The organism is Brevundimonas sp. Br13, from assembly GCF_055391505.1.
Genome location: NZ_AP044008.1, coordinates 1 through 110730 on the forward strand (window position 1 = coordinate 1; position 110730 = coordinate 110730).

The following is a 110730-nucleotide window of genomic DNA, read 5'->3' on the forward strand; positions in this document are numbered from 1 at the left end:
ATGGCGGCGGCGAACGGCGTGGACGGATCGAACATGACGGATCCGAACCGCATCTGGAACGAGGCCTCGGTGCGCCTGAGGGCGGAAATCGGCGACGGCCCCTTCTCGTCCTATATCGCCCCCTCGGCCGTGCGGATGGATTCCGCCGGTCAACTGATCCTGGTCACCCCCACCGCCTACGCCCGCGACTGGGTTCGCAAGAACGCCCTGCGCCGTATGAACGAGCTGTGGCTGGGCCTGGACCGGCTGAACCGCCGGCTGGACGTCCGCTGCCGCGCCGAGGTGAGCTCGGCGCCCCCGGCCTCGGCGGTGATCGGCGGCAATGTGGTGGACGCCACTCCCCGTCTGGCGGCCCTGGCCCTTCCCACCGTCGCTCCCGTCGCCGACGGCGCCCGGGCCGTGCGCGCCGCAGGCCTGCAGGAGCGTCTGACCTTCGACAGCTTCGTGGAGGGTCAGGGCAACGCCTTCGCCCTGGCCATCGCCAAACAGGTGGCCAGCTGGGCCGACGGCCATTTCAACCCGGTCTTCTTCTGCGGCCCCTACGGCTACGGCAAGACCCACCTGCTGAACGCCATCGCCTGGGAGGCCCAACGCCTGCGGCCCGAGGCCAAGGTGGTCTATCTGACCGCAGAACGCTTCCTGTCGACCTTCGTTAAGGCGATGCAGGACCGTTCGACCGCCGCCTTCAAGGAAAGCCTGCGGTCGGCCGACATGCTGCTGCTGGACGACGTCCAGTTCGTGGGCGGCAAGGCGAGCACCCAGGAAGAACTGCTGTCCACCCTGACCGCCCTGATCGAGGACGGGAAACGGATCGTCTTCTCGGCCGACCGCGCGCCCATGGCCCTGACCGAGGTCGAACCGCGCCTGCGCAGCCATCTGTCCGCCGGCCTGACCTGCCCGGTCGAGGCGGGCGACCGGGCGCTGAAGATCGCCGTGGCCCAGAACCGTCTGAAGGCCCTGTCGGCCCTGGGCGTGGTTCAGGGCGAGGCCGCGCCCGAGGTGCTGGCCCAGCTGGTCGACCGCACCCCCGGTTCGATGCGCGAACTGGAAGGCGCCGTGAACACCCTGGCCGCCGCCGCCGGATCACGTCTTTCGTCCGTCTCTGTGGACGAGGCCTCGACCCTGCTGGGCGCCGCCCTGCGCGGCGGACCGGAACGTCGCATCACCGTCGACGAGATCCAGAAGACGGTCGCCGACCATTTCAACCTGAAACAGGCCGACCTGCTCAGCGAGCGCCGCACCCGTTCGGTGGCCCGCCCGCGCCAGATGGCCATGTATCTGTGCAAACAGCACACCACCCGCTCCTACCCCGACATCGGCCGTCGCTTCGGCGGGCGCGACCACACCACCGTCCTGCACGGCGTGCGCAAGATCGAGGAGCTGATGGCCCAGGACGACCAGATCGCCCGGGACGTCGAGGCCCTGACCCGCAAGCTGCGGGGCTGATTTCGATTGACGAGTGGTCGGCGGCGAAGGGCGAGCGAATAGAAAAACAACTCGTCCCGCCGATTTGCCCCCAATATCCCTCGTCACTCGCCAACTAACCGCTCGCCACTTCCTTGCTCCTTGCGCCCAATCCGCTAGTGTCCAAGGCCCTTTATCGTGGCGCTCCAGCCTGAGTCGCCGCATCCGGGCGAGACGATATGCAACTGACCATCGAACGATCCGCGCTCCTTAGGGCCCTGGGCCATGTGCAGAGCGTGGTCGAACGTCGAAACACCATTCCGATCCTGTCCAACGTCCTGCTCAGCGCGGGCCGTGACCGTCTGGCCTTCGCCGCCACCGATCTGGACATGGAGATGGTGGACGAGGCCGAGGCGACGGTGAACGTCGAGGGCCAGATCACCGCCCCCGCCCACACCCTGTACGAGATCGTGCGCAAGCTGCCGGAAGGCGCCGAGGTCTCCCTGACCTATTCGGGCGACGATCCCCGTCTGGTGGTCTCGGCCGGTCGGTCGCGCTTCAACCTGCCGGTCCTGCCGGCGGGCGATTTCCCGGTCATGTCGACCGACAGCGCCGGCGCCTCTTACGTCATGCCCAAGGAAGACCTGGCCCGCCTGATCGACAAGACCCGGTTCGCCGTCTCGACCGAGGAAACCCGCTATTATCTGAACGGCCTGTACCTGCATACGGTGGCCGAGGCCGGCGTGCCTCTGCTGCGCGCCGTGGCGACCGACGGCCACCGCCTGGCCCTGGCCGAGACCCCGGCGCCCGACGGCGCGGCCGGCGGCCCCGGCGTCATCGTGCCGCGCAAGACGGTGGATCAGGTCCGTCGCCTGCTGGACGACGCCGGCGGCCCGGTCGAGATCACCGTCTCGGCCCAGAAGATCCGCTTCCAGCTGGGCGAGGCCAGCCTGACCTCCAAGGTCATCGACGGCGCCTTCCCGGACTATCTGCGCGTCATTCCGCGCGGCAACGACAAACAGGCCGACATCGACAACGCCCTGTTCGCCAAGGCCGTCGACCGCGTGGCCACCATCTCGGCCGAGAAGAGCCGTTCGGTGAAACTGGCCTTCGACAACGACCGGGTGAAGCTGACCGTGCGCAACATGGAGGCCGGCCAGGCCGAGGAAGAGGTCGAGATCGGCTATTCCGACGAACCGTTCGAGATCGGCTTCAACGCCCGCTATCTGCTGGACGTCGCCGGCCAGATCACCGGCGAAAACGCCGCCTTCCGCTTCGCCGACCCGGCCTCGCCGACCCTGGTGCTCGATCCGGGCGATCCGGGCGTGCAGTATGTGCTGATGCCGTTGCGGGTGTGATCGAGTGGCGAGTGGTGAGTGATGAGTGGCGAGCACGACTCGTCCTGCTTTTCTCACCACTCGCCACGCGCCACTCGTCACCTCCTTGATCTCCTCCCTCACCCTCACCGATTTCCGCTCCTATTCGAGCGCACGGCTGGAGCTCGCCTCCGGCCCGGTGGTGCTTCACGGCCCGAACGGGGCGGGCAAGACCAATCTGCTGGAGGCGATAAGCCTTCTGACCCCCGGCAAGGGGTTGCGGGGCGCGACCGCCGCCGAGATGGGGCGGCGTGAGCCCGGCGAGGCGGTGGGCCGCCCCTGGGCCGTCATGGTGGAGCTGGACGACGAGACCCGTCTGGGCACCGGCGTTCAGACGGCCGGCGCGGCGCGGCGCATCGTCCGCATCGACGGCGAGACGGCGCAGCCGGGGCGGTTGCTCGACTATCTGCGCCCGGTCTGGGCCACGCCCGAGCAGGACCGGCTGTTCTCCGACGCCCGGGCCGAGCGGCTGAAATTCTTCGACCGTCTGGTCTTCGCCGCCGATCCCGATCACGCCGCCAGCGTTTCCGCCTATGAAAAGGCCCTGCGCGAGCGGCTGCGACTTCTAACCGACGCTCAGAACGGACGCGAGGCCGACCCCGTCTGGCTGGACGCCCTGGAGGCCCGGCTGGGGGAAGCCGGCGCCCGCGCGGCCCTGGCCCGCGTCGCCGCCCTGCACGCCCTCCAGGCCGCCATCGACGTCCGCCGCGACCGACCCTTCCCCCAGGCCGACCTGGGCCTGGACGGCCCCGCCGAACAGATGGCCGAGGCCGGCGCCGAAGAAGACGAGATCGCCGCCGCGATCCGCGAGGGCCTGGCCAAGGCGCGCGCCCGCGACGCCGCTGCCGGCCGCTCCCTGTTCGGCCCGCACCGTACCGACCTGACCGCCCTTCACCGCGAGAAGAACCGCCCCGCCGCCGAAGGGTCGTCCGGCGAGCAGAAGGCCCTGGTCCTGAACCTGATCCTGGCCCAGATCAGCCGCCTGTCACACCAGTCGGCCCGCCCCGTCCTGCTGCTGGACGAGGCCCCCGCCCACCTGGACGAGGCCCGCCGCGCGGCCCTGTTCGACGAGATCACAGCCCTGGATCTGCAGGCCTTCATGACCGGCACCGAACGCAGCCTGTTCGCCGGTTTGGAGGGCCGCGCCCAGTTCGTCCGCGTCGCCGGCGGGGCGCTGGAGCGCGACTAGTTTAAGCCCTGGGGTTCGGTTATTCTGAAGCCCATGGCCACCCTGACCCTCTCCCTGCCGGACTCGCTGAAGGCCTTCATCGACGCCCAGGTCGCAGACCAGGGTCTGGACGCAGACAGCGACTACGTCCTGGCTCTGTTGAAGCTGGAGCAGGAGAAGCAGCGTGTCCGCGACATGCTGATCGAAGGCCGGGACTCCGGTCCTGGAGAGATCGTGGACGCCGACTACTTCCGCAAACGCATCGACCGTATCGAGGCCGCGCGCCGGGGCGAAGGGTGACGGCGGTCGCGGTCCGGTCGCTCAGCAGCGCGGATCGTGATTTCGACGCCATTGTCGATCACTATATTCATACGGCGAACTTCGACGTCGCCGTCCGTTTCGTTCAAGCCTTGGACGCCGCCTATGCGGTGCTTGCCCAGGCGCCGGAGGCTGGCGCTCCGATTCTCGGCGCCGCAATCGGGCTTCCCGGTCTAAGGACCTGGAAGCTGAGGAGCTTTCCCCATCTGATCTGCTATACGCACGCTGAGCAGGTCTTGGTCTGGCGCATCCTTCACGCGCAGCGCGACCTCGCGGCGGCCTTGGCTGAGACGGCGTTTCCGAATTAGTTGAAGTCGGCGGGCCAAGCCCTTTTACGATCGCCGGCGGACCGACGCACAAACCCTGCGCCAACCGTCCGTTTCGCTCGCAATTCCTGCCGAATTTCCTATATCTTACCAGCTTCGGACGGCGCTGGGATTCGCGTCGTTCGTACCTTGCTTCGAAGCCCGCCGTCCGGGCGTCTCAACGACCGATTTCATGACCGATCCGATTGCCGAACAGCCCGAATACGGCGCCGATTCCATCAAGGTTCTCAAAGGCCTGGACGCGGTGCGCAAGCGTCCCGGCATGTATATCGGCGATACGGACGACGGCTCGGGCCTGCATCACATGGTCTATGAGGTGGTGGACAACGCCATCGACGAGGCCCTGGCCGGCCACGCCGACCTGGTCCAGGTCATTCTGAACGCCGACGGTTCGGTGACGGTGACCGACAACGGCCGGGGCATCCCGACCGACATCCACGCCGAGGAAGGCGTGTCGGCGGCCGAGGTCATCATGACCCAGCTGCACGCCGGGGGTAAGTTCGACCAGAACTCCTACAAGGTCTCCGGCGGCCTGCACGGCGTGGGCGTGTCGGTGGTCAACGCCCTGTCCGACTGGCTGGAACTGAAGATCTATCGCGACGGCAAACAGCACCAGATGCGGTTCGAGCGCGGCGACACGGTCAAGTCGCTGGAAGTCACCGGCACGGCGCCGATCCGCACCACGGGCGACAAGGCCGGTCAGCCCCTGAGCGGCACCGAGGTGACCTTCTTCCCCTCGATCACGACCTTCAGCCACATCGACTTCGACTTCAAGACGCTGGAGCACCGCCTGAGGGAACTGGCCTTCCTGAACTCGGGCGTGGTCATTCGCCTGGCCGACATGCGCCACGCCGAGCCGATCGACGTCACCCTGCACTATGAGGGCGGGGTCGAGGCCTTCGTGCGCCACCTGGACAAGTCGAAACAGCCCCTGCTGAAGGACGTCATCGTCATTCGCGGCAAGAAGGAGGGGATCGAGCTCGATCTCGCCCTGTGGTGGAACGACAGCTACCACGAGACCATGCTGTGCTTCACCAACAACATCCCCCAGCGGGATGGGGGCACCCACCTGTCGGCCTTCCGCGCCAGCCTGACCCGCGTCATGGGCGGCTATATCGAAAGCTCGGGCCTGGCGAAGAAGGAAAAGGTCGCCCCGACCGGCGAGGACGCCCGCGAGGGCCTGACCTGCGTCCTGTCGGTCAAGGTGCCGGACCCCAAATTCTCCAGCCAGACCAAGGACAAGCTGGTCTCCTCCGAGGTGCGGCCGGCCGTTGAGGCCCTGTGCTCGGAAGGCCTGTCCACCTGGTTCGAGGAACATCCGGTCGAGGCCAAGATGATCGTCGCCAAGATCATCGAGGCCGCCTCCGCCCGCGAAGCCGCCCGCAAGGCCCGCGACCTGACCCGCCGCAAGTCGGCGCTGGAAATCAGCTCCCTGCCCGGCAAGCTGGCCGACTGCCAAGAACGCGACCCGGCCAAGTCCGAACTGTTCATCGTCGAGGGCGACAGCGCCGGCGGCTCGGCCAAACAGGCGCGCAACCGCGAGAACCAGGCCGTCCTGCCCCTGCGCGGCAAGATCCTGAACGTCGAGCGCGCCCGGTTCGACCGGATGCTGTCGTCGGACCTGATCGGCACCCTGATCCTGGCGCTGGGCACCGGCATCGGCCGCGACGACTTCAACGCCGACAAACTGCGCTATCACAAGATCATCCTGATGGCGGACGCCGACGTCGACGGCGCCCACATCCGCACCCTGCTGCTGACCTTCTTCTATCGGCAGATGCCCGAGCTGATCACGCGCGGCCACGTCTACATCGCCCAGCCGCCCCTCTATAAGGTCTCCAAGGGCAAGCAGTCGCGCTACCTGAAAGACCAGGCCGAGATGGACGCCTATCTGATCGAGGAAGGCTCGTCCGAGGCCGAGCTGGACCTGTCCACCGGCGAACGTCGCCTGGGTCTGGACCTGCAGGCCCTGGTGCGCGAGGCCAAGGCCTTCAAGGCCGGGGTCGACCGCCTCAGCCAGCGCGCCCCCGCCTTCGCCATCGAACAGGCGGCCCTGGCCGGTCTGTTCACCGAGAACGCCGACACCGCCGAGGCGGCGTCAGCCGCCGCCGTTCGCCTGAACCTCTATGCCGAAGAAGGCGACGGCGACTGGACCGGCGCGCCGGGCGAACAGGGCGCGGTCATCTTCACCCGCACCCGCCGGGCCGTTCAGGAGACCATCGTCCTGGAAGAGACCCTGATCCGGTCGCTGGACGCCCGTCGTCTGGCCGAACGCGCCGCCGCCTTTGACGGCGTCTTCGCCGCCCCCGCCACCTATCGCCGCAAGGACAAGTCCACGACCATCCGCGGGCCGCTGGACCTGCTGAACGCAGTGCTGGACGCCGGCAAGAAGGGCCTGGCCATCCAGCGCTACAAGGGTCTGGGCGAGATGAACCCGGAACAGCTGTGGGAAACCACTCTGGACGCCAACGCCCGCACCCTGCTGCAGGTCTCGGTCGAGCACGAGGAAGACGCCAACGACCTGTTCGCCAAGCTGATGGGCGACGTGGTCGAACCCCGCCGCGACTTCATCCAGGAAAACGCCCTGGACGCCGCCGTCGACGTCTGACCCTCGGTCCCCTACCTCCTCATCGAAAAAAGCCGCCCCCGATCCTGCGATCGGGGGCGGTTCAGTTTGGCGTCAGGGTTTGACGGGCTGAGCGAAGTCCGGCTGGAGGGAACGTCCCCCAGCCGGTTTCGCCCAGGTTCTGGATCAGTAGGAATAGGCCAGGCGGACCAGGAAGTTCCGGCCGGGTTCCATATAGTCCTTCTGATAGGAGGGGCTCTCGCCCTTGGTCGTATAGTAGCGGTGGCCGTCCAGGATGTTCTGGACGTCGAAGTCCATCGTCAGGCCGGGACGGAAGGTGTAGCGCGAGTGGAAGTCCAGGCTCTTGTTGGGCTGGACCCATTTGTCCACGGCGTTATCGCGCAGGTCTTCGATATAGGCGCCCTGATACTGATAGGACAGCCGGGCTTCGAGGCCGTACTTCTGATAGGTCAGAGAGGCGTTGTAGATCAAATCCGGCGCCTGGATGAAGGAGATCTTACGCCCCCTGCGGTAGTCCAGACCCGTCTCGGCCTCGCTGACCTGGCGGGTCAGATTGGCCTCGACCCCGAAGCCGTCGAAGGGCGCGGCCATGCCCTCGAACGACTTGATCAGGTTCAGCTCGACGCCCGTGATCCGGGCCGTCTCACCGTTCTTGGGCTGAGTGATAGTGATCACGCCTTCCTGGGTGGGAGCATCGACCGCGCTGCCGTTGGTGAAGATGAAGTGGTCGATCTTCTTGTGGAAGACGCCGATCGACACCAGGCTGGAACGGTCGGGATAGTATTCCGCCGAGAGGTCCAGGTTCAGGGCCTCGGCCGGTTTCAGGTCGGGATTGCCCTGGCTGATGGAGACGATCTCGCCCAGGGTCTCGCCCGGCCTCGGCTTTGCCCGGCCGACGCTGACGCCACGCGAGATGTTGCTGAACTCGGGCCGGGAGAAGCTGGTCCAGATCGCGCCGCGATAGACGAAGTTTTCCGACGGGCGATAGACCGCCGTCACACTGGGCAGGACGTTGGTGTAGTGGCTGTCGGTGTCGCCGAAACCGCTCCGGTCGCCGTCATCGATCCAGTTGGTGTTGGTGACTTCCGTGTGTTCGACCCGCACCCCGGCGACTACGTCCAGATCGTTGAGCTGGAAGCTGGCCAGGCCGTAACCGGCGTAGATGGTCTCTTCGCCGCTCTTATCGCTCGAGTTCAGATCGGCGTAGGAATAGTTGACCGGATTGGCCTTCTGGGCGGCCTCGATGGCGGCGGTCACCCGGTCGCGGTTCAGGATGGCGCCGTAGTAGTAGCGGCCGTTCAGAACGTTGCGGACTTCGCGGTCGATCAGGCCCGACTGACCCAGGCTCTTGCCCGCCAGCGGCGTGTTGTCGAACGAACCGCCCCAGATCGGCGTGGCGTCGTATTCGCGTTCGGACCGCAGGATCTTCACGCCCGCCTTCAGATGACGGACGAGGCCTTCCATCTCATAGACGGCGTCGAACTTGAACGCCGTGCGCGCGTCGGTCTGTTTGTCGCGGCTGCGGCCGCCGCCGTCATAGGGCAACAGATTGGGATCGTTCTGCGCGTTCTGGGCGAAGGCCGGCAGTTGCGGCATGGGGAAGCGCGGATCATAGGACGACCACAAGAGGCCCGTCTGGTTGAACGGCGCCGAGCAGGCGTCGCAGTTGTACCCGATGGAGAAGCTGTCGGGTCCGCCCTTTTCGCCGGCGCTGTAGCTCAGATCATAGTCCAGGGTCAGGCGGTTCAGACGGCTCTGGCCGCCGAGGTTGATGGTGCCCAGGGTCGAGGTCTGGTCCAGGGTCTGGAAGGTGCGGGCGAACTGGAAGGTCTCGGGCTTCCACACGCCCGACCGGCCGAACAGGGACCAGTAGGACGAGCTGCTCTTGCGGTCGGCATCGGTGATCACGCCGTCGGCGTCGAAGTCTTTGATCTGCGCGGTGGTGTAGCTGTAGATGCGGCCCTTCTGACTGTCATAACCGATGACCGCATTGTCCGGCTGGATCAGGCTGGTGTCTTCCAGATCGACCTGTTGCAGGCGTTTGGTCTTGCGGCTGCGGAAGTCGGTGTAGTCATTGGTGCCGGTCCGTTCCAGACGGCTGTACTGACCGCGCAGATAGAAGTCGTTCGTGTCCCCGCGATAGTCGATCGAGAAGTTCCCGCCGAACCGCTCTTGCTCGATGCGACGGTAGTCCAGGTCGATGCCCGGCAGGTACATCGAACGCTCGTCGATCTCTTCGGTGCTGTTCCGACGCCAGCGATAGGGCTCCCACTCGCCGTCGTTTTCGGTCTCTTCGTTCAGGCCGTTGCTCTTGCCGTAGTTGAAAGAGACGAAGGCGCCGAAACGGCTGTCGGACGGCAGGCGGCTGGCGAAGTCCAGCTGGACCTGACCGGCGCCGTCCTTTTCATCCTGCTCGCGGGCGCGGTCGTTGATCCCATAGCTGAGGAAGGCGCGCGCCACCGGGCGGGCGAAATCGAAGGCCGTGGGGGTCTGGAAGTTGACGGAGCCGCCGATGGCGTCGCCGTCCATGTCCGGCGTCAGGGTCTTGGAGACGGTGATGCTCTTCAGGCCGTTGGGCGGCAGGACCGTCATCGACATCTTGCGGCTGTCGGGATCGGTCAGGGCGACCCGGACGCCGTTGATCGAATAGGCGTTGAAGGTGCCGGCCAGGCCGCGCACCGAGACATATTCGCCTTCGCCCGTCTCCTGGTTGACGACGACGTTGATGCCCGGCGCGCGGGCCAGGGCGTCGGCGACGTTGGCGTCGGGCAGCTTGCCCAGGTCGTCGGACGAAATCACGCTGGACACCACGCCCGAGCGGCGCTGGGCCTCGATGGCGTTGGCGGTGCTGAGGCGCTGGCCGGTCACGACGACCTCCTCCACCTCGGCGGGCGTGGATTGCGGCGCGGCGGTCTGGGCGTGGGCGACGCCCGCGACCAGGGCGGCGGAACCCGCCAGGAGGACGGCGCGCAGGCCGGTCCCGGCGGTGGTGTGACGATGAACGGCCCGTTCCTGGGCCATGAGATGACGCGACATGACTGTCTCCATTGATCCTGATGTGTGGTCAGATCGGCCGTCGAGGTCCGCTCAAGGCAGGCGTCAGCGATCAGCGACGCGCGGGCGCGCCCTGACTGCATCAACCGCTCGACCCAGACCCGGGCCGAAAACTATTGGATTGCGACGGCGCCGCCGGGACCGGCGGGCCGATGTCTTGTGCTCCGGCTATCCGGAGCGATGACGACTGGAACCTTCACTCATTCAACAACCCCCATTCGTTGAAATGAAAACTAGGCTTCCGCCCTGCGGTTGATCAGGTCGCAGAGAAGCTGGCGATAGGCCTCGAAACCGGCGACCTCGACGCCCTGGGCCTTGCCCAGTTCGTCGTAGCGGCGCAGCCGAAGGGCGGCCTCGGCCGCCGGCAAGGCCATGAATTCCTCCACCTCGGCCGGGCTCATCGGTCCGCCCTGCAAGGCCAGGCTCTGAAGCGAGGCGGCGCTCAGCCGATCGACATAGCCCGGCGCCGTGGCGGCCAGACACCGTTTGGCCGCCACATGCAGTCGGACCGGCTCGGTCACTTCAGGTCCAAAGGCGCGGGCCAGATAGCCGGCGCTGATGTGTTCGTGACGGGTGTCGATGCCCCGGTCGGCGGCGTCCTCGCCGGCCTTCTGCATCATGTGGCCGACGTCGTGCAGCAAGGCCGCCGCCACCAGGGCGGGCGGAGCGCCGTCCGCCTGGGCATGGTGCGCCGTCTGCACCGCATGCTCCAGCTGGGTGACGTCCTCCCCGTAATGCAGCCCGCCCAGCCGGGCGAACAGGTCCGAAAGTTCAGAGACGAAGGCGTCGGCGTCCACGGGAGAGGTCATCAAATTTCCGTCGTAAGCAGCGGTCGAAAGAGCGGGGGTCACAGGCGCATCCGCCCGATGGCCGGATCGGTGCGGCTGGGGCGGCCGGTCTCCACATGACCGGCCAGCCTCTGGATGAAGGTCGGATCATTCTCCAGGCTCACCGTCAGGTCGTACCAGTGGTCGCTGCCGCGCAGGTCCCAGGTCGATTGCGACGCTGCGCCGGGCCGGACGGTCAGCCGACGCCGCGCCTCGCCTTCGGACAGGGGATAGGCGGGGTCCATGTCCAGCACCGCCAGGGCGGCCTCCTCGCCCACGCCCGTCACGCCCACGGTCAGCACGCCCCTGGCGTCTGTGGCGATCATCACCTGCGGCTGGGGCTGGGCGGCGTCGCCGGCGAAGCGGCGGTAGAAGCCGTTGGGGCCGTGAACCATCAGATCATAAGGGCCCGGCCGGCCGGTGTTCCAGTGTCCGGCCGCGTAGGTCTCTCCGGCGGCGAGGGTGAAGCGCCAGGGGCCCGCGCGATCAGTGGCGTCGAACACCTGGAAGACCGCGCCGGTGCGGCCGCGGTTGACCAGGTCGATCCAGACGGCCCCGTCGGCGACGCGGGCCTGGGCGGCCAAATCATAGGGCAGAGGGCGGGCGCCCCGCTGCGGCCCGTCCTGAACGGCCGGAACCTGGCGCTCGGGAATCCGCAGGGTCGGCGCGGCCTTGGAGCGGGCCACGCGCTGCATGTAGTCGGCCGTGGCGGGCAGAGACAGGGCGGCCCAGTCCTGGTTCGGACGCGCGAAGTCGAAGGCCGACGTCAGGTCGCCGCAGACGGTCCGACGCCAGTCGCTGATGTTCTCCTCCCGAACGCCGAAACGCTTTTCCAGGAACTGCAGCGTCGAGGTGTGGTCGAACACCTCCGAACAGACGAAGCCGCCGCGGCTCCAGGGCGAGACCACGATTGCGGGCACCCGAATGCCCAGGCCCAGCGGATGGGCGCCGCGATGGGCCGGATCGGCGTCAGGCCCATAGACCTTGGCCTCGCCGGCGACCGAGACGGTGCTGTGGCCCTGGTCCGGCGTCAGGGGCGGCATCGGCGGCTGGACATGATCGTAGAAGCCGCCGGCCTCGTCATAGTTGACGATGAAGACGGTCTTGGAGAAGACCTCCGGGTGATCGACCAGGGCCTCGATCAGCTGGGCGCAGACGTGCTCGCCCTTGGACGGCTCGGCGTCGGGATGTTCCGACAGATCCCGCGCCGTCACGATCCAGGACACCTGGGGCAGGCGCCCGCCGGCGATGTCAGCGCGGAAGGCCTCCACCAGCTGCTCGCCGTCCGAACGGGTGCGGTCTGCGCCGGTCTTATGCTCCGACACCCAGGACCGACCGCGCTGATACAGGGGCGACTCCTTGGGGCAGGGCCGGAACGGCTTGAAGACCGACAGGATGTTGTCGCCGAAATTGTCGTACTCCTGATAGACCTTCCAGCTGACGCCCGCCGCCTGGAGCCGTTCGGCGTAGGTGGTCCAGTCATGCGGACCGCGCGCCATCTCCATGTCTTCGGCCATGTCGGCGCTGGGCGTCTCGTCCTCGCCGTAGTTGCTCATCTCCGGGTCGCCGCCGACCTTTCCGCCGCCGTTGCAGCCGGTCCAGAGGTGCAGCCGGTTCGGATAGGTCTGGGTCAGGGTCGAGCAGTGATAGGCGTCGCAGACGGTGAAGGCGCTGGCCAGGGCGTAGTAGAAGGGCAGGTCCGAGGCCTTGTAATAGGCCATCCGCTTGTGAAGCTCGCCGGAATGGCCCCACTGGTCATAACGGCCGCCGTTGACGATGGTGACGGCGGCCTTGTGCCCCTGGTCCGACCCGTCGACCGTATAGGCGTTGGTGGTGCGGGAATCCCCATGGAAGGGAATGACGAAGCCGTCGGGATGCTGGTCGCTGGGCTGACGCCAGACGCTGGCCCCGCCCGGCAGGCGTTGGGGGCGCGGATCGCCGAAGCCGCGCACCCCGTTCAGCGCGCCGAAATAGTGATCAAAGGCGCGGTTCTCCTGCATGAAGATGACCACGTGTTCGACGTCCATGATGGTGCCGGTGGCGTTGTTGGCGGGAATGGCCATCGCCTTGCGCACCGCGGCGGGCAGCAGGTTCAGGGCCGCGCCTGCGGCCACGCCGCCCAGAGCGCCCCGCAGGAAAGACCGACGATCATTTGACATGGATCAAATCCCCCTCTTCACTTTTGGTATAGACCAGAAGGGGTGTCGTCTTCGGCGAAATTTTCGTGAAGCTTGCGCGGCGGATGTCTGAACCTTCCGTAGAGGGACCCGGCTCGCTTGACCCGCAATGCTTGAATTCGCATCTTCCGACCGGGCGGGAATCGACCGTCGTTTGAGCGATTCCATGACGCAGCCGGACAGTCTCCATTACCTCGGGGTGCGCGACGCCATCGCCGCGCGGATCGCGGGCGGAGAGTTGAAGCCCGGCGAACGCCTGCCCTCCGAACGTCAGTTGCAGGTCGGCGGCGGCGTGGCGCGCGGCACGATCCGCGAAGCCCTGTTCCAGCTCGAGGCCGAGGGGGTCATCTATCGAAAGGACCGCAGCGGCTGGTACGTCTCGCCCCCGCCCGTCGTCTATGATCCGACGCGCTGGGAGGGTTTCATGTCCTATGTGGAGGCCCAGGGACGCCGGCCGACCACCGAAACCCTGAGCAAGACCGAGATCGCCTGCACCCCGGTTCTGGCGCCGATCTTCGGCCGACCGGTGGGGGCCCCCATGTACCGCATCCGCCGCCGGCGTTCGGTCGACGGCCGCGCGGTTCTGGTGGAGACCATCGTCGTGGACGCCGCCATGGCCCCGGACCTGCTCAGCCATCCGCTGGACGGCTCTCTGACCAGCGTGCTGAAGTCCGCCTACAACATCGCCGTGGCCCGCAACCGGGTGGACATGCAGCCCTGCGCCCTGACGCGCGGCGAGGCCGAGGCCCTTCAGGTCAAGTCGGGCCTGCCCGGCCTGAACGTGGTCCGAACCAGTTATGACGCCCAGGGCCGGGTGGTCGAATTCGACCGCGAATACTGGCGCCACGACGCCCTGAAGATCAGCGTCGACATCCGGGTGCGTTAAGCCCTCGGGCGATCAGGCCCGGCGCGCCGCCTCGGCCTCCAGGGCCGGGATCAGATCCGCCACCGTGTCGATGACCCGGTCGGCGCCCGCCTTCAGCAGACGATCGGCGGCTGCGGCCAGCCGGGCCGACCGTTCGTCCGCATCCAGCTCGGCCAGGGCCTGGGCCGTCAGCCCCGTCAGATTGCCGGACGCGGCGACCCCGATGGTGAAGCAGCCGGCGTTGCGCCCCTCGGCGATCCCCACCTCGGCGTCGTCCACCTTGACCACGCGCGACAGGGGCCAGACGCCCAGATCGGCGCAGGCCTTATAGATCATCAGGGGCGACGGGCGTCCCTGAGGCGTCTCATGGGCGCAGACCACCAGATCGGGGGCGTAACCCTGGTCGGCCGCGCGGGGTAGGACCGCCTGCATCATCTCGCGCGTATAGCCGGTGCAGGAGGCGATCTTCAGGCCCTCGCCCCGCAGCCGGGCCACGACCTCGGCGGCGCCGGGGATCAGGTCCGCCGTTTCCTGGGCCAGGCGGATCATCGGCTGCTGGAGTTCGCCCATGACCCGTTCGATCGCCGCCGTATCGGGCGCCGCGCCGTGCGCCGCCCGCCAGGCCCCATTGACGCGGGGCTGTTCGAACAGGGCCCGCACGTGATCGGCCTTGGCCCGGCCCATGTCCCGGCGCGCCTCGTCCTCCGTCACGGGCGTGTCCAAGGCGGCGAAGGCCTCCATCAGGGCCAGAACAGGGGCCCGGCTGCCGAAATCGACCATAGTGCCGGCCCAGTCGAAAACGACCATGTCGAAACTGTCGCGGATGGGGGTCATGGTCACGTCTCCTGAAACAGGTCTGCGATCACCTCTTCGCCGAAGGCGAAGCCGGTGGAGGCGCCGTTGCCGGCGGTGATGAGGGCCAGGCGCACGGCCGGGTGCGGCGCCGCGATCAGATCGGCCTGGGGGCCTCGGGCATAGGTTCCGGTCCAGCGCTGGAGCACCGGCGGGGCGGGCTGGCCGGTGGCGGCGCGCCATTCGTCCAGGATCAGCTGATCGACCGCCTCGCTGGCGAAGGGGTCCGGCGTGGCCGCGTCGTGGTGGCTGTCGCCCATGACCAGGGCGCCGTCGGCGTCCTGGACCGCGATCAGATGGACCCCGTTCGTCAGGGCCTGGCCCTGCTCCGCCTCCAACCGCGCGCGCAGGGCGGCCGCCTCCGGCAGGGCGGCGTAGCCGCCGTAGCGCACCAGGCCCAGGTCCGACATGACCGGAGCGGGCAGATTGAAGCCGGGCGAGGCCAGCCGCATCATCTGAAGCTTGCACCGGGTGACCCCCGCCTGGGCCATTTGATCGGGGAACAGGCTGACCAGGTCGTCGCCGGGACAGACAACGATCCGCTCGGCCTCCACCACGCCCCGACTGGTGACGAGGCGCGGCGGCTCGACGGTCTGGACGGCGGTCTGTCGCCGAAACGCGACGCCGAAGCGATCCGCCAGCCAGGCGGCCAGACCCGGGATGGCGATGCGGGAATCCACGCGCAGCTCGTGGGGGCTCCACAGGGCGGCGACAGTCTGGGGGCCGATGATCTGCGGCGCGCGCGCCCGCGCCTCCTCCCCCGTCATCAATCGACACCCTTCGCCCATTTCGGTGGCCGTGAAGGCCTCCAGCACGGCCGCAGCCTCGGGCCGGCGCACGGGCAGCCACAGCCCGCGTTGCAGGACCGGCACGTCCGCCTCGCGCGCCGCCTCATCCCAGATGGCGCGGCTGCGGTGGGCGCGGCTCCAGACCTTCCCCCGCGGCTGGCCCGTGACGGTGACGAAGCCGAAATTGCGGATCGAGGCGCCGTTGGCCTGGGCGTCGCGGTCGATCACCACGACCGACAGACCCCGCCGCGCGGCCGCCAGGGCGCAGGCCAGGCCGACGATCCCCGCGCCCACCACAGCGACGTCGTAGCGTCTCTCCGTCATCCTCGTCCTCGTCATCCAAGCGTCGCAGCAGTGGTCTAGACCACGCGAGTGCAACGGGATGATGTCAAATGATGAAACGGATGCGGTCGTGGCTGGCCCAGGCGAATCCTGTCGTCTTCGTCCTGTTCGCGGGTCTGGCGGGTTTCTGCGCCTATTTTTCCATGTACGCCTTCCGCAAACCCTTTACGGCGGCGACCTTCGACGTCGTGCCCGGATGGGACTTCGCCCTGGACTATAAGATCGCCCTGGTGATCGCCCAGGTCGCCGGCTACGCCCTGTCCAAGCTGATCGGCGTCAAGGTGATCGCCGAAATGCGGGCCGAACGCCGCGCCCTGGCCATCGTGCTTCTGATCGGGGCGTCCTGGCTCGCCCTGGTCCTGTTCGCGGTGACGCCGGCGCCGTGGAACGTCGCCGCCCTGTTCCTGAACGGCCTGCCCTTGGGCCTGATCTGGGGTCTGGTGTTCGGCTTCATGGAGGGGCGGCGCACCAGCGAGGTGCTGGGCGCCATATTGTGCGCCAGCTTCATCCTGTCTTCCGGCGTGGTGAAATCGGTCGGCAAGGCCCTGATGGAGCATCAGCACGTCAGCCCCTTCTGGATGCCGGCGACCGTCGGGGTGGTCTTCATGCCGCTGCTTGCCGTCTCGGTTTTGGCCCTGGCCGCCCTGCCCCCGCCCAGCCCCGCCGACGAGACCGATCGGGGGGCGCGCCGTCCGATGATGGCGCGGGAGCGGGCCGCCTTTCTGGCGCGCCACTGGCCGGTGCTGGTCCTGCTGATCGCCGCCTATGTGCTGCTGACGGCCTTCCGCGACCTGCGCGACAACTTCGCCGCCGAGATCTGGCGGGCCCTGGGCTATGGCGACGCGGCCTCGGTCTTCACCGCCAGCGAAGGACCGGTGGCGGCCCTGTCCCTGGTCGCCATGGGCGTCATGATCGCGGTCAAGAACAACGGCCGGGCCCTGCTGCTCATGCACGGGGTCATACTGGCCGGTTTCGCCCTGCTGGGCCTTTCCACCTTGGCCTTTCAACAGGGGCTGATGTCGCCGATCGCCTGGATGATCGCGGGCGGCGCGGGGCTCTATCTGGCCTACACCCCCTTCAACGCCATGCTGTTCGACCGGATGGTCGCCTATTCGGGCACGGTCGCCACCGCCGGCTTTCTGATCTACCTGGCCGACGCCACCGGCTATCTGGGCAGCGTCGCCCTGCTGCTGTTCAAGAACTTCGCCGTCGTGGACCTGCCCTGGCTGCCCTTCTTCACCGGCGCCGCCTATGCGACCAGCCTTGCGGGCCTGGTGCTGGTGGGGGGCTCGGCCCTGCTGTTTCTGCGCGGACGGCGGGACGGCGCCGCTTCAACTTGACTTTCGCGGCCGAAGCGCCCATTTGCGCTGCATCGCACAATCGCGATCTCCGGCGTCTCCAGCGCGTGTGGGTCCGCTTTCGGACCTGACTGTAGCAGCCGCCGGCTCCTCATATTCATTCGCTGCCCGGACACGCGGGGCGGCGCCCGATCCACCCCGCAAGCCTCGTCTTTGAGGCTCCGTCGGGACTGGCGGTGCGCGGCCCGACGGCGTCATGCCATGGCCGATGCGCGTCGCCGCACGCGAAAGAAACTGCCGTGAGCACCACCTTCGAATCCATGGGCCTCAACAAGGCCCTCCTCCAAGCCCTGGCCTCGACCGGCTACGTCAAGCCGACGCCGATCCAGGAAAAGGCCATCCCCGACGTCATGCTGGGCAAGGACTTGCTGGGCATCGCCCAGACGGGCACCGGCAAGACGGCGGCCTTCGCCCTGCCGATCCTGCATCGCCTGGCCGAGAACCGCACCCCGCCCGTGCCGCGTACCACGCGCGCCCTGATCCTGAGCCCCACGCGCGAACTGGCGACCCAGATCGGCGACAGCTTCAAGGCCTACGGCGCCCATCTGGGCTTCCGGGTCGCGGTCATCTTCGGCGGCGTGAAATACGGCGCCCAGGAACGCGCCCTGCAACAGGGGCTGGACATTCTGGTCGCCGCACCGGGTCGTCTGCTGGACCATATCCAGCAAAAGACCCTGGACCTGTCCTCGACCGAGATCTTCGTTCTGGACGAGGCCGACCAGATGCTGGACCTGGGCTTCATCAAGCCGATCCGCCAGATCGTCAGCCGTATGCCGGCGCGCCGTCAGAACCTGTTCTTCTCGGCCACCATGCCGAACGAGATCGGCAAGCTGGCGGGCGAACTGCTGAAGGATCCGGTCAAGGTCCAGGTCACGCCCCAATCGACCACCGTCCAGCGCATCGCCCAGTCGGTCGTCTATATCGAACAGGGCAAGAAGCGCGCCCTGCTGACCGAGATGTTCAGCGATCCCGAGTACAAGCGCTGCCTGGTCTTCACCAAGACCAAGCACGGCGCCGACAAGGTCGCGGCCTATCTGGAAGCCGGCGGGGTCGAGGCCGGCGCCATCCACGGCAACAAGTCCCAGCCCCAGCGTGAACGCACCCTGGAAGCCTTCAAGAAGGGCAAGCTGCGGGTGCTGGTCGCCACCGACATCGCCGCGCGCGGCATCGACGTGGACGGCGTCTCCCACGTGGTGAACTTCGAACTGCCGCACGTGCCGGAATCCTATGTCCACCGCATCGGCCGCACCGCGCGGGCGGGCAAGGACGGCACGGCCGTCAGCTTCGTCGCCGGCGACGAGATGAAGCTGCTGCGCGACATCGAAAAGGTCACGCGCCAGAAGATCCCGGTCGCGGACCGCCGCAACGACAAGCAACTGGCGGCGCTGGACGCCTCCATCATGGCCGCCGGCGTGGCCAAGAAGGCGACCCTGCCGGAACGTGAAGGCGGCGAGCGCAACGAAGGCGGTCGCGGCGGGCGGGGACGTCGGGTTCCGCACCGCGACGGCGTCCGTCCGGAAGGCGGCGGCCAGCCCCACCGCCAGCGCCGCAACCGCCCCGGCGGCGAGGCGGCGGCTCCCCGTCCGGAGAAGACCTACAACCCCCTGGCCGGCGAAAAGACGACCCCGCGCGAACCGCGCCCGTCCGATGCGCGCCAGCACGAGCCCCGTCCGGTCGGCGAAATGAAGCGCCGCCCCCGTCGCCGTCCCTCGAACGGCGGCAAGGGCTACGCCGCCAAGGGGTGATCCTCACCGCCTTCCCCCCGCCTGCGGGAGAGGGTCTGGAAAGAAAAACGGCGGCGCCTTTGCGGGCGCCGCCGTTGTCATGTCAGCCGGGGCTGAACCGACTTAGAAGTTCCAGGTCGCGCCCAGCGAGAAGCCGACGCCCGAACCCTTGGCCTCGCCCCGCAGGTTCGAGACGACCAGGCCGTTGTTGTACAGGTCGCGCGTGTCGTTGATCGTGGCCGTGTCGATGTCGATATAGGTCACGGCGCCGTCGAAGGTCATCGAACCGACCGTCTTGGACAGGCCGGCGGCGTACAGCCAGCGGTCGCCGTCCGGGATGCGGGCGGTGCGGTGATCGTCCGGCGTCGGGGTCGGGTCATAGCCCAGGCCGGCGCGGACCGTCATGGTCGGATCAATCTTGTAGTCGAAGCCGATCGCGCCGGTGGTGACGTCGTCATAGTCCTGAACGATGGTCGAGGATCCCGTGGCGCCGTAAGCGACGCGGATGGCGTCGAACTCGCTCCAGCCGATCTGATTGACCTGGGCGTTCAGGGTCAGGCGGTCATTGACGGCGTAGCGGGCCGAGACGGTGGCGAACCAGGGGGTGGTGAAACTGGCCGTGCCGTCAGCCGAGACGTTGGCGGGAGCCAGGACGCCGGTCAGGCCCGAGATGTTCACCGTGCCGTCCAGCTCGTGCTCGATCTTGGAGCGATACGACAGACCCAGGTCCAGCTTGCCGAAATGCATCTGGGCGCCGGCGTTCCAGCCGTAGTTCCAGCCGTCGCCTTCCAGCTGGTTGCGGCCGTCGGTCGACGGCGAGACGACATAGGCGGGCGACAGGACGGCCGGGATCGGCGCGTTCGGCAAGGCCGAGGACAGGGTGGCCTTGGCGAACTGAGCGTCGAAGCCGGCGCCGATGTCCAGCCAGTCGGTGACCGTCATGGCGGCGACCAGGCTGACGTTGGCCGAGCGCAGTTCCGACGTCAGGGCGTCGTAACGGGCGAAGTCCGTCGGCTCGTACTTGGTGGTGAAGTTGTACGGCGCCTGGACGGCCAGGCCGACGTTGAAGCGGTCGCCGATCGGCATGGAGACGGCGAAGTTCGGCACGATGCCGCTTTCGACCACCTCGTGGACGTGCGGGTCGCCGTTGACCGGATAGGTGCGGCTGACGACGCCGACGCCGGCGACCGGCACATTGTAGGTCAGGGTCGAGCCGGTGTTGTCGACGTCGGAATCCAGGACCAGGCCGTGCATGCCGACATAGAGTTCACGCTGGGTTCCGGCGATGGCGGCCGGGTTCCACCACAGCGACTGGACGCCCTTGTCGGCGCCGACGCCGGCGTTGGCGCGGCCCTGGGCGCGGGTCGATTGTTCCTGGACGTAGAAGGAGCCGGCCATGGCCGGAGCGGCGACGCCGGCCAGCAGGGCGGTCGTCAGCGCAATGCCGCCCGCGCGGGCGAAATTCCTGGGAGTCATAAAAGCCATTCCTATAGTTCAGCCCCCGCCATTTACGCGGCGGTGGGTATCGGGGAGGTCGATCGCACGGCAGCGCTTTCGTCAGGAAAACGTTGCATGCGTGGCGGGTCTCCGCCCGGAAACGGGCGAAACTGTGTCTGAAAAAGCCCACATGATCACACCGGCGAGAGGTTACGCCGGGGCAGGTTCATTCGGATGAACGACAGTGTCGCGCAATACACAGTCATTCTTTCCGCAACGGAAGGAATCCCTGACCGCCCCACATTCGCCTTGCGTATCCGTGATAGGATCGCCATCTGAAGCCGCTTCCGTCGCCGAATAGAGCCCCATGTACGAAACGCCCGAACTGGAAACCGACGCCCTGGTCCGCTCCAGCGCCATCCGCATCCATCAGGCGGAGGATTTCGAAGGCATGCGCAAGGCCGGTCGTCTGGTCGCCGAGGCTCTGGACATGATCGCCGCCCATGTGAAACCGGGCGTGACGACAGGCGCGATCGACGACCTGATCCGCGAATTCACCCTGGACCACGGGGGGCTGCCCGCCTGCCTGGGCTACAAGGGCTATGAGAAGACCGTCTGCACCTCGATCAACCACGTCGTCTGCCACGGCATCCCCGGCGACAAGGTTCTGAAAGAGGGCGACATCGTCAACATCGACCACACCGTCATCGTCGACGGCTGGCACGGCGATTCCAGCCGCATGTATGCGGTGGGCGAGATCAATGCCCGGGCCAAGAAGCTGATCGACGTCACCTATCAGTCGCTGGAGTTGGGCCTGGAGCAGGTCAAGCCGGGCAATACGTTCGGCGACATCGGCTTCGCCATCCAGAAGTTCGTCGAGGCCCAGCGGATGAGCGTGGTGCGCGACTTCTGCGGCCACGGCATCGGCCGCGTCTTCCACGACAGCCCCAACGTCCTGCACTATGGCAGGAAGGGCGAGGGCGCCGTGCTGAAGGCCGGCATGTTCTTCACCGTCGAGCCGATGGTGAACCTGGGCAAACCCCATGTGAAGGTCCTGTCCGACGGCTGGACCGCCGTGACCCGCGACAAGTCCCTGTCGGCCCAGTGCGAACACACCATCGGGGTGACGGAAGACGGGCTGGAAATCTTCACCGCCTCTCCGGCAGGACTGTTCCGCCCGAACTGAGCGGGCGAGAGCCACGCCGCCTGCGCACAGGCTCTATCCTCTTCGATGTCGTGACGCTAGGTTGCCGCCGCACAACCGAAGAGCACGACGATGAAGACGCCTTACGCCGCCGCCGGCTTGTTTCTTCTAACGCTTGGTTGCGCTTCGGCCGACAGGTCTGAGGTCGAGCGAGACCGACCCGCCGACGATCGCCAGACGGCTGCTCGGCGATGCGTTCCTTTGGAGACAAAGGCTTGGTTCAGCTGTTGGGTGTCCGCCTCGAACGCCCCGCTGACCCATTGCGTCGCCTACGCTGAGGACGACCCCGCCTGCGGGCTGAAGGCGCGGGGGGGCGCCTATCTGAGCCGCGGGGCGCCGAGCGACCATGCGGGCGCCGCAGATTGGTCGGGCGGCTGGATGCTCATCCCTGTTTTTGCGGATGAAGAGGGCCGCGTCGGAATGGCGGCCACGCGGATGGATGGAACACGCTATCTGAGCCATCACGACCAGTCGCCGCCCCCGACGGACGCGCCCCTTCCCCCGCGGTGGCCGCGTTGGCCTGCGGGGCTGGAGTTCGGCCCCGAGCAGACCAAGCCCTGATGTCGGAGACGGACGAAGCGGCCGGGGCGCCGGGCCGAACCAAGTCGTCGCCGCGCCACAGCGGTCATCGCGACCGGCTGCGCGAGCGGGCCGCCAAGGGTGGTCTGGGCGCCCTGCCCGACTATGAGCTGCTGGAACTGCTGCTGTTCCGCAGCGTGCCCTATAAGGACACCAAGCCGCTGGCCAAGGATCTGCTGGCGCGGTTCGGCGGGCTGGAGGGCATCGGCGCCGCCAGCCACGAGGCGGTCGAGGATCAGGTGGCGCGTTCCCTGGGCTATGCGCCCGGCAAGGCGACGCGGGCGGTGGCGCTGGACCTTCAGCTGATCTTCGACGTGACGCGGCGGATCGCGCGCGAGCCGACGGCGAAACGGCCCGTCATCTCGTCCTGGAGCGCCCTTCTGGCCTATGTGCGCGTGGCCTTGCAGCACGAGCCGCGCGAGCAGTTCCGCGTCCTCTACCTGGACAAGAAGAACCAGCTGATCCTGGATGAGGTCCAGAACAGGGGCACGGTGGATCACGCGCCGGTCTATCCGCGCGAAGTGGTGCGTCGCGCCCTGGAGCTGTCGGCCAGCGCCCTGATTCTGGTGCACAACCACCCTTCCGGCGACCCGACGCCCAGCCGCGCCGACATCGAGATCACCAAACAGGTTGTGCAGGCCGGCCGCGCCCTTAATGTCGAGGTTCACGACCATCTGGTCGTCGGCCGCGACGGGGTGGCCAGCTTCAAACAATTGGGTCTGATGTGATGATCAATCTGTCGCGCCGCAGCCTGATCGCCGCGTCCGGACTCGCCGCTGCGGGGGCCGCAGCCGCTGGATCGGCCTTGGCCGAAGCGGCGCCCGTCGTCATGGCCTCGACCTGGGACTTCGGCGCGGCGGCCAACGCCGAAGGCTGGAGGGTGCGCCAGAGCGGCGGCTCGGCCCTGGACATGGTCGAGGCGGCGGCCCGCGTGCCCGAGGCGGACCCGACCAACGCCTCGGTCGGCCTGGGCGGCTATCCGGACAGGGACGGCCATGTGACCCTGGACGCCGTGATCATGGACGACGCCGGCGGTCTGGGCGCCGTCTGCGCCCTTGAGGACGTGGTTCACGCCGTCTCGGTCGCGCGCCGTGTGATGGAGAAGACCCCGCACGTCATCCTGGTCGGGGCCGGCGCGCGGGACTTCGCCCTGTCAGAAGGGTTCGAGACGACGAATTTGCTGACGCCCCAGGCCGAGGCCGCCTGGCGCGAATGGCTGAAGACCGCCCGCTACGCCCCGCGCGCCAACAGCGAGAACGACGACTGGCGCCGGGCGGGCGCCGGCGGGGTTCTGGATCATGACACCATCGGCGTCCTGGGCCGCGACGCGACCGGCCGCATGGCCGGGGCCTGCACCACCTCCGGCATGGCGTTCAAGATGCGCGGCCGCGTGGGCGACAGTCCGATCGTGGGCGCTGGTCTGTTCGTCGACGCCGAGGTCGGCGCCGCCACGGCGACCGGGGTGGGTGAAGAGGTGCTGCGGGTCTGCGGCGCCCACGCCGTGGTCGAGGCCATGCGTCACGGAATGGACCCGGCGACCGCCTGTCGGCAGACGATCGAACGGATCGCCCGGCTGCGGGGGCGGGCCGTCGCCGAGGCCCAGGTCGGGCTTCTGGCCCTGACCAAGGCGGGGCGCGTCGGGGCCTTCGCCCTTCAGCCCGGCTTCACCTACGCCGTCACACGCGCCGACGGGGCGACCGAAATCTTGAACGCCGAAAGCCTGTTCGGATGAACCGGCCGACCCTGACCACCCAACGGCTGGTGCTGACGCCGGTCGATCTGGCCGACCTTGAGGACCTGCAAGCCCTCTGGGCCGATGCGGACTTTACGCGCCACATCACCGGCCGTCCCATGACCACCGAGGAGGTCTGGTTCCGCCTGCTGCGCGACCTGGGCCAATGGGGCGTAAGGGGCTACGGCAGTTGGACGATCCGCCTGGTCGAAGGCGGCGCCTATGTGGGCAATGTCTCGATCCTGGATCATCGACGGCTGATCGATCCGCCGATCGACGATCCGGAACTGGGCTGGGGCCTGGCGCCCGCCTTCCAGGGACGGGGCTTTGCGAAAGAGGCCCTGGAGGCGGCCCTGGCCTGGGCCGACGCCCATCTGAGAGCGGCGCGGACCCTGTGCATGATTTCGCCCGACAATCTGGCCTCCGTTCGCCTGGCCGAGCGGGTCGGCTACCGCCCCTATCGGCGCACCACCTATAGGGACGAGCCGGTTCAGCTGTTCGAACGACCCCGGGGTGCGACTGGGCGCGAACTGAGCGCGAACTGGGCGCAGGCTGACCGAACCGGCCCCGCCGTAGTCCGTCGTTAAGGTTTATGGGGCAGTCTGACGCGACCAGATCGAAGGCCCGCCCATGCCCATGTCCGTCGAAACCCTGCGTCGGCATCTGATCGACGCCTTTCCCGACGCGGAAATCGCCATCGAAGACCTCGCCGGGGACGGCGATCATTATCGCGCCCGCATCGTTTCCAACGCCTTTGCGGGCCTGGCGCGCGTGCGCCAGCATCAGTTGGTCTACGCCGCCCTGAAGGGACAGATGGGCGGCGCCCTGCACGCCCTGGCCCTGGAAACCTCAGCCCCATCCGACAAGGGGTGATCGGATGCGCTATCGTCCCTTCGGCGCCTCGGGCGCGGCGATTTCCAATCTGACGCTCAGCCTCGGCCCCGACTGCCTGGCGCGGGGACGCGAAGCGGCGCTGGACCTGCTCTACTCGGCGCTTGAGGCGGGCATCAACGCCTATCGACTGGAGACCGCCGATTCCGTTCTGGCCGAGATTCTGGGCGAAGCCCTGTCCCACGTGGACCGCAAACTGGTGTGCGTGGCCCTGACCCTGGGCGCCGACCGCGACTTTTCGGCCGAAGCCATGACCGCCGCCCTGGATCGCGTGCTGCACTTCTCGCGGCTGGGCTGGATCGACATCGCCATCCTGCAGGAACCGGGGGAACACGAACTGTCGCAACAGGCGCTGAACGCTCTGAAGGCGGCGCGCGCGGCCGACCGCGTCAAACTGCTGGGCGTGGCGGGTTCGGGCGACGTCATGGACGCCTATATCTCCACCGGCGCCTTCGACGTCCTGGCGACGCCGTTCGACATCAATGCTGACTGGAAGCGGCGCAACCGCCTGCGCGCCGCACGCGAACAGGACATGGCCGTCATCGCCTATGACTTCTACACCGACCGTCGCGCCAGGCCGCGCGGCCCAGAGACCGTCGCCAAAAAGGGCCTGTTCGGTCTGGGCGCGCCCAAGCCGCCGCAACGTTCTGGCGGACCGGACGCCTTCGGCTTTCTGTATCGCACCCCCGGCTGGTCGGCCGAGTCCATCTGCCTGGGCTATGTGCTGACTGAGACGACGATCTCCAGCGTCATCGTGCGCGCCACCGACCCCGACCATCTGCGGATCTTGGCCGAGACGCCCGAGCGCGATCTGCCCCCGTCCCTGGCCGCCCAGATCGAAATGGGTCGCGTCGCCGCCTCGGCCGCGGCCTGACTGAGCGCGTCAGAACCGCGTCGGTTCGCCGCGCCTTGACCCGGCGGTCCCCTCTCCCTAGCTGACGGTCTTCGCGAAAGGCTTCTCCCGTGACCGACACCGTTTCCGCCGACCCCGTCCACGCCTTCATCAGCGACACCGTGAGCCAGCACGACGTCGTCCTGTTCATGAAGGGCACGCCGGACCAGCCGCGCTGCGGCTTCTCGTCCCTGGCGGTGCAGATTCTCGACCATGTGGGCGCGCCCTTCGTCGGCGTCGACGTCTTGCAGGACGAGGCCCTGCGCGAAGGCGTCAAGACCTTCACCGACTGGCCGACCATTCCCCAGCTCTATGTGAAGGGCGAATTCGTCGGCGGCTCGGACATCGTGCGCGAGATGTTCCAGGCCGGCGAGCTTCAGGCCCTGATGGCCGAAAAGGGCGTGGCCCTGGACGGGGGCGCGGGCGAGGCCTGATGGCGCGTCCCGCCCTGACGCCGCGCGAGGACCGGGAGGTCTTCGTCGTCCCGCTGGAGGTCCGGCCCGACCATATCGACGCCAACGGCCATGTGAACAATGTGGTCTATGTCGGCTGGCTTCAGGACGTCGGCACGGCCCATTGGAACGCCCGGTTCGACGAAGCGACGCGGGCCCGCTGGTCCTGGGTCGCCCTGCGGCACGAGATCGACTATCTGCGCGCCATAGAGCCGAACGCGACCGGCGTCATGGCCCGTACCTGGGTCGGCGATCCCCAGGGGCCGCGGTTCAACCGCTATGTCCGGATCGAGGACGGCCAGGGCCGGCTGTGCGCTCAGGGCGTGTCCGAATGGTGCCTGGTGGACGCCGCCACCTTGAGGCCGCACCGCATCCCCCCGCCGATGGTCGCCGTCTTTTCGACGACGACCGGGGCGACGGCTATTTCAGCGGATTGACGATGCGGGCCGGGGTTCCCGGCTCCAGACCCAGTTCGGCATAGGTCCAGCGCAGTTCGACCCCGTCGGGAACCAGGGCCTTGCACAGGTCCTGTTTGGTCCGGCGCAGGGTGATTTCGGTCGGATCATTGTCGGCGATCGACACTTCGAAATCCGACGCCTGGGTGCAGCCGTTGGAATCGACCCGCGCCACCAGGGCGCCGTCGGCGAAGCGGGCTTCGCGGATGGCCTCCGCCGGAGGCCCGTCCCTGCGCGAGACGTTGACCGAGACATTCTCGCCGGCTTCGCTGTCATAGATGACGCAGCCGGCCAGCAGCGGCGCGGCCAGGGCGCCGACCGCCAGGATACGCAGCCCCCGCATCATTGGTCGGACGCCGGGGTAGTGATGACCCGGGTGGTCGGCTTTTCGGTCGAAACGATGATGCAGCCCGACAGCAGCGGGGCGGCGATGGCGATGGCGAGAGCGAGGCGAAGCATTGGTGTTCCCCAGTTGAAGCTTGAGCCTTTTGTGACGCGCTCACCGCCGCCACACACGTGAATTTTCGGCAAGCCAGGTGAACAATCGGAAAGGTCGGGCTTGATCCGCTTCGAAACAGACATAGTTGCAGTCGCCGCCCACCGGACCTGCCCGCCATGAGCCGCCTCTTCTCGTCCCACGCCCTCGGCCCCCTGACCCTGCGCAATCGCATCGTCGTGGCGCCCATGTGCCAGTATTCCGCGATCGACGGCGCGCCCCAGCCCTGGCACCACCAGCACATCGGCCGGCTGGCCCTGTCCGGCGCCGGCCTAGTCATCATCGAGGCGACGGGCGTCACGCCCGAGGGCCGCATCACCCCGGACGACGTCGGCCTGTGGAACGACGAACAGGCCCAGGCCTTCGCCGACATCCTTCGCGGCGTGCGGACCTATTGCGACACTCCGATCGGGATTCAGCTGGGCCATGCGGGACGCAAGGCCTCGACCGCCGCGCCGTGGAAGGGGGGCGGCCCTCTGGCGGCCGAGGACGGAGCCTGGACCACCTACGGCCCCTCGGCCCTGCCCTTCCGCGAGGATTGGCATACCCCGTTGGAGATGACCGAGGCCGACATGAACCATGTGGTCGCCGCCTTCGAGGCGGCGGCGCGCCGGGCGGACCAGGCAGGCTTCGACCTGGTCGAACTGCACGCCGCCCACGGCTATCTGCTGAGCGAATTCCTGTCGCCCCTGTCGAACCGCCGCACCGACGCCTACGGCGGCTCGGCCGAGAACCGGGCGCGCTTTCCCCTGCGCGTCGCAAAGGCCTTGCGCGAGGCCTGGCCTCGGACCAAGGCCCTGGGCGCGCGCTTCAACGGTTCGGACTGGGTCGAGGGCGGCGTGGCGCTGGAGGAGGCCGTCGCCTTCGGCCAGGCGCTGCACGGCTTGGGTTACGACTATCTGCACCTGTCCTCGGGCGGCAACGTCCCCCGCGCCCCGATCCCCGGCGACCAGCCCGGCTATCAGGTCCGCTTCGCCGAGGCGGTCAAACAGGCGGCGCCCCAGGCCAGCGTCATGGCCGTGGGCATGATCTTCGATCCCCACCAGGCCGAGGCGATCGTCGCCTCGGGACAGGCCGATCTGATCGCGGTGGCCCGCGCCGTGCTCGACGATCCCAACTGGGCCCATCACGCCGCCGTCGCCCTGGGTCAGGACGAAGGTCTGCCGCCCCAGTACGAACGCGCCGGCAAGGCCCACTGGCCCGGATACGGCCGCTGAGGGCCGATCAGGTCTGGGGCAGCTGATAGGGATTGTTGACGCTGACGGGGGAGCCGGGCGCCAGGCCCAACTCCTCGAACGACCATTTCAGCTCGACACCGCGGATCGAGGGCTTGTCGCAGGTGTCCTCATCGATCCGGCGCAGGGTGATGATCGCATCCCCGCCCTTGATGCTGACGATGGGGATCAGATCCTCCTTGCGGGTGCAGCCGTTGGAGCTGACCCAGAAGACCGCCTGGTCCTTGGTGAAGGCCGCTGCATGGATCGGCTCCAGGGCGCCGGGCATGCCGACGGTCGAGACGGTCGGCCCGTCCAGACCGCCCGCACAGGCGGCCAAGCTCGCCGATGCGGCGGCGATCAAAGCCAAGCGTTTCATGATGGAGTCGTGCAACGGACGACCTCCCCTGCCTCAAAGCCTGAACCGGCCGAGAATGCGCCTGTTCGCTCCTTGAGGGAACAGCATAAAAGGCGAAAGGCCCCGGACGAATCCGAGGCCCTCCAAACTGAACACTTCAAAGGGACGACCAAGGGGCTCAAGTAGCCCGAAGGGCGATAGCCCCCTTGAAGAAAGCTTCGTAAGCTCGGCTTACGAAGCGTAGTATTCGACGACCAGGTTCGGTTCCATCTTGACGGCGTAGGGCACGTCCGACAGTTCCGGCACGCGGACGTAGCGGACGGCGAACGAACGGTCCGACAGTTCCAGATAGTCCGGCACGTCGCGTTCCGACGACTGCTGGGCTTCCAGCACCAGGGCCATGTTGCGCGACTTTTCCTTCACCGAGACGACGTCGTCGGGCTTCACGCGGTAGGAACCGATGTCGACCTTCTTGCCGTTGACCAGGACGTGGCCGTGGCTGACGAACTGGCGGGCGGCCCAGACGGTGGGCACGAACTTGGCGCGATAGACGATGGCGTCCAGGCGCGATTCCAGCAGGCCGATCAGGTTTTCCGAGGTGTTGCCCTTGCGGCGAGCAGCCTCGTCATAGGTCTTGGCGAACTGCTTCTCGGTGATGTTGCCGTAGTAGCCCTTCAGCTTCTGCTTGGCCTTCAGTTGCAGGCCGAAGTCAGAGACCTTGGACTTGCGGCGTTGGCCGTGCTGACCGGGACCGTAGGAACGCTTGTTGACCGGAGACTTGGCGCGACCCCACAGGTTTTCACCCATGGCGCGGTCGATCTTGTATTTGGCGCTGTGGCGCTTGGACATTCTATTCTCTTTTCGACGATGCGGCCCGGCGTCCCCTGAATTGGGGATGCGATCTCAACGGCGGTCCACGCATCTTCCGTCATGAATCCCGCCTGCGGCGAACCGAGGCGTGGAAGGCGGCGCTTATGGCCATGCAGACTGTCGGAGTCAAGTCAGACAGGCCGTTAAGCACGATGGCGGGGAACCAAGCCGGGCCTCGCTTCTTTCCTGTTCCGACGCAGACCGCCGAGGAGAAGGGAGGATTGAAATGCGAACCGACGCCCCGCGCTTTCAGGCCGGCCTGTCCGACCGCGGGTTCGAGACGCTGAAGCGCCGACTGGTTGATCTGGTCGAGCCGCTCAGCGACCACCAGCTGCTGGATCTGGCCGACGGCATCCACGACCTGCTGCGCCAGCGCCGCACCGTGCGCCGCCATCACGCCGAGCGGATGAACGACCGGCTGCGCGACGGCCTGCCCATCTGACGAAAACACCCGCCGGAGGTCTCTCCGGCGGGTGTTCGTTCGGCTTGCCTAAGCCCGCCGTTATTGGGCGACCGCGGCGGCGTACAGTTCGTTGACCTTATTCCAGTTCACCACCGTCCAGAACGACTTCAGATAGTCGGCGCGGCGGTTCTGGTATTTCAGATAATAGGCGTGTTCCCAGACGTCGGCGCCCAGAACGACCTCGCCCCGCTCCTCGACCACATCCATCAGCGGATTGTCCTGGTTCGGGGTGGAGGTGATCTTCAGCTTGCCGTTCTGCACGATCAGCCAGGCCCAGCCCGAGCCGAACTGGGCGGCGCCGGCGGCGTTGAAGTCTTCCTTGAACTTGTCCATGCCGCCCAGGTCGCGGTCGATGGCGGCGGCCAGCTCGGCCGAGGGTTCGCCCGTCTGACCCGCCGGGGCCAGCAGTTCCCAGAACAGGCTGTGGTTCCAGTGACCGCCGCCGTTGTTGCGCACGGCCTTGGGCGCGGTCGAGATGCTGGTGAAGATCTCTTCCAGAGTCTTGTTCTGAAGCGAGGCGTCGGCGTCGACCGCCTTGTTCAGATTGTCGACATAGGTCTGATGGTGCTTGTCATGGTGGAAGGTCATCGTCTCCTTGTCGATGGCCGGCTCCAGCGCGTCATAGGCATAGGGCAGCGGGGGCAGGGTGAAGGCCATGGGGAGTTTCCTCTCGCGACAGATTTCCGATACGCCTCATCTAGGCGCCCGTTCGTGAAACCCAAGCGACGACGCCTGGATTCGTTCCGACTTATCGGCCGGGAACGGTCAAGCTGGCAAGTTGGACTTCAGACAGTCGCGCACCGCCCGCTTCAGATCGCCCGGCGCATTGGGCTCGTCCACCCCTTCCGCAGCGAGGACCGCCCGCACGGCGGCGTCCAGCCCGCCCGGCAGGGCGGCGATCACGCGCTTTTGCCCCTTCTCATGCAGGCAGAACCCCACCTCGCGGCACAGGGCGGAAAACATCGGCTCATAGGGATCGGGGGCGTTCATCCCGTCCCCTTAACATCAGGGGATCAGACGGGACAGCCAGTGCGCCAGGTTCAGCGCAAACTGCTGATCGTCGTGCCCTTCGGTGTTGAGGCCGAACCGAACCGGCGCGCGGTCCGGCTGGTCGGGAAAACGAATGATCTGGGCGGTCAACATCGCCGCCTCGCCCAGCACCACCACCCGCCCCCGTCCAAAGGAGAAGGCCAGACCCTGGGCGGGAAACGCCGGTCGCGTGTAGCGGCTAAGGGTTTCGGCCCGTTCGCCTCGGGCCAGGCCCTCCCGAACGGCTTGCAAGGCCTCTCGGTCGGTCGCCTCCAGAGCGTCCGCGCTCATCGCCATCAAGACGGTGGAACCGGCGGGGCCCTCCAGCGACTGGCCCGTAAAGGTCTTCACGACGCGGACGCGCTCGGCTTCATTTCGCCCGGCGATGATGGGATGATCGCCCAGGGCCTGAGACGGAAAGGTCAGGTTGGCGGTCAGATCGTCGCCTATCCGCTGAAAGGCGTAGCCCTTGCCCATTTTGACGCCGAACCGCTCCGCCAGGGCCTCCGCCGCCGAACCGTGGGGCGCATGATCGGCGACCAGCAGCAGCGAGCCGCCCTGGCTGACCCAGTTGGCCGCCGCTTCGATTTCGCCGGGATCGAAGGCTGAAATGCGAGATCCGTCTTCGGGAGCGGCGGGATTGACGACCACCAGCACCGCGACGTCCCGCAGCGCGCCGGCCTCGTCCAGACGCCCGCGCCCCGCCTCCACCCGATAGCCGTCGGCGCGCAGCAGGGCGGCGAAACCCGCATAGCGTCCCTCGATCGTCTGAAGGCTGCCGTGCCCCTGATCAATGCGGATCAACGGCCCCGCCTCGGCATAGGCGGGAACGACGCCCTGGGGCCTCCAGTCCAGATCGCCGGACTGCTCCTGCGCCGCCGACGCCCCGGCCGAAAGCCAGAGGGCCATCCCGATGACCATCGTCAGCCGCAGGCTCATGCGTTCAGGCCTTCAGCCGCGCGGCGTGGAAGGCGATGTGGTCGGCGATGAAGCTGGTCATGAAGAAGTAGGAGTGGTCATAGCCGGGCTGCATTCGCAGGGTCAGGCCCTGGCCTGCGGCCTCGGCGGCCGCGCGCAGCAGTTCGGGCTTCAGCTGGTCGGTCAGGAAGCTGTCGGCGTCGCCCTGGTCCACCAGTATGTCGTCATACGCGCCGCGCGCGGCGCCGGCCTCAATCAGCCTGGCGGCGTCGTGACGATCCCAGGCGGCGCGGTCCTCGCCCAGATAGGCGGTGAAGGCCTTTTCGCCCCAGGGGCAGCGCGTCGGCGAACAGATGGGGGCGAAGGCGGAGACCGAACGGAACAGGTCCGGATGGCGCAGCGCCAGGGTCAGGGCGCCGTGGCCGCCCATGGAATGGCCGCTGATCGACCGGACGCCGGTGGTCGGGAACTCCGCGTCGATCAGGGCGATCAGTTCGTCCGTGACATAGGTTTCCATGCGGAAATGCGGCGCCCAGGGCTCTTGCGTCGCATCGACGTAGAAGCCCGCCCCCTGGCCCAGGTCATAGGCTGGGTCGTCGGCGACGCCTTCCCCGCGCGGGCTGGTGTCCGGCGCCACGATGATGAGGCCGTGCTCGGCGGCGGCCTGGTAGGCGCCGGCCTTGGTGGTGAAATTATCCTCGGTGCAGGTCAGGCCCGACAGCCAGATCAGCACGGGGAAGGGCCCCTCCCCGCCCGGAACGAAGACCGACAGGGTCATGGGCGTGCCCGTGGCCGCGCTGTCGTGTTTCAGATAGCGGAGCGTGCCGCCATGGACGATGTGGGTCTTGGTGGTTTGGAGGGTCATGCGACGCTTTCCGGCAGGCTCAGGAGACGAACATCCATGTCATTGACGGCGCCCAGTTTGCGAGCGAGCTTGCCATCGGCGGTGATGAGCGCCAGCCCCTGCCGTCGCGCCGTCACGGCATAAAGGCAGTCGGTCATGGAATGGTTGAGGTCGCAGGCTAAGGTGAAGGCTTCCGAAATCAGCGCTCGGTGATCGCTCAGATCGACGACCTGCCGAATGATGGACAAATTCTCTGTCGCGGACGACGCCTGCAATTCGCCACGAACGACATAGCGACGAAAGACATTGGCCGCTTCCATCAGCATCAGGTCCGGCGCAACGGCCGGGCCGTGTATTCGGCGCGCCTCGATCGCGGCGTCAGCCAGCGGATCGTCGATGAACCATTTGACGACGACGCTGGCGTCGAAGACAGCGCTCACTGATCGCGGTCTTCGCGGATCAGAGCCGTGGAGTCGAGCGCTGAGCCTCGCGTTTGCTCGCGGGATCGTCGAGAAGCCGCCTCGAACCGCGCCTCGACGTCCATGGCCTCGCGCGCGGCCATGTCCCTGAACTTCTGCTCCAGGGAAATGTTCTCCGCCTTCGCCATCATCTTGAGACGGGCGACGATACGGTCGTCGAGATCGCGAACCAGAACCTGAGCCATAAGTCATGATAGCATAGCGCTATCACGACGCCAACGCCTCACCCAGGCCGTTCAGCCGACCCGGTGCATGGCGCAGATCTTGTTGCCCGACGGATCGCGCAGATAGGCCAGATACAGCTTGCCGAAGGCGCCCTGGCGCAGGCCGGGCGGGTCTTCGATCGCGGTTCCGCCGGCCTCCACGCCCGCGGCGTGGAAGGCGTCGACCGCCGCCGTGTCCTTGGCCGCAAAGCCGATGGTGCCGCCGTTGGCGTGGCAGGCCGGTTCGCCGTCGATCGGCTTACCCACGGCGAAGGCGCCGTGGGCCGTGCGCCACCAGTAGCGGCCCTTCGGATCAGGCCCCTGAGCGGCGTCGATGCCGAGGGCGCCCAGGGCGGCGTCATAGAAGCGGCGCGAAGCCTCGATGTCGTTCGCGCCGACGGTGACGTGGGTGAACATGCGTTTCTCTCCCTTGAACTAGAAGACCACCACCGACCGGATGCTCTCGCCCGCATGCATCAGGTCGAAGGCTTCGTTGATCCGCTCCAGCGGCAGGGTGTGGGTGATCATCGGATCGATCTCGATCTTGCCGTCCATGTACCAGTCGACGATCTTGGGCGTGTCGGTGCGGCCGCGCGCCCCGCCGAAGGCGGAGCCGCGCCAGACCCGGCCGGTGACCAGCTGGAACGGGCGGGTGGCGATCTCCTTGCCCGCCTCGGCCACGCCGATGATGATGCTCTCGCCCCAGCCGCGGTGGCAGGCTTCCAGCGCCTGGCGCATGACCACGGTGTTGCCGGTGCAGTCGAAGGTGTAGTCGGCGCCGCCGCCGGTCAGTTCGACCAGATGGGCGACCACGTCGGAGACCTCTTTCGGATTGACGAAATGGGTCATGCCGAACCGACGGCCCCACTCTTCCTTGTCGGGGTTGATGTCCACGCCCACGATCATGTCGGCGCCGACCATCTTCAGCCCCTGAATGACGTTCAGGCCGATGCCGCCCAGGCCGAAGACCACGGCGTTGGCGCCCGGCTCGACCTTGGCCGTATTGACCACGGCCCCAACGCCGGTGGTCACGCCGCAGCCGACGTAGCAGGCCTTGTCGAAAGGCGCGTCCTTCCTGATCTTGGCCACCGCGATCTCGGGCAGGACGGTGTAGTTGGAGAAGGTCGAACAGCCCATATAGTGGGCGATGGCCTGGCCCTTGTAGCTGAAGCGGCTGGTGCCGTCGGGCATCAGACCCTTGCCTTGGGTGGCGCGGATCGAGGTGCACAGGTTGGTCTTGCGCGACAGGCACGACTTACACTGACGGCACTCGGGCGTGTAGAGCGGGATCACGTGGTCGCCGACGGCGACCGAGGTCACGCCCGGCCCCACCTCGACCACCACGCCCGCGCCCTCATGCCCCAGGATCGAGGGGAAGATGCCCTCGGAGTCCAGACCGTCCAGCGTATAGGCGTCGGTGTGGCAGATGCCGGTGGCCTTGATCTCGATCAGCACCTCGCCGGCGCGCGGCCCCTCCAGATCGACCTCGACGATCTCGAGCGGCTTCTTGGCTTCGAAGGCGACGGCGGCGCGGGTTTTCATGGCGGGGGCTCCTTGGTTTGCGCCTGTGTGTCACGAGGGGCGCCGCCGACGCTAGCCCCGCGCCGAAAACGCCACTCAGATTTTTTGAGTGCACTTTCGTGCAGATTTTTGAGATTTACTCGCAAGTGCGCGCGACATTCGATGTCTATCGCGCAACCACGCCAAGATCGGACGCAGGCTGACCGTCGGCGTCGAACGCGCTAATCAGGGTCATGACCCATCGCAACCTCGTCGTCCTGACCGGAGCCGGCATATCGGCCGAGAGCGGCGTGCCCACGTTTCGGGCGTCAGACGGCCTGTGGTGCGGGCACAGGGTGGAAGAGGTGGCGACGCCGGAGGGATATGCGGCGAACCCCGCCCTGGTGCAGGACTTCTACAATCAGCGACGGCGGCAGTTGGCGGAGGTCCGGCCCAATGCGGCCCATGTCGCCCTAGCGGAGCTGGCCGCGCGGTGGGAGGGGGATTTCCTGCTGGTCACGCAGAACGTCGACGATCTGCACGACCGGGCCCATGCCGAGACGCCGCCCGCCGCCGGGTTCGAGCTGATCCATATGCACGGCGAACTGCTGAAGGCGCGCTGCACCCGCTCGGGCGTGGTGATGGACTGGGCGGGGGACATGGCGGCGGACGAGCCTTCCCCGCACCATCCGCAAGGGCGGATGCGGCCGCACATCGTCTGGTTCGGGGAGATGCCGCTGCAGATGGAGCGGATCGAGGCGGCGCTGGCGGCCTGCGACCTTTTCGTTTCGATCGGCACCTCGGGCGCCGTCTATCCGGCGGCGGGGTTCGTGCAGTTAGCCCGATACGCCGGGGCGCGGACCGTCGAGATCAATCTGGAGCCGACGCAAGGGGCGGGCCTGTTCGACGAGGGGGTCTATGGTCCCGCGACCGAGGCCGTGCCGGCCTTCTTCCGCGACCTGCAGACCTGAAAACGACGGCCGCATCGCTGCGGCCGCCGATCTCTGGATCAAGCCCGGTCAGGCCAGAACGACGATGGTCACGCGCCGGTTCTGCGCCCGGCCCTCGGGGGTGTCGTTCGAGGCGACCGGTTCTTCCTGGCCGTAGGAGATGGTCGACATCCGGTTCAGGGCCACGCCCTGGCGGTTCAGGAAGCGACGCACGGCCTCGGCCCGCTGCTCGCCCAGCTGGTCGTTGTGCTCGGGCGTGCCGGTGGAGTCGGTATAGCCCTGGATCTCCAGATAGACGTTGCGGTTTTCGCTTTGCAGACGCTGGGCGAACTGGGCCAGACGTTGCTCCGCCTCGGGCGACAGGGCGGCGGCGTCGGTCGGGAACTTCACGGAATCGTCGGACAGGACGACCTGATAGAGGAACTTGCCTTCCGCCAGCTTGTGGGCGTCATTGGCCCGTTGCAGGGCCTGGCCCGCCGTGCCCTCGACCTGGGTCACCCGGTTGTCCACCACCTCGACCTGATCACGCACGAAACGATGGCTGGCGCAGCCGCTCGCCGCAAAGCCCATCGCGACGAGGGCGCCGCCGAGGACCGCCGTCCTGAGTTTCGATCTGCTCAAGTTCATGTCTCCTTCTTGCTGGGGGCGCCACGCCCAGTTCATGCGCCAGATGAAACTGCGGTAGGCGACAAGGCGGAGTAATGACGCGCTTTAGGCGGCAAAATGTCAGCTTAGCCGTTCGGTCTTCGACGAAACCCGCCATTTTCGATGAACAAGTGGAACCAGAAGGCGCGCCGTTACGTTGCGCCGCCAGCAGGCTTCGCCGTATGGCGGACAATCTGGACTATTGCTGATCTTAGACAGCGACCAGTTGTATTCGCGCCTTCGCCACCTTCCTGACGCGACTGAATGTTTTCAACAGACAGTCGTGATTTTTTACAGGGGTTCGTCGCGAATGACCATGCGAACGACGTCTCACATCGCATCACGGATCGGCGATTGAGCCCGGCAGCGATCCGGCGACGGGCCCTGGCGGTCGCGCCGGTGGTGTTCGGCCATGCGGCCCTGGTGCTGATGATGACGGCCGTGCGGCCCGAGCCGCCGGCCCGGCCGACGCCGGAGCCGGCGATCCTGGTCGAACTGGTCGCCCCGCCGCCGCCGCCGCCCGCGCGCGTCCCCGCGCCGGACCCTTCCCCGACGCCGGACGCCCCGGCTGCGGCGGCCGAGACGCCCGCCCCGGCCAAACCCGCCCCGCGACGCGCGCCCCCAGCGGTCGCGGCGGCGCGGCCGCGCAAGATCGTCGACCGGCTTCCGCCCGATATCGAACCCCTGCCCGCCGCCCCCGCCCCGCCGGGACCGCCCCTGCCCCTGTTGGGCGCGGCCCAGCTGGCGGGCGCCGCGACGGTCGGCGCCGGTCCGGGCGGCGGGGGCGGCGATGGAGTCGGCGGCGGGGGCGGAAACGGCGGGACGGGATCAGGCCCAGGCTCCGGCGGCGGGTCCTGCGACATGGTGCGCTGGGTCCAGGACGCCGTGCGCGACGACGCCGCCGTGCGCCGCGCCGTCATCGCCGCCAGCCGGGAGATGAACGCCGCCGGCCGGGCCATGCTGGTCTGGAACGGCGACTGGCTGCAAAGCCGCAACCAGGCCGGCAAGGGTCTGGCCGGGGTGCGCCAGGCCATTGCGCTGGAGGTCGCCTTCGCGCCGGCCGAGTGCCGAAACCAGCGGATGACGGGCCTGGCCGTGCTGACGCTGGAGGACGGCGCCGAAGGGGCGCGGATCGCCCTGGGCAAGGGCAGCTGGCGCTGGTCGGACCTGTTGGGGGCGGGTTAGACCTTTGGGATGTGGGGGCGTGGGGCGTGGGGTGTGGGGCGACCGGATACCCAGCACGCCCAACCTTCACCACCCCCCACAACCCAAACCCCACGCCCTTGAACTCACGCCCTCGGTCCAAACAGGATGATCCCCGCCCCGATCAGGCAGACCGCCGCGCCGATCAGGTCCCAGCGGTCGGGCGTCGTCTTCTCGACCACCGCCATCCAGACCAGAGAGGGGTCTTTTCCTCCGCCGTCATCCTCGGGCTTGACCCGAGGATCGGATTGTCCGTCTGAAAACCGTCAGGATAGACCCGACGCCCTTTTCGCCCGATCCTCGGGTCAAGCCCGAGGATGACGAGGGGATGGGAGCCTCTACTCGCCCGTTTCAGCCTTCGCCGCCCGCTCGGCCGCCAGCTTGGCCAGCACCCGGCCCCGCCCCCGGGCCAGGGCGTGGATGGCGCCGCGCATGGTGGCGACCTCCTGTTCGGAGAAGGCGGCGCGGCCCAGCATGACGCGCAGGTTCTGGCTCATCGAGCGCTTCTTCTCGGGCGGATAGAAGAAGCCGCCGTTCTCCAGCTCCTCCTCCAGATGTTCGTACAGGCCGATCAGCAGGTCGTTCGAGGCCGGCGGCTCGGCCTCGCGGAAGCGCGGCGGCGGGGCGTCCAGGATCAGGGTGCGCCATTCATAGGCGTTGATCGCCACCGCCTGGGCCAGGTTCAGCGAATGGTGCTTCGGGTCGATCGGAATGGTGACGATGCCGGCGCACAGGGCGATGTCGGTCGTCTCCAGGCCGGCGCGCTCGCCGCCGAACAGCAGACCGGTCTTCAGGCCCGAGGCCGTGTCGTCATAGAGGACGCGACTGGCCTCGCGCGGGGTGCGGACCGGCTGGCGCGTCTCGCGCGGGCGGGCGGTGGTGGCGAAGACGGTGTTCAGGTCGGCGATGGCCTCGGCGACCGTGTCGAACACCCGCACCCCGTCCAACACCCAGTCGGCGCCCGAGGCCGTGGCCCAGGCTCGCTCCTGGGGCCAGCCGTCGCGGGGGCTGACCAGGCGCAGGTCCGACAGGCCGAAGTTCGCCATCACCCGCGCCACGGCGCCGATGTTCTCGGCCATCTGAGGCTTGTCCAGGATGACGGCGGGGGGAGTCAGATCGGGCATTCGATGCACATACTCTTTCCGCTCATCCCGGCGAAAGCCGGGACCCAGTGCTTTCGCATCTCCAACGGCGCCTTAACGCGTCGGACGAAAGGTCGAGCGCCGCTTTCAAGATCGAAGCGCCCAAAGGTCTGGGTCCCGGCTTTCGCCGGGATGAGCGGATAACCAGGTTCAGTCCTCGCCGACCAGGGCCAGCCAGGGATCGGCGGTTCCGGCCTCGACCTCGGCGACCTTGACGGCGGGCCAGCCGATGGAGGCGTCGGCCGAGGCGGTCCAGGCGGCGGCGATGAAGTCGCGCAGCTCGGCCGCGCCCGCCGCCAGCCGTTCGTTGACGAAGGCCGCGCCGCGCGGGTCGGCGTCGCGGAAAGCCCCCGCCTTCTCCAGTCGATAGAAGGGGACGACCGTGCCGAGCGTCGTCGTCAGATAGGCGACGGTGCGCGCCTTGACGTCGAAACCCGTCAGATCGGCGGCGGGCATGGCGGCCTCGACAGCGTCCAGGCGGGCGACGCGGCTGGTGAAGGCGCCTTCGAACAGGGCATGGGTCTGGCGCGAATTGGTGAAGCCTTCCGGGTTCGGAAAGTCGCCCCAGCCGTTGTAGTGGATGCTCGTATGGTGGGGCTGGGAGCCGTCGCCGACATAGTGGCCCATCACCCCGATGTCGCGCAGGATCAGGGCCTCGCGGCGGATGCGGTCGGCGCGGTACCAGGCCTGGCGCTCCATATTGGTCTCGCGCTTTTCGGCGGCGTTCAGCACGCGCCAATAGGCGAAGTCGCGGCCCAGGTTCTGCCAAGCGTCCATCATGGCGTAGGGCAGATAGCCGGCGTCGTCGACGTCCAGGCCCGCCTGGGTCAGGGCGGCGTCATATTCCGACTTCAGACGCGGCAGGGCGTTCAGGCTCATGCCGCGCTGGTCGTAGACCCGACCCTGGTCGTCCAGGTCGATGAAGTGGGCCGTATCCCGTTCGCGGTCGTGCGGCTGGCCCGCGCCCTTCCAGCGGTCGGGCTCGCGCGCCAGTTCGCCGACGTCGGCGACGGCGCCGGGGGTCTTCAGAAAGGCGGGCAGGTCGTCCGGCAGGGCCCGCATCGCCGCCACCCCGATCAGCCGGTGCCCCGTATTGCCCCAGGCGTCCACCTGGACGGCGGGGACGGCGACGGCGAGGACCGCCAGGGCGGCGATGGCGAGACGTTTCATACAGGTGATCCTTGCGCAGATCACGACCGTCTAACGCATCCTTGATCGGCTCTCCAGCCCGACGAGGTGGCGATCGTGGCGCGAACGCCTAGGTTAGGCGGGCTCCCCGCCTTCTTGTCCCCTTCAGGCTCCACAGTCGCGGGCGAGCGACGACGTGATTGCGTCGTCGTCGTCGATGACGGCTTTCGTGGACGCCAGACCGAAAGGACCACGCATGATGCGCGCGCCCCGTTTCGCCCTTCTCGTCTCCGCCGCCGCCCTTCTGACGGCCGCAGGGGCCCAGGCCCAAACCGCCACGCCCTATCAACCCGCCTCCGGCCAGACGACGCCGACCCAGGCGGCCCCGGCCGATCCGAACGATCCCTCCACCTTCACCGACGAAGAACTGCGCAAATACGACGCCGCCATCACCCGCGTCCGCGCCGTCAGCGACACTCTGAACGGCGCCCAGCCGACGCCGGAACAGCAGGCGGAAATGGCCGCTGCGGTCCAGGATTCTGGGCTTGAGGTCGTGCGCTTCAACGCCATTTCGCGCGCCGCTGCGGACAATCCGGTGATCGACGCCCGGATCAGGGCCATGAAGGCGCCGCCGCCCGTCCCCGGCTCCGTCGCCGCCGGGGTGAGCGAGGCCGAACTGACCCAGTTCGTCCAGGCCATGGAGAAAATCCGCGCCGTCACCGCCACTGTGCAGAACGGCCAGGCCACGCCGGAACAGAGCGCCCAGCTGACCGCCGCCGTCCAGGGCTCGGGCCTGGCCGTGGATCGCTTCAACGCCATCGCCACCGCAGTGTCCCAAGATGCGGGGCTGCGCGCCCGGGCCGAACTGATCGGCGCCCGTTATCAGGCGGCGTCTCAATAGGGCTCAGGATGCGACGGGTTCGTCCTCGGCCGCCGGGACGGACGGACCCGCCTCCTCCTCGTTCAGCAGCCGGCCCTCGCGGCGCGGCTTGATATAGGGGGCCGGCTGCGGCGTCGGCATGTTTCCGCGCATCAGCTGGCGGCCCGCCGTGATGCCGCCGGTCAACTGAAGATCCAGCCGCGCCTCGTCGCGCCGGCGCACGTCGCCGATGGTCTCGGCCGCCTCATGCTCGTCCATACCCAGTTCGACCAGGGCGCGTTCGCCGAACTTCAGGGCGGATTCGAAGGTCTCGCGGATCTGATAGTCCACTCCGGCCTGGATCAGCCGCATCGAATGGCCCCGGTCGAAGGCGCGGGCCATGATCTTGGTCGTCGGAAACTCGGACTTGACCAGTTCGACGATGCGGTCGGCGACCTCGGGCTTGTCCACGCAGACCAGGACGATCTCGGCCTCATCGGCGCCGGACGCCCGCAGCGTATGCAGCTGGGCGCCGTCGCCGTAATAGACCTTGAAGCCGAACTGGGAGGCGGCCTGGATCATCTCGACGTCGTTCTCGATGATCGAGACGTCCACGTCGCGGGCCAGAAGGGGCTGGGACACGACCTGGGCGAAACGGCCGAAGCCGATGATCAGCACCTGGCCGCGCAGATCCTTGGCGAATTCCACGCCGTCCGCATCTTCGGCCGACACGGTCGGCTTGGGCAGGAGACGCTGGGTCAGCAGACTGGTCAGCGGCGTCAGGGCCATAGACAGGATGACGATGGCCGACATCATGGCCCCGACCTGGGCGTCGAACAGACCGGCCGTCACCGCCGCGCCATATAGGACGAAGGCGAACTCGCCGCCCTGGGCGAACAGGGCCGCCCGTTCGACCGCCTCATGGTGCGACGCCTTGAACAGGCGTGCGACGGCATAGATGCCCAGAGCCTTCACCGCCATGAAGGCGACCACGCCGCCGACGACCAGACGCCAGTCGGCGACCACCACCGACAGGTCCAGCGACATGCCGACGCTGAGGAAGAACAGGCCCAGCAGAATGGCCCGGAACGGCTCCACATCCGCTTCCAGCTGATGGCGGAAGCTGGATTCCGACAGCAGGACCCCCGCCAGGAAGGCGCCCATGGCCATCGACAGACCGCCCAGGGACATGGCCCAGGCCGCGCCGACGACGACCAGCAGGGCCGCAGCCGTCATCACCTCGCGCCCGCCGTAGCGCGCCAGAAGACGGAAGATCGGATTGACCAGATATTTGCCGGCCAGCAGCACCCCGCCGACCGCCGCCACCGCAAAGCCGACGGTCTGCCACAGGGGCGGCGCCTGTTCGTTCGCCACGCCCAGGACCGAGGCCAGGACGGCGACGACGGCCAGAAGCGGCACGATGGCGAGGTCTTCGAGCAGCAGGATGGAGACCGCGCGCTGGCCCGGTCCGCCCGCGATCGCGCCGCGCTCTTCCAGCATCTGCATGATGACGGCGGTGGAGGACAGGACGAACCCCATGGCCCCGACGAAAGCGACGGGGGCGGAGAAGCCCGCCAGCATGGCAGTGAGAGTCAGAATGAAGCCGCAGAACAGGACCTGTGCCGCGCCCAGGCCGAAAATCTCTTTCCTCAGTCCCCACAGGCGTTTGGGCCGCATCTCCAGGCCGATGATGAACAGGAAGATGACCACGCCGAACTCGGCGACGTGCAGAATGGTCTCGGGCTCGCGGAACAGCTTCAGGCCGAACGGACCGATGGCCAGGCCCGCCGCCAGATAGCCCAGCACCGAGCCCAGGCCGACCCGTTTGAACACGGGCACGGCGATCACCCCCGCCGCCAGCAGCGCCGCCGCCGCCCCCAAATCCAATCCCGACGTCGGCTCGGCCATGCTGCACCCCTGAAGCTAGGCTCCCATTGTGGGGAGGCTCGGCGCAGATTGCGAGAGGACGCGAAAGACACGCTGGAAGAGGATCGTGCGGCGAGCGGCGTCCGCGGCCACAGTTTCGCCTCAGACCAACCCGCGACTGACATCAAGGAGAACAACCGGAGGAAGCCATGTCACGCATCATCAGGATGGCGGCGCTGTCCGTTCTGAGCCTGTCCTTCGCCGCACCGCCGGTCGCCGTGCCGAGCGTCGCCCTGGCCAAGCCGCTGGATGGCGAACCGACGCCGGCGGCGTGCCGACCGCTGGGGTTTGAGCTGCAAGCAGAACCAGACATGGAGGACGTCGTCGTCACGGCGTCGCGTGTTCAGGGCCGGACCCAAATGAATGCACCGCCCGCGCCGCCCGCGCCCCCTCCTCCGCCGCCTCCCCCACCGCCGCCGCCTCCCCCCGCGATGGCGGGGAACGTGGTCGTCACCGGATATCGTGTCTCGCCGATCACGCCTGCGCCCACGCCCGCGCGGGCCGACACCGAACGCTATCCCGACGCGACGCCGAATCCGGTGAAGCGGACCAGCGATCAGCCGGTCTCGACCTTCTCCATCGACGTGGACACGGCGTCCTATTCGAACGTGAAGCGCTTCATCGACGAGGGTCGCGCGCCGCCCAAGGACGCGGTGCGGGTCGAGGAGCTGATCAACGCCTTCGACTATGACTACGCCCGGCCGACCAGCCGGAGCCGGCCGTTCGCGATCACCACGGCGGTCGCCGCCTCGCCCTGGGCGGAGGGGCGTCAGATCGTGCATGTCGGCCTGCAAGGCTATGAGCTGCCGGCGGGCGAGCAGCGGCCGCTGAACCTGACCTTCCTGGTTGACGTCTCCGGTTCGATGAACAGCCCCGACAAGCTGGACCTGGCCAAGAAGGCGATGAACCTGGCCATCGACCGGCTGCGCCCCCAGGACAGCCTGGCCGTCACCTATTACGCGGAAGGCGCCGGCACGACCCTGCAGCCCACCAAGGGCGACGAAAAGCTGAAGATGCGCTGTGCGGTCGCCAGCCTGAAGGCCTCGGGCGGCACGGCGGGGGCGACGGGCATGACCAACGCCTATGATCAGGCCCAGGCGAACTTCGCCCGTGACAAGGTCAACCGCATCCTGATGTTCACCGACGGCGACTTCAACGTGGGCGTCACCGACGACAAGCGGCTGGAGGACTATGTCGCCGACAAGCGCCAGACGGGAATCTATCTGTCGGTCTACGGCTTCGGGCGGGGCAACTATCAGGACGCCCGGATGCAGGCCATCGCCCAGGCGGGCAACGGCGTCGCGGCCTATGTCGACAGTCTGCGCGAGGCTCGGCGTCTGTTCGGGCCGGCCTTCGACAAGGGCGCCTTCCCCATCGCCGACGACGTCAAGATCCAGGTCGAGTTCAACCCCGCCCGCGTCGCCGAATGGCGGCTGATCGGATATGAAACCCGTCTGCTGAACGAGGAAGACTTCGCCAACGACCGGATCGACGCGGGCGAGGTCGGTTCCGGCGCCAGCGTCACCGCCCTCTATGAAATCACCCCCGTCGGCGGCGCGACCCAGGTTCCTGAGCGGCGCTATCCCGACAATCGGATCGGGACCGGCGGCGGCGATCCGAACGGCGAGATCGGCTTCATCCAGATCCGCTACAAACAGCCGGGCCAGAGCCGGTCCGAGCTGATCCAGCAGCCCCTGACCAACACCGCGACCGGCCCCGTCGGCGCCCAGGCGCCGGAGTCGACACGCTGGGCCATGGCCGTCGCGGCCTTTGGTCAGAAACTGAGGGACGATCCCTGGATGGCGGCCGACTACGGCTGGGATCAGATCGTCGAACAGGCCCAGGGCGCGCGGGGCGACGACCCCTATGGCGACCGGGCCGAGTTCGTGCAGCTGGTCCGTGCGGCGAAAGACCTGCCCCCTGCACGGACGCCGTAAGGCCGGAACCGCCGCCCTCGCGACGGGTTTTCAGCGCGACAGTCAGACAAGGAAGACCCGCGATGAAGATCCGCGACGTGATGACCCGCGACGTCCATCTGGCGCGCCCCGGCGATACGATCCAGGCGGTGGCCGAACGGATGGCCCGCGGCGACTTCGGCTTCATACCGGTCGCCGACGGGGACCGTCTGATCGGCGCCGTGACCGACCGCGATCTGGTGGTGCGCGCCTTAGCCGCCGGGGCCGCCCCCACCGCCCCGATCGTCGAATACATCACCCGCGACCCGCACACGGTGCTGGACACCGATGATCTGAAGTCTGTGCTGGACCTGATGGCCTCGCGTCAGATCCGGCGCGCCCCGGTGGTGGACAAGCACGGCCGCATCGTCGGCGTGATCTCCCTGGGCGACCTGTCGACCCGGGTGAAGGAGCGGTACGCCGGTGAGGCGCTGGAGAGCATTTCGCGTTAACACTGTCCGGTTACGCTAAGCTAAGGCGAGCCGACCATCCTTACCCGGCTAATAGGGCCGGAGGACAGCTATGGCGCGCGCGCAGTTTCAGAAGGGGCAGAAGGTCTGGGTCGAATGCGTCGGCGCCTGGGCGACGATCGAAAAGGTCCAACCGGTCTGGGCCAAGGGGTTCGAGGAGCCCGTGCGCGTCACCTATGACGTGGGCCTGGGGCGGGAGTTCGCCGCTTCGGAACTGATGACCGCCGCAGAGGACGGGGCGGGCCGCGACCTGGGCGTCTGGCGCGTGCTGCGCGCCCGCAACAAGTGGCAGGCGGAGGAAGACTGTCTGCACCACCCTCAGCCCGGCACCTATCCCGTGGTCGTCACTGACACCGCCGACTGGGGCGGCTGGCGCGTGCCCGGCGCCGAATACGACCGCGATCCGCAGCGGATCGAGTTTCAGGCGCGCCTGATCACGGCGGCGCCCCAACTGATGCGGCTGGCGGAAAGCCTGATGGCCCTGGCCGCGGAGGCGCCCGAAGACGCCCCGCCCGCCTTGCTGGACCTGGCGCGCCAGGCCCGCAGCGCCCTTCATCCGGTGGTCACCGTGGCTGAAGAGGCGCCGTCGTCGCCGCAATCCCCAGCCGTCGCCGCCTGACGGGTCAGAAACCATTAACCAAGTCTCGACAGGAATCCGCGACGCAGCCTAGATTCGCCTGATCAGCGGCATTTTGGCGGGAGAGCGACTTGCGGGGCATGGAGCGGCGGCAGCAAGGACGGGGACGGCGCGCCTCCGACCACGCCCCCGTCGGCGCCCCGGCCTGGATCCGCATCGGCGTCCTGGTCCTGGCCCTGGGCGCGACCGGCTGTGCCTTGATGATGACGCGCCATCTCGGCCAGCCCGGCCGCGAGGTCCATCGTCTGCGCGGCGAAAACCTGGCCCTTAACGCCCAGCTGGCCGCCAGCCGGATCGCCGTCCAGATCCAGGCCGCCCAGACCGGCTTCGACGCCGCCGCCCCCGTCCTGGGACAGGACGCCGCCCCCCTGGCGGCGGTCGAGGCGGCGCGGCGCGCGGCGCCCGACGTCAGCTTTTCCGTCATCGACGCCTCGGGCGCCTTGGTGGCGGCGCAAGGGGCGCGCAAGCCCGGCGCCCTGACCCTGGCCGGACCCCAGGCGGGCGGGCGGCGGCTGGAGGCCCATGTGGCCCAGGACCTGCCGGCTGCGCCCCCCTATCGGATCGTCTCGGCCTCCGGCCGCGTCCTGGCCTCGCCCCAGCCGGGCGAGACGGGGCGGCCGGTTGAAGCCCTGATCGGGGTGGAGCCCAAGGACCTGCCGTCCCTGACCACGCCCCGCGCCGCGCGGGGCGGCGGGGCGGTCGCGGCCGCGCCGATCGCGCCGGGCGGCCCCTATGTGACGGTGCTGGATCCCAAGGCCGAGGGCGGCGGGCTGATGGACGAAGCCTGGGTGCTGATCGCCCCCGTGCTGCTGGGCCTGGGCGTGCTGATCCTCTATCTGATCCAGGGCCTGCGACGCGCCAGGGCCAGCCGGGAATGGGCCTCGTCCGAGCGGCGGTTCCGGGTCGCGGTCGAGGCGGCTCGGTGCGGCGTCTGGGAATGGGACCTGGCGGGCGAGGAAGTCACCCTGTCCGACTATATGGCGACCCTGCTCGGCTTCGAACGCGGCGGGGTCGTGCAGGCCGAAGACGTCATGGCCCGCATACATCCCCGTTTCCGCGACGAAGTCCGCCACGCCCTCGATCAGGCGGTCGCCTACGGCGCCTTCGAAGTCACCTTCCCCGTGGCGGCCGAGGACGGGCGCACCCGCTGGATCGACGCGCGGGGCCAGGCGCGCGGCGCGCGGGGCGAGGCCGGCTTTTCCGCCATATTGGGCGTGGCCCTGGACATCACCGAGGCCCGCCGGGCCAAGGCCGCCGCCCAGGCCGCCGAGAGCCGTCTGCGCGACGGGGTCGAGAGCATTTCCGACGCCTTCGTCCTGTTCGACCGGCACGGCCGCCTGATCCTTTGGAACCAGGGGTTCGAAGACGCCTTCGCCTTCACCCCCGGCGTGGTCCGGCGCGGGGCGCTGAAGGACGAGCTGAACCGGATCGCCGCCCTGGCGATCAAGGCCGAACATCCGCCGTCCGACGGGCGGGCGGGCCTGCGCGAGGTCGAGCTGCACGACGGCCGCTGGCTGCAGCTGGCCGAACGCTTCACCTCAGAAGGCGGCTCGGTCGTCACCGCCGCCGACATCACCGCCATCAAGCGTGAGGAGGCCGAGCGCCGCCGCGCCGTCGAAGACCTGAGCCGCACCGTCGCCCAGCTGGAATCCAGCCAGGAGATGCTGTCCCAGCTGGCGCGCCAATATGAGATCGCCATGACGCGGGCCGAGGCCGCCAACCAGGCCAAGTCCGAATTCCTGGCCAATATGAGCCATGAGCTGCGCACGCCGCTGAACGCCATCAACGGCTTTTCCGAGATCATGGCCGCCGAACTGTTCGGTCCCATCGGCGAAAAATACAAGGGCTACGCCGCAGACATACTGAAGTCGGGCCAGCATCTGCTCAGCCTGATCAACGACGTCCTGGACATGGCCAAGATCGAGGCCGGCAAGATGACCCTGTACTATGAGTCGGTGTCGCTGAAGGGGGTGTGCGAGGACGCGGTTCGGCTGATGCGGGGCAAGGTTCAGGAGGCGGACCTGACCCTGAGCGTCGTGGGCGAGGATTTGCCCGACATCGAGGCGGATCAGCGCGGACTGAAACAGGTGATGCTGAACCTGATCTCCAACGCCGTGAAATTCACCCCCGCCGGCGGACGGATCACCCTGACCCTGGCGGCGACACAAGGCGAAGACGGTCAGGCGCGGGTCAAGGTCTCCTGCGCCGACACCGGCATCGGCATCGCCCCCGAAGACCTGGCCCGCCTGGCCCGGCCGTTCGAACAGGTGGAAGGCCAGCACTCCAAGACCACCCAGGGCACCGGCCTGGGCCTGGCCCTGACCAAGTCCCTGATCGAAATGCACGGCGGCCGCCTGATGCTGGAAAGCGAACCGGGCGTCGGCACGGTGGTCAGCTTCGACCTCCCGGTGAAACGGCCCGAGGGCACGGTGACGCCGATGAAACAGGCGTTCGCGGCGTAGGGCTCAAGGACGGTCAGGCTTCGCCCTTGCTTCACGCGCGGCTTGAAGGCATGAGGGAGGCCTCACCTTGGACCTGCCCCTACAGCTAGGAGGCGGGTGGCTATCCCGACCGCCGATCCGTCAGGAAACCGACCCGAGCCTTGGGTCATCCCCACTGAAATCTCAATGACAATAGTTGCGTCCGTGCGCCAGCAATGGCTCGCCAACCCACGCCGTGATCTGCTGGCGGGGACCGTCGTCGCCCTGGCTCTGATCCCCGAGGCCATCGCCTTTTCGATCATCGCCGGGGTCGATCCGGCGGTCGGGCTGTACGCCAGCTTCGTGATCGCGGTGACCATCGCCTTCGTCGGCGGTCGCCCGGCCATGATCTCGGCGGCGACCGCCGCCATGGCCCTGCTGATGGTCGGGCTCGTGCGCGATCACGGGCTTGAATATCTGTTCGCGGCGTCGCTGCTGACCGGCGTGTTTCAGATCCTCATCGGCCTGATGAAGCTGGGCCGCTACATAAGGTTCGTCTCGCGCAGCGTGATGACCGGCTTCGTCAACGCCCTGGCGATCCTGATCTTCCTGGCGCAGATGCCTGAACTGATCGGCGCCGACTGGCAGACCTTCGCCCTGGTGGGCGCGGCCCTGGCGATCATCTACGGCTTGCCCAGGATCACAAGGGCGGTCCCGTCTCCGCTGGTCGCCATCGTCGCCGTCAGCGCCTTCGTGATCCTGACGGGGCTTGATGTCCGCACTGTCGGCGACATGGGCCAGATGCCCTCGGCCCTGCCGATGTTCCATATTCCGAACGTGCCGCTGACCTGGGAGACGCTGACCGTCATCGGTCCGGTGGCTGCGACCCTGGCCTTTGTGGGCCTGTTGGAAAGCCTGCTGACCGCCAATCTGTTGGACGACATCACCGACACGCCGTCGGACAAGGACCGAGAGACGCGCGGACAGGGCATGGCCAACATCGCCTCGTCCCTGTTCGGCGGCATGGCGGGCTGCGCCATGATCGGCCAGTCGATCATCAATGTGACCAGCGGAGCCCGCGGACGCCTGTCCACCCTATGGGCCGGCCTGTTCCTGCTGTTTCTGATCCTGGTGCTTAAGGACTGGGTCGCCCGAATTCCCATGGCGGCCCTGGTGGCGGTGATGATCATGGTCTCGATCGGCGCCTTCGACTGGGGTTCAGTGTTGAAACTGCGCTCCACGCCGTTTCAGTCGTCTGTGGTGATAATCGCCACGACAGCGACGGTGGTCGTCACCCACGACCTGTCGAAGGGGGTGGTCCTGGGCGTGATCCTGTCCGCCGTCTTCTTCATGCGCAAGGTCGGCAAGACCGTTCGCGTGGAGGAGATCGAGACGTCGCAAGAGGGCGTGTTGCGATACCGGGTGACCGGCAATCTCTTTTTCGCCTCGGCCGACGTGTTCGCCGCCGCCTTCGAACATCACGGCCGACCGACCCGCGTCGAGATCGACATGACCGACGCCCATCTCTGGGATCTGACCGGCGTGGCCGCCGTGGACAAGGTCGTGTTCCGCTATCGCCGTCAGGGGGCGCAGGTCGACCTCATCGGAATGAATGAGGCCGGGCGAACCCTGATCGACAAGCTGGGCCGGCATGACAAGAGCCACCTGCCCGTCGGCGCCGCCCACTGAGCCTCTTCTCTCCGTCGGCGGGCCATCGGTCGGTCCGCCCCGCCCCTTAAACCAGCTCTACCCCCATCGCCGTCGCCTCGCCGCCGCCGATGCACAGGGCGGCCATGCCCCGGGTCTTGCCGCGCGCCTTCAGGGCGGACAGCAGGGTGGTCAGGACGCGGGCGCCGGATGCGCCCAGCGGGTGGCCCAGGGCGCAGGCGCCGCCGTTGACGTTGATCTTGTCGTGGGGGACGCCCAGCTCCTGCATGGCGATCATCGGCACGATGGCGAAGGCCTCGTTGACCTCCCACAGATCGACGTCCTCAGGCGTCCAGCCGGCCTTCTTCAGCGCCTTTTGCAGGGCGAAGACCGGGGCGGTGGTGAACAGGCTGGGCTCATGGGCGTGGGCGGCCTGGGCCACGACGCGGGCGATGGGGGTCAGGCCCAGGGCCTGGGCCGTGGACTGGCGCATCATCACCAGGGCGGCCGCGCCGTCCGAGATGGAGGCGGCCGAGGCGGCGGTGATGGTCCCGTCCTTGCCGAAGGCGGGCTTCAGATTGGGGATCTTGGACGGATCGGACTTGGTCGGCTGTTCGTCGCGGTCCACGACCACCACGCCCTTGCGCGTCTTGACCTCGACCGGGGTGATCTCGGCGTCGAAGTCGCCGTTGTCCTGGGCGCGCTTGGCCCGGCCGGCGCTTTCCACCGCATAGGCGTCCTGCTGTTCGCGGGTGAACTGATAGGCCTTGGCCGTGTCCTCGGCGAACTGGCCCATCAGCTTGCCGGGCTCATAGGCGTCTTCCAGACCGTCCAGATACATGCTGTCGGAGATGACGTCATGGCCGATGCGGGCGCCGCCGCGGTGCTTGTGCATCAGATAGGGGGCGTTGGTCATGGACTCCATGCCGCCCGCCACGATCACCTCGGCCGAGCCGGCCAGCAGGGCGTCATGGGCCATCATGGCCGCCTGCATGCCCGAGCCGCACATCTTGTTGATCGTGGTCGCCTCGGCCGAGATCGGCAGGCCCGCGCCCAGCCCCGCCTGACGCGCCGGCGCCTGGCCCAGGCCGGCGGGCAGGACGCAGCCCATGATGATCTGTTCGACCTTGTCCGGCGCCAGACCCGCCCGCTCCAGCGCCGCCTTGACCGCCGCCGCGCCCAGGTCGGTGGACTTGGCGTCCGACAGCACGCCCTGGAATCCGCCCATCGGGGTTCTGGCGTATGAGACGATGACGACGGGATCTTGGGCGTGATCGGCGGACATGGCGGGCTTCCTCTTGATTTGGCGCCTGAGATAGCGATCCGGCCGCCCGTTGTGAACCGGGATGTGAACCGGGTCGGGCGCGGCTCAGGCGAAATGGAGCCGCCGGTAACGGCCCCGGAAATAGAGCAGGGGATCGCGGCGCGGCTCGAACCGGGCGCGCGTGACCCGGCCGATGAAGACCAGATGATCCCCCGCCTCGACCACCTGATGGGTGGCGCATTCGAAGCTGGCCAGGGAGCCGGACAGTATGGGGGCGCCGGTGTCCCAGCTCTCCCAGGCGACGCCGTCGAACCGTTCGGTCGACGACCGGGCGAAAACGCCCGACATCGGCTGCTGGCCGATGTGCAGGACGTTGATGGCGAAATGGTCGGCCCTTCTGAACCGCTCCAGGTTCGACGAACTGCGCGCCAGGCAGAACAGGATCAGGGGCGGGTCCAGCGACACCGAGGAGAAGGAGTTGGCGGTCAGCCCCACCGGCCGGCCCTGTTCATCCAGGGTGGTGACCACCGTGACCCCGGTGGCGAAACAGCCCAGGGCGTCGCGCAGGGTCCGGGCGTCCGACCCGGCCTGATAATGCAGGGCCTGGCGCGGCGCATGGCGTTCCAGAAAGCCCAGCAGCGCCGCCTCGGTCGCCTCGCCCGCCGGTTCGGCTTCCAGATCGAGCCGCGGCAGGTCTGCGGGCGTCGCCGCATCCGGCGCCGCCCCGACCACGATCAGACAGCTGACCAGGGCCGGACCGGTCACGACCAGGGCCGGATGGACCGCCGCCAGGGTCTCGGCCGAACACAGTACGGCAGGCCGCGACGACAGTTCGGTCAAAAGGGCGCGCAGGGCGACCGCCGCCCCCTCCCCGTCCGCCTCGTCCAGCGGCGCCAGCAGCACGTGACGCCCGGCCTCCACCAGGGCCCGCACCCACCGTCGCCCGTCCGCCGACAGCCGCTCGGGCGGCCCGATCAGCAGGACGACCGGATCCTCGGGATCGCCCAGACCTTGGACGTTCAGACCTTGGGCATCCAGACCTTGGACGTCCAGGCCTCCGATCCGGGGCGGCGATTCAGTCATGAGGCGAGGCGGTCCAATCGGAAACGAAAGGCGTCTTTTAGGGGAAGTCCGCCCTCGGACGCCACGATTTACGACGCCTTCCCCGATTCGGATCATCCGGCGTCCAGCGAGACCGTGGCGAAGGCGAACAGCCGGTCGACGGCCTGGCGGCGGGTGTTCGACGGCGCCGCTTCCGGTTCGGTCGGGCAGACGCAGCAGTCGGGCGGCGCTGATCTCCTTTTCAGTAGACGTCCCGGCGATAGCGGCCGTCCTCCAGCAGGGTCAGCAGGACCTCCGCGCCCAGCGCCGCCTCCAGGGCTGCATGGACCCCCTGGGACATCCCCTCCAGACTGCCGCAGACATAGAGGGCCGCGCCCCGGTCCACCCAGGCGCGGACGTCCGGCGCCGCCGCCGCGACCAGATCCTGCACATAGCGGCCGTCGCCGGGATCGCGTGAGAAACACCGGTCCAGCCGGGTCAGAACGCCGGACGCCAGCCAGGCCTGAAGCTCGGCGTCAAAGAAGGCGTCGTGGGCCTGGGTCCGCTCGCCGAACATCAGCCAGGCGCCGCCCCCCTGGCCCCCGTCTCGGACCGCGCGGGCCTTCAGATGGGCCCTCAGCCCCGCGATCCCCGTGCCGTTGCCGATCAGGATCATCGGCGTCTGATCCTCCGGGCCGTGGAAGCTGCGGTTGGTCCGCAGCCGCATGTCGATGGTTGCGCCCAGAGGCAGGTCCTGGGTCAGCCGGCCCGAGGCCAGGCCGGGCGTCCCGTCCGGCCGGCGCATCAGCCGCACCACCAGTTCGACCCGCCCGTCCGCCGGCACCGAGGCGATCGAATATTCGCGCGCGCCCGGCGTCACGCCGTCGCGCTCGGGCAGCCCCACCTCGGCGATGTCCCCGGCGGACCAGGGCGGCGCCGTCCCGACCGGCTCCAAGACCAGATGATAGGCTTCGCCGCCCGGACTGCCGGGATTGATCAGGGTGCGCTGCGTCAGCCGCCAGGGCTCATAGGCGGGCGGGGTCCAGTCAGGGGCCGTGGCCCGACCGGTGATCTGGTTCAACTGATGCTGCCAGTGGCGCACGGCGCCCGCGTCCCCGGCGTCCACCTCCACCAGATCGAACAGGGGCTCGGCGCCCGAGCGCCTCAGCCAGCCGTCCACCGCATGGCCGAAGCCGCAGAACTGATCATAGCTGCGGTCGCCCAGGGCCATCAGGCCGAACCGAAGCCCGCCCAGGTCGACCGGCGCTCCCATGGCCTTGCGCACCAGCCGCGCGGCGCTGTCGGGCGGATCGCCTTCACCCGTCGTCGAGACGATCAGCAGGGCCCGGCCCGCTGCCTTCAGCGTCGCCAGGTCCAGGTCCGCAAACGACAGGACCCGCGCCCCCACGCCGCCGTCCTGCAAGGCCCGCGCGGTCATCCAGGCCAGTTCCTCGGCCAGTCCCGTCTGACTGGCGAAGGCCACGAGCACCGTCTCCTCCCCGTCTCCGGCCAGGGCCTCGGAGCGGGCGCGCGCGGCCGCCTTCGCCCGGCGCTCGCGCCAGACGATCAGGCCGATCAGGACCAGCCATAGGCCGACGGCCGCCAGGGCCAGAAGCCAGCGGGACGGATCGTTCGTCACCCCGGCGCCGCCTCCGCCCCATCCTCCATCATGGCCTTGAAGGCCGGGCTCATCCGCTCGACCAGGCCGCGCGGCGTGCGTTCGACGAACAGGGCGGCCAAACCGACCGCTTCGGCGTACTCCGGCCCCTCGAACGGCCCCATGACCGTGAGGGCGCTGGCGTAGGCGTCGGCCTTCATGGCCGAGGCGTGCAGCACGGTGACCGAGGCCAGATTGTTGCTGACCGGCCGCCCCGTCGATCCGTCGATCGTATGGGGATAGAGCCGCCCCTCATGGCGGAAGGCGCGGCGATAGTCCCCGCTGGTCGCCATGGCCAGGTCGAACAGGGCCGCCACCGTGCGGGGCGAGGCGTCGCCCTCCGCCCGCTCGATCTCCACCCACCAGGGCTGGGCGTCAGGCTTGACCCCGCGCCCCTTCAGCTCTCCGCCGATCTCGACCAGGTGCGAGGTCGCGCCCAGGGCCGCCAGGGCGTCCGACACCCGGTCCACCGCATGGCCCTTGGCGATGCCGGACAGGTCCAGCTTCATTCCGCCTGGCTGCATCAGGCCGCGCGCCTCGCGGTTCATCCGCAGCCGTCCCCAGCCGCTGACCTTCAGGGCCGCCTCGACCTCTTCGTCGCTGGGCAGGGGCAGAAGGGCGCCGCGCGGTCCCGGCGGGCCGAAACCCCACAGATCGACCAGGGCGCCCAGGGTCGGATCGACCGCCCCATTGGTCTCGTCGCCCAGGTCCATGGCCGCATCGACCAGGTCCCAGAACGGCTGGGACACCGCCCACATGCCGGGCGGGGCGGCGTTGAACCGGCTGATCTCGCTGGACGGCTCCCACGGGCTGAACAGGGCCACGACCGTCGCCAGCTCCCGCTCGATCGCCTCGCGCAGGGCCGCCTCGGTCAGGCCGCGCGGCCCTATGGCGCGCACGCTCCAGGTCGTGCCCATGGTCCGGCCGTCCAGCGCCTGGATATGATCGCCGGGCGGTCGGGGCGGCGGCCCCTCGACCGGCGGGATCAGGACGCGGTTGTCGACCCGGTCCGCAAGCGGAACCGGGTCTCCCAGGGTGAGGACGGGCGGGGCGGCGCGCGAACCGCGCGAAAAGGGCGTGTCGGACATGCCCAGCGGCTTAGGGCAGGACTTCCATCACCGCCACATAGTTGGCGTTCGATCCCAGGGTTTCGCCCTGGGCCGGGGTGCGGACCGAGGCGTTCAGCCAATACATGCCGGCCTCGGGCCAGGTGACGGTGAAGACGCCGTCGGCGCCGGTCTTGACCATCATCTCCTCGGGATTGTCGCGATAGCGCAGGCCGCCGCGCGCGACGGTCACGTCCAGGTCGGCGGCGGGCCGGCCGTCCTTCAGCAGTTTGAAGCTGGCGGCCTCGCCGGCGACCAGATCGTTCGGATGGGTCACGGGGACCAGCTCCAGTCCCTCGCCCGTGGTCTTGAACACTGTGTCGGTCGGATTGTTCAGGGTGACGAAGGTCTCGATCCGGCTGGCGGTGCGGGTCGCCTGGACGTCGGTCGCGCCCTGGGGCAGGGCCGCCGGATATTCGGCTGCGGTTCCACGCCAACGCTTCTGTTCGCCGTTCAGTGTGTAGCTGGCCATGACGCCGCCCATGAGGTTGGCGACCTTATAGGTGCCGTTCTGCGTCAGATGGACGTCGAAGGTGGTGCGGTACTGGGCCTGCATCAGATGTTCGGGCTGGACGGTCGAGCCGTCGGGCGCCGTCACCACCAGGCCGGTCATCCGCATGGCGGCGTGGTCGGGGATGAAGACCCCGTTGGACATGCCCGCATCGAAACCGACCCAGGCGTCGGCGCCCGACAGGCTGGTCGAGGTCGGCGCCATCCAGGCGCGGTGAGCCTGGGCGGCCAGGGGCGCGGCCAGGGCGGCGGCGAAAGCCAGAAGCGCGACGGTCTTTTTCATGGGTCTGTTCCTCAGCGAGAGACGGTGACGCGCACGGCGCCCAGTTCGGTGGAGCCGGAGGCGTCGGCGGTATTGGCGCCGCCCCAGCGGAAGGGCACGCGCACCACCTCGCGCCCGCCCAGTTCGCGCGCCGCCTCGACCACCAGATTGTACTGGCCGGGCTGAAGGCCGCGCAGACGGGCGGCGGGGACGTTGACGGTCTGGCGGCCCGGCGCGCGGGTGGCGCCCGAAATCCCGTCGGCGGGCAGGCTCATGGCCCGGCCGCCCTTGCGCCACCAGGTCCGCAGGTCCTTCAGCCAGTCCTTGCCGTCGCCCTCATTGTTGCGGGTCTGCTGGTACCAGACCGCCAGGGTCTGAACCGCCGTCTGATCCGGCTTCTCGATCCAGACCGCCACATAGGGCCGGTGATAGGAGGCGGTGTTCAGCCGCGGCACTTCGACCGTGACCGACAGATCCGCCGCCAGGGCCGGGGCGGCGGCCAGGGTCAGGCCGGCGGTGGTGACGACGATGGGGAGAAGACGCATCCGTTACACTCTCAATGGATGAAGATCAGGGCGATGACGACGGGGATCAGCAGGCCCAGCGCCGCCAGGGGCCAGGTGGAGGGACGGCCGCGTGCATGCAGCCACATCAGCCCCAGCCCCGTCACCGCAAAGATGACGCAGGCGACGGCGAAGACGTCGATGAACCAGAACCAGACCGCGCCTGCATTCCGCCCCTTATGCAGGTCGTTCAGATAGGCGATCCAGCCGCGCGTGGTCTTTTCATGGACCGCCTCGCCCGTCGCCCGGTCGATGGTCAGCCAGCCGTCGCCGCCGGGGATCGGCAGGGCGACATAGATCTCCTCGGGCGTCGTCTCGGTCGGCCGCCCGGCGATCTGAACCTTCAGGGCCTCGGCCGACCAGCGGGCGACGGCGTCGGGAACCGGTTCGGTCGTCTCCTGCGGATAGGCCGAAAGCCGTTGCAGCAGGGGCGCCGGCAGGGTGGCGGTCTGTTCGACCGTCACCGGCTCGGCCGGAATGGAGGCCGCATGGTTCAGGGTGATGCCCGTGACCGCGAACAGGATCATGCCGACCAGGCTGACGGCCGCCGAAATCCAGTGCCAGGAATGCAGCTGCTTCAGCCAGAAGGACCGCGCGCCGTTCAGCGCCGCCTTCGGCTTTTTCGCCCCCCTTGAGGTGGGCTCGATCTGGTTTTCTGCGGCGAGTTCAGTCACGGGACGGCTGTGCCACTGTTGCGAACCGTTTGCAATAGCAAGCGATGCGGCGAATTCGTCGCGCAGAGACCGTCAGTAGCTGAACCTGACCCCGGCCCGCACCGTGCGCGTGGGGCCGTAGCCCGCAACGTCGGACCCGGTCATAGACACCTCAACATCCGCGTCGAAAGCGTTGTCGACGGCGGCCCAGATCATCACCCCGTCCCCGGCCGACCATTCCGCGCGGGCGTCCAGGGTGACGGCGGGGTCCAGGGTGCGGCTGTTCAGATCATCGTCGAACCGGGCCGATTCATAGCGCGCGGCCAGACCCAGGGTCAGCCGATCCGTCGCCCGCCAGTCGACGCCCGCCGTCGCGCTCCATTCCGGCGCCTGGGCCGGACGCAGGCCCGTCAGCTGGGGCGCCGCCGCGCCGCCGTCCACCTCGGCGTCTGTCCAGGACAGGGCGGCGTTCAGCGCCAGGGCCTCGCTCGCCCGGACCGAACCGTTCAGCTCCAGGCCCCAGGCTTTGATCGTGCCGGCGTTCTGGCGTTGGCGCAGCACGCCGCCCGCCGGCACGAAACCTGCGCGCGGGAAGGTTCCCGGTCCCTCGCCGATCGTCACATTGACGATGGCGTCCTCGATCTCGTTCCAGAAGACGGTCGCCCCCCAGGCGACGCCGCTCCGGTCGAAGGCCAGGCCCGTCTCGATCCCGCGCAGGGTCTCGGGCTCCAGCCCCGAATTGGCCTCGGTGATGTCGTTGCCGACCCGGAAAGGCCGGTGCAGTTCGTTCAGGGTCGCGGGCCGAAAGCCGGAATAGGCCGCCGCCCGCCAGGCGTAACCCTCGCCCAGCCAGGCGGCCAGATCGCGCCGCGCCGCCAGTCGCGCGCTGACCACCTCGCCCGACCGGTCCTCGTCGGTCTCGTCCAGGATCGGCGCCCCGGTCGCCAGCGTGTATTCGTAGCGAAAGCCCGCCTCGTTCTTCCACCGGTCGTAGCGGAGACCGCCCGCGACCAGCCAGTCCCCGCCGGTCCACGACCCGTCCACATAGGCCCCGGCCACCGAGGTCTCGCCGCCCGCGCGCCGTCCCCGCGCGAAGCCCGCGCCGGTGGGATTGCTGAAGAACTCGTTGGTCGCACCCTCGTTGAAGCGGGCGTCGGCGCCGACCTCCCACTCCAGCCGGCCGCCCGCGATCTCGGCCACGCGACGGCGCAGGGCCGCGTTCAGTCCCCAGCCGGTCGCCGGGGTCTTGTACTGATCATTGGCCGGGGTCGTCGTCGACCGGTCCGCCGCCACCGAGGCCGAGCTGTTGGCGAAGTCGCTCTCGATCCGCCAGGCCTGCAGCCGCCAGCCGTAGCCGTCGACGGTAGGCGCCTTGGCGGCCGTGGCGCTGAGGCTGTGGCCGCTGGCGTTTGACCGGGCATTCAGCAGACCGGAGCCCCGATCCTCCTCCCAGGTCGCCGCGCGCAGAGACAGGTTCGCCCCTTGCAGATTCACCCCGTCCAGCGGCGCATCGACCCGCAGGGCGGCGCTGCGGCTGTCCAGGTCCAGCGGCTGATCCGCCGCACCGGCCGCCGCACCGCGCACGGGCGTATAGCCGTCGCTGGTCTCGTACAGGCCCGACAGGGTCACGCCGACCGGGCCGAGCCTGGTCGATCCCGACCCCGCCGCCCGCGCCCCGCCGCGCTCGGCGGCCGACAGGTCCAGCACCCCGCCGCGCGCGCGCTCCGTCAGGCCGATGACGCCAGTCAGGGCCCCGGCGCCGTAGGGCCCCGCGCCCGCGCCGCGCACGACGTCCACCCGCTCCAGCGATTCCGGCGCGACCTGGGACCAGATCACCCAGCCGCCGAACGGATCGTTCAGCGGGACTCCGTCCAGGGTCACCAGGGTCCGCCCTGCGCCGGACGGGGCGATGGCCCGCAGGGAAATCCCCTGGGTCGTCGGATTGGCGGCCAGGCTGGAGGTGCGGCGGAACAGGGACACGGCGGGTACGGTCCGCAGGGCCTCGTCCAGCCGGACGGACCGCTCCAGCACGGTTTGATCCAGCCGAACCACCGAAAAGGCGGCGTCGGCGGCGGCGGGCGGCAGACGGGCCGCCGTCACCGTGATTTCAGACAGTTGGGCGGGCGGAGCAGGGGGCGCGTCTTGGAACATCCCGGTCACAATAGACCAGCCCCGCCTTGGTTCAGCCCTGCGACCTTATAAAGCGGACTGCGACCCTGGGGTCACAGACGGGGCGGTCGGGACGTCACACCTCGGACCAGCGCCGCAGAAGATTGTGATAGACGCCGGTCAGTTCGATCACCGCCTGATCCTTCGGCCCCTTCTCCAGGGCCACGCGCTGGGTCGCCACGTCCAGGCGGAACAGCATCTCGCGATCGCCGTCGTCCCGGATCAGGCTCTGCATCCACATGAAGGACGAGACCCTCGCCCCGCGCGTCACCGGCATGACCTTGTGCAGGCTCTTGGACGGATAAAGCACCAGATCCCCGGCCGGCAGCTTGACCGACTGCGGCCCGTACATCTCTTCGATGATCAGCTCGCCGCCGTCATAGTCTTCGGGCTCGGACAGGAACAGGGTCGCCGACAGGTCGCTCCGTATACGGATTGACCCGCCGCCCCGCTGCTGGCGGATGGCGTTGTCCACGTGCAGGCCGAACTCGCCCCCGCCCTCATAGCGGTTGAACAAGGGCGGAAAGATCGTGTGCGGCAGGGCGGCGGCGACGAACATCGGATTGGCGTTCAGGGCCTGGACGATCAGGGCCGAGACCTCCCGGGCCACGTCCGAATCCTCTGGCAGTTGCTGGTTCCGCTTGGCCGTCGCCGACTGGTGGCCGGAGGTCATATTGCCGTCGGCCCACGGTCCGGCGTCCAGCCGCTCGCGCAGCGCCTTCACTTCGGCCTTGGAGAAGACTTCGGGGATTTGCAGCAGCACGTCGCTCTCGCTGAAAAGAAAGGCGGCCCCGCCGGAAGGGCGGAGCCGCCAGTTATAGGCCGGGGATAGAGGCCTTTAGAAGCGCAGGTTCAGGGCCAGAATGGCCTGACGACCGGCCGCCGGATCGGCGTGGTGAACCCCGTTGGTGCGGATGATGTATTCCTCGTCCGTGGCGTTCTTGACGTTCAGCTGCAGGCTGGCGCGGTCCGAAAGGTCATAGGTGGCGAAGGCGTCAACGCGGGTCCATTCGGGCGCATAGACGCGGTTGTTCCCGCCGCCGGCCCCGCCCTGGTTTCCGCCCCAGGACTTGGAGGTGTAATAGACGCCGCCGCCGATCGTCAGTTTGGGCAGCAGGCGATAGGTGGTGAACAGGCTCGCGCTGTTCTTGGGCGTATTGGCTAGGGGCAGGCCTTGCAGCGGATTGACGCTTGCGACCGGCGGCGTCCCCGACACGACCACGGCCGCCTTGGTCAGTTCGGAATCCATATAGGTATAGCCGCCGAACACGGTCCATTTCGGCGTGATGCTGCCTGACACGCCCAGTTCGAAGCCGTTGACCTCGACCTCGCCTTCCTGACGGAAGATGTTCGGCTCGACCAAGATCAGGGCGTTCTTGCGGGTCAGATGGAAGGCGGCCGCCGACAGGGCGAGACGGTCGTTCAAGACATTGGCCTTGGCGCCGATCTCGAAGCTTTCGGTGTCTTCCGGATCCAGAACGGTGTTGGCGACGCCATCGACCGTGCCCGTGCCGCCCGAGGCGTTCTGGTCGCCCGCCGAAATGGTCGGCGGCGTCGAGGAGGTGGACCAGGACGCATAGACGCTGCTGTTCTGCGTCGGCTTGAACACCAGACCGATCTGATAGTTGGTGAACTCCCAGGTCCGCTCGGGCACGACCGTATAGCCTGCCGTGGTCCAGACGCCGGCCGTCTGGCTCGACGTCGCATTCAGGCCGCGCACCGAATACTGATCCCACCGCACGCCCAGGTTCAGGATCAGCCGCTCGGTCAGGGTGATGCTGTCGTTGGCGTAAAGGCCGATGGTCTCGGTGGTGTTGGAGCTGGTCGGGCCACGGTTGATCACGCCGGTCCAGGCGTCGTCCGGCGTGGGATCATAGACGCGGGTGCAGTCGTCGGCGCCCAGGGCGCTGGCCGCCGTCGGCCGCGATCCGGAGACTGTGGTCAGACCCGTCGGGCAGGCGGCGCCGGAGGTGGTGTAGGTCGAATAGGCCGCATTGCGGTTCCGCTCGCGCGTCAGCTCCAGACCCACGTCATAGCTGTGTTTGAACGCCCCCGTCTCGAACCGGCCGTACAGGTCGGTGACATTGGCCAGGGTGGTGACCGGGTTCCAGCGGGTCTTGGTCCCCCGCTTCATCCAATAGGTCCCGTCGGCTGCGCGGCCGACATAGCCGCCGTCGCCGGGGTTGGTGACGATGTAGTCGTTCAGCGTCTCCGCATAGCGGCTGACGTTGCGGATCGTCAGAAGGTCGCTGAAGCGGTGCTCGGCCTTGAAGGTGAAGCTGTCGACCTCATTGGTCAGATAGTCGCGCGCCGTCAGCCCGTAGAAACTGTCATAGGGCACGTCCAGCACGCCGCTGTCGGTCGTGCGCGACTGGATCTTGGTGAACAGCGGAATGCCGTAGTCGGGCATCTGGTCGCTGGTCAGATGGTAGTAGCTGAAGACCATGGACGAGCCGGTTCCCAAGCCCGCGCCCAGACTGATCCCCAGGCCCCATTTGTCGTAATCGACGCTGTCGCGGCCGGGCACGTCGCCCTGGGCGCCCATCAGATTGATCCGCAGGGCGGCGGTTTCACCCAGCGGCATATTGGCGTCGATCGTGCCGCGGACATAGCCGTCCGTCCCGACGCCGGCGCTGAAGTTGTTGAAGGCGTTCAGTTTAGGCGATTTGGAGCTCAGATTGACGCTGCCCCCGCCCGAGCCCCGGCCGGAATAGACGGCGTCCGGCCCCTTGATCACCTCGACCTGTTCCAGGTTGAACACTTCGCGCTGCTGGCCCCCCGTATCCCGCAGACCGTCGACGAAGATGTTGTTGCCGGACGACTGGCCGCGGATGAAGGGACGGTCCGCCAGGGGCTGACCGCCCTCGCCGGCGCCGAAGGTGATGCCGGGCGAATTCTGCAACAGGTCCTGCAGCGACGAGGCCGCCGTCTGTTCGATGATCGCCTGGGGAATGACGGTTACGGCGCGGGGCGTATCGACCAGGGGAGCGACGAATTCGGGACTGACCGGCGCAGGCTTCTTCAGCTGGCCGTTGACGTCGATCGTGCCCAGGTTGGCGGGCTGTTGCTGGGGATCGGCGGTGACGACCACGCCGTCTTCGGCGGTCGCGTCAGCGGCGATGGCGGGGGCGGCGACCAGCATGCCGGCGGCGCTGGAGGCGAAGAGAAGCGCGCGAAGGGAGGCGGCGCGAGAGTCGGACATGTTTTGGCGACCTTTTGGTCTGATTTTGCGATGCGGTCGCAATAACCAGCTTCATCGGGTCGCACAAGAGCGATTGCGAGCGGGTCGCAACTTATTTCGGGACGACGCTGATCGTGCGAGACGGCGCCGTCTGCGCGCCCAGATCAAGCCAGGTGGGCGCCGGCATGGCCTGGTGCGCCGCAGCCAATGCCTCCGACCACCGCCGGCCCAGGTCGCGAAAATAGGGATCATCGGCCTCCAGCCGACGCTCCATCCCCGACAGACCGTCGCGGCGGATCACGATCAGATCCAGCGGCGGCCCCACGGCGATGTTGGAGCGGATGGTCGAGTCGAACGAGATCAGCCCCAGCTTCACCGCCTCCGACAGGGGGGTGTCCACATGAAGGGCCCGGTCCAGAATGGGCTTGCCGTATTTCAGCTCGCCGATCTGCAGATACGGCGTGTCGGCCCCGCATTCGATGAAATTGCCCTGGCCGTAGATCAGATACAGCCCCATCTTGCCGCCCGCGATCTGGCCGCCCAGCAGCATGGAGGCGTTGACGTTCAAGGCGTCGGCGGCCGGCGAGGCGGGCGTATTGATCGTCGCCCGGACCGTGGCCATCGCATGGCCCAGGATCTGGGCCGCTCGAAACAGGGTCGGCGCGGTCTCCAGCGTCTCCGGCCCGCTAGAATCCGGCAGCTTGACCCCTTCGGCCACCATGGCCAGGGCCGTCTGGGTCACCGACAGATTGCCCGCCGTCGCCACGGCCAGCACCCGCTCGCCCGGCTTTTCGAAGACGTGCAGCTTTCGATAGGACGAGATGTTGTCCACGCCCGCATTGGTGCGGGTGTCGGCGATCATCGCCAACCCCTCGTGCACCAACATGCCTACGCAATAGGTCACTGTCCCCTATCCGCTCCCCGTTCCGCGAATCCGCAGACGCTAACAGATTCCCGCGACATGACGATCAGGACCATCCCCGGCTCTGATGTTGTTGCCGGCCCTGTTGCACAGGCCGCACATGAAGGGCCACCGTCAGACTGCCGACCCCGCCGCCATAGCTGGTTCCCCGGATCGGCGTCGCCCCCAGCGAATCCAGGCCCACGGCGATGCGGACATAGTTCTCGGTCGGACAAATGCCGTTGGCCGCGTCGAACCCGACCCAGCCCAGGTCCTCGATCCAGGCCTCGGCCCAGGCGTGGGCGGCGTCCTGGTCGTGCCGGCCGTCCGACCGGTTCAGATGGCCCGAGACATAACGGGCCGGCACGCCCAGGGTCCGGGCGCAGACGATGAAGATCTGGGCGTGATCCTGGCAGACCCCGCGACCGATGGCGAAGGCCTCGGACGCCGTATGGGTGGCGGAGGTCGCCCCGACCTCGAAAGCCACGCCGGCGTGGATGGCCCCCATCAGACGGTGCATCCGCTCCAGGGCCGCGCCCTCGGGCACGGACCGGGCGAAGTCGATCAGGGCCGCATCGGCCTGGGTCAGCCGGGTGTCGCGCAGATAGACGCCCGGCTGCAGCCGCTCGTTCTGCCCCCGGATCACCCCGCCGGTGTCCACGGTCGAGACCTCGCCCGTCACCCGGATGGTCAGGGCGTCGGTCGGCCGCTCGGTATAGAGGCTGTGCACGATATTGCCGAAGGCGTCGTCGCTGCGGCGCAGCCGGGCGTCGACGTCGGTCTCGATCCGCCATTCCCGCACCTGCTGGGCCTCGCAGGACCGGGGCGTCAGCCGCAGCATCTGGACGATGAACCGCGCGGGCCGGGCGTAGGCGTAGCGGGTGGAGTGGTCGATCCGGATCCGCATGGTCAGACCAGATACTGTTCGTGGATGGCGGCGCCCAGGGCGTTGTTCTCGTTCAGAAAGCCCTGGATGTATTCATGCAGGCCCGACTGGAAGATGTCCTCGATCCGGGCCTCGTTGAACTGGGTCAGCCGGTTCGACGCCAGCCGCTGAGCCGGGCCGCGCCGGCCATAGTCGGCGGCCAGCTTCTCCAGATAGCTGACGATCATCCCCTGGCAGCTGGCCAGGGACCGCGGCATCTGCCGGTTCAGCACCAGGAGGTCCGCCACCAGCCAGGGCCGCACCGACTCCCGATAGACCCACCGATAGGCGGTCAGGGCTGAGACCTCGCGCAACAGGGTGGTCCACTGGAAATAGTCCAGCTGTCCGCCCACCCGTTCGCCTGGCGGCAGCAGCAGGTGATATTTCACGTCCAGCAGGCGGGCGGTGTTGTCGGCCCGCTCGATTGCCATGCCCAGCCGCAGGAACCAGTAGGCGTCGTTCCTGAGCATCGTCCGCGACGAGGCCCCCTCCACCGCCAGGGACGTCGATTTCACGAAGTCCAGGAAGTTGGTGAAGTCGTCGCGCCGGGTCGGCTCGCCCAGTTCGTTCAGCCCGTTCCAGGCGCCGTTGATCGCCTCCCACAGTTCGATGGTCAGGGCGGTCCGCACCGAGCGGGCGTTGGTCCGCGCCCGGGTGATACAGGCCTTGATCGAGGTCGTATTGTCGGCTCCGAAGGCCAGATATTCGCGGACGGACTTCTCCGACACGGTGCGGCCGGTGGCGTCGAAGGCCGACTTCACCCCCGACGAGGCGATGGCCCCGGCCCAGGCGGTGACGGTCGCCTGATCCTTGGCCGGCAGGGCCGCCAGGCGGATCGCCGCCTCCAGAATGCGCGCGAGAAAGTCGGCCCGCTCCATATAGCGGCCGGTCCAGTAGAGACTGTCAGCAGTGCGAGAGAGCATCTATTCCTCCCCCATTGGGGGAGGGGGACCGCCCGAAGGGTGGTGGAGGGGGCCAAACGCAAACAGGGTGTCCGGGGCAAGCCCCCTCCACCGCTTCGCGGTCCCCCTCCCCCGACGGGGGAGGATCTTCGTCCGATCAAACATCCAGCACCCAGGTGTCCTTGGTTCCGCCGCCCTGGCTGGAGTTGACCACCAGCGACCCCTCCTTCAGCGCGACCCGCGTCAGCCCGCCCGGCGCGACCCGCACCCCCGCCGGGCTGGACAGGACGAAGGGCCGAAGATCGACGTGGCGCGGCGACAGGGCGCCGCCCGCCAGGGTCGGGGCCGTCGACAGGCTCAGCGTCGGCTGGGCGATGAAGTCGTCGGGATCGGCGATCAGCTTGGCGCGGAAGGCCTCGATCTCGGCCTGGGTCGAGGTGGGCCCCACCAGCATGCCGTAGCCGCCCGATCCGCCGACCTCCTTGACCACCAGTTCCGGCAGCTTCTCCAGCACCTCCTTCAGCGCCTCCGGCTCGCGGCAGCGCCAGGTCGGCACATTCTTCAATATGGCGTCCTCGCCGGTGAAGAAGCGGATGATCTCGGGCATGTAGGTATAGACGGCCTTGTCGTCGGCCACCCCGGTCCCGACCGCATTGGCCAGGGTCACACGCCCGGCGAAATAGGCCGACATCAGCCCCGGCGCCCCAACCGCCGAATCCGGCATGAAGGTCAGGGGGTCGATGAAGTCGTCGTCGATGCGGCGATAGATGACGTCGACCCGCTTGGGCCCCTCGGTCGTGCGCATATAGACGGTGTCGTCATTGACGAAGAGATCCCCGCCCTCGACCAGTTCGACCCCCAGCTTGTCGGCCAGGAAGCTGTGCTCGTAATAGGCCGAGTTGAACGGCCCCGGCGTCAGAACCACGATGGTCGGATCCTCGCCCGCCCCCGACGGCGCCGATGCCTGCAAGGATCGCAGCAGCATGTCGGTATAGATTTCGACCGGCCGCACTGCATGTTCGGCGAACAGGTCGGGGAACAGCCGCATCATCATCTCGCGGTTCTCCAGCATATAGGAGACCCCGGACGGGGTGCGGACATTGTCCTCCAGCACGTAAAAACCGTCCTCGCCCGTGCGGACCAGATCGACCCCGGCGATATGGCACCAGACGTCGCCCGGCGGACGCCGCCCCTGCATCTCGGGTCGATAATGCGGATTGGTCAGGATCAGGTCGGCGGGCACGATCCCGGCGCGGATACAGTCCTGCGGTCCGTAGATGTCCTTCAGAAAGGCGTTGATGGCGGTGACCCGCTGCTTCAGCCCCTTCTCCAGCCCGCCCCATTCGTCGGCGCCGATGATGCGCGGCACGACGTCGAACGGGATCAGCCGCTCGTTGGATTCCTCGTCGCCATAGACGGCGAAGGTCACCCCCATGCGGCGGAAGAACAGCTCCGCCTGGCGCGAGCGCGCCTGCAACAGGTCCGGCGGGGCGTTTTCCAGCCAGGCCGCCAGGGTCTTGTAGCTGTGGCGGATCGCGCCGGATCCGCCGCCGTTCATTTCGTCGAAAGCTCTCGTCATCCGCCCCCGCCGCGTTGAGATCACAGCTTGATCGCGACCCAACGAAAAGCGCAACAGTTTTGTTGCACTGCGGCGAAGCTTCAACAACCAGACCCTCCCCCGCCTGCGGGAGAGGTGGCCCGTCGATCGCGCAGCGATCCAGGGTCGGAGAGTGAAGTTCTGCTCAAAGCAAGAAGACTTCCCCCATCGCCAGGCGTCTCGCTTCGCGCCACGGCCTGACACTTCCCCCGCAAGCGGTGGAAGGTCGGGTGAAAATCACACCCCCACCGCCTTCATCGAAACCGAGACGTCCGCCAGCTTCGCCACATCCACCGGCGTCGCCTTTCCGATCAACTGCTTGCCTGCCATGAACTCCGGCGGGGCGTTGACCGCCTCGACGCAGACCACCCGGTCGCCGTTCAGGTGGAAGACCGCAAATCCGCCCGCCGACGGATCGCCCCGCACCACCTGACGGTCCGCATCGAACGGCAGGCCGGCGATCTGAAGCTTGAAGTCGTACTGATCGGACCAGAACCACGGCACCTCCGGCGCCGGCCCCGGCCGCCCGACGATGGCCGCCGCCGCCTGTTTGGCCTGTTCCAGCGCGTTGGGCACGCTCTCCAGCCGGTGCGAGACCCCGCCGTGCACGGGAATCGGCCGGCGCGTCATGTCGCCGACGGCGAAGATGGCCGGATCGCTGGTCCGCGCCTGATCGTCCACCACCACCCCATCGTCGCAGCGCAGGCCCGCCGACCGCGCCAGGCTTTCGCAGGCCAGCGCCCCGACCCCGACCAGTACCGCATCCGCCTGCACCGTCGACCCGTCGGCCAGGGTCACGCCGTCATGGGCGACCGCGACCACCTCGGCGCCCGTGATGATCTCCACCCCCCGCGCCCGGTGCTGGGCGGTGAAGAAGGCCGACAGGGTCTCCGACGCCACCCGCGCCAGCACGCGCGGCGCCCGTTCGATCACCACCGCCTCGGCGCCCAGGGCCCGGGCCGAGGCCGCCGCCTCCAGCCCCACATAGCCGCCGCCGACCACCGCCAGCCGTTTGCCCGGCCCCAGGACGGCCTTCAGCCGCTCGGCGTCCTTCAGCGTCCTCAGCTCCAGCAGGTCGGGATGGTCCCCGCCCGGAACCGGCAGTTTGCGCGCCGTCGATCCCGTCGCCAGCACCAAGACGTCATAGGTTTCGCTCGACCCGTCGTGGAAGGCGACCGTCTTGGCCTCCGGGTCCACCGACACGGCGACAGTCGAGGGTCGGAAGTCGATGTTCTGCTCGGCGTAAAAGCTCAGCGGCCGCAGCAGCAGCGCCTCAAGATCCGCCTCCCCCTTCAGCCAGGCCTTGGACAGGGGCGGCCGCTGATACGGCGGCGCATCCTCCTCGCCGACCAGCACGATGGGGCCTTCATGCCCATACTGCCGCAGAAAGGCCGCGACGGAGCCGCCGGCGTGGCCGGCGCCGATGATCAGGATCTTGGTCATGGGGGTGATTTAGAGTGGCGAGTGGCGAGTGGCGAGTGGCGAGATAAACGCCCCCGCTTTCAACCGTCGTCCTCGGGGCTGACGAAACCTGGCTGGACCGCACAAGGCGCCGTCTTAAAACTCGCCACTCGCCACTCGCCACTCGCCACTCGCCACTAAACGCCCCTTGACCGTTCCACTGTTACAGCATAGTGGAACGCGCATGACGACCCCGCCCGCCCGCGACGCCCTCTACGACGCCCTGCTGTCGATGCAGACGCGCGCCGAGATGGACGCCTTTCTGGCCGACCTGTGCACCCCGGCGGAACTGCGCGCCTTCGCCGAGCGCTGGCAGGTGGCGCGCCTGTTGGACGCCGGCGGCAAATCCTATCGCGAGATCGCGGTCGAGGCCCACGCCAGCCCCACCACCGTCGTCCGCGTCGCCCGTTACCTCAAAGACATGCCGCACCAGGGCTACCGCCTCGCCCTGGACCGCCTGAAGACCCCGAACTGAGTATCCGAACATGAGCACTGTCCAGGGCCGGCTTCGCATCGCCGTCCAGAAATCCGGCCGTCTGGCCGACCGCAGCCTCGACCTGATCCGCGACGCGGGTCTGAAATGGGTCAAGGGCCACAATGATCTGCTCTACCGGGTCGAGAACTATCCGATCGACCTGCTGCGCGTCCGCGACGACGACATTCCCACCTTCGTCGCCGACGGCGTCTGCGACTTAGGGATCGTCGGCGAGAATGTGCTGGAGGAGGGCCGCAACGGCGGTCCCAATGCGTCGGTCGTCATGCCCCTGGGCTTCGGCCGCTGCACCCTGAAGATCGCCACGCCCCCGACCCTGGCCTATGAAGGCCCGGCCTCGCTGGAGGGCCTGCGGATCGCCACCTCCTATCCCAAGATCCTGCGCCGCTTCCTGGACGAGCGGGGGGTCAAGGCCGACATCGTCGTCATGCGCGGCGCCGTCGAGGTCGCGCCCCGGCTGAAACTGGCCGCCGCCATCTGCGACCTGGTCTCGACCGGCGCGACGCTGGAGGCCAACGGCCTGGGCGCCAAGGATACGGTGCTGGAAAGCCAGGCCGTGCTGATTCAGTCGCCGACCGCGCCCGAGCCCAGCCTCAAGCCCCTGCTGGACAGCATCATCGAGCGCATGGCCGGCGTCGTGTCGTCCCAGGGCGCCAAATACGTCATGCTGAACGCCCCGCGCGCGGCGCTGGATGAGATCACCGCCATCCTGCCCGGCGCCGGCTCGCCCACCGTCATGCCCCTGTCGGGCCGCGACGACGCGGTCGCCGTCCACGCCGTCTGCCAGGAGGCCGTCTTCTGGGAGACGCTGGAGAAGCTGAAGGCGGCCGGCGCCTCGGCCATACTGGTCCTGCCCATCGAGAAGATGATGTGATGACCCCGGCCTTCAAACGTATCGACTGGTCTTCCCTCGACGCCGCCGGCAAGACGGCGGCCCTCGCCCGCCCGGCCCAGCGCACCGCCGGCGACGTCACCGAGGTGGTCCGCACCATTCTGGACGACGTGCGCGCGCGCGGCGGCGCGGCCGTCACCGACTGGTGCCTGAAGCTGGACAAGGCCCCGCCCCGCCGGATCGCCATCACGCCCGAGGCCGTCGCCGAAGCCCGCAACGCCCTGCCGCCCGCCGACGTCCGCGCCCTGCGGATGGCGGCCGACAATATCCGCGTCTTCCACCAGGCGACGCGGCCGGAGGACACCGACTTTATCGAGACCACGCCCGGCGTCCGCTCCAAACTGGCCTGGCGTCCGATCGCCTCGGCCGGTCTCTACATCCCCGGCGGCACCGCCCCCCTCTTCTCCTCGCTTCTGATGCTGGCCATTCCGGCCGGCGTCGCGGGCGTGGGCCGGCGCGTCGCTGTGACCCCGCCGGACAAGTCCGGCGGGGTCCACCCCGCCATGATCCTGGCCGCCGCCGAGGCGGAGCTGGACGCCCTCTGGCTGATGGGCGGCGCCCAGGCCATCGCCGCCCTGACCTTCGGCGTCGAACTGGAGGACGGGGTCATCCCCGCCTGCGACAAGCTATTCGGCCCCGGCAACGCCTATGTGGCCGAGGCCAAGAAACAGGCGTCTGCTCTTCCGGGCGGCCCCGCCGTCGACATGCCCGCCGGCCCGTCCGAGCTGATGGTCGTCGTCGACCGCGACGCTGCGCCCGAGATCGCCGCCGCCGACCTGCTCAGCCAGGCCGAGCACGACGCCGACGCGCAAGTTCTCCTGGTCTCCACCAGCCGCGCCACCATCGACTATATTCTGACCGAGGTTGAGGCCCAGGTGGCGACCCTGCCGCGCGAGGCCGTCGCCCGCGCCTCGCTGAACGAGGCCCGCGCCGTCCTGGTGCGCGACCTCGACGCCGCCTGCGAGGTGATCAACCTCTACGGCCCCGAACACCTGGCGCTTCAGGTGGACGATCCCGAGGCCCTGCTCCCCGCCGTCAAGGCCGCCGGCGCCGTCTTCGTCGGCCGGTTCGCGGCCGAGACCCTGGGCGACTACGCCGCCGGCCCCAGCCACGTCCTGCCGACCGACGGCGGCGCCCGCACCCTGGGCGGCGTCACCACGTCCAGCTTCATGACCACCATGTCGGTCCAGCTGGTCACCCAGGCCGGCGCCCGCGCCCTGGCCCCCATCGCCGCCCGCCTGGCCCGGATGGAGGGCCTCGAAGCCCACGCCCGCGCGGCGGATCTGAGGAGCGAGGGATGAGGGCCGCCTTTAAAGACCCTCTCCCGCTTGCGGGAGAGGTGGCCCGTCGTGCGCGCAGCGAACCAGGGTCGGAGAGGGGCGTTTCGCCAAGTCGCAGAACTCCCCCCATCGTCAGGCGTGTCGCTTCGCGCCACGACCTGACACTTCCCCCGCAAGCGGGGGAAGATCATAGCGGAGCCGCCCTATGACCCTGCCCGCCCCCTATCCCCCGCTGGTCTCCGGCGGCGAGGGCCTGGACCGCTATCCCGGCGACGCCCTGGCCTTGGCCGCCCGTATGGCCGCGATCTACGCCGTGCCCGCCGGCCAGATCCTGCCGGTGCGCGGCCTGACCCACGGGCTGGAACTGGCCTACCGCCTCGCCGCCCGCGACGGCGGTTCGGTCGAGGCGCCCAGGGCCGAACCCTATGAGCGTCTCGCCGCCATCTATCCGGCCAGGGGCGAACCGACTGTGGTCGTCATCCGCGCCCTGGGCTCGCCCGAGGCCGTGGCCGAAATGGCCGCCCGCCTCGCCCCCGCCCTCCTGGTGGTGGACGAGGGCCTGATCGAGTTTTCCGACAGCGTCTCGGCCGTCACGGTCGTGGCCGACCAGCCCAATCTGGTCGTGCTGCGCAGCCTGTCTCTGGCCTATGGCTTAGCCGGCGCCCGCGTCGGCGCGGCGGTCGCGCAAGGCCCGACCCTGGCCCGCCTCGCCTCGGTGCTGGAGCCCTACGCCCTGCCCGAGCCCCTGGTGCGGCTGGCGCTTCAGGCCCTGGATCCGTCGCGAATGATCGAGACCGCCGAGCGGATCGCCTTGGTCCGGCGCGAGCGCGAGCGGCTGGCCCGCGAACTGGGCCGCGATCTGACGATCGAGCCCGGCGTCGGCCCCATTCTGATGGCCCGGCCGCAAGACCCCGCCGCCGCCCTGGCCGCCCTGAAGACCTATGGAATCGAGGCCGACCTGTCCGGCGACCGGCTGCGCCTGCCCGTCTCGATCAAGCCCGAGGTCAACGACCGGCTGCTGGCCGCCTTCGGCCTGACGCCCGCCAAGCGCCGTCCGGCCCGCGTCGGCCAGGCCGTGCGCGATACGAAAGAGACCCGCATCGTCTGCGCCGTCGACCTGGACGCCCCCGGCCCGATCAGGATCGAGACCGGCGTCGGCTTCTTCGACCATATGCTGGAGCAGATCGCGGCCCACGGCGGCTTCTCCCTGCGCCTCCAGTGCGAGGGCGACCTGCACACCGACCCCCACCACACGATCGAGGACAGCGCCATCGCCCTGGGCCAGGCGCTGAAACAGGCGTTGGGCGAGCGTAAGGGCATCGCCCGCTACGGCTTCGTCCTGCCGATGGACGAGGCCAATGCGACGGTCTCCATCGACCTGTCCGGCCGGCCCTATCCGCTGTTCGAAGGCACGTTCGACACCCCCTTCATCGGCGACTACCGCACCGACCTGACCGCCCACGTCTTCCGCTCGCTGGCCGAGGCCATGGGCGCCGCCGTCCACATCAAGGTCACGGGCCAGGACGACCACCACAAGACCGAGGCCGTCTATAAAGCCTTCGGCCGGGCGCTGCGCCAGGCCGTCCGGGTCGAGGGCGATGCGGTGCCGTCGACGAAGGGGGTGTTGTGATGAAATCCTCCCCCCTTGGGGGAGGGGGACCGCGAAGCGGTGGAGGGGGCCGGCCCGCGCGCCGGCGCCTCACGTTCCACACCTCGAGCGTCCTCGCCCCCTCCACCACGCTACGCGCGGTCCCCCTCCCCCAACGGGGGAGGATCAAATGACCGAGGTCGCCGTCATCGCCTACGGCGCCGGCAACGTCGCCTCGGTCCAGTTCGCCCTGGAACGTCTCGGCGCCACTGTGCGCCTGACCGACGATCCCGCCGTGATCACAGACGCCGAACGGGTCATCCTGCCCGGCGTCGGGGCGGCCGGTTACGCCATGAGCCGCCTGTCGGAGCTGGGCCTGGTCGAACCGATCCGCGCCTTCCCCCGTCCCCTGCTGGGCGTCTGCCTGGGCCAGCAGCTTCTGTTCGAAACCAGCCAGGAGGGCGAAGGCGTCGATCTGCTGGGCTTCATCCCCGGCGCCGTGTCCCGGTTGGAGCCGGCGGGCGCCCTGCCCGTGCCGCATATGGGCTGGAGCCGGCTGAGGCGCCACCGAGACGACCCGCTGCTGGAAGGGATCGCAGACGGCGCCTACGCCTATTTCGTCCACGGCTATGTCTGTCCCGACGGCCCCGCCACCCTGGCCCGCGCCGACTACGGCGGCCCCGTGCCCGCCATAGTCCGCACCGCCAACCGCTGGGGCTGCCAGTTCCACCCCGAACGCTCGGCCGAGGCCGGGGCGACGATTCTCAGGAACTTCCTGAGCCTGCCCGAGAATCCATCATGCTGATCTACCCCGCCATCGACCTGAAGGACGGCGCCTGCGTGCGCCTGATGCACGGCAAGTTCGACCAGGTGACGCAATATGACGAACAGCCCGCCGCCCGCCTCAGCGCCTTCGCGGCCGAGGGCGCCGAGTGGATTCATATCGTCGATCTGGACGGGGCCGAGGCGGGCGAGGCGCGCCAGCACGCCCTGATCGGCGAACTGGCCCAGGCCCTCGAAATCAAGATCCAGTCCGGCGGCGGCGTCCGCGGCGCCAATGATGTGGCCAAGCTGCTGGAGGCCGGGGTCTCCCGCGTCGTCGTCGGCTCCCTGGCGGTGACCCGACCCAACGACGTCGCCGCCTGGCTCAAGGGTTTCGGCCCCGAACGCATCACCCTGGCCCTGGACGTCAAGATCGAGGACGGCGTGCCCGTCCCCGCCCTGAAGGGCTGGACCCAGTCTTCCGAAACGACCCTGTGGGAGGCGCTGGATTGGTATCCCAAGGGTACGGCCAAACACCTGCTGGTCACCGACGTCGGCCGCGACGGCGCCCTGACCGGACCCAATCTGGAGCTGCTGGCCGAAATCCGCCGTCGCCGCCCCGATCTGGTGCTTCAGGCGTCCGGCGGCATCTCGTCTCTGGACGATCTCGTCGCGGTCAAGGCCCTGGGCTGCAACGGCGCCATCGTCGGCCGCGCCCTGTACGAGAACCGCTTCACCTTGCCGCAAGCCATAGCGACGGCCACGGCATGACGGCGCGCCGTATCGTCCCCTGCCTGGACGTCAAGGACGGCCGGGTGGTCAAGGGGGTCAAGTTCGTCGGCCATACCGACATGGGCGACGCCGCCGAACTGGCCGCCCGCTACCGCGACGCGGGCGCCGACGAACTGGTCTTCTACGACATCACCGCCAGCCCCGAGGGCCGGACCCTGGACTACGGCTGGATCAAGGACATCGCCCGGCTGCTGGACATCCCCTTCTGCGTCGCCGGCGGCATCCGCAGCGTCGATCAGGCCGCCCGCTGCCTGGACCACGGCGCGGACAAGGTCTCGATCAACTCTCCCGCCCTGGAACGCCCCGAACTGATCGCCGAAATGGCCGCACGGCTGGGCAGCCAGTGCGTCGTCGTCGGCGTCGACAGTCGACTGGAAGACGGCGAATGGGTGGTCCACAAATACACCGGCGACCCCGACGCGCGCCGCCGCGCGGGCAAGCGCACCCTGGACTGGCTGGACGAGGCCCAGAGCCTGGGCGCCGGCGAGATCGTGCTGAACTGCATCGACCAGGACGGGGTTCGACGCGGCTACGACATCGAACAGCTGTCCGCCGCCCGCGCGCGCCTGACCATCCCCCTGATCGCCTCGGGCGGCGCCGGCGCGCCCGAACATTTCCGCGACGTCTTCAATCAGGCCGACGTCTCCGGCGCCCTGGCCGCCAGCGTCTTCCACACCGGCGCCATCGCCATCCCGGACCTGAAGGCCTATCTGGCGGGCGAAGGCCTGGAGATGAGATTGTGACCCGATCCCCGCAATCCTCCCCCCTTGGGGGAGGGGGACCGCGAAGCGGTGGAGGGGGCCCGCCCGCGCGCCGCCGCTCGACGCCCAACACCCCGCACGCCCTTACCCCCTCCACCACCCTTCGGGCGGTCCCCCTCCCCCAGAGGGGGAGGATTTTTGAGGAGATCACCCCATGATCGACCCCGCTGCCATCGACTTCGAAAAAGGAAACGGCCTGGTCCCCGTGGTGGTCCAGGACGCCGCCACGCTCCAGGTCCTGACCCTGGCCTATATGGATCGCGCCGCCCTGGACGAGACGATCCAGTCGGGTGAGGCCACCTTCTTCTCCCGCTCGCGCGGCGGGCGCTGGAGAAAGGGCGAGACCTCGGGCGACCGGCTGCGGGTCGTCTCCATCACCCCCGACTGCGACGGCGACGCCCTGGTCCTGGCGGTCGATCCGGTCGGAAACGCCTGCCACCTGAACCGCACCAGCTGTTTCGGCGCCGCCGACGCGCCGGGTCTCGGCCGCATCGCCCGGCTGGAACAGACTATCGCCGAGCGGGCCGCCGCTGATCCGTCCGAAAGCTGGACCGCCAAACTGGTCGCCCAAGGCCCCAAACGCATCGCCCAGAAGGTCGGCGAAGAGGGGGTGGAGACCGCCCTGGCGGGCGTCGCCGGCCCGGATGAGGAACTCGCCGGCGAGGCGGCGGATTTGATCTATCACCTGCTGGTTCTTCTCCATGTCCGTAACATGGTGTTTCAGGACGTGCTGGACGTGTTGGCCTCGCGGGCGGAAGCGGGCAAAGGCCCAAAGACTAGGCCGTAAAGGCGTTCGTCCCGACAAATGGGATATTCGAGGGAATTTCGATGGCGGCTCTCATTCTGTTCGGCGGCGGCGGCGATCTGGCGATGCGGATGCTGTTGCCTTCGCTCTACTTCCTGGAACACGACGGACTCCTGCCCGACGGCCTGAAGATCATCGGCGCCGCCCGCTCCGATGAGACGGCTGAGGACTATGTCGCCAAGGTCCATGAGGCGGTGAAGGCTCGCGCCGAACAGGATCAGGCCTGGGACGACCATTCCTGGACCCGGATGAAGGCCCGGCTCGACTATCTGGCGGTGGACGCCACCTCGGCCGACAGCCTGAAGCCGCTGAAGGACAAGGTCGGCGACGGCGAGGTCACCTCCTTCCTGGCCGTTTCCCCCTCGCTTTACGGCCGCATTGTCACGGCGATGAAGGCGGCGGGACTGGCCGAGCGCAACTGCCGCATCGTGCTGGAAAAGCCGGTCGGGCGCGACCTGAAGTCCTTCCTCGAGATCGACGACGCCGTGGCCCACGCCTTCCGCGAGGACCAGGTGTTCCGCATCGACCACTATCTGGGCAAGGAGACGGTCCAGAATCTGACGGCCCTGCGGTTCGGCAACACCATCTTCGAGCCCCTGTGGAACAATCTGACGATCGACCACGTCCAGATCACCATCGGCGAGACGGTGGGGGTCGGCGACCGCTGGCCCTACTATGACGAGTACGGCGCATTGCGCGACATGCTCCAGAACCACATGCTCCAGCTGCTGTGCCTGGTCGCCATGGAGCCGCCCAGCGACCTGGACCCGGAGTCCCTGCGTAACGAAAAGGTCAAGGTGCTGCGCAGCCTGCGCCCCATCACCCACGAGGAGGCCGAACGCGTCACCGTGCGCGGCCAGTATGTGGCGGGCGTGTCCGAGGGCAGGCCGGCCAAGGGCTATATCGAGGAGCGCGGCGCCCCGTCCGACACCGAGACCTTCGTCGCCATCCGGGCCGACATCGACAACTGGCGCTGGGCGGGCGTGCCCTTCTTCATGCGCACCGGCAAGCGCCTGCCCGAGAAGCGCACCGAAATCGTCATCCAGTTCAAGCCCGTGCCCCACTCCATCTTCGACGATGAAGAGGGCGAGGCGCTGGCCAACCGCATGATCATCGAGCTTCAGCCCGAGGAGGACATCTCCCTGACGGTGATGAACAAGCGGCCCGGCCTGGACAAGCGGATGCAGCTCCAGCCCATCACCATGAGCCTGTCCTGGGGCGTGGACGGCAAGTCCGCCGCCCCCCCGCGCCGCCGCATCGCCTATGAGCGGCTGCTGCTGGACGCCATGGCGGGCGACTCCACCCTGTTCGTCCGCCGCGACGAGGCCGAACAGGCGTGGAAATGGGTCGATGAGGTCGCCGAGGCCTGGGCTGAATCCGGCCATAAGCCCGACGAATACGTCGCCGGAACCTGGGGCCCCGACAGCGCCGACATGCTGATGATCCGCACCGGCCGCGACTGGAACACGACCGATGTCTGAGACGCCTGTGATCGAAACCTTCCCCACCGTCGACGCCTGGGCCGAGGCCATCGCCGCCCGCCTGGCCGAGACCCTGGGCGCCGCCGTCCGCGACAAGGACTCCGCCGTCTTCGCCGGCCCCGGCGGGACCACCCCCGCCCCCGTCTATCGCCGCCTCGCTGCGATCGACCTGGACTGGGCCAGGATCGCCGTCACCCTGGTGGACGAACGCTACGTCCCCGAGACCTCGCCTGAGTCCAACGCCCGGCTGATCCGCGACGTCCTGTTGCAGGACAAGGCGGCCGCCGCCCGCTTCATCCCCCTCTATACGCCTGAGGTCACGGTCGACCGGGCCGCCATCGTCGCCGCCCACGCCCTGGCCGATGCGGGCGGGCGTTTCGACGCGGTCCTTCTCGGCATGGGGGAGGATGGCCATATCTGCTCCATGTTCCCTGACAGCCCCACCTTGAAGACGCTTCTGACCCCGACGCTGAAGCCGACGGTGCTGGGCGTGCCCCACGGCCGCGACGGCGCCGCGCCGACGATCGAGCGCCTGTCGATCAACCTGCCCTATCTGATGTCCGCCGGCCGGGTGATCCTGGGCCTGAAGGGCGCCGCCAAACGCCGGGTCTTTGAAGAGCAGGCCAAGGGCGATCCCAAGATCCAGCCCATCGCCGCCCTGATCGCGGCGAACGTTCCCCTTGAAGTTCTGTGGACGGAGGAAGGCTGATATGGCGCTTCATCCCACTGTCGCCGCGGTCACCGACCGCATCATCGAGAAGAGCCGCGCGACCCGCGCCGACTATCTGCGCCGCATGGACGCCGCCCGCGATTCCGGCGCCGGCCGCGCCAAGCTCTCCTGCGCCAACTGGGCCCACGCCTTCGCCGGCCAGACCATAGCCGACAAGTTGACGGCGATGGACGGGTCCAAGCCCAACCTGGGCATCGTCACCGCCTATAACGACATGCTGTCGGCCCACCAGCCGTTCGAGCGCTTCCCCGGCGTGGTCCGCGAAGCGGTGCGTCAGGTCGGCGCCACGGCCCAGGTCGCCGGCGGCACCCCCGCCATGTGCGACGGCGTCACCCAGGGGCGCCCCGGCATGGAGCTGTCCCTGTTCAGCCGCGACGTCATCGCCATGTCCGCCGGCGTGGCCCTGACGCATGACGCCTTCGACGCCGCCCTGATGCTGGGCGTCTGCGACAAGATCGTGCCCGGCCTGTTCATGGGCGCCCTGGCCTTCGGCCATCTGCCGGTCGTCTTCGCCCCCGCCGGCCCCATGCCGTCCGGCATTCCGAATGCGGAGAAAGCCCGCGTCCGCGCCGAATACGCCCAGAACAAGGTCGATCGTCAGACCCTGCTGGAAAGCGAGATCGGCTCCTACCACTCGCCCGGCACCTGCACCTTCTACGGCACGGCCAACTCCAACCAGATGATGATGGAACTGGGGGGCTTGCACATGCCCTCCACCGCCTTCGTCCATCCCGACACCGGCCTGCGCGACGCCCTGACGGCCGCCGCCGCCAAGCGCGCGGTCGAACTGGCCCGCAGCGGCGAGGGCCGCATGGCCGACGTCATCGACGAAAAATCCATCGTCAACATGATCGTGGCCCTGTTGGCCACCGGCGGTTCGACCAATCACGCCATCCACCTGGTCGCCATGGCGCGGGCGGCGGGGGTTCTGATCGACTGGACCGACATGGACGAGCTGTCGTCCGTCACCCCCCTGCTGGCGCGGGTCTATCCGAACGGTTCGGCCGATGTGAACGCCTTCCAGGCCGCCGGCGGCGTCGCCTTCGTCGCCCGCGAACTGGCCGAGCACGGCCATATCCACACCGACGTCACGACCATCATGGGTCGCGGCATCGAGGCCTATTTCCAGGAACCGTCGATGGTGGACGGCCAGCTGGTCTGGCGCGACGGGGTCAAGGAAAGCCTCGATCTCGACATCCTGCGTCCCGCCTCCGACCCCTTCGACAAGGAGGGGGGCTTGCGCCTGGTCCAGGGCGACCTGGGCCGCGCGGTCATCAAGGTCTCGGCGGTCAAGCCCGAGAACCGCATCGTCGAGGCCCCCGCCGCCGTCTTCGAAACCCAGGAAGACGCGCTCCAGGCCTTCAAGGACGGCAAACTGTTCCGCGACGTGGTCGTGGTCCTGCGCTTTCAGGGCCCCAAGGCCAACGGCATGCCCGAACTGCACAGCCTGTCGCCGGCCCTGTCGGTCATTCAGGACAAGGGGTTCAAGGTCGCCTTCGTCACCGACGGCCGCATGTCGGGCGCCAGCGGCAAGACCCCGGCCGCCATTCACGTCAGCCCTGAGGCCTTGGCCGGCGGCCCCCTGGCACATGTGAAGGACGGGGACGTCATCCGTCTGGACGCCGAGGCCGGGGTTCTGACCACCGTCGGGGTCGACGGCCTGACCGACCGGCCCGCCGCCGCCCGCTCCGCCGTCCACGCCGAGGGCTCGGCCTGGGGCTACGGCCGTGAGCTGTTCGGCGCCTTCCGCCATGTGGTCACCACGGCGGAAGAGGGGGCGACCGTCTGCTTCGCCTTCCCCAGCGGCGCCCAATCGCATACGGACACCCCGCCCGATCCCAACTTCGTCGACCGGACCGTCGACGCCTGATCCGACGCACCGACTGCAGGAAACGACCCTATGACTGACAAGACCCTCCTCGTCGGAGACGTCGGCGGCACCAACGCCCGTTTCGCCGTCGCTCGCATGATCGACGGCAAGCCCGTGCTGGACCACCACGAGAGCTTCCCGGCCGAAACCTATCCGACCTTCCTGGAAGGGGTGGCCGCCTTCATCGAGGGCTGCGAGGTCAAGCCGACCGGCGGCGTCATCGCCGTGGCCGGCCCCGTCACCGACGGCGCCATCGACCTGACCAACTCCCCCTGGCAGGTGTCGGAAAGCGAGCTGTCCACCCTGGGTCTTTCGCCGGTCAAGCTGATCAACGACTTCGAGGCCCTGGCCTGGGGCGCCCCCATCGTGCCGGAAGACCAGCTGGAAAGCCTGGGCGGCCCCGTCGACGGCGATCCTCATTCGACCGTGGCCGTCCTGGGCCCCGGCACCGGCTTCGGCGTCTCGGCCCTGGTCCGCGACGCCCACGGCAAGGAGATGGCCATGCCGTCCGAAGGCGGCCACGCCTGTTTCCCCCCCGGCGATCCGGTCGAGGACGAGATCCTGCGCATCCTGCGCCGCCGCTATGACCGCGTCTCGATCGAGCGTCTGATCTGCGGCCCCGGCCTTCTGAACATGCACCGGGCCCTGGCCGAGATCGACGGGCGCGAGACCCATATCGACGACCCGGCCCAGATCACCCAGACCGCCCTGGCCGACCCCAACAGCCCCTGCGGCGCCACCCTGGCCCGTTTCTGCGCCATATTGGGCGCGGTCGCCGGCGACATCGCCCTAACCACGGGCGCGCGCGGCGGCGTCTATATCGCCGGCGGCATCGTCCCGCGCATCCTGCCCTTCATCAAGGCCAGCCCCTTCCGCCAGCGGTTCGAACGCAAGGGCCGGTTCAAGGACTATATGTCCGAGATCCCGACCAAGGTGATCATGCACAAACACGCCGCCCTCCTGGGCGCCGCCCGCGTCGCCTTCGCCGAAGCCGAGGGCTGAAACCCGCAAATCTCACGGCGGCGTGAACTGAACCGCCGCCGTGACGTTTCCCTGCCTCCACAATGGAAGGAAACGTCATGAAAAAGATCGCTGTCGCCGCCGCCTCCCTGTTCGTCCTGTCGGGCGTCGCCGCCTGCGGTGAAAGCGCCGCCGACAAGGCCGCCGAAAACCGCGCCGACGCCGTCGAGGCCCAGGGCGAAGCCCGCGCCGACCAGCTGGAAGCCCAGGCCGACGCCGCCCCGACCGACGCTCAGAAGGACGCCCTGAACCGCCAAGCCGACCAGGTCGAGGACAACGCGGACCGCCGCGCCGACCAGATCGAACAGCACGGCGGCAACGCCGACGGCGGCATGACCACCAACAACACCCCGACCACCAACTAAGACGCCGTCGCGCCTCGGTTCAAAGCCCCCGTCGTTCGCGGCGGGGGCTTTTTCGCGCCTCGTCCCGACACGCCGTCCGTCATCCCATACATAGTCGTCATCCTCGGGCTTGACCCGTACTCGTCATCCTCGGGCTTGACCCGAGGATCGGGTGCGGAACGGTCCGTGCGTCTCAAGTTCGCACGAGCGGCGGAGGCTCCGATCCTCGGGTCAAGCCCGAGGATGACGGGGAGAAGCGGACCTCACCCCTTCTTCGGCGGCCACGGCACGAAGGCGCTGGTCCGCTTCACATAGTCCGCATAGCCCGGCCGCGACCTGTTGATCGCCTTCTCCGTAATCCCGATCCCCGACCACCGCGTCAGGGTGAAGGTCAGGAAGATCGGCCCGGCGATCGACCACAGGCCCACGCCCGTCTCGGCCGCGATCAGCCACAGCCCCCACCAGACGCAGGCGTCGCCGAAATAGTTCGGATGGCGCGTATAGCGCCACAGGCCGGTGTCCAGCACCCGCCCCTTGTTGGCCGGGTCGCTTCTGAAGGCCGCCAGCTGGGCGTCGCCCGTGCTTTCGATGACGATCCCCGCCAGCGCCAGCCCTGCTCCGATCAGGGCGAGCCCCCCCGCCGCCGGCGCGTCGGCGACCTGGCCTAGCTGCACCGGCAGGGCCGTCAGCCAGGCCAGAAAGGCCTGGGGCAGAAAGACGAACAGCAGGGCCGTCTTGGCGAAGGACCAGCCCTTGTTCCGTTCCTGATCCTCGACGATCTGCACATAGCGGCCGTCGGCCCCGCTGGCCCGCCAACGCCCGAACAGATGCAGCCCCAGCCGCAGCGCCCAGACCGCGCAGATCATGACCAGCAGGGTCTTGCGCGTCGGATCGCCGTCGGTCCGCGGCAGGGTGACCAGGGCCAGCAGCAACATGCCCAGGGGCCAGACCGCATCGACGAAACTGACGTCCTTCAGCCTCAGCGCCACGCCCCACAGCCCCAGCATCACGGCGACGATCAGGACCAGGTTCTGGGCCAGGAGGATGAGGACGTCGGTCAGGGTCATACGGCCGATACGTGTCGCCGCGCGCCCTGGATGCGCGCCCTAGACGGATTCAACCACCGTCAACTCCGGCCAACGTCCACGCGCACTCTCGATGGTCCTGGCCCAGCCCTTGGCGACCGGCCGGTTCGGATTCGGCCGCACGACCATGGCGAACACATCCTCCAGCCCGAACGGCGCCGCCACGGTGATCGCGTCGTCCGCCTCCAGCCGCACCCCGACGGCGAAGGTCGGGGCCACGAACCGGCCCAGGGCTTCGTCGGTCGAGCCGAGCGGTTCATAGGGTTCGCCAAACCGGTTTTCGAACCACAGATGCACCCGCGCCTGGTTGCGCACCTCCACCTGGCTGCGGAAGGGCTCGTCAAAGGCGGCGGCGACCCGTTTGATCACCCCGTCCTCGGCCTCGTAGGACAGGTCCGATCCGTCGAAATAGGCCAGGTCGTAATCCTTGATCCCATACCCCGCCGGCCGCCCCGTCCTGGCGTTCCACACCGCCTGATAGACGGCGCCCGACACCAGCCGCCAGTCGGGCAGGCCCAGCGCCCGCACCGTCCGCAAGACGTGCATCAGGCCGGGATCGGCGCGGACGATGTCGATCAGCTTCAGGCTCAGGGGGTCGTTCATCCGCCTCCCTTACCCTTACCGTCCGTCCTGCGGGAGAGGCCGTCCGCCTTCATCCCCAGATGCGCGCCCCCCCGCACGTCCCGTCATCCTGGGGCTTGTCCCCAGGATCCAGAGCCCGGCGCCAAAGACGGCGCACTCTGCGGAAACACCGGGCGTCTGGATCCTCGCCACAAGGGCGAGGATGACGAACGCAATGGAAGCCTGCCTCGCAACGGCGGACCGTCACACGCGCGACTGTCGAGGCGAGCCCGAAAAGGTTCAAAGGCTTAGGGCTTCACCCATCAAAACAGCCGGCGCCCTTCCGCGCGGCCCTATACTGGCGTTCCGGTCTTTGACATCGCAACGCGCGCAGAACGTGGCCCCGCCGGACAGTCCGATCGGAGCCCGCCCATTTTCTCTGTGAAATCAATGGCCGTCGGACAGATCGGACACATCGGACACCTTTTTTCCGTGTCCGACGGACTGCCGCCTCAGCCCCGCACCGGCCAGCCGTGATCCAGCGGCCCGTGTCCGCCGCCGAGACCCGGCGCCCGCCGGATCGCCTCGCCGACATAGGCCCAGGCTTCGGCGACCGCGACCTCCAGCGGCCGCCCCAGGGCCAGACCCGCCGCGCACGCACTGGCCAGGGTGCAGCCGGTGCCGTGGGTGTGGCGGGTGTCGATCCGCTCGGCCTCCAGCACCGTCTCCCCATCGGCCGTCATCAAGAGGTCGATCACCGTCGGCCCGTCCACATGGCCGCCCTTCATCAGCACGGCCTTGGCGCCCAGTTTCAGCAGGGCCTCGCCCGCCCGCCTCTGGCCGTCGATGTCGCGCACCTCAAGCCCGGTCAGGGCCTCGGCCTCGGGTGCATTGGGGGTCAGAAGGGCCGCGCGCGGGATCATCAGGCGCCGAACCGCCTCCACCGCCGCATCAGGCAACAGGGGATGGCCGCCCTTGGCCACCATGACCGGATCGACCACGGCCGGCGCCTTGGCCTCGTCCAGCAGGGCCGCAACCGTCTCCACCACCTCGACCGAGCCCAGCATGCCGGTCTTGACCGCGTCGGTCCCGATGTCCTCCAGCACCGCCCGCGCCTGGGCCGTGATGACTTCCAGCGGCAGAGGATGGACGCCGTGAACCCCCAGGGTGTTCTGCACGGTGATCGCCGTGATCGCCGTGGCGGCGAACCCGCCCATCATCGTCACCGCCTTGATGTCGGCCTGAACGCCCGCGCCCCCGCCGCTGTCCGACCCCGCCAGGATCAGGACCCGTCCCATTCTTCTTTCGCTACCGCCGCCCGCGCGGCGGGCGTCTGCTTGAGCGAGGCTCATCAGTGCGCCCCCGAGAACAGCTTTAAGCCCACGATGCCTGCTATGATCAGCAGGATGCACACCGCCCGCACCGCCGTCGCCGGCTCGCCATAGACGACGATCCCGACCAGGGCCGCGCCCACCGCCCCGATCCCGGTCCAGACCGCATAGGCCGTGCCGATCGGCAGCCTCTGGGTCGCCACCCACAGCAGGATCATGCTGGCCGCCAGGGCGATCAGCACCCCCAGCGAGGTCAGCGGCCTTTGCAGGCTGACGGACTTCAGGCCGGACGCCCACAGCACTTCCAGCAGACCGGCGACGACCAGCGTCGCCCACGGATTGATCGACATCACCCAGGACATGGGGACCAGATGGCCCAGGCCGTCGCCGGGGGCAAGCGTGTCACTCCGCCGCCGCCACCGCCGCCTGCAGCCTCAGCGCCTGAACCGTCTCGCGCACGTCATGGACCCGCACCATCCGCGCCCCGCGCCGCGCCCCCTCCAGGGCCAGGGCCAGCGAGCCGCCCAGCCGGTCGGTCGCCTCCACCGCCGTCGGATCGACGGCCTGGATCGTCCGCTTGCGGCTGGCGGCGTAAAGCACCGGAAAGCCCAGGGCGACCAGCTCGCCCAGCCGCGCCGTCAGGGCCATGTTGTGCGCCGGGGTCTTGCCGAAGCCGATGCCCGGGTCCAGCCAGATCCGCGCGCGCGCCACCCCCGCCGCCGTCGCCGCCTCGGCCCGGCCCAGCAGATAGGCCCGCACCTCGGCGACCACGTCCTCATAGTGGGGATCGGCCTGCATGGTCCGGGGTTCGCCCCTCATGTGCATCAGCACCACCTCGCACCCCAGCTCGGCCGCGACGGCTGCGCTGTCCGGCGCATGGCCCAGGGCGGTCACGTCGTTCCACATCGTCGCCCCGGCGGCGACGGCGGCCCGAGCCACGGCCGGCTTCATCGTATCGACGCTGATCGGGCCGCCCCAGCGGGCGCGAACGGCCTCGATCACCGGAACGACCCGGTCGATCTCCTCGGCCTCGCTGACCGGCTCGGCGCCCGGCCGGGTGCTCTCGCCCCCGACGTCCAGCACCTCGGCCCCCTGCTCGACCAGCCGCATCGCCTGGCCCGCCGCCGCCTCGGTCGACGCCCAGCGCCCCCCGTCCGAGAAGCTGTCGGGCGTGACATTGACGATGCCCATGACCTTGACCGTCACGCCTTCCTCCCGATCAGTCCGCCCAGAGCCTCCAGATAGGCGTCGAAGGCCTTGCGCCCTTCAAGCGTGATCGCCGCCCGCGTCAGGGGCTTGTTGTTCACGAAGCTCTTGGAGATGGCGACATAGCCCGCCTCCTCCAGCTTCTTCAGATGCACCGACAGATTGCCCTGGGTCGCCTCCAGCACCGTCTTTAGCTCGGTGAAGTCGGCGGCCTCGACGTCGGCCAGATAGACCATGATCCCCAGCCGCATCCGGCCGTGGATGACCTCGTCGATTCGCCCCAGGTCGTTCAGCCCCATGGGTCAGACGGCGTCCGCAGCGGGGCGGGCCTTCAAGGCTTCGCGGGTGATGATCCAGCCCGGCCCGGCGAACAGCAGGAACAGAGCCGCCGTCGCGACGAGCAGATAGGCCAGGGGCTCGCGGACCAACAGCCCCAGGGCCACCGCCGTCGCCCATCCCCCGATCGACGCCGCCAGCATCCAGCCCTTCTTCTTCAGCGTCCAGGCCACATACCAGGCGGCCGACTGGAGCGCGAAGATCATCGCCGGATAATAGAGCCAGACGGCGAAGTCCTGGTCTCGCGCCGAGCCGAAGCCGAAGACGATGACGATGGCCAGATTGGCCATGCCCGCCCCGCTGAAGGCGGCGTTCAGGGTGCGGGTGACGACGGGGCTGGCCTTGGGCCGCTTGCGGTCCTCCCGGATGGCCCAGGCCATCACCAGCAGGAAGGCGACGGTCACGCCTGTGACGAAGGCCAGGCTGATCGGCCCGGACCAGCGGATCACCCCCGCCGCCTGTCCGAGGTGAACCAGGCACTGCAGCCCGTACAGCAGGCCGCCGGCCAGATAGAGGACGCCCATGGTCAAGGTGGCTCTCGGATCGCCCCCGCCCTGGACGATCGATCGAAGGAAGGCCAGGTCGGCCTCGGGCGAGCTGCGGGACGTGTCGTTCATCGATGATTCCTCTGCGGCTTGCGCGTCCTTCGGATGGACGCGGCGACGGGGGTTGGCAAGCTATTCGGCGGGCGACGGGGCTGAGGCGACCGGGCGACGCCGCCACGGAACCCGGCGGCCGTTCAGCCAGCGCCCCATGAAGCTGTGGCGGATCAGCAGCTCATAGCCGGCGATCGACGCCGCCAGCGCTCCGCCGACGATCAAGGCCAGTTTGACCGGCCAGGCTAGGCTCCAGTCCTGCACCAGCACCTGACCGACCATCACCAGCGGCAGATGGACGATATAGATCCAATAGGCCGCATCGGCGAAATAGCGCCGCACCGCGCTGTGGCCCGAGCAGAACCGAACGGCCAAGGCGACCGCCGCCAGGCTGGAGGCGTAGACGGCGACCCCGAAGGCGCCCGCCGTCGCCGCCTTGATCGCCGGATCGGTGATAGGCTCCAACCTGGGATTGGGACCGCCCGCCAGAGCCAGGGCCGTCGCGCCTGCCGCCAGGGCGAGGCCGAGATGAAGCGGCCACCGCGCCGCGATCCGCTCGAGCAGGTCGCGGCGCCGGTCCAGCAGGGCGCCCAGGCCGAAGGCCAGTCCGAACCCGACCAGGGCCGGGGTGTTGGGGATCAGGCCCGCGTCGGGCGTCGGCACGCCGAAGAAGGCGACCCAGTTCGGATGCAGCCACAGGGCCAGGGCCAGGGGCGCGCCCAGGACGACGGCGCCGCCCGGCTGAACCAGCAACGCCGTCGCGCGATCCACCACCGCCCGCCCCCAGCCGCCCTGCCGGTCCAGGGCCGCGAACGGCGCCCGCACGAAGATCAGGCCGACATAGAAGATCAGCAGGACCCACAGGAACCACAGATGGGTCAACGGCAGATTGGTCCAGTCATAGGTCGGAGGCGGCGGCGCATCGGCCGCCGTCAGGCCATGTAGGCCCGCATTCCAGATCAGGACCGCGACAATGGCCGTCAGCGACGGCCCCCAGAAGACCGCCAGCGGTCCCGCAATCCGCGTCAGCCGGTTGATCCCGAACCGCACCAGCCCCCGCCGCGCCAGCATCATATGGGCGAACAGACCCGCAATCAGAAAGAAGGTCGCCATCCGAAACAGGTGAATGGCGAAGAAAAGGCCGCTGGCCCAGACCGACCGCTGATCGTCGACCACCACCCAGATCGGCGTCGGAAAGAAGGCCATGGCGCCGTGGAGCACCAAACCCAGGAGCAGGGCGGCGCCCCGTAGGGCGTCCAGGCCGTGAAGGCGCTCGCCCGTCTTGATGTCGTCTGCGGTCATGATCCTCGTCTCCCCGTTCGAGAGACGTATTGCACAGACTTGTTTGCTTTTCAAACTTGTTCGCCAAAGGCCACCTCATGGCGTTTCGACTGGGCGTTCGGGGCGACCGCCCGACCGGCGCCCTTAAGATCGACCGCTTCGTTAGAAACGAAAAACGCCCGGGATCCGAAGACGCCGGGCGAAGATCGATGAGGGCGGCCCGTCGGGCGCGCGATCAGCTGCTCGGCGGCGCCGGGCTGGTGGCGGCGGGCGGCGCGGCCGGGGTCGCCTGGGTGGTCGCCGGTTCGCCGACGGCGGGGGCCTCGCCCGTCGCCTCGGTGGCGGGGGCGCCCTCGGCGGGGGCGGCTTCACCCTCGGCGGGGGCGGCGGCGCCAGGCTGGCGGGCCGGATCGGGCGCGGGGATGGCGAAGCCGCTCGAGCCCTGGCTGCGCAGCCAGGCGATCAGATTGATCCGGGTCTGGGTGTCGCGGATGCCGGCGAAGGACATCTTGGTGCCGGGCACATAGCGGGCGGGGGCGGTGATGAAGCTGTTCAGCTGGTCATAGCCCCAGGTCGGCGCCTCGGCCTTGTGCTTGGCCATGGCGTCCGAATAGGCGAAGCCGGCGCGGTGCATGACCGGGCCGCCCACCACCCCGTACAGATTCGGGCCGATGCCGTCCGCCCCGCCCTGCGTCGCGTTATGGCAGGCCTGGCAACGGGCGAAGGCGGCCTCGCCGGCGGCCAGGTCGGCGGTCGGCAGGACCGTGCCCCAGTCCGGCGGCAGCTCGGCCTGTTCGGCGCCGGCGACCTCATCCGGCGCATCGACGAAATAGCCCATCTTTTCCGGCGGTTCGGAATGATAGATCAGGCCCGACGCCTGTTGAACGACCAGGATGACGAAGGCCGTCCCCAGAGCCGCGCCGAAAATCTTGTTCCACTTTAGATCGCCGCTCATGCGCGTCGTCTCACCCGTCCCTAGGTTTCCCAACTTCCCCGTCTTGCGCAGAGAAGCCTTCCTTGCCGGATCACGTCTTGCACGGTAGCGCAGGGTTCGCAACCGGCGCGACGAACGCGACGGCGCCGCTCGACCAGGACAGGCCCCGCCAGACCCATGAATCCTCTGATAATGATACCGGCTCGCATGGCCGCCACCCGCCTGCCGAACAAGCCCCTGGCCGACATCGGCGGCCGGCCGATGATCGTGCGGGCCTATGAACAGGCCGCCGCCTCGGGCCTGCCCGTCGTGGTCGCCGCCGGCGATCCCGAGATCGTGGCCGTGGTCGAGGCGGCGGGCGGCCGGGCGATCCTGACCGACCCCGACCTGCCGTCCGGCTCTGACCGCATCCGGGCCGCCGTGGACGCCATAGACCCCGAGGGCGATTTCGACGCCGTGATCAACGTCCAGGGCGACATGCCCTTCGCCGATCCGGGCCTGGCGACCGCCTGCGCGGCCGTGCTGCACGGCGAGCCGGCCTGCGACATCGCCACCCTGGTCGCCGCAGAGGCCGATCCGTCGGACCGGGCCAATCCCGATGTGGTCAAGGCGGTCCTGGCCCTGAAAAGCAACGAATGGGGCGAGACCGAGCGTCAGGGCCGCGCCCTCTATTTCACCCGTTCGACCCTGTATGGCGATGCGCCGATCTGGCGCCATATCGGCGTCTACGGCTATCGCCGCGCGGCCCTGAACCGCTTCTGCGCCGCACCCCAGTCGCCGCTGGAGAAGCGCGAGAAGCTGGAACAGCTGCGGGCCCTGGAGATGGGGATGCAGATCTGGGCCGCCGTGATCGACGAGGCGCCCCTGTCGGTCGACAATCCCGCCGACCTGGAGGCGGCGCGGGCGCTGGTCTGAGGGCAGATAACGTCTCTACCCTACGCCTCCTCCGCCCAGGCATTGATCAGGCTGTGGGCGATGGCGAAGGGCGGCGGGGCCTGAATGGTCGGGTGGGCGCCGGCCAGAACCGCCCTCGCCTCGGCCCGCGTCAGCCAGGCCACGCTCTCCAGCTCGGTCTGATCCGGCCGGGCCTGGTCGTCCGAGACCTCGGCGATCAGGCCGATCATCAGCTGTGACGGGAAGGGCCAGGGCTGGCTGGAGTGATAGACGGCGTCGATCACCGTCAGGCCCGCCTCTTCCTTGACCTCGCGGGCGCAGGCCTCCTCGATCGACTCGCCGGGCTCCAGGAAGCCGGCCAGGGCCGACATCCGCCCCGCCGGCCAGGCCGCCTGGCGGCCCAGCAGGCAGATCGGCTCGGCCCCGCCCTTGTAGACCGGCAGCATGATGGTGACCGGATCGACGCGCGGAAAATGCTCGGTCCCGCAGGCCGGGCAGCGCCGCTTCCACCCGCCCGAGGCCGTCTCGCTCAGCGTGCCGCAATTGGCGCAGAAGCCGTGTTTGCGTCGCCAGTCGAACAGGCTCTTGGCCCCGCCCGCCATAGCCGCATCCTGGGCCGGCAGGATGGCCGCGGCGGCGCGCATCTCATGAAAAGCCCCCAAGCCTTTCACCGGCCCCCCAGCCGGGTCGATGGAGCCTTCGAACTCGATGGCGAAGACCGGCTCCTCCTTCCACAGGCCCAAGAAGGCTTCGCGGTCGCGGACCATGTCGCGGGCATGGGCCATCGAGACCCAGGCCAGACGCGGCCCCTCGGCCGTCTCCTCGATCAGGGGGCGGCCTTCCCACAAGACCAGAGCCTGGGCGTAGGGCTTGTTCGCCTGTTCCGTCAGCCATTCCGGATCGTTGCGCAGGTCGCCGGCGCGGTCGAGCGGATTGCCGGCGAAGATGTTCTGATGGGCCATGCGGCCTTGTAGCTCTTGATTCCGACGGCTGCACCCGTCATATCCCAGATCGGAGATCGCGGGCGAAGGCTTCGCCAACCTGGTCAGGGCCGGAAGGCAGCAGCCACAACGAATTCCCCTTCGGGTCGCGGTCTCTACCTCCTTTCTTTTTGCGCGCTGACGCTCGGCCACGCGGTCCTCGCTGGTTGAGCGCGTCTGGTGCGTTGCTCTTCGGAGGACAAGGCGGACGGTTGCGGGGAGAAACAACTTCTGCGAACGTCGTCTGATGAAACCTTTATGGTTCCTTGGACTGCTGGGTTTATGCGCCTGTGGATCGGCGCCTGAAGAGCCGCGTCCGCAGGTGACCGAGTTCAGCCTGTACCGGACGATGGGCTGTTACGAGACAGCCCTTCAGACAAACGGCGCGCAGATCGACCTCAACCCGGACGGGACCGTCGAGATTTCGACCTATAACGGCGACAGGTCTGCGCGTGTCCCGGCGAGTGAAATCGGCCGCCGTCTGTATGAGCTAGACGTCGACATCAGAAACCCGATCTACGTAGAGCCGGAAGCATCTGACCGTTTTACCGACGTGGTTGGAATCCTTAAGGACTTGCAGGCTCGCGGATACGAACATGTGCGGCTGATGAACGTGCCCCTGCGCGATCACGCATAGGCGTCTAGCTTTCGACCTGCGAGAATCCGACCTTTTCAGTGAACGGCCGCTTCGCTGCGGACCTCGCCCGCTGTAAGACTTTTCGCATGATCGACAGCGACACGAATCTCGACGGCCCGCCCTGGGAGGAGGACGACGTCGTCGAGCGCGATGAGAACACCGACGACATGTTCGGAGCCCCTGCCCCGGCGGCCGAGCCCGTCCCTGCGCCTGCGCCGGCCGCGGCGCCGCCTGTCGCCGCCGTCAGCGAGGATCAGGCCGCCGACGGCGCCGCCTATCAGGTTCTGGCGCGCAAATACCGGCCACGCACCTTCGAGGATCTGATCGGTCAGGAGGCGATGGTCCGGACCCTGACCAACGCCTTCGCCACCGGCCGGATCGCCCACGCCTTCATGCTGACCGGGGTGCGGGGCGTCGGCAAGACGACCACCGCCCGCCTCCTGGCCCGCGCCCTGAACAATGAGACGGAGACGATCGACCGGCCGTCCCTGACCCTGACCGCCCACGGCCGGCACGACGCCGCCATCATGGCCGGCCAGCACATGGACGTGATGGAGATGGACGCCGCCTCGCACACCGGCGTCAACGACATCCGCGACATCCTGGAGAGCGTCCGCTACGCCCCCGTCGAGGCGCGCTACAAGGTCTATGTGCTGGACGAGGTCCACATGCTGTCGACCCAGGCCTTCAACGCTCTGCTGAAAACGCTGGAAGAGCCGCCGCCCCACGCCAAATTCATCTTCGCCACCACCGAGATCCGCAAGGTGCCGGTGACGATCCTGAGCCGCTGCCAGAGGTTTGACCTGCGCCGGGTCGAGCCCGAAATCCTGGTCGATCACCTGGGCCGGATCGCCGAGCGCGAGGGGATGAAGATCGAGCAGGACGCCCTGGCCCTGATTTCGCGCGCGGCCGAGGGGTCGGTCCGCGACGGCCTATCCCTGCTGGACCAGGCCCTGGTTCAGGCCGAGCGGGGTCAGACGGTCAAGACCGAGACCGTGCGCGACATGCTGGGCCTGGCCGACCGCAGCCAGACCATCGCCCTGTTCGAGAGCGTCATGGCCGGCCGCACGCCCGAGGCCCTGGAGAGCTTCCGCACCCTTTACGGCTTCGGCGCCGACCCGGTGCAGGTGACCAACGACCTCTTGGAACACTGCCACGCCGCCTCGGTGGCCAAGATGCTGGGCCCGAACGCGACCCGACTGCCCAATGACCAGGCGCAGAAGCTGGCCGCCCTGGGCGCCGCCATCCCCGCCGCCACCCTGTCGCGCACCTGGCAGATGCTGTTGAAGGCCCTGGACGAGGTGCGCCGCGCGCCCAATCCGGCCGACGCCGTGGAAATGGCTATCGTTCGCCTGGCCTATGCGGCCGATCTTCCGGGTCCGGAGGAAGCCTTGAAGCGACTGCAGTCGGGCGAGCCCCTGGGCGGCGGCTCGGCCCCGCGTGGAGGCGGCTCCGGCGGCGGGGGCGGGACCTCGGCCCAGCTGGCCGCGCGGCCGGTCATGGCCCCCGCCCTGCCCGATCCCCAGACCTTCGAACAGGTCGTGGCCCTGATCGGCGAGAAGCGCGAAGTCGGCCTGCAGATGGACGTGGAGCGGTTCGTCAAACCCGTCTCGTTCAAGCCCGGCGCCATCGTCTATGAAAGCGTCGAGGGCGCGCCGGTCGAACTGGCCCGGCGTCTGGCCGGCCGGCTGAAGGAATGGACCGGCCGCACCTGGCTGATCGCCGCCAACGGCCAGGGCGGCGGCGACACCCTGATCGAACGCCAGAGGAAGGAACGGGCCGCCGAGCGCGAGAAGATCGAGGCCGATCCCTTCATCAAGGCCGTGCTGCTGGCCTTTCCCGGCGCCCAGCTGGGCGAGATCAAGACCATCGCCCCAACCGTCGTCACGCCCGAAATCCCCGACGTCGCCGAGGATGACGACGAGGACTGACCGAGGGTTCAGCCTTCCAGGGAGATGACCGGCCCGGCCTCGACCGGGGCGGACCGGCGTCCGCCGCGGCGGCGCTTCAGCCAGGCGCGGACGCGCGACTGGATCCGGTCGTCGACGGCGAAGTGGAAGGCGAAGGCGAAGGCCACAGCCGCCAGGACGCCGCAGCCCCACAGAACCCACTGGGCCGGCTCAGACAGGGCGAAGCGCGCGTTCGCCGCATTGACCACGCCGAACCAGGCGATGCGGACCACTTCGTTGGAGATGAACATGGAGAAGGAGGCCAGGGCTGCGGTCTCCACCAGCCTGGACGGGCGGCGCACCGGCACGGCGCCGGCGGCCAGGATGATCAGCGAGATCATCGCCAGCGAGACCAGGGCGGTCTTGCCGAAGGCCTGGGCCACGACCAGGCCACAGAAGGCGGCGATGCCGATCCAGCCGGCGAAGCGCGGATGGATCCACACCGACTGGGCGAACCAGGCCAGGCTCATGCCCAGGACGAACAGGGGCAGGGCCCGGATGAAGCCGTAGCCCATGGGCATCTGATAGACTGGATAGGCCAGAAGGCTCCAGCACAGCTGATTGGCGACCAGATAGCCGCCGATCCCCAGGGCCAGGGCGCTCCACGGCCCCAGCCGCGTCAGGCCGCGCAGGATCCAGGGGAAGCACAGATAGCAGCCGATCAGGGCCGAGATCGACCAGGTCGGCGCATTCCAGCCCAGGCCGCCGTGCACCCCGTAAGACTGGACCAGCAGCAGTTGGGCCGGCAGCTGGTCCCAGCGGAACCATTCGGGATTGCGGGGCGCGATCCCGACCGAGGCGCTGAGCAGCACCAGGGCGACCAGAGACAGGCCCATGATCAGATGGGCCGGGACGACCCGCAACACCCGCTTCAGGACGAAGTCGCCGTGCGACATCCGCCCCTGGCCGACCGCCGCCCCATAGACCCGCATCAGCACATAGCCGGAATCGATCAGGAAGAAGTTGGTCAGCAGGAAGCCGCCGCGTTCGAACACCGGATGAACCGCCTCAGCCAGCGGGACCGGGCCGGCCGCCTGGAAGTGGTGCAGAATGATCAGGAAGGCCACAATGAAACGCAGGGCGTCCAGCCAGCCGCCCCGAGCGATCGGGGTTGTTTCATTCCGGGTCGAAATCAGGGTCCAGGGCACGGGGAAGGCCTCCTTGGCCCCCTCCCCCGCAAGAGACGGGCCGGGTTCAGCCCCGGACCAGCCTCAGGAACTCTTCGCGGGTGCGCGGATCGTCGCGGACCACGCCGATCAGATGGCTTGTCGACAGGCTGGCGCCCGGCGCGTTGACCCCGCGCAGGGTCATGCAGCTGTGCTCGGCCTCGATCACCACCCCGACGCCGTGCGGCTTCAGCACCGTATTGATGGCCTCGGCGATCTCGGCGGTCATCTTCTCCTGGATCTGCAGGCGCCGGGCGAAGCCGCGCACCACCCGCGCCAGTTTGGAGATGCCCACCACCCGGTCGGTCGGCAGATAGGCCACATGGGCCCGGCCCACGACCGGCAGCATATGGTGTTCGCAGAAGCTGACGAAGCGGATGTCCTTCAGCACCACCAGCTGATCATAGCCGCCCGTCTCCTCGAAGGTCTTCTCCAGATAGGACAACGGGTCGGTCTCATAGCCCGAGAACAGCTCGCGATAGCTGCGCGCCACCCGCGCCGGGGTCTCCAGGAGACCCTCGCGGTCGGGATCGTCCCCCGCCCATTCGATCAGGGTGCGCACCGCCGCCTCGGCGTCGGCCTGGGTCAGACGGGAGGCGCGGGCGGTCTTGGGGGGGACGTCGGTCATGACAGGGCCTATAGCGAGCCGAACACGAAAAGCAAAAATCCTACCCCTTACGCTGCGGCGACGCGGTCAGACGCCGGACCGGGAAAAACAGTGTCCGATGTGTCCGATGTGTCCGGAAATCGGCGGCGGGCGCGAAAAAATGTGTCCGATCTGTCCGATGTGTCCAAGTTGCGCGCCGCATCTGGTCCATAGGAGCGCCTTCCGCAGAAGGTCAGGAACAGCCGTCCATCTACTCGTCGATTCGATCTGGATTCTGGAGCGACTTGCGATCGTGCGACGCCACTCTGCGCTCAACCTTCTTTATGTCTTCCGCAGCAGGCAGGGCTTCCGGCCGAATGCCGCGGTCCAAAAGGGTTTTTCGGACTGCCTTGTTGTTGGTGACATGTTCGGAAGAAATGGCGCCTTCCGTTCTCATGGCGTGGGCGCGGGCGTTGAAGATGGTGATTTCTGTCGCGAAATCCTTGGCCTTCAAGATGATGGTGGGCGCAAAATCCGCGAGGGGACGGCTGTCCGGCACCTTCCATGTCGCCTTCATCGCCTGCGTTGATCGGCCGAACAACGCGCCGTCGCCCTTGCTACGGATTAGAGCGAAGTTCTGGTTCTCGCCGGTTTGTTCATAGATAATTCCGGACAGCTCTTTCTCCGTCTGCGTCAACTTGCGGCGAGCAAGCAAACGCTCCACTTCGAGCATGCGCTGTTCCACCAACTCGGCTCGACGAGTTTGAATGGCGAAGTAGCTTTGCGCAAAAGCGATCTCAGGTTTCGCAGAATCGCCGTTCTGAGCCACCAGATAACATGCGAACCGTGTGAGCATCACGTCATCGATCTGGCGTCGCCCGCCCGACCCCAGGTCGACCATTTTGTTGACGTCAACAAAATGGTGCCCGATCTCGTGTCCCGAGAGCTCACAGGCCGTCTTGGCCTTTGACAGGACGTTCTGGAAATTCCGCCACTCGGCGTATCCGAGCAGATGTTGAACGTCTCGCCCAAGCCAATAGTCCACGCCCGCGTCCGTCTGTTGTGCGTGACCTTCGAAGGTCTCGGTCAGATGAGCGATCACCTCCCTCTTCATATCGCCCCTCCTCGATGACAGCGCGCCCCAATATCGCAACCCATGATAGAACAGACAAGAGAGGCTGGGGTTCAGAAGATCCGCCACCGTTATCTCCCCGTTAACCATCCTCCCGGCATTTTCTGCCCAGTGTTTTGCGGGAGTCTCGGCCGATGAACGGCGCGGAAGTTCTGGATGTGGGGCGTGACGCCATCTGGCTGACGATCCAGCTGTGCCTGCCGGTGCTGATCGTGGGCCTGGTGGTGGGCGTGGTGATCGGTCTGTTTCAGGCCCTGACGCAGATTCAGGAACAGACCCTGATCTATGCGCCCAAGATCATCGCCATCTTCGTCTCCCTGCTGCTGTTCCTGCCGCTGATGGGCGCCCTGTTGGGCGGCTTCATGCGCCAGATCGCCGCCCGCATCGCGGGCATGTAGGGTGGGCGGGTCCGAGACGCGGGGCGTCTGATGGACGGCTGGGCCACCGCCGACCAGGTCTGGGCCGGCGGGCTGATCTTCGCCCGGATCGGGGCGATCCTGATGGTCATGCCCGGCTTCGGCGAGGCCTATGTGCCGCCGCGTATCCGCCTGTCCCTGGCCCTGTTGATCAGCCTGGTCCTGTGGCCCGTGGTGCGGGCGGGCCTGCCCGGCCTGCCCGACGGCCTGGGCGGCATGGTGGGCTGGATCATCCGCGAGGTCGTGACCGGGCTGATGATCGGCCTTTTGCTGCGGCTGTTGATGACGGCCCTGACCACGGCGGGCGAGATCGTCTCCCTGCAGACCACCCTCAGCTTCGCCCAGACGGCCAATCCGCTGCAGGCCCAGCCGGGATCGACCATCGCCTCGTTTCTGATGCTGTTCGGGGTGACGCTGATCTTCGCCACAGACACCCACCATCTGTTCATCGCCGGCATGGTCGGCTCCTACAAGCTGATCGCCCCGGCCCAGCCGCTGATGATGAACGACTTCACCGCCATGGCGGTGCGGACCGTGGGGGACAGCTTCCTGTTGGGGGTTCAGCTGTCGGCGCCGGTTCTGGTCTTCGCCCTGATCTTCAACCTGGCCTCGGGCCTGGTGGCGCGGGTCATGCCGTCGTTCCAGGTCTATTTCGCCGCCGCGCCCCTGAGCGTGATCCTGGGTCTTTCGATCTTCGCCCTCAGCCTGGGGGCGCTGGGGACCGTCTTCATCGACCGCTATCGACGCCTGGGCGAGCTGTTCGCGGCCGGGGTGATGGGAGGCGCCGGTGGCTGAAGGCGCCGATCCCGAGTCGAAAACCGAAGAGGCGACACCCCGAAAACTTGAGGAGGCCCGCAAGAAGGGCGACGTCGCCAAGTCCCAGGACGTGGGTCAGGTGCTGGCGCTCGCCGGGGCGGCCTCGGTGATCCTGGGGGCCGGGGGCTGGTTCGCCGGGTCCATGGCCGAACAGCTCCTGCCCTTCATCGCCGCCCCGCACCAGATGCTGGGGATGCTGGATTCCGGAGCGGGGACGCAAGTGTTGGCCCGCGCCCTGTGGGCCATGACCCCGTTTCTGGGGGCGGTCATGCTGGCCACCATCATCGGCGGGGCGGGCGGGCATCTGGCCCAGTCCGGCCTGATCTTCACCGGCGAGAAGCTGAAGCCGCAGTGGTCGGCGGTGAACCCCCTGTCGGGGTTCAAACGCATCTTCGGGCCTGACGGCCTGATGCAGTTCGTCAAGACCCTGATCAAGCTGATCGCCGTATGCGTGGTGTGCTGGATGGTGCTGAAGCCCCACACGCGCGAGTTCGAGAACCTCGTGACGGTGAGCCCCCTGGCCCTGTTGCCCCTGGCGCGGGACATGGCCCTGGCCCTGTTCGTGGCGGCCATCATCCTGTTGGGAGCCACCGCCGGCGCCGACTTCATCTGGCAGAAGATGCGCTTCGCCAAACGGATGCGGATGACCAAGGAAGAGCTGAAGGAAGACTATAAGCAGACCGAGGGCGACCCGCACGTCAAGGCCAAGCTGAAGCAGATCCGCATGCAGCGCAGCCGCCAGCGGATGATGGCCAATGTGCCCAAGGCCACGGTGATCGTGACCAACCCGACCCACTATTCGGTGGCCCTGCGCTATGAGCCGGATCAGGGGGACGGGGCGCCGGTCTGCGTCGCCAAGGGGGTGGACGCCCTGGCCCTGCGCATCCGCGAGGTGGCCAAGGAACACGACGTGCCCATCGTCGAGAACGTGCCTCTGGCGCGCGCGCTCTACGCCACGGTCGAGGTGGACGAGGTGATCCCGAAGGAGCATTTCGAGGCCGCCGCCAAGATCATCGGCTTCGTCTTCCAATCGCGAAAACGCCGGTAACGCCGCCGTAAGGCTTGCCGCCCGATTTCAGCGTATGATCAGCCTACTGATTCGCGAGGCCGCATGACGCCCAAACGCCGTCTTCCGTTCGACCTGCTCTCGGCCGTGATGGCTTTCGGGGCGGTGGCGACGGTCGCCGCCCTGGCCTATCCGGCCTTTCGGGCCAATCCGACCTCGGCCCCGGGCCTGATCCTGATCGTCACCGTGGGGCTGATCGCCCTGATCGCCCTGTTCGGTTTCCGCCGGGCCGAGACGGTCCAGCCGTCCAGCGACGTGGCGGTTGAACTGCTGGACGCCATGGCCGAGCCGGCCGCCCTGGTGTGGGAGACGGGCCAGGTCCTGGCCTTCAACGGCGCCTGGGCCGAGGCCAACGGCGCCACCACCGCCCTGCCCCGCGGCAAGTCGGCCCAGGCCCTCTATATGGCCTTCGCCCAGGCGCGGCGGGGCGAGCCGGGCCACGCCATCGTCCAGATCGGGGCGCGCGAGTTCGAGGTGGTGATCGGCCGGGCCGGCCCCGACCGGTTTCTGATGCGGGCCGCGCCCGAGGCGGTCCTGCCGCTGGCCGCCGTTCCGGCCCAGGCCCAGGGGACGAACGGCGAGGCCCGCGCCATGGCCGCCGGCGCCCCGTTCGGCTCGGCCGTCATCGCGGGTTCGGACCTGTTCGCCGGCCGGGCGGAAGAGGCCAATGCGGCCCTGGCGATCCTGACCGGACCCAACGCCGCGCGCGACGCCGCCTTCGGCCATCTGTTCGATCCGACGGGCGTGGTCGAGGCGCGGGCCAAGCTGGCGGCCGGGTCGTCCGGCCCGATCGAACTGGTGGCGCGGGCCTATCCCGACAAGATGCTGCATCTGTATGTGGCGCCCGAGGGCGAGCGCCAACGCATCTGGCTGTTCGACGTCTCGGCCCAGAAGTCGATGGAGCTGCAGCTCAGCCAGGCCCAGAAGATGCAGGCCGTGGGCCAGCTGGCGGGCGGGGTGGCGCACGACTTCAACAATCTGCTGACGGCCATCCAGCTGCAGCTGTCGGGCCTGCTGGAACGGCACCCGGTCGGCGATCCCTCCTATGAGGGGCTGAACGAGATCCGCCAGACGGCCATCCGGGCGGCGGACCTGGTGAGGAAGCTGCTGGCCTTTTCGCGCAAGTCGACGGTGCGGCGCGAACGGCTGGACCTGGGCGAGCTGGTGGGCGAGTTCGCCATACTGCTGCGCCGGCTGCTGCGCGAGGACGTGCGGCTGGAGACCGACTACGGCCGGGACCTGCCGATCGTTCTGGCCGACAAGAGCCAGCTGGAGACGGCGGTGATGAACCTGGCGGTCAACGCCCGCGACGCCATGCGCGGCGTGGTCGAACCCGGCGACGCCGTCGTGACCATCACCACCCGCCGCCTGACCGCCCAGCAGGCGCGCGAGATGGGCTGGGCCGCCGCCCCGACCGACGAGGTGGCCCTGATCGAGGTGTCCGACACCGGCCCCGGCGTGCCGCCCGAACTGGTGGACAAGATCTTCGAGCCCTTCTTCACCACCAAGGCGGTGAACGAGGGCACCGGCATGGGCCTGGCCACCGTCTACGGCATCGCCCAGCAGGCCGGGGGCCATATTTCGGTCAGCAATATCGAAGGCCCCCACGGCATGAGCATGGGCGCGGCCTTCCGCATCTTCCTGCCCGCCGCGGGCGAGGCGGAACTGGCCGAGGTCCAGCCGGTCGAGGTCAAGGTCAAGGCGCCGCGCGACCTGTCGGGCGCCGGCCGCATCCTGTTCGTCGAGGACGAGGATGCGGTGCGCGGCATCGCCGCCCGCCTGTTGCGCCAGCGCGGCTATGAGGTCATCGAGGCCGCCGACGGCGAAGAGGCCCTGATGCTGGCCGAGGAGCACGCCGGACAGATCGACATGATGATCTCGGACGTCATCATGCCCGGCCTGGACGGCCCGTCCCTGCTGAAGAAGGCGCGCAAATATCTGGGCGACGCCCCAGTCATGTTCATCTCGGGCTATGCCGAGAGCGATTTTTCGGACCTGTTGCAGGACGAGGCGGGGGTCTCCTTCCTGCCCAAGCCGCTGGACATCAAGACCCTGGCGGAGCGGGTCAAGCAGGAGCTGCACGCGGGCTGAGCCTTATCGGCTCGGAATCAGTTCAGGCGATCCGATCAGGCGGCGCGGCGGACGGCGGCGGGGGTCTTCACATAGAGACCCTGACGGCCGCTGACGGGGCGGAAGGCGACCGTCTCGCCTTCCAGCCGCTCATCCAGGCCCAGGAACAGACAGCCGTCGTCGACCAGGCGGCGCTCCAGCCCGTCCAGCAGCCGGGCGCGGCGCGACGGCTCCATATGGGTCAGGACGTTGCGGCAGAAGATGACGTCGAACCGCATCTCGTCCGTCGGCTCGTCCAGCAGATTGGCCCGGCCGAACCGGACGATCTCCGCCAGTTCGGGACGCACCCGCCAGTTCTCCTCGTCCGGTTCGAACCAGCGCAGCATGGCCCGCGCGTTCAGGCCGCGCTGAATCTCGAAACCGGTGTAGAGGCCCGCGCGGGCCTTATCGATCGCACGCTGCGACAGGTCGGTGGCGACGATCTCGGCCGCAGCGCCGGACGCCTTGGCCGCCATGGCGATGGACCAGGCCTCCTGCCCGGTGGAGCAGCCCGCCGACCAGAGGCTGACCCGCCCGCCGGGCCGCGCCTTGGCCAGGGCGGGCAGAAGCTCCTGTTCCAGGACGTCGAAGGGGGCGCGGTCGCGGCGGAACCAGGTCTCGGGGTTCAGCAGGGACTCGATCACCGCCCAGCCCAGGGAGGCGACCGGATGGGCCCACAGATTGGCCAGCAGGGCCTCGACATTGGCGTAGCCTTCGCGCCGCGCGATCGGCCCCAGCCGATGCTCGGCCAAATTCATGCGATCCCGCGTCAGCCTGTAGCCGGCGCGGGTGGCCAAGAGTCCCTGGAGCTTGTCGAAGTCCTCGGGAGTCATGCCGCGATCGCGCCGACCTCCGTCAGCTTGGATTGAAGGATCTCGCCGTCGAACGGCTTCATCACATAGTCGTCGGCGCCGGCCGCAAGAGCCTCCGCGATGCGTTCGGGCCGGGTTTCGATGGTGCAGAACAGCACCTTGGGCCGTCCGCCCTCGGGCAGGGCGCGCAGACGCCGCAGAAAGGTCAGCCCGTCCATCACCGGCATGTTCCAATCGACCAGGATCATGTCGGGCGTGACGCCGGTGCAGTAGGACAGGGCCTCGGCCCCGTCCGCCGCCTCATCCACCTCATAGCCGAAGCCTTCGACGATCCGACGCGCCACCTTGCGGATGATGCGGCTGTCGTCGACGATCAGGCAGGTTTTGAAGTTCAAGGCGGGCTCCCAGGCGGAGACGATCGGCCGATGTGCGTCGCTTAATATGGCAGATCGCCAGTTAACGAGTCGTTGGGAAACGCCTGTCGGGCGACCTAAAGGGGCATCCGTGCGACCAGGGCGATCCGCTCTTCCTGCACCGCCACTCGCAGGGTTCCGCCCGCCTCCTTGACCGTCAGCCACAGCCAATAGGGCTGAATCCATTGGCCTGGCAGACCCTCGGTCAGGCGCCGGCCGGTCAGGCCGACGACGGCCTCGGGCTTCAGCCGGGCCCGCGCGCCCTCGGCGAATCCTTCAAGAAAGAGGGCGCCGTGCGCGACCCGCGACTGGATCACCGCATTGCCGCCCAGGGGCAGAGCCCCGACCGTCAGATAGGCGAGGTTGGTCAGAGCCCGCGCCTGGGGCTTGGAGAACTCCTGCGCCTCGATTCGCCAGTCCAGAGAGGCGCGACCGCCCGCCGTCATGCCGACCACCAGATCGCGCAGCTCGCGCGCGGTGAACCGCTCGCTGCTGGTCGCCGCGCCGAAGGCCACCCGCGCGAAATGGACCAGGGCCACCATCTTGTTGGCGCTCTGTTCGATCAGGGCCAAGGCGTCGTCGCGCATGTCCTGGGCCGAAGGGTCCTTCATCAGGTCCAGGCCCGAGACGATCGCGCCCGAGGGGCTGATGAAGTCGTGGCACAGTTTGGCGGCCACATAGGTCGCCAGCTCCGTCCCCTCGAACGGCAGGTCCAGGGCGGGCGGGGCGTCGTTTTCGGCGTCGGTCGGGATCATTGAGCCTGCATACTCTCGTCGGCGTTCAGGTCACAGTCAGGAGGCGCAAGAGAAGCTGACGTGATTTGCCGGTTCATGGAACCGGCTCAATGGTCTATCGACCCCGCAATGACGACCTTCCCCTCCCCGGCGACCGCCGACAAGACCCTCTCGCGCGATCTGGCCTCCGGCGCCCTGGCCCTGGCGATCGCCGAGATCGCCGAAGACGCCGCCCGCCTGATCCTGCCCTATTGGCGCAGCGACACCGCCGTCGAGACCAAGTCCGACGACAGCCCCGTGACCCAGGCCGACCGCGCCGCCGAGGCCCTGATCCTGGAACGGCTGGCCGCCCTCTATCCCGGCGTCCAGACGGTGGCGGAAGAGGCCGTCGCCGAAAGCGGCGCCCCGGACCAAGCCGAGGACTGGTTCTGGCTGATCGATCCGCTGGACGGCACCAAGGGGTTCGTGCGCGGCGGCGAAGCCTTCACCGTCAACATCGCCCTGATCCACGCCGGCCGTCCGGTGGCGGGGGTGGTCACGGCGCCCGCGACGGCGACCACCTGGCGCACCGATGCGTCGGGCCAGGGCGCCTTTCGCCGTCAGTTCGGCGAACAGCAGGAGGGCGAGGCCCATTCCGGCGCCGAATGGCGGCCGATCAAGGTGCGCGACCGGCCGGCCGAGGGGATGGCCCTGTTGAGCCACAGCGTCACCGATGAGGAGGCGGCGCGTCTCGCCGCCCGGCACGGCTGCACCCGCTGGCAGGGCACGGACTCCTCGCTGAAGTTCTGCCTGATCGCCGAGGGCCGGTTCGACGCCTATCCGCGCTCGGGTCCGACCTCAGAGTGGGACACCGCAGCCGGTCAGGCCGTGCTGGAGGCCGCCGGAGGGCGCGTGCTGGCCGACGACGGCCAGCCCCTGTCCTACGGCAAGCCCCGCTTCCTGAACGGCCCCTTCGTCGCGATGGGCGGCTGAGGCTTCAAACGCCCGACCGCAACAGCAGCAGGCCCGCGCGTTCGGCCAGGGCGGGAACGCCCATTTCGCGGGCCGTCAGGACGGCCTCGTTCAGGATCAGGTTCAGGCGGCGCGGTTCGGGTCCGCCCAGGCGCCGACGCGCCAGGGCCACACCGGCCAGGCTGATCTGGTCGGCCGCCCAATCGAGCGGGGCGGCGGCGGCCAGGCGATGACGCAGCCGATCCTCCAGCACGTCCAGGCCGGCGCGGTCTTCCATGGCTTCGACCAGGGCGATCTCGCGCGCCAGCCGCCGCTCGCGGACCAGGGCGCCGATGATGAGCCCCTGGCCCTGGGTGAGGATTTCGGCCTGGTTCAGCACCATCAGCGGCAGGGCGTCGCCGCCGGAGCGCAGAACCTGGATCGCCGCCCAGTCCAGAGGGCTGTGATCGGGGGTGAACTGGTCGGCGGCGGCTTCAAACATGGAGCGGCCCTGGTCCTGGGCCTCGGCGTGGTCGGCCAGGGTCGCCAGGGCGGACAGGCCGGCGCCGCACATGGCCAGGGCGCGGGCCCGGGTCAGGGGACGGTGATCGGGCGAGGCGCCCTCGACCAATATGCCCAGGTCGCGCCCGGCGTGGTCCAGCAGGCGGGGGTCGCGCTGAATCACCCCGGCCTCGAGCGCGAAGGCGGCCTGATCCAGACGAAGGTCCACATCCTCGCCGGACAGGTCGTGCTGAGCCGCATCCATCAGGGCGGCGGCGTCCATCAGCGCCTTCGCATCGCCGGACAGGCGGGCCTTGCGCGCCTTCAGCCGGGCGTGGGTCGCCGCCAGGTCGGCGGCCGTCTTGGATCGGCGCGGACGCCCCGCCCCCGCCACAAGGGCCAGGGCGCGGTCCAGATGAGCCGGATCGCCGCACAGGTCGAAGCGCAGCATCAACCCTTGCGCCTTGGCGCCGGCGGCGCGGGCGGCCTGGTCGTCGCCCTGGGCGTTGCGGATCAGGCTGTCGGCGCAACGGTCGGCGCGGCTCAGGCTGTCGGCCGCCCCGCTGCGGCGGGCGTGCTCGCGCCACAGGGCGGCGGCGCGGACTTCGGTGTCGAAGGGGCGGGCGCAGGAGACGCGGCCCGCGTCGGTGGCCTCGCGCCGGGCCTCGGCGGCCAGGAGATCGACCCCGATCAGTTCGACCCAGCCCAGATCCTCGCTCTCACGAGCCTGGGCGAAGAGTTTGCGAAGATCACGACCGAACTCGAACATAGGGTTGAACGCCTTAAAATCCCGGATCGGGACGAAAGACGTCCCTTGCCGTCGGTCTCCTGCAAACGCAGCGCCGCCACGAACGTTCAGCCGCGCCCCAAGCCGACATTTCGGCCTCAGTTCAGGTTCGGCGTCTTGCGCCGACACCGCTGCAGGGCGGCGCGGGCGGCGGGGGCGTCGGCGCTGAGCTGGCGCACCGCCTCGATACGGGCGCGGGTCTGATCCGCCTCGGCGGCGCGGGCGGGCTTGCCGGCCGCCGTCGCCGCCTGCATGGCCGCCAGCGACCAGAAAAGGGCCGCGTCATAGAGGCTGCGGCCCTCGGCGCTTTCTCCGCCCTCCAGCTCGGACGCCGCCTGGGTCAGGCCGGCGCAACGCACCGATTCCTCATAGGAGACCAGACCCGCGGCGGGGGCCTGTTGCAGCATGAGGCCGGCGATGGTCAGCGAGACCCACATCGAATGCTCCAAGACCTTTCCGATAGAGACGGTTCCGAAGGGACGGCCCCGAACGTCGGCCCTATCAGATCATGTTCATGCGGCGGCGAGAAGGTCGAACTGCGCCCCATTCACACCCCTTTGCGATTAACTGACGCGCAGGGCGAAACCCTGTATGTTGCCGTGCAGCAAGAGGCCCGCCGACGCCGGTCGCGGCGCGGCCCAACGGATGGTCATGCTCTACGCCCTTCATGAACTCGCCTATCAGTCGGCCCTGCCCTGGCGCTTCGGCGCCCAGATGGCGCGCCGGTTCTGGAGCTCGCCGTTGAATCCGGCGGCGGACACGGCCCTGGCCCGCCCCGCCTACGCCTCGGCCGAACTGTTCGAGAGCGTCACCCGCCGCTACGGCAAGCCCGACTGGCGGCTGGAGACACTCGAGATCGGCGGCAAGCCGGTCCGAACGGTCGAACAGGTCATCTGGCAGAGCCCCTGGTGCCGCCTGGTCCGCTTCGCCCGCAACATCGGCGATCTGAAGCGCGCCAAAAAACCCGCGTCCGGTCCCGCCGTCCTGATCGTCGCCCCCCTGTCCGGCCATTACGCCACCCTGCTGCGCGGCACGGTCGAGGCCTTCCTTCAGGACCACGACGTCTATGTGACCGACTGGATCAACGCCCGCCAGGTTCCGGTGCTGGAGGGGCGGTTCGACTTCTTCGACTATATCGACCATGTCCGGCGGATGCTGGCCGAGATCGGCGGCCGGCCCCACGTCGTCGGGGTCTGCCAGCCCGGCCCGCCCGTCCTGGCGGCCTGTGCGATCATGGCCGAGGACGGCGACGAGAACCGCCCCGCCTCGATGACCTTCATGGGTTCGCCCATCGACGCCCGCCTGTCGCCGACCGTGACCAACCAGCTGGCGGAAGAGAAGCCCTTCACCTGGTTCAAGTCGAACATGATCCACACCGTGCCCCTGCCCTATCCGGGGTTCGGACGGCGGGTCTATCCGGGCTTCGTCCAGCTCTACAGCTTCATGTCGATGAACCAGGAGCGTCACCGCGACGCCCACTGGGACTATTTCACCAGCCTGATCGCCGGCGACGGCGACGGGGTGGAGAAGCACGAGGAATTCTACGACGAATATCTGTCGGTCCTGGACCTGACCGAGGAGTTCTACCTCCAGACCATCGACATCGTCTTCCAGCAGCATCTGCTGGCGCGCGGCCTGTTGGAGCATCGCGGCCGCAGGGTCGATCTGAGCAAGATCGCCGACATCGGCCTGATGACGGTCGAGGGGGAGAAGGACGACATTTCCGGCGTCGGCCAGACCCAGGCGGCGCACGGCCTGTGCCCGAACATCCCCGAGGATCAGAGGGTGCTGTACGTCCAGCCCGGCGTGGGCCATTACGGGGTCTTCAACGGTCGTCGTTTCCGCGAGGAGATCTATCCCCGCGTTCGCGACTTCATCGCCCGGAACGAGGCCCGACTTGGCGTATCGCAACGGTCAGCGGCTGCCGCTTGACGAAGACCGGCCCGAACCCGGTTCGGGTCCGACGCTGAGACTGTCGGTCAATCCGCGCGCGCGGCGCCTGTCGGTACGGATCGACGCCCGGGCCGGCGAGGCGGTGGTGATCGCCCCGACCGAGCGCGGCCTGGTCCAGGCCGTGGCCTTCGCCCGTTCGAAAAGCGTCTGGATCGCCGAACGCCTGGCCGTGCGCCCCCGGAGCCGGCCGTTGCAGCCGGGCCAGGTCATCGCCCTGCGCGGCCGGCCCGTGCGGCTGGAGGCGACGCCCGGCGCCGGCGCGGCGCGGCTGGTCGAGGAGGGAACCGTCATCCGCTCGGGCGGCGAGGGCGAGGCCTATGCCCGCCGGGTCGAGAATCTGCTGAAGCGCGAGGCGCGCGCCACCCTGGTCGAACGCACCGAACACCATCTGCGGACCCTGGGTCAGAAGCCGGTCCAGGTGTCGATCGCCGACACCCGCTCGCGCTGGGGCTCATGCAGCCCGCACAACCGCACCATCCGCTATTCCTGGCGGGTCATCATGGCCCCGCCCCCGGTCATCGACTATCTCGCCGCCCACGAGGTCGCCCACCTGATCCACGCCGATCACAGCCCGGCCTATTGGTCGGTGGTCGAGCGGCTGGTGGGGGACCACCGGCCCTGGCGCAAATGGCTGAAGGACCATGGCGCGGCGCTTCATGCGGTGGGGCGGTAGGCGGCGTCCCAGACCCTCTCCCGCTTGCGGGAGAGGTGGCCCGACGTTCGCGCAGCGAACCAGGGTCGGAGAGGGGAGTCTTCTTCCAAGAGGCTAGACTTCCCCCATCGTCAGCCGTCTCGCTGTGCTCGACGAGCTGACACTTCCCCCGCAAGCGGGGGAAGGTCTGTGGGGGCTTCCCCGAAGGATCAGAAGAAAAGCGGATCGCTGCGTTTCTCGGCCGGTTGGCGGCCTTCCGGCTGCTGGTCCGGCGGATCGCGCGGCGCCGGCTTGACCTTCGGCTGGTCCAGCGGCTGTTTCGGGTCCGACGGCGCGGCGACCTCCGGCTGTTCGGCATAGGGGTCGCCCTCGGCGGCCGGGTCGGTCGGCTGGATCGGCAGACCGTCCTCGCCGATGCCCGACATCAGGTCGCCGATCGGATCGGGCGCGACCCAGCCCTCGGGCATGGGCGGACCGTCGGGGATGCGCGGGGCGTTCAGGCGCGGCAGGGCCGCCTCCATGAAGCCCTTCCAGATGGCGGCGGGCGACGAGCCGCCGGTCACGCCGCGCATGGCGGTGTTGTCGTCCTTGCCCACCCAGACGGCGGTGACGAAGCCGCCGGTGTAGCCGACGAACCAGGCGTCCTTATAGTCGGAGGTGGTGCCGGTCTTGCCCGCCAGGTCGCGCCCAGGGATGGCCGCGCTGCGCCCGGTGCCCGAGGTCATGACCCCGCGCAGCATCTGGTTCATGTAATAGAGGGGCGGATTGTTGATGGCCTGGCCGCTCTGGCCGCTTGCGCGCTGATAGATGACGCGGCCCTGGGGCGTGCGGATGCGGCTGATGCCGTAGGCCTCGACCCGGCGGCCGCCGTTGGCGAAGGCGTCATAGGCGGTGGCCATCTCCAGCGGCGAGACCTCGACGGCGCCCAGAGCCATGGCCGGCTCCAGACCGATCCGGCTTTCGATGCCCAGGCGCCGCGCGGCGCGGGCGACGCTGTCGCGGCCGATCTGGTCGGCGACGGAGGCCGCCACAGTATTGATCGATTGGGCCACCGCCTGAGACAGGGGCATGGGGCCGGCGAAGGTGTTGGAATAGTTCTTCGGCGACCAGTTGCCGATGGTGACCGGCTGATCGACCACCGGGGTCTGGGGCGTATAGCCGGCCTCGACCGCCGCCAGATAGACGAAGGGTTTGAAGGCCGAACCCGCCTGACGCCGCGCCTCGACGGCGCGGTTGAACTGGCTGTCGGCATAGGAGCCGCCGCCGATCATGGCCCGCACCCGGCCGTCGCCGTCCAGGGCCACCAGGGCCGCCTGCTGCACCCCCTTGCCCTCGTCGCGGTCCAGAATGCGCCGCACCGAGCGTTCGGCCGCCGTCTGCAGGGTCAGGTCCAGGGTGGTCTCGACCACCAGATCCTCGGTCGGCTCGCCGACCAGGCCGCGGATCGACTGGTCCAGCCAGTCGATGAAATACTGGGCGTGCTGGGTCGCCAGGGTGCGCGACACGATGATGGGCTGGGTCACGGCCTGTTCGCGCTGGGCGGCGGTGATGACCCCGGCCTCCTCCATCTCGTTCAGCACGACGGTGGCGCGGTTGGCGGCCCGCTCGCTCTCTGACACCGGCGAATAGCGCGAGGGCGCCTTCAGCAGGCCGGCCAGAAGCGCGGCCTCGCCGACCGTCAGATCCTTGGCCGACTTGTCGAAATAGCGTTGCGACGCCGCCTCGATCCCATAGGCGCCGGCGCCGAAATAGACCCGGTTCAGATAGAGGGCCAGGATCTCCTTCTTGGAGAATTTCATCTCCAGCCAGACCGCCAGCATCAGTTCCTGCACCTTGCGGCGCAGGTTCTGGTCCGGCGTCAGGAACAGGTTCTTGGCCAGCTGCTGGGTCAGGGTGGAGCCGCCCTGGACCACCCGGCCGGCGCGCATATTGGTGGCCATGGCCCGCATCATGCCGATGGGGTCGAAACCGGGGTGGTGATAGAAGCGCCGGTCCTCGATGGCGATGAAGGCGGCCGGCACATAGTCGGGCAGCGAGTCCAGATCGGCCGGCGGCGCCATCTGGGTGCCGCGCGTCGCGATCAGGGCGCCGTTGCGGTCTAGATAGGTGATCGAGGGCTGACGATCGACATTATACAGGGTCGAGGTGTCGGGCAGGCCGCGCGCAAACACCGCGAAGAAGACCACCAGGAAGATCAGCCCCCAGACCGCCAGCACGGCGCCCCAGTAGAGCGCCTTCTGCAACGGCGTGCGGGCCGGCTTGTCGCCCCCCTGCTGTCCGCCCCCGAACCCTGGACCCGCCATGACTTTCCTTCAGATGCCGCGCTGAGGCGGATTAGCTCATACCGACGTGTACCGCGTATGAACCGCCGCCGAAACGGCTCCGCTCACTTCACGCCAGCGTGAGCGGCTATTTCGCCGAAAGAATGGCGCGGCGAGCCAGCCAGACGCCGGTCTCGGCCCCGTCGCCCTCCACCGACAGCCCGGCCCCCACCAGCAGGGCGCGATAGGCGGCGGGGTCCAGACTGCCGTGATACAGGGGTTCGCCGCGCCATTCGCCGATCGTTTCGCCATGGGCGGGACCGCTGGTGAACATCAGCCGCCCCCCGGGCCCCACCTGGTTCGCCAGGCCGGGCAGGACGCGCATCTGAGCCTCGGGCGTCAGGTGAAACAGGCTGTGCCAGGCCAGGACGCCGTCGAACAGGTCGTTCGGCGGCGGGTCGCGCATGTCGGCGGTCTCCCAGACGGCGGCCGGCAGGGTCTGGCGCGCATGGGCGATCAGGGCCGGCGAGGAATCCCGCCCCACGACCCTGAACCCCCGCTCCAGCAGGGCCGCGCCCATCGGCCAGCCCGAGCCGCATCCGACGTCGAGAATGGAGGCGCCGGGCGGCAGGCCGGCGACGAACCGGTCCAGCCATTCGGGCTCGTTCGGACCGTTCGGTCCCGTATAGAGGGACGGGCCGCGGTCGGCGATCCAGCCCTCGGCCCCATCCTGATAGAGACCGACCACTCGGTCCGCCGCCGGATGGCTCATCGCGCCAGGAAGGCGTCCAGCTCGCCGTAGAAGGCCTGGGGCTGGTCGAACATGATGAAGTGGGCGCTGTCGTCGATCCGCTTCAGGGTCACGCCCGGCAGGCCGGCGTAGGACATCTGGTAGACGGCGTCGGTGATCTGGGGCGTCATGCGCGGGTCGTTGAACTTGACGTACAGCACCTCGGTCGGGGCGGTGATCTTCGCCAGTTCGGGCCGCAGATCGGTCGCCACCAGTTCGCGGAAGGCGGCGGCCGAGACCTTCTGATCGCTGGTCCGCATGTCCTCCAGCGCCTCTTCACGGCGGCTTTCGGTATTGATCATGCCGTTGATGGAGGCGGTCGCCTGGGCCACATAGGCCTCGCGCGGGCTGTTGGCCTGGGCGACCCAGATCTGGTCCGCGACCGGTTTGACGCTGTCGGCCGTGGTTCCGGGCGGGCCGAACATGGCGCCCATGAAGGGGATCATGTCCACCACCATAAGACGGCCGACGCTGTCGGGATGGCGCGCGGCCAGCATCAGGCCGATGGTTCCGCCCATCGAATGGCCGACGACGGCGGGCTTGGGCAGATTGTTCTCGCGGATATAGCGGGCGATTTCGTCGGCGACCGGTGCGGCGACGGGGGTCGGGGCGTCCCCGGTCTGGGCGTTGCCTTCGGCCGGG

General features: G+C 68.5%; 109 protein-coding genes, 1 other RNA gene and 1 other annotated feature (1 of these 111 only partly in view). Of the genes, 52 read left to right on the forward strand and 58 right to left on the reverse strand.

Annotated elements, in window-relative coordinates:
* The first annotated feature begins 33 nt into the window (after positions 1–33).
* The 6 genes from dnaA (at position 34) to gyrB (ending at position 7200) form a co-directional block, all read left to right on the forward strand.
* On the forward strand, positions 34–1446 hold the full coding sequence (gene dnaA / locus ACZ5M6_RS00005) for a chromosomal replication initiator protein DnaA (protein ID WP_464159144.1): 1413 nt from the start codon (positions 34–36) through the stop codon (positions 1444–1446).
* 197 nt (positions 1447–1643) lie between these two features.
* On the forward strand, positions 1644–2762 hold the full coding sequence (gene dnaN, locus ACZ5M6_RS00010) for a DNA polymerase III subunit beta (RefSeq protein ID WP_054763870.1): 1119 nt from the start codon (positions 1644–1646) through the stop codon (positions 2760–2762).
* Positions 2763–2847: 85 nt separating this feature from the next.
* Positions 2848–3969, forward strand: coding sequence for a DNA replication/repair protein RecF (gene recF, locus ACZ5M6_RS00015; RefSeq protein ID WP_464159145.1), 1122 nt, complete (start codon positions 2848–2850; stop codon positions 3967–3969).
* A 33-nt stretch (positions 3970–4002) separates the two neighbouring features.
* On the forward strand, positions 4003–4248 hold the full coding sequence (locus ACZ5M6_RS00020; RefSeq protein ID WP_464159146.1) for a ribbon-helix-helix domain-containing protein: 246 nt from the start codon (positions 4003–4005) through the stop codon (positions 4246–4248).
* Positions 4245–4574: a type II toxin-antitoxin system RelE/ParE family toxin gene (locus ACZ5M6_RS00025; RefSeq protein ID WP_464159147.1), complete on the forward strand. Its 330-nt coding sequence runs from the start codon at positions 4245–4247 to the stop codon at positions 4572–4574. The genes ACZ5M6_RS00020 and ACZ5M6_RS00025 overlap by 4 nt, the downstream gene beginning before the upstream one ends.
* 190 nt (positions 4575–4764) lie before the next feature.
* A complete protein-coding gene (gene gyrB, locus ACZ5M6_RS00030; RefSeq protein ID WP_152948855.1) occupies positions 4765–7200 on the forward strand; it encodes a DNA topoisomerase (ATP-hydrolyzing) subunit B in 2436 nt (811 codons plus the stop codon).
* A 144-nt stretch (positions 7201–7344) separates the two neighbouring features.
* On the opposite strand, the gene ACZ5M6_RS00035 is transcribed toward gyrB, so the two are convergent.
* The 3 genes from ACZ5M6_RS00035 to ACZ5M6_RS00045 all read right to left on the reverse strand — a co-directional run bounded on the left by ACZ5M6_RS00035 (position 7345) and on the right by ACZ5M6_RS00045 (position 13219).
* Positions 7345–10215 carry a TonB-dependent receptor gene (locus tag ACZ5M6_RS00035; RefSeq protein WP_464159148.1) on the reverse strand — a complete coding sequence of 957 codons (2871 nt, stop codon included), beginning with the start codon at positions 10213–10215 and terminating at the stop codon, positions 7345–7347.
* 251 nt (positions 10216–10466) lie between these two features.
* The gene (locus ACZ5M6_RS00040) at positions 10467–11042 is read right to left on the reverse strand and encodes an HD domain-containing protein (RefSeq protein WP_182714194.1); all 576 of its coding nucleotides are present in this window, start codon (positions 11040–11042) and stop codon (positions 10467–10469) included.
* 38 nt (positions 11043–11080) lie between these two features.
* A complete protein-coding gene (locus tag ACZ5M6_RS00045) occupies positions 11081–13219 on the reverse strand; it encodes a phosphocholine-specific phospholipase C (RefSeq protein WP_464159149.1) in 2139 nt (712 codons plus the stop codon).
* Positions 13220–13403: 184 nt separating this feature from the next.
* Between ACZ5M6_RS00045 and ACZ5M6_RS00050 the strand changes: the two genes are divergently transcribed.
* Complete coding sequence (locus ACZ5M6_RS00050) at positions 13404–14123, forward strand: UTRA domain-containing protein (RefSeq protein ID WP_054766720.1); 720 nt, start codon at positions 13404–13406, stop codon at positions 14121–14123.
* Positions 14124–14135: 12 nt separating this feature from the next.
* On the opposite strand, the gene phnX is transcribed toward ACZ5M6_RS00050, so the two are convergent.
* The gene (phnX, locus tag ACZ5M6_RS00055; RefSeq protein ID WP_464159150.1) at positions 14136–14936 is read right to left on the reverse strand and encodes a phosphonoacetaldehyde hydrolase; all 801 of its coding nucleotides are present in this window, start codon (positions 14934–14936) and stop codon (positions 14136–14138) included.
* A 2-nt stretch (positions 14937–14938) separates the two neighbouring features.
* Positions 14939–16066 (reverse strand): TIGR03364 family FAD-dependent oxidoreductase, encoded by a 1128-nt coding sequence (locus ACZ5M6_RS00060; RefSeq protein WP_464159151.1) that lies wholly within the window; start codon positions 16064–16066, stop codon positions 14939–14941.
* 71 nt (positions 16067–16137) lie between these two features.
* Here ACZ5M6_RS00060 and ACZ5M6_RS00065 point away from each other — a divergent pair, with 71 nt between their 5' ends.
* Both ACZ5M6_RS00065 and ACZ5M6_RS00070 read left to right on the forward strand, forming a co-directional pair.
* Positions 16138–17424, forward strand: a complete 1287-nt coding sequence (locus tag ACZ5M6_RS00065) for a DUF5690 family protein (RefSeq protein WP_464160133.1) — start codon at positions 16138–16140, stop codon at positions 17422–17424.
* Positions 17425–17702: 278 nt separating this feature from the next.
* A complete protein-coding gene (locus tag ACZ5M6_RS00070) occupies positions 17703–19187 on the forward strand; it encodes a DEAD/DEAH box helicase (RefSeq protein WP_464160134.1) in 1485 nt (494 codons plus the stop codon).
* A 102-nt stretch (positions 19188–19289) separates the two neighbouring features.
* Here ACZ5M6_RS00070 and ACZ5M6_RS00075 read toward each other — a convergent pair whose 3' ends face one another.
* On the reverse strand, positions 19290–20642 hold the full coding sequence (locus tag ACZ5M6_RS00075; RefSeq protein ID WP_464159152.1) for an OmpP1/FadL family transporter: 1353 nt from the start codon (positions 20640–20642) through the stop codon (positions 19290–19292).
* A gap of 328 nt (positions 20643–20970) precedes the next feature.
* Here ACZ5M6_RS00075 and map point away from each other — a divergent pair, with 328 nt between their 5' ends.
* The 9 genes from map (at position 20971) to ACZ5M6_RS00120 (ending at position 26790) form a co-directional block, all read left to right on the forward strand.
* Complete coding sequence (gene map / locus ACZ5M6_RS00080) at positions 20971–21789, forward strand: type I methionyl aminopeptidase (RefSeq protein ID WP_054763879.1); 819 nt, start codon at positions 20971–20973, stop codon at positions 21787–21789.
* A gap of 249 nt (positions 21790–22038) precedes the next feature.
* Positions 22039–22368 (forward strand): hypothetical protein, encoded by a 330-nt coding sequence (locus tag ACZ5M6_RS00085; protein ID WP_054763880.1) that lies wholly within the window; start codon positions 22039–22041, stop codon positions 22366–22368.
* Positions 22368–23114 (forward strand): RadC family protein, encoded by a 747-nt coding sequence (radC, locus tag ACZ5M6_RS00090; RefSeq protein WP_152948862.1) that lies wholly within the window; start codon positions 22368–22370, stop codon positions 23112–23114. The genes ACZ5M6_RS00085 and radC overlap by 1 nt, the downstream gene beginning before the upstream one ends.
* Entirely contained in the window at positions 23114–24118 is a 1005-nt protein-coding gene (locus tag ACZ5M6_RS00095) for a N(4)-(beta-N-acetylglucosaminyl)-L-asparaginase (RefSeq protein ID WP_464159153.1), read from the forward strand. The genes radC and ACZ5M6_RS00095 overlap by 1 nt, the downstream gene beginning before the upstream one ends.
* A complete protein-coding gene (locus ACZ5M6_RS00100) occupies positions 24115–24705 on the forward strand; it encodes a GNAT family N-acetyltransferase (protein ID WP_444573243.1) in 591 nt (196 codons plus the stop codon). Before ACZ5M6_RS00095 ends, ACZ5M6_RS00100 begins: the two co-directional genes overlap by 4 nt.
* A 43-nt stretch (positions 24706–24748) precedes the next feature.
* Positions 24749–24991, forward strand: coding sequence for a BolA/IbaG family iron-sulfur metabolism protein (locus ACZ5M6_RS00105; protein ID WP_054763938.1), 243 nt, complete (start codon positions 24749–24751; stop codon positions 24989–24991).
* A 4-nt stretch (positions 24992–24995) separates the two neighbouring features.
* Entirely contained in the window at positions 24996–25883 is an 888-nt protein-coding gene (locus tag ACZ5M6_RS00110; protein WP_152948865.1) for an aldo-keto reductase family protein, read from the forward strand.
* Positions 25884–25972: 89 nt separating this feature from the next.
* Entirely contained in the window at positions 25973–26335 is a 363-nt protein-coding gene (gene grxD, locus ACZ5M6_RS00115; RefSeq protein ID WP_054763940.1) for a Grx4 family monothiol glutaredoxin, read from the forward strand.
* Positions 26335–26790 carry an acyl-CoA thioesterase gene (locus tag ACZ5M6_RS00120; protein ID WP_464159154.1) on the forward strand — a complete coding sequence of 152 codons (456 nt, stop codon included), beginning with the start codon at positions 26335–26337 and terminating at the stop codon, positions 26788–26790. The genes grxD and ACZ5M6_RS00120 overlap by 1 nt, the downstream gene beginning before the upstream one ends.
* Here ACZ5M6_RS00120 and ACZ5M6_RS00125 read toward each other — a convergent pair.
* Positions 26774–27154, reverse strand: a complete 381-nt coding sequence (locus ACZ5M6_RS00125) for a hypothetical protein (RefSeq protein ID WP_152948867.1) — start codon at positions 27152–27154, stop codon at positions 26774–26776. The genes ACZ5M6_RS00120 and ACZ5M6_RS00125 overlap by 17 nt on opposite strands.
* Positions 27155–27423: 269 nt before the next feature.
* Between ACZ5M6_RS00125 and ACZ5M6_RS00130 the strand changes: the two genes are divergently transcribed.
* The gene (locus tag ACZ5M6_RS00130; protein ID WP_464159155.1) at positions 27424–28521 is read left to right on the forward strand and encodes an NADH:flavin oxidoreductase/NADH oxidase; all 1098 of its coding nucleotides are present in this window, start codon (positions 27424–27426) and stop codon (positions 28519–28521) included.
* Between the two features lie 7 nt (positions 28522–28528).
* Here ACZ5M6_RS00130 and ACZ5M6_RS00135 read toward each other — a convergent pair whose 3' ends face one another.
* Positions 28529–28897: a hypothetical protein gene (locus tag ACZ5M6_RS00135; protein WP_182714204.1), complete on the reverse strand. Its 369-nt coding sequence runs from the start codon at positions 28895–28897 to the stop codon at positions 28529–28531.
* 210 nt (positions 28898–29107) lie between these two features.
* Positions 29108–29725 carry a 30S ribosomal protein S4 gene (gene rpsD, locus ACZ5M6_RS00140; protein ID WP_054763944.1) on the reverse strand — a complete coding sequence of 206 codons (618 nt, stop codon included), beginning with the start codon at positions 29723–29725 and terminating at the stop codon, positions 29108–29110.
* A 247-nt stretch (positions 29726–29972) separates the two neighbouring features.
* Between rpsD and ACZ5M6_RS00145 the strand changes: the two genes are divergently transcribed.
* Entirely contained in the window at positions 29973–30188 is a 216-nt protein-coding gene (locus ACZ5M6_RS00145) for a hypothetical protein (RefSeq protein WP_054763945.1), read from the forward strand.
* A 60-nt stretch (positions 30189–30248) separates the two neighbouring features.
* On the opposite strand, the gene ACZ5M6_RS00150 is transcribed toward ACZ5M6_RS00145, so the two are convergent.
* The 8 genes from ACZ5M6_RS00150 to ACZ5M6_RS00185 form a co-directional block, all read right to left on the reverse strand.
* Complete coding sequence (locus tag ACZ5M6_RS00150; RefSeq protein ID WP_152948870.1) at positions 30249–30866, reverse strand: superoxide dismutase; 618 nt, start codon at positions 30864–30866, stop codon at positions 30249–30251.
* Between the two features lie 108 nt (positions 30867–30974).
* Positions 30975–31199, reverse strand: coding sequence for a hypothetical protein (locus ACZ5M6_RS00155; protein ID WP_152948871.1), 225 nt, complete (start codon positions 31197–31199; stop codon positions 30975–30977).
* 15 nt (positions 31200–31214) lie between these two features.
* Positions 31215–32177 carry a DUF4350 domain-containing protein gene (locus tag ACZ5M6_RS00160; RefSeq protein WP_464159156.1) on the reverse strand — a complete coding sequence of 321 codons (963 nt, stop codon included), beginning with the start codon at positions 32175–32177 and terminating at the stop codon, positions 31215–31217.
* 4 nt (positions 32178–32181) lie between these two features.
* Positions 32182–33021 carry an S-formylglutathione hydrolase gene (gene fghA / locus ACZ5M6_RS00165; protein WP_464159157.1) on the reverse strand — a complete coding sequence of 280 codons (840 nt, stop codon included), beginning with the start codon at positions 33019–33021 and terminating at the stop codon, positions 32182–32184.
* The gene (locus tag ACZ5M6_RS00170; protein WP_464159158.1) at positions 33018–33440 is read right to left on the reverse strand and encodes a type II toxin-antitoxin system VapC family toxin; all 423 of its coding nucleotides are present in this window, start codon (positions 33438–33440) and stop codon (positions 33018–33020) included. Before ACZ5M6_RS00170 ends, fghA begins: the two co-directional genes overlap by 4 nt.
* Entirely contained in the window at positions 33437–33664 is a 228-nt protein-coding gene (locus ACZ5M6_RS00175) for a FitA-like ribbon-helix-helix domain-containing protein (protein ID WP_336970219.1), read from the reverse strand. Before ACZ5M6_RS00175 ends, ACZ5M6_RS00170 begins: the two co-directional genes overlap by 4 nt.
* A gap of 51 nt (positions 33665–33715) precedes the next feature.
* On the reverse strand, positions 33716–34099 hold the full coding sequence (locus ACZ5M6_RS00180) for a VOC family protein (RefSeq protein WP_464159159.1): 384 nt from the start codon (positions 34097–34099) through the stop codon (positions 33716–33718).
* An 18-nt stretch (positions 34100–34117) separates the two neighbouring features.
* Complete coding sequence (locus tag ACZ5M6_RS00185; protein WP_183215150.1) at positions 34118–35224, reverse strand: S-(hydroxymethyl)glutathione dehydrogenase/class III alcohol dehydrogenase; 1107 nt, start codon at positions 35222–35224, stop codon at positions 34118–34120.
* 212 nt (positions 35225–35436) lie between these two features.
* Here ACZ5M6_RS00185 and cobB point away from each other — a divergent pair, with 212 nt between their 5' ends.
* Positions 35437–36153, forward strand: coding sequence for a Sir2 family NAD+-dependent deacetylase (gene cobB / locus ACZ5M6_RS00190; protein ID WP_464159160.1), 717 nt, complete (start codon positions 35437–35439; stop codon positions 36151–36153).
* Positions 36154–36201: 48 nt separating this feature from the next.
* Here the strand turns inward: cobB and ACZ5M6_RS00195 are convergent, their stop codons facing one another.
* Positions 36202–36759 (reverse strand): OmpA family protein, encoded by a 558-nt coding sequence (locus ACZ5M6_RS00195; protein WP_182714212.1) that lies wholly within the window; start codon positions 36757–36759, stop codon positions 36202–36204.
* 372 nt (positions 36760–37131) lie between these two features.
* On the opposite strand from ACZ5M6_RS00195, the gene ACZ5M6_RS00200 reads away from it, so the two are divergent.
* Complete coding sequence (locus ACZ5M6_RS00200; protein ID WP_464159161.1) at positions 37132–37962, forward strand: hypothetical protein; 831 nt, start codon at positions 37132–37134, stop codon at positions 37960–37962.
* Positions 37963–38066: 104 nt separating this feature from the next.
* Here the strand turns inward: ACZ5M6_RS00200 and ACZ5M6_RS00205 are convergent, their stop codons facing one another.
* The 3 genes from ACZ5M6_RS00205 to ACZ5M6_RS00215 all read right to left on the reverse strand — a co-directional run bounded on the left by ACZ5M6_RS00205 (position 38067) and on the right by ACZ5M6_RS00215 (position 40292).
* The gene (locus ACZ5M6_RS00205; RefSeq protein WP_395942208.1) at positions 38067–38168 is read right to left on the reverse strand and encodes a hypothetical protein; all 102 of its coding nucleotides are present in this window, start codon (positions 38166–38168) and stop codon (positions 38067–38069) included.
* Between the two features lie 150 nt (positions 38169–38318).
* Positions 38319–39104 carry an RNA methyltransferase gene (locus tag ACZ5M6_RS00210; RefSeq protein ID WP_464159162.1) on the reverse strand — a complete coding sequence of 262 codons (786 nt, stop codon included), beginning with the start codon at positions 39102–39104 and terminating at the stop codon, positions 38319–38321.
* A 168-nt stretch (positions 39105–39272) separates the two neighbouring features.
* On the reverse strand, positions 39273–40292 hold the full coding sequence (locus tag ACZ5M6_RS00215; protein ID WP_464159163.1) for a phospholipase C/P1 nuclease family protein: 1020 nt from the start codon (positions 40290–40292) through the stop codon (positions 39273–39275).
* 214 nt (positions 40293–40506) lie between these two features.
* On the opposite strand from ACZ5M6_RS00215, the gene ACZ5M6_RS00220 reads away from it, so the two are divergent.
* Positions 40507–41151, forward strand: coding sequence for a DUF4168 domain-containing protein (locus tag ACZ5M6_RS00220; RefSeq protein ID WP_224761075.1), 645 nt, complete (start codon positions 40507–40509; stop codon positions 41149–41151).
* A 3-nt stretch (positions 41152–41154) separates the two neighbouring features.
* On the opposite strand, the gene ACZ5M6_RS00225 is transcribed toward ACZ5M6_RS00220, so the two are convergent.
* Positions 41155–43017: a monovalent cation:proton antiporter-2 (CPA2) family protein gene (locus ACZ5M6_RS00225; RefSeq protein ID WP_464159164.1), complete on the reverse strand. Its 1863-nt coding sequence runs from the start codon at positions 43015–43017 to the stop codon at positions 41155–41157.
* Positions 43018–43184: 167 nt separating this feature from the next.
* Between ACZ5M6_RS00225 and ACZ5M6_RS00230 the strand changes: the two genes are divergently transcribed.
* From ACZ5M6_RS00230 to ACZ5M6_RS00250, 5 genes are all read left to right on the forward strand, one after another.
* Complete coding sequence (locus ACZ5M6_RS00230; RefSeq protein ID WP_464159165.1) at positions 43185–44972, forward strand: vWA domain-containing protein; 1788 nt, start codon at positions 43185–43187, stop codon at positions 44970–44972.
* Positions 44973–45034: 62 nt separating this feature from the next.
* Positions 45035–45442: a CBS domain-containing protein gene (locus ACZ5M6_RS00235; protein ID WP_054763960.1), complete on the forward strand. Its 408-nt coding sequence runs from the start codon at positions 45035–45037 to the stop codon at positions 45440–45442.
* A gap of 70 nt (positions 45443–45512) precedes the next feature.
* The gene (locus ACZ5M6_RS00240) at positions 45513–46079 is read left to right on the forward strand and encodes a hypothetical protein (protein ID WP_464159166.1); all 567 of its coding nucleotides are present in this window, start codon (positions 45513–45515) and stop codon (positions 46077–46079) included.
* Between the two features lie 98 nt (positions 46080–46177).
* On the forward strand, positions 46178–48559 hold the full coding sequence (locus tag ACZ5M6_RS00245; protein WP_464160135.1) for a PAS domain-containing sensor histidine kinase: 2382 nt from the start codon (positions 46178–46180) through the stop codon (positions 48557–48559).
* Positions 48560–48625: 66 nt separating this feature from the next.
* Positions 48626–48689, forward strand: a sequence feature (sul1 is cis-regulatory element that is thought to sense ions involved in sulfur or methionine metabolism; They are found in Alphaproteobacteria).
* A gap of 53 nt (positions 48690–48742) precedes the next feature.
* Positions 48743–50206: a SulP family inorganic anion transporter gene (locus tag ACZ5M6_RS00250; RefSeq protein ID WP_464159167.1), complete on the forward strand. Its 1464-nt coding sequence runs from the start codon at positions 48743–48745 to the stop codon at positions 50204–50206.
* A 46-nt stretch (positions 50207–50252) separates the two neighbouring features.
* Here the strand turns inward: ACZ5M6_RS00250 and ACZ5M6_RS00255 are convergent, their stop codons facing one another.
* From ACZ5M6_RS00255 to ACZ5M6_RS00325, 15 genes are all read right to left on the reverse strand, one after another.
* The gene (locus tag ACZ5M6_RS00255; RefSeq protein WP_464159168.1) at positions 50253–51449 is read right to left on the reverse strand and encodes an acetyl-CoA C-acyltransferase; all 1197 of its coding nucleotides are present in this window, start codon (positions 51447–51449) and stop codon (positions 50253–50255) included.
* A gap of 84 nt (positions 51450–51533) precedes the next feature.
* Positions 51534–52511: a flavin reductase family protein gene (locus ACZ5M6_RS00260; protein ID WP_464159169.1), complete on the reverse strand. Its 978-nt coding sequence runs from the start codon at positions 52509–52511 to the stop codon at positions 51534–51536.
* 220 nt (positions 52512–52731) lie between these two features.
* Positions 52732–54108: a sulfite reductase subunit alpha gene (locus tag ACZ5M6_RS00265; protein ID WP_464159170.1), complete on the reverse strand. Its 1377-nt coding sequence runs from the start codon at positions 54106–54108 to the stop codon at positions 52732–52734.
* A complete protein-coding gene (locus ACZ5M6_RS00270) occupies positions 54105–55214 on the reverse strand; it encodes an FAD:protein FMN transferase (RefSeq protein WP_464159171.1) in 1110 nt (369 codons plus the stop codon). Before ACZ5M6_RS00270 ends, ACZ5M6_RS00265 begins: the two co-directional genes overlap by 4 nt.
* A gap of 10 nt (positions 55215–55224) precedes the next feature.
* The gene (locus tag ACZ5M6_RS00275; RefSeq protein ID WP_464159172.1) at positions 55225–56025 is read right to left on the reverse strand and encodes a DUF4198 domain-containing protein; all 801 of its coding nucleotides are present in this window, start codon (positions 56023–56025) and stop codon (positions 55225–55227) included.
* An 11-nt stretch (positions 56026–56036) separates the two neighbouring features.
* Positions 56037–56549 carry a DUF2271 domain-containing protein gene (locus tag ACZ5M6_RS00280; RefSeq protein ID WP_054763967.1) on the reverse strand — a complete coding sequence of 171 codons (513 nt, stop codon included), beginning with the start codon at positions 56547–56549 and terminating at the stop codon, positions 56037–56039.
* Between the two features lie 11 nt (positions 56550–56560).
* The gene (locus ACZ5M6_RS00285) at positions 56561–57241 is read right to left on the reverse strand and encodes a PepSY-associated TM helix domain-containing protein (RefSeq protein ID WP_464159173.1); all 681 of its coding nucleotides are present in this window, start codon (positions 57239–57241) and stop codon (positions 56561–56563) included.
* 72 nt (positions 57242–57313) lie between these two features.
* Positions 57314–59371: a TonB-dependent receptor gene (locus ACZ5M6_RS00290; protein ID WP_464159174.1), complete on the reverse strand. Its 2058-nt coding sequence runs from the start codon at positions 59369–59371 to the stop codon at positions 57314–57316.
* A 94-nt stretch (positions 59372–59465) separates the two neighbouring features.
* The gene (locus tag ACZ5M6_RS00295) at positions 59466–60152 is read right to left on the reverse strand and encodes a Fe2+-dependent dioxygenase (RefSeq protein ID WP_464159175.1); all 687 of its coding nucleotides are present in this window, start codon (positions 60150–60152) and stop codon (positions 59466–59468) included.
* 75 nt (positions 60153–60227) lie between these two features.
* Positions 60228–62591: a TonB-dependent receptor gene (locus tag ACZ5M6_RS00300; RefSeq protein ID WP_464159176.1), complete on the reverse strand. Its 2364-nt coding sequence runs from the start codon at positions 62589–62591 to the stop codon at positions 60228–60230.
* 91 nt (positions 62592–62682) lie between these two features.
* Entirely contained in the window at positions 62683–63432 is a 750-nt protein-coding gene (locus ACZ5M6_RS00305; protein ID WP_464159177.1) for a proteasome-type protease, read from the reverse strand.
* Between the two features lie 106 nt (positions 63433–63538).
* A complete protein-coding gene (locus ACZ5M6_RS00310; protein WP_464159178.1) occupies positions 63539–64378 on the reverse strand; it encodes a transglutaminase family protein in 840 nt (279 codons plus the stop codon).
* 2 nt (positions 64379–64380) lie between these two features.
* Positions 64381–65319: an alpha-E domain-containing protein gene (locus ACZ5M6_RS00315; protein WP_152948901.1), complete on the reverse strand. Its 939-nt coding sequence runs from the start codon at positions 65317–65319 to the stop codon at positions 64381–64383.
* 136 nt (positions 65320–65455) lie between these two features.
* On the reverse strand, positions 65456–66877 hold the full coding sequence (locus tag ACZ5M6_RS00320) for a circularly permuted type 2 ATP-grasp protein (protein ID WP_464159179.1): 1422 nt from the start codon (positions 66875–66877) through the stop codon (positions 65456–65458).
* Between the two features lie 255 nt (positions 66878–67132).
* On the reverse strand, positions 67133–68338 hold the full coding sequence (locus tag ACZ5M6_RS00325) for an NAD(P)/FAD-dependent oxidoreductase (RefSeq protein ID WP_464159180.1): 1206 nt from the start codon (positions 68336–68338) through the stop codon (positions 67133–67135).
* 202 nt (positions 68339–68540) lie between these two features.
* On the opposite strand from ACZ5M6_RS00325, the gene ACZ5M6_RS00330 reads away from it, so the two are divergent.
* From ACZ5M6_RS00330 to ACZ5M6_RS00390, 13 genes are all read left to right on the forward strand, one after another.
* Positions 68541–68831 (forward strand): YerC/YecD family TrpR-related protein, encoded by a 291-nt coding sequence (locus ACZ5M6_RS00330; RefSeq protein WP_054763976.1) that lies wholly within the window; start codon positions 68541–68543, stop codon positions 68829–68831.
* 10 nt (positions 68832–68841) lie between these two features.
* A complete protein-coding gene (gene hisG / locus ACZ5M6_RS00335) occupies positions 68842–69723 on the forward strand; it encodes an ATP phosphoribosyltransferase (RefSeq protein ID WP_287396031.1) in 882 nt (293 codons plus the stop codon).
* A complete protein-coding gene (hisD, locus tag ACZ5M6_RS00340) occupies positions 69723–71042 on the forward strand; it encodes a histidinol dehydrogenase (RefSeq protein ID WP_464159181.1) in 1320 nt (439 codons plus the stop codon). Before hisG ends, hisD begins: the two co-directional genes overlap by 1 nt.
* A gap of 184 nt (positions 71043–71226) precedes the next feature.
* Positions 71227–72651, forward strand: a complete 1425-nt coding sequence (gene hisB, locus ACZ5M6_RS00345) for an imidazoleglycerol-phosphate dehydratase HisB (protein ID WP_464159182.1) — start codon at positions 71227–71229, stop codon at positions 72649–72651.
* A 148-nt stretch (positions 72652–72799) separates the two neighbouring features.
* Positions 72800–73414 (forward strand): imidazole glycerol phosphate synthase subunit HisH, encoded by a 615-nt coding sequence (gene hisH / locus ACZ5M6_RS00350; RefSeq protein ID WP_464159183.1) that lies wholly within the window; start codon positions 72800–72802, stop codon positions 73412–73414.
* Complete coding sequence (gene hisA / locus ACZ5M6_RS00355) at positions 73408–74142, forward strand: 1-(5-phosphoribosyl)-5-[(5-phosphoribosylamino)methylideneamino]imidazole-4-carboxamide isomerase (protein WP_464159184.1); 735 nt, start codon at positions 73408–73410, stop codon at positions 74140–74142. The genes hisH and hisA overlap by 7 nt, the downstream gene beginning before the upstream one ends.
* The gene (hisF, locus tag ACZ5M6_RS00360; RefSeq protein ID WP_464159185.1) at positions 74139–74906 is read left to right on the forward strand and encodes an imidazole glycerol phosphate synthase subunit HisF; all 768 of its coding nucleotides are present in this window, start codon (positions 74139–74141) and stop codon (positions 74904–74906) included. The genes hisA and hisF overlap by 4 nt, the downstream gene beginning before the upstream one ends.
* Before the next feature lie 172 nt (positions 74907–75078).
* A complete protein-coding gene (gene hisIE / locus ACZ5M6_RS00365) occupies positions 75079–75711 on the forward strand; it encodes a bifunctional phosphoribosyl-AMP cyclohydrolase/phosphoribosyl-ATP diphosphatase HisIE (protein WP_336968695.1) in 633 nt (210 codons plus the stop codon).
* A 41-nt stretch (positions 75712–75752) separates the two neighbouring features.
* The gene (zwf, locus tag ACZ5M6_RS00370) at positions 75753–77210 is read left to right on the forward strand and encodes a glucose-6-phosphate dehydrogenase (protein WP_464159186.1); all 1458 of its coding nucleotides are present in this window, start codon (positions 75753–75755) and stop codon (positions 77208–77210) included.
* Positions 77203–77919 carry a 6-phosphogluconolactonase gene (gene pgl / locus ACZ5M6_RS00375; protein WP_224761082.1) on the forward strand — a complete coding sequence of 239 codons (717 nt, stop codon included), beginning with the start codon at positions 77203–77205 and terminating at the stop codon, positions 77917–77919. Before zwf ends, pgl begins: the two co-directional genes overlap by 8 nt.
* A 1-nt stretch (position 77920) precedes the next feature.
* Complete coding sequence (edd, locus tag ACZ5M6_RS00380; protein ID WP_464159187.1) at positions 77921–79810, forward strand: phosphogluconate dehydratase; 1890 nt, start codon at positions 77921–77923, stop codon at positions 79808–79810.
* A 30-nt stretch (positions 79811–79840) separates the two neighbouring features.
* Positions 79841–80812 (forward strand): glucokinase, encoded by a 972-nt coding sequence (gene glk, locus ACZ5M6_RS00385; RefSeq protein WP_464159188.1) that lies wholly within the window; start codon positions 79841–79843, stop codon positions 80810–80812.
* A gap of 77 nt (positions 80813–80889) precedes the next feature.
* Positions 80890–81195, forward strand: coding sequence for a hypothetical protein (locus tag ACZ5M6_RS00390; RefSeq protein WP_464159189.1), 306 nt, complete (start codon positions 80890–80892; stop codon positions 81193–81195).
* 242 nt (positions 81196–81437) lie between these two features.
* On the opposite strand, the gene ACZ5M6_RS00395 is transcribed toward ACZ5M6_RS00390, so the two are convergent.
* From ACZ5M6_RS00395 to ACZ5M6_RS00435, 9 genes are all read right to left on the reverse strand, one after another.
* Positions 81438–82241: a DUF1295 domain-containing protein gene (locus tag ACZ5M6_RS00395; protein ID WP_464159190.1), complete on the reverse strand. Its 804-nt coding sequence runs from the start codon at positions 82239–82241 to the stop codon at positions 81438–81440.
* A gap of 39 nt (positions 82242–82280) precedes the next feature.
* Positions 82281–82862: a nucleotidyltransferase family protein gene (locus ACZ5M6_RS00400; RefSeq protein ID WP_464159191.1), complete on the reverse strand. Its 582-nt coding sequence runs from the start codon at positions 82860–82862 to the stop codon at positions 82281–82283.
* 470 nt (positions 82863–83332) lie between these two features.
* On the reverse strand, positions 83333–84118 hold the full coding sequence (gene thiD, locus ACZ5M6_RS00405) for a bifunctional hydroxymethylpyrimidine kinase/phosphomethylpyrimidine kinase (protein WP_333897382.1): 786 nt from the start codon (positions 84116–84118) through the stop codon (positions 83333–83335).
* A gap of 53 nt (positions 84119–84171) precedes the next feature.
* Entirely contained in the window at positions 84172–84513 is a 342-nt protein-coding gene (locus ACZ5M6_RS00410) for a DMT family transporter (RefSeq protein ID WP_464159192.1), read from the reverse strand.
* Positions 84514–84553: 40 nt separating this feature from the next.
* Positions 84554–85342 carry a dihydropteroate synthase gene (folP, locus tag ACZ5M6_RS00415; RefSeq protein ID WP_464160136.1) on the reverse strand — a complete coding sequence of 263 codons (789 nt, stop codon included), beginning with the start codon at positions 85340–85342 and terminating at the stop codon, positions 84554–84556.
* A gap of 11 nt (positions 85343–85353) precedes the next feature.
* Positions 85354–85656: a winged helix-turn-helix domain-containing protein gene (locus tag ACZ5M6_RS00420; RefSeq protein WP_054763993.1), complete on the reverse strand. Its 303-nt coding sequence runs from the start codon at positions 85654–85656 to the stop codon at positions 85354–85356.
* Positions 85657–85659: 3 nt separating this feature from the next.
* Complete coding sequence (locus ACZ5M6_RS00425) at positions 85660–86310, reverse strand: hypothetical protein (protein ID WP_333897385.1); 651 nt, start codon at positions 86308–86310, stop codon at positions 85660–85662.
* Positions 86311–86370: 60 nt separating this feature from the next.
* Complete coding sequence (locus ACZ5M6_RS00430; protein WP_464159193.1) at positions 86371–87591, reverse strand: acyltransferase family protein; 1221 nt, start codon at positions 87589–87591, stop codon at positions 86371–86373.
* Between the two features lie 214 nt (positions 87592–87805).
* Complete coding sequence (locus ACZ5M6_RS00435) at positions 87806–88525, reverse strand: c-type cytochrome (RefSeq protein ID WP_201463195.1); 720 nt, start codon at positions 88523–88525, stop codon at positions 87806–87808.
* Positions 88526–88681: 156 nt separating this feature from the next.
* Here ACZ5M6_RS00435 and ACZ5M6_RS00440 point away from each other — a divergent pair, with 156 nt between their 5' ends.
* The gene (locus ACZ5M6_RS00440) at positions 88682–89419 is read left to right on the forward strand and encodes a 3-deoxy-manno-octulosonate cytidylyltransferase (RefSeq protein WP_082382548.1); all 738 of its coding nucleotides are present in this window, start codon (positions 88682–88684) and stop codon (positions 89417–89419) included.
* A gap of 20 nt (positions 89420–89439) precedes the next feature.
* Here ACZ5M6_RS00440 and nudC read toward each other — a convergent pair whose 3' ends face one another.
* Entirely contained in the window at positions 89440–90360 is a 921-nt protein-coding gene (nudC, locus tag ACZ5M6_RS00445) for an NAD(+) diphosphatase (RefSeq protein ID WP_464159194.1), read from the reverse strand.
* A gap of 47 nt (positions 90361–90407) precedes the next feature.
* Between nudC and ffs the strand changes: the two genes are divergently transcribed.
* From ffs to ACZ5M6_RS00460, 3 genes are all read left to right on the forward strand, one after another.
* Positions 90408–90503, forward strand: an RNA gene (gene ffs, locus ACZ5M6_RS00450) — signal recognition particle sRNA small type.
* Between the two features lie 197 nt (positions 90504–90700).
* Positions 90701–91015 (forward strand): hypothetical protein, encoded by a 315-nt coding sequence (locus ACZ5M6_RS00455; protein WP_464159195.1) that lies wholly within the window; start codon positions 90701–90703, stop codon positions 91013–91015.
* An 86-nt stretch (positions 91016–91101) separates the two neighbouring features.
* Positions 91102–92946, forward strand: a complete 1845-nt coding sequence (locus ACZ5M6_RS00460) for a DNA polymerase III subunit gamma/tau (RefSeq protein WP_464159196.1) — start codon at positions 91102–91104, stop codon at positions 92944–92946.
* A gap of 8 nt (positions 92947–92954) precedes the next feature.
* Here ACZ5M6_RS00460 and ACZ5M6_RS00465 read toward each other — a convergent pair whose 3' ends face one another.
* From ACZ5M6_RS00465 to dinD, 3 genes are all read right to left on the reverse strand, one after another.
* Positions 92955–94112 (reverse strand): acyltransferase family protein, encoded by a 1158-nt coding sequence (locus ACZ5M6_RS00465; protein ID WP_336968654.1) that lies wholly within the window; start codon positions 94110–94112, stop codon positions 92955–92957.
* Between the two features lie 46 nt (positions 94113–94158).
* Positions 94159–94758: a GTP cyclohydrolase I FolE gene (folE, locus tag ACZ5M6_RS00470; RefSeq protein WP_152948939.1), complete on the reverse strand. Its 600-nt coding sequence runs from the start codon at positions 94756–94758 to the stop codon at positions 94159–94161.
* Between the two features lie 229 nt (positions 94759–94987).
* Positions 94988–95917: a DNA damage-inducible protein D gene (gene dinD, locus ACZ5M6_RS00475; protein WP_464159197.1), complete on the reverse strand. Its 930-nt coding sequence runs from the start codon at positions 95915–95917 to the stop codon at positions 94988–94990.
* Between the two features lie 65 nt (positions 95918–95982).
* Between dinD and fliQ the strand changes: the two genes are divergently transcribed.
* The 4 genes from fliQ to cckA all read left to right on the forward strand — a co-directional run bounded on the left by fliQ (position 95983) and on the right by cckA (position 100237).
* Positions 95983–96246 (forward strand): flagellar biosynthesis protein FliQ, encoded by a 264-nt coding sequence (gene fliQ / locus ACZ5M6_RS00480; RefSeq protein WP_054764003.1) that lies wholly within the window; start codon positions 95983–95985, stop codon positions 96244–96246.
* Between the two features lie 30 nt (positions 96247–96276).
* The gene (fliR, locus tag ACZ5M6_RS00485) at positions 96277–97059 is read left to right on the forward strand and encodes a flagellar biosynthetic protein FliR (RefSeq protein WP_201463200.1); all 783 of its coding nucleotides are present in this window, start codon (positions 96277–96279) and stop codon (positions 97057–97059) included.
* The gene (gene flhB, locus ACZ5M6_RS00490) at positions 97052–98128 is read left to right on the forward strand and encodes a flagellar biosynthesis protein FlhB (protein ID WP_054764005.1); all 1077 of its coding nucleotides are present in this window, start codon (positions 97052–97054) and stop codon (positions 98126–98128) included. Before fliR ends, flhB begins: the two co-directional genes overlap by 8 nt.
* Positions 98129–98191: 63 nt before the next feature.
* The gene (gene cckA, locus ACZ5M6_RS00495) at positions 98192–100237 is read left to right on the forward strand and encodes a cell cycle histidine kinase CckA (protein WP_054764006.1); all 2046 of its coding nucleotides are present in this window, start codon (positions 98192–98194) and stop codon (positions 100235–100237) included.
* Positions 100238–100272: 35 nt separating this feature from the next.
* Here cckA and ACZ5M6_RS00500 read toward each other — a convergent pair whose 3' ends face one another.
* The 3 genes from ACZ5M6_RS00500 to chpT form a co-directional block, all read right to left on the reverse strand.
* Positions 100273–101088 carry a CheR family methyltransferase gene (locus tag ACZ5M6_RS00500; RefSeq protein WP_054764007.1) on the reverse strand — a complete coding sequence of 272 codons (816 nt, stop codon included), beginning with the start codon at positions 101086–101088 and terminating at the stop codon, positions 100273–100275.
* Positions 101085–101462, reverse strand: coding sequence for a response regulator (locus ACZ5M6_RS00505; RefSeq protein WP_054764008.1), 378 nt, complete (start codon positions 101460–101462; stop codon positions 101085–101087). Before ACZ5M6_RS00505 ends, ACZ5M6_RS00500 begins: the two co-directional genes overlap by 4 nt.
* A gap of 95 nt (positions 101463–101557) precedes the next feature.
* Entirely contained in the window at positions 101558–102235 is a 678-nt protein-coding gene (gene chpT / locus ACZ5M6_RS00510; RefSeq protein WP_287106385.1) for a histidine phosphotransferase ChpT, read from the reverse strand.
* A gap of 108 nt (positions 102236–102343) precedes the next feature.
* Here chpT and cysQ point away from each other — a divergent pair, with 108 nt between their 5' ends.
* Entirely contained in the window at positions 102344–103186 is an 843-nt protein-coding gene (gene cysQ / locus ACZ5M6_RS00515; protein WP_464159199.1) for a 3'(2'),5'-bisphosphate nucleotidase CysQ, read from the forward strand.
* 4 nt (positions 103187–103190) lie between these two features.
* Here cysQ and ACZ5M6_RS00520 read toward each other — a convergent pair whose 3' ends face one another.
* Complete coding sequence (locus ACZ5M6_RS00520) at positions 103191–104414, reverse strand: hypothetical protein (protein WP_464159200.1); 1224 nt, start codon at positions 104412–104414, stop codon at positions 103191–103193.
* A 116-nt stretch (positions 104415–104530) separates the two neighbouring features.
* The gene (locus ACZ5M6_RS00525) at positions 104531–104869 is read right to left on the reverse strand and encodes a hypothetical protein (protein WP_054764012.1); all 339 of its coding nucleotides are present in this window, start codon (positions 104867–104869) and stop codon (positions 104531–104533) included.
* A 214-nt stretch (positions 104870–105083) separates the two neighbouring features.
* On the opposite strand from ACZ5M6_RS00525, the gene ACZ5M6_RS00530 reads away from it, so the two are divergent.
* Positions 105084–106364 (forward strand): polyhydroxyalkanoate depolymerase, encoded by a 1281-nt coding sequence (locus tag ACZ5M6_RS00530; RefSeq protein WP_464159202.1) that lies wholly within the window; start codon positions 105084–105086, stop codon positions 106362–106364.
* The gene (locus ACZ5M6_RS00535) at positions 106330–107058 is read left to right on the forward strand and encodes a M48 family metallopeptidase (RefSeq protein WP_464159204.1); all 729 of its coding nucleotides are present in this window, start codon (positions 106330–106332) and stop codon (positions 107056–107058) included. Before ACZ5M6_RS00530 ends, ACZ5M6_RS00535 begins: the two co-directional genes overlap by 35 nt.
* A gap of 188 nt (positions 107059–107246) precedes the next feature.
* Here the strand turns inward: ACZ5M6_RS00535 and ACZ5M6_RS00540 are convergent, their stop codons facing one another.
* The 3 genes from ACZ5M6_RS00540 to ACZ5M6_RS00550 form a co-directional block, all read right to left on the reverse strand.
* On the reverse strand, positions 107247–109340 hold the full coding sequence (locus ACZ5M6_RS00540) for a transglycosylase domain-containing protein (protein WP_464159206.1): 2094 nt from the start codon (positions 109338–109340) through the stop codon (positions 107247–107249).
* A 106-nt stretch (positions 109341–109446) separates the two neighbouring features.
* Positions 109447–110070: a class I SAM-dependent methyltransferase gene (locus ACZ5M6_RS00545; RefSeq protein WP_191554582.1), complete on the reverse strand. Its 624-nt coding sequence runs from the start codon at positions 110068–110070 to the stop codon at positions 109447–109449.
* Positions 110067–110730 carry the 3' portion of an alpha/beta fold hydrolase gene (locus ACZ5M6_RS00550; RefSeq protein ID WP_464159208.1) on the reverse strand. It continues 308 nt past the right edge of the window, so only the last 664 of its 972 coding nucleotides appear in the window; the start codon falls outside the window, past its right edge; it ends in the stop codon at positions 110067–110069. The genes ACZ5M6_RS00545 and ACZ5M6_RS00550 overlap by 4 nt, the downstream gene beginning before the upstream one ends.

Excerpts from the sequence above, each read along its gene's own strand:
- dnaA (WP_464159144.1), top strand. The coding sequence starts at position 34 with ATGACGGATCCGAACCGCATCTGGAACGAGGCCTCGGTGCGCCTGAGG.
- dnaN (WP_054763870.1), top strand. The coding sequence starts at position 1,644 with ATGCAACTGACCATCGAACGATCCGCGCTCCTTAGGGCCCTGGGCCAT.
- ACZ5M6_RS00020 (WP_464159146.1), top strand. The coding sequence starts at position 4,003 with ATGGCCACCCTGACCCTCTCCCTGCCGGACTCGCTGAAGGCCTTCATC.
- gyrB (WP_152948855.1), top strand. The coding sequence starts at position 4,765 with ATGACCGATCCGATTGCCGAACAGCCCGAATACGGCGCCGATTCCATC.
- ACZ5M6_RS00035 (WP_464159148.1), bottom strand. The coding sequence starts at position 10,215 with ATGTCGCGTCATCTCATGGCCCAGGAACGGGCCGTTCATCGTCACACC.
- ACZ5M6_RS00040 (WP_182714194.1), bottom strand. The coding sequence starts at position 11,042 with ATGACCTCTCCCGTGGACGCCGACGCCTTCGTCTCTGAACTTTCGGAC.
- ACZ5M6_RS00045 (WP_464159149.1), bottom strand. The coding sequence starts at position 13,219 with ATGTCAAATGATCGTCGGTCTTTCCTGCGGGGCGCTCTGGGCGGCGTG.
- ACZ5M6_RS00050 (WP_054766720.1), top strand. The coding sequence starts at position 13,404 with ATGACGCAGCCGGACAGTCTCCATTACCTCGGGGTGCGCGACGCCATC.
- phnX (WP_464159150.1), bottom strand. The coding sequence starts at position 14,936 with ATGACCCCCATCCGCGACAGTTTCGACATGGTCGTTTTCGACTGGGCC.
- ACZ5M6_RS00060 (WP_464159151.1), bottom strand. The coding sequence starts at position 16,066 with ATGACGGAGAGACGCTACGACGTCGCTGTGGTGGGCGCGGGGATCGTC.
- ACZ5M6_RS00065 (WP_464160133.1), top strand. The coding sequence starts at position 16,138 with ATGAAACGGATGCGGTCGTGGCTGGCCCAGGCGAATCCTGTCGTCTTC.
- ACZ5M6_RS00070 (WP_464160134.1), top strand. The coding sequence starts at position 17,703 with ATGGGCCTCAACAAGGCCCTCCTCCAAGCCCTGGCCTCGACCGGCTAC.
- ACZ5M6_RS00075 (WP_464159152.1), bottom strand. The coding sequence starts at position 20,642 with ATGACTCCCAGGAATTTCGCCCGCGCGGGCGGCATTGCGCTGACGACC.
- map (WP_054763879.1), top strand. The coding sequence starts at position 20,971 with ATGTACGAAACGCCCGAACTGGAAACCGACGCCCTGGTCCGCTCCAGC.
- radC (WP_152948862.1), top strand. The coding sequence starts at position 22,368 with ATGTCGGAGACGGACGAAGCGGCCGGGGCGCCGGGCCGAACCAAGTCG.
- ACZ5M6_RS00095 (WP_464159153.1), top strand. The coding sequence starts at position 23,114 with ATGATCAATCTGTCGCGCCGCAGCCTGATCGCCGCGTCCGGACTCGCC.
- ACZ5M6_RS00100 (WP_444573243.1), top strand. The coding sequence starts at position 24,115 with ATGAACCGGCCGACCCTGACCACCCAACGGCTGGTGCTGACGCCGGTC.
- ACZ5M6_RS00105 (WP_054763938.1), top strand. The coding sequence starts at position 24,749 with ATGCCCATGTCCGTCGAAACCCTGCGTCGGCATCTGATCGACGCCTTT.
- ACZ5M6_RS00110 (WP_152948865.1), top strand. The coding sequence starts at position 24,996 with ATGCGCTATCGTCCCTTCGGCGCCTCGGGCGCGGCGATTTCCAATCTG.
- ACZ5M6_RS00120 (WP_464159154.1), top strand. The coding sequence starts at position 26,335 with ATGGCGCGTCCCGCCCTGACGCCGCGCGAGGACCGGGAGGTCTTCGTC.
- ACZ5M6_RS00125 (WP_152948867.1), bottom strand. The coding sequence starts at position 27,154 with ATGATGCGGGGGCTGCGTATCCTGGCGGTCGGCGCCCTGGCCGCGCCG.
- ACZ5M6_RS00130 (WP_464159155.1), top strand. The coding sequence starts at position 27,424 with ATGAGCCGCCTCTTCTCGTCCCACGCCCTCGGCCCCCTGACCCTGCGC.
- ACZ5M6_RS00135 (WP_182714204.1), bottom strand. The coding sequence starts at position 28,897 with ATGAAACGCTTGGCTTTGATCGCCGCCGCATCGGCGAGCTTGGCCGCC.
- rpsD (WP_054763944.1), bottom strand. The coding sequence starts at position 29,725 with ATGTCCAAGCGCCACAGCGCCAAATACAAGATCGACCGCGCCATGGGT.
- ACZ5M6_RS00145 (WP_054763945.1), top strand. The coding sequence starts at position 29,973 with ATGCGAACCGACGCCCCGCGCTTTCAGGCCGGCCTGTCCGACCGCGGG.
- ACZ5M6_RS00150 (WP_152948870.1), bottom strand. The coding sequence starts at position 30,866 with ATGGCCTTCACCCTGCCCCCGCTGCCCTATGCCTATGACGCGCTGGAG.
- ACZ5M6_RS00155 (WP_152948871.1), bottom strand. The coding sequence starts at position 31,199 with ATGAACGCCCCCGATCCCTATGAGCCGATGTTTTCCGCCCTGTGCCGC.
- ACZ5M6_RS00160 (WP_464159156.1), bottom strand. The coding sequence starts at position 32,177 with ATGAGCCTGCGGCTGACGATGGTCATCGGGATGGCCCTCTGGCTTTCG.
- fghA (WP_464159157.1), bottom strand. The coding sequence starts at position 33,021 with ATGACCCTCCAAACCACCAAGACCCACATCGTCCATGGCGGCACGCTC.
- ACZ5M6_RS00175 (WP_336970219.1), bottom strand. The coding sequence starts at position 33,664 with ATGGCTCAGGTTCTGGTTCGCGATCTCGACGACCGTATCGTCGCCCGT.
- ACZ5M6_RS00180 (WP_464159159.1), bottom strand. The coding sequence starts at position 34,099 with ATGTTCACCCACGTCACCGTCGGCGCGAACGACATCGAGGCTTCGCGC.
- ACZ5M6_RS00185 (WP_183215150.1), bottom strand. The coding sequence starts at position 35,224 with ATGAAAACCCGCGCCGCCGTCGCCTTCGAAGCCAAGAAGCCGCTCGAG.
- cobB (WP_464159160.1), top strand. The coding sequence starts at position 35,437 with ATGACCCATCGCAACCTCGTCGTCCTGACCGGAGCCGGCATATCGGCC.
- ACZ5M6_RS00195 (WP_182714212.1), bottom strand. The coding sequence starts at position 36,759 with ATGAACTTGAGCAGATCGAAACTCAGGACGGCGGTCCTCGGCGGCGCC.
- ACZ5M6_RS00205 (WP_395942208.1), bottom strand. The coding sequence starts at position 38,168 with ATGGCGGTGGTCGAGAAGACGACGCCCGACCGCTGGGACCTGATCGGC.
- ACZ5M6_RS00210 (WP_464159162.1), bottom strand. The coding sequence starts at position 39,104 with ATGCCCGATCTGACTCCCCCCGCCGTCATCCTGGACAAGCCTCAGATG.
- ACZ5M6_RS00215 (WP_464159163.1), bottom strand. The coding sequence starts at position 40,292 with ATGAAACGTCTCGCCATCGCCGCCCTGGCGGTCCTCGCCGTCGCCGTC.
- ACZ5M6_RS00220 (WP_224761075.1), top strand. The coding sequence starts at position 40,507 with ATGATGCGCGCGCCCCGTTTCGCCCTTCTCGTCTCCGCCGCCGCCCTT.
- ACZ5M6_RS00225 (WP_464159164.1), bottom strand. The coding sequence starts at position 43,017 with ATGGCCGAGCCGACGTCGGGATTGGATTTGGGGGCGGCGGCGGCGCTG.
- ACZ5M6_RS00230 (WP_464159165.1), top strand. The coding sequence starts at position 43,185 with ATGTCACGCATCATCAGGATGGCGGCGCTGTCCGTTCTGAGCCTGTCC.
- ACZ5M6_RS00235 (WP_054763960.1), top strand. The coding sequence starts at position 45,035 with ATGAAGATCCGCGACGTGATGACCCGCGACGTCCATCTGGCGCGCCCC.
- ACZ5M6_RS00240 (WP_464159166.1), top strand. The coding sequence starts at position 45,513 with ATGGCGCGCGCGCAGTTTCAGAAGGGGCAGAAGGTCTGGGTCGAATGC.
- ACZ5M6_RS00245 (WP_464160135.1), top strand. The coding sequence starts at position 46,178 with ATGGAGCGGCGGCAGCAAGGACGGGGACGGCGCGCCTCCGACCACGCC.
- ACZ5M6_RS00255 (WP_464159168.1), bottom strand. The coding sequence starts at position 51,449 with ATGTCCGCCGATCACGCCCAAGATCCCGTCGTCATCGTCTCATACGCC.
- ACZ5M6_RS00260 (WP_464159169.1), bottom strand. The coding sequence starts at position 52,511 with ATGACTGAATCGCCGCCCCGGATCGGAGGCCTGGACGTCCAAGGTCTG.
- ACZ5M6_RS00270 (WP_464159171.1), bottom strand. The coding sequence starts at position 55,214 with ATGTCCGACACGCCCTTTTCGCGCGGTTCGCGCGCCGCCCCGCCCGTC.
- ACZ5M6_RS00275 (WP_464159172.1), bottom strand. The coding sequence starts at position 56,025 with ATGAAAAAGACCGTCGCGCTTCTGGCTTTCGCCGCCGCCCTGGCCGCG.
- ACZ5M6_RS00280 (WP_054763967.1), bottom strand. The coding sequence starts at position 56,549 with ATGCGTCTTCTCCCCATCGTCGTCACCACCGCCGGCCTGACCCTGGCC.
- ACZ5M6_RS00290 (WP_464159174.1), bottom strand. The coding sequence starts at position 59,371 with ATGTTCCAAGACGCGCCCCCTGCTCCGCCCGCCCAACTGTCTGAAATC.
- ACZ5M6_RS00300 (WP_464159176.1), bottom strand. The coding sequence starts at position 62,591 with ATGTCCGACTCTCGCGCCGCCTCCCTTCGCGCGCTTCTCTTCGCCTCC.
- ACZ5M6_RS00305 (WP_464159177.1), bottom strand. The coding sequence starts at position 63,432 with ATGATCGCCGACACCCGCACCAATGCGGGCGTGGACAACATCTCGTCC.
- ACZ5M6_RS00310 (WP_464159178.1), bottom strand. The coding sequence starts at position 64,378 with ATGCGGATCCGGATCGACCACTCCACCCGCTACGCCTACGCCCGGCCC.
- ACZ5M6_RS00315 (WP_152948901.1), bottom strand. The coding sequence starts at position 65,319 with ATGCTCTCTCGCACTGCTGACAGTCTCTACTGGACCGGCCGCTATATG.
- ACZ5M6_RS00320 (WP_464159179.1), bottom strand. The coding sequence starts at position 66,877 with ATGACGAGAGCTTTCGACGAAATGAACGGCGGCGGATCCGGCGCGATC.
- ACZ5M6_RS00325 (WP_464159180.1), bottom strand. The coding sequence starts at position 68,338 with ATGACCAAGATCCTGATCATCGGCGCCGGCCACGCCGGCGGCTCCGTC.
- ACZ5M6_RS00330 (WP_054763976.1), top strand. The coding sequence starts at position 68,541 with ATGACGACCCCGCCCGCCCGCGACGCCCTCTACGACGCCCTGCTGTCG.
- hisG (WP_287396031.1), top strand. The coding sequence starts at position 68,842 with ATGAGCACTGTCCAGGGCCGGCTTCGCATCGCCGTCCAGAAATCCGGC.
- hisD (WP_464159181.1), top strand. The coding sequence starts at position 69,723 with ATGACCCCGGCCTTCAAACGTATCGACTGGTCTTCCCTCGACGCCGCC.
- hisB (WP_464159182.1), top strand. The coding sequence starts at position 71,227 with ATGACCCTGCCCGCCCCCTATCCCCCGCTGGTCTCCGGCGGCGAGGGC.
- hisH (WP_464159183.1), top strand. The coding sequence starts at position 72,800 with ATGACCGAGGTCGCCGTCATCGCCTACGGCGCCGGCAACGTCGCCTCG.
- hisA (WP_464159184.1), top strand. The coding sequence starts at position 73,408 with ATGCTGATCTACCCCGCCATCGACCTGAAGGACGGCGCCTGCGTGCGC.
- hisF (WP_464159185.1), top strand. The coding sequence starts at position 74,139 with ATGACGGCGCGCCGTATCGTCCCCTGCCTGGACGTCAAGGACGGCCGG.
- hisIE (WP_336968695.1), top strand. The coding sequence starts at position 75,079 with ATGATCGACCCCGCTGCCATCGACTTCGAAAAAGGAAACGGCCTGGTC.
- zwf (WP_464159186.1), top strand. The coding sequence starts at position 75,753 with ATGGCGGCTCTCATTCTGTTCGGCGGCGGCGGCGATCTGGCGATGCGG.
- pgl (WP_224761082.1), top strand. The coding sequence starts at position 77,203 with ATGTCTGAGACGCCTGTGATCGAAACCTTCCCCACCGTCGACGCCTGG.
- edd (WP_464159187.1), top strand. The coding sequence starts at position 77,921 with ATGGCGCTTCATCCCACTGTCGCCGCGGTCACCGACCGCATCATCGAG.
- glk (WP_464159188.1), top strand. The coding sequence starts at position 79,841 with ATGACTGACAAGACCCTCCTCGTCGGAGACGTCGGCGGCACCAACGCC.
- ACZ5M6_RS00390 (WP_464159189.1), top strand. The coding sequence starts at position 80,890 with ATGAAAAAGATCGCTGTCGCCGCCGCCTCCCTGTTCGTCCTGTCGGGC.
- ACZ5M6_RS00395 (WP_464159190.1), bottom strand. The coding sequence starts at position 82,241 with ATGACCCTGACCGACGTCCTCATCCTCCTGGCCCAGAACCTGGTCCTG.
- ACZ5M6_RS00400 (WP_464159191.1), bottom strand. The coding sequence starts at position 82,862 with ATGAACGACCCCCTGAGCCTGAAGCTGATCGACATCGTCCGCGCCGAT.
- thiD (WP_333897382.1), bottom strand. The coding sequence starts at position 84,118 with ATGGGACGGGTCCTGATCCTGGCGGGGTCGGACAGCGGCGGGGGCGCG.
- ACZ5M6_RS00410 (WP_464159192.1), bottom strand. The coding sequence starts at position 84,513 with ATGTCCTGGGTGATGTCGATCAATCCGTGGGCGACGCTGGTCGTCGCC.
- folP (WP_464160136.1), bottom strand. The coding sequence starts at position 85,342 with ATGGGCATCGTCAATGTCACGCCCGACAGCTTCTCGGACGGGGGGCGC.
- ACZ5M6_RS00420 (WP_054763993.1), bottom strand. The coding sequence starts at position 85,656 with ATGGGGCTGAACGACCTGGGGCGAATCGACGAGGTCATCCACGGCCGG.
- ACZ5M6_RS00425 (WP_333897385.1), bottom strand. The coding sequence starts at position 86,310 with ATGAACGACACGTCCCGCAGCTCGCCCGAGGCCGACCTGGCCTTCCTT.
- ACZ5M6_RS00430 (WP_464159193.1), bottom strand. The coding sequence starts at position 87,591 with ATGACCGCAGACGACATCAAGACGGGCGAGCGCCTTCACGGCCTGGAC.
- ACZ5M6_RS00435 (WP_201463195.1), bottom strand. The coding sequence starts at position 88,525 with ATGAGCGGCGATCTAAAGTGGAACAAGATTTTCGGCGCGGCTCTGGGG.
- ACZ5M6_RS00440 (WP_082382548.1), top strand. The coding sequence starts at position 88,682 with ATGAATCCTCTGATAATGATACCGGCTCGCATGGCCGCCACCCGCCTG.
- nudC (WP_464159194.1), bottom strand. The coding sequence starts at position 90,360 with ATGGCCCATCAGAACATCTTCGCCGGCAATCCGCTCGACCGCGCCGGC.
- ACZ5M6_RS00460 (WP_464159196.1), top strand. The coding sequence starts at position 91,102 with ATGATCGACAGCGACACGAATCTCGACGGCCCGCCCTGGGAGGAGGAC.
- folE (WP_152948939.1), bottom strand. The coding sequence starts at position 94,758 with ATGACCGACGTCCCCCCCAAGACCGCCCGCGCCTCCCGTCTGACCCAG.
- fliQ (WP_054764003.1), top strand. The coding sequence starts at position 95,983 with ATGAACGGCGCGGAAGTTCTGGATGTGGGGCGTGACGCCATCTGGCTG.
- fliR (WP_201463200.1), top strand. The coding sequence starts at position 96,277 with ATGGACGGCTGGGCCACCGCCGACCAGGTCTGGGCCGGCGGGCTGATC.
- cckA (WP_054764006.1), top strand. The coding sequence starts at position 98,192 with ATGACGCCCAAACGCCGTCTTCCGTTCGACCTGCTCTCGGCCGTGATG.
- ACZ5M6_RS00500 (WP_054764007.1), bottom strand. The coding sequence starts at position 101,088 with ATGACTCCCGAGGACTTCGACAAGCTCCAGGGACTCTTGGCCACCCGC.
- chpT (WP_287106385.1), bottom strand. The coding sequence starts at position 102,235 with ATGATCCCGACCGACGCCGAAAACGACGCCCCGCCCGCCCTGGACCTG.
- cysQ (WP_464159199.1), top strand. The coding sequence starts at position 102,344 with ATGACGACCTTCCCCTCCCCGGCGACCGCCGACAAGACCCTCTCGCGC.
- ACZ5M6_RS00520 (WP_464159200.1), bottom strand. The coding sequence starts at position 104,414 with ATGTTCGAGTTCGGTCGTGATCTTCGCAAACTCTTCGCCCAGGCTCGT.
- ACZ5M6_RS00525 (WP_054764012.1), bottom strand. The coding sequence starts at position 104,869 with ATGTGGGTCTCGCTGACCATCGCCGGCCTCATGCTGCAACAGGCCCCC.
- ACZ5M6_RS00530 (WP_464159202.1), top strand. The coding sequence starts at position 105,084 with ATGCTCTACGCCCTTCATGAACTCGCCTATCAGTCGGCCCTGCCCTGG.
- ACZ5M6_RS00540 (WP_464159206.1), bottom strand. The coding sequence starts at position 109,340 with ATGGCGGGTCCAGGGTTCGGGGGCGGACAGCAGGGGGGCGACAAGCCG.
- ACZ5M6_RS00545 (WP_191554582.1), bottom strand. The coding sequence starts at position 110,070 with ATGAGCCATCCGGCGGCGGACCGAGTGGTCGGTCTCTATCAGGATGGG.